Origin of the sequence: Vogesella sp. EB (assembly GCF_001037925.1) — a bacterium.
Classification (GTDB): Bacteria; Pseudomonadota; Gammaproteobacteria; order Burkholderiales; family Chromobacteriaceae; genus Vogesella; species Vogesella indigofera.
Genome location: NZ_LFDT01000004.1, coordinates 1 through 115,343 on the forward strand (window position 1 = coordinate 1; position 115,343 = coordinate 115,343).

100 protein-coding genes and 1 riboswitch are annotated in these 115,343 nt (G+C 64.3%); of the genes, 49 read left to right on the forward strand and 51 right to left on the reverse strand.

Features of this window, described 5'->3' with window-relative positions; all coding sequences use genetic code 11:
* From ACG97_RS03590 to ACG97_RS03655, 14 genes are all read right to left on the reverse strand, one after another.
* Positions 1-1,354, reverse strand: a 1,354-nt coding sequence (locus tag ACG97_RS03590) for a DEAD/DEAH box helicase (protein ID WP_047965970.1), incomplete at its 3' end; no start/stop codon positions are given.
* A 248-nt stretch (positions 1,355-1,602) separates the two neighbouring features.
* Positions 1,603-2,487 carry a 3-hydroxyisobutyrate dehydrogenase gene (gene mmsB, locus ACG97_RS03595; RefSeq protein ID WP_047965971.1) on the reverse strand — a complete coding sequence of 295 codons (885 nt, stop codon included), beginning with the start codon at positions 2,485-2,487 and terminating at the stop codon, positions 1,603-1,605.
* A gap of 22 nt (positions 2,488-2,509) precedes the next feature.
* Entirely contained in the window at positions 2,510-3,637 is a 1,128-nt protein-coding gene (locus ACG97_RS03600; RefSeq protein ID WP_047965972.1) for an enoyl-CoA hydratase/isomerase family protein, read from the reverse strand.
* A 112-nt stretch (positions 3,638-3,749) separates the two neighbouring features.
* A complete protein-coding gene (locus ACG97_RS03605) occupies positions 3,750-4,532 on the reverse strand; it encodes an enoyl-CoA hydratase (RefSeq protein WP_047965973.1) in 783 nt (260 codons plus the stop codon).
* A 103-nt stretch (positions 4,533-4,635) separates the two neighbouring features.
* Entirely contained in the window at positions 4,636-5,796 is a 1,161-nt protein-coding gene (locus tag ACG97_RS03610) for an acyl-CoA dehydrogenase family protein (RefSeq protein ID WP_047965974.1), read from the reverse strand.
* 112 nt (positions 5,797-5,908) lie between these two features.
* Positions 5,909-7,408: a CoA-acylating methylmalonate-semialdehyde dehydrogenase gene (locus ACG97_RS03615; RefSeq protein WP_047965975.1), complete on the reverse strand. Its 1,500-nt coding sequence runs from the start codon at positions 7,406-7,408 to the stop codon at positions 5,909-5,911.
* A gap of 259 nt (positions 7,409-7,667) precedes the next feature.
* Positions 7,668-8,954 carry a phenylacetate--CoA ligase family protein gene (locus ACG97_RS03620; protein ID WP_238377245.1) on the reverse strand — a complete coding sequence of 429 codons (1,287 nt, stop codon included), beginning with the start codon at positions 8,952-8,954 and terminating at the stop codon, positions 7,668-7,670.
* 171 nt (positions 8,955-9,125) lie between these two features.
* Positions 9,126-9,944, reverse strand: coding sequence for an ABC transporter ATP-binding protein (locus ACG97_RS03625; RefSeq protein ID WP_047965976.1), 819 nt, complete (start codon positions 9,942-9,944; stop codon positions 9,126-9,128).
* A gap of 103 nt (positions 9,945-10,047) precedes the next feature.
* The gene (locus ACG97_RS03630; protein WP_047965977.1) at positions 10,048-11,355 is read right to left on the reverse strand and encodes an ABC transporter substrate-binding protein; all 1,308 of its coding nucleotides are present in this window, start codon (positions 11,353-11,355) and stop codon (positions 10,048-10,050) included.
* Between the two features lie 98 nt (positions 11,356-11,453).
* On the reverse strand, positions 11,454-12,518 hold the full coding sequence (locus tag ACG97_RS03635) for a branched-chain amino acid ABC transporter permease (protein ID WP_047965978.1): 1,065 nt from the start codon (positions 12,516-12,518) through the stop codon (positions 11,454-11,456).
* A 3-nt stretch (positions 12,519-12,521) separates the two neighbouring features.
* The gene (locus tag ACG97_RS03640; protein ID WP_047965979.1) at positions 12,522-13,409 is read right to left on the reverse strand and encodes a branched-chain amino acid ABC transporter permease; all 888 of its coding nucleotides are present in this window, start codon (positions 13,407-13,409) and stop codon (positions 12,522-12,524) included.
* A 205-nt stretch (positions 13,410-13,614) separates the two neighbouring features.
* Positions 13,615-14,403 (reverse strand): ABC transporter ATP-binding protein, encoded by a 789-nt coding sequence (locus ACG97_RS03645; RefSeq protein WP_047965980.1) that lies wholly within the window; start codon positions 14,401-14,403, stop codon positions 13,615-13,617.
* Complete coding sequence (locus ACG97_RS03650; RefSeq protein ID WP_047965981.1) at positions 14,400-16,382, reverse strand: AMP-binding protein; 1,983 nt, start codon at positions 16,380-16,382, stop codon at positions 14,400-14,402. Before ACG97_RS03650 ends, ACG97_RS03645 begins: the two co-directional genes overlap by 4 nt.
* Positions 16,383-16,686: 304 nt before the next feature.
* Entirely contained in the window at positions 16,687-17,535 is an 849-nt protein-coding gene (locus ACG97_RS03655; protein ID WP_047965982.1) for a 3-hydroxybutyryl-CoA dehydrogenase, read from the reverse strand.
* A gap of 203 nt (positions 17,536-17,738) precedes the next feature.
* Between ACG97_RS03655 and ACG97_RS03660 the strand changes: the two genes are divergently transcribed.
* The 3 genes from ACG97_RS03660 to ACG97_RS03670 all read left to right on the forward strand — a co-directional run bounded on the left by ACG97_RS03660 (position 17,739) and on the right by ACG97_RS03670 (position 20,595).
* Positions 17,739-18,146 carry a MerR family DNA-binding transcriptional regulator gene (locus tag ACG97_RS03660; RefSeq protein WP_047965983.1) on the forward strand — a complete coding sequence of 136 codons (408 nt, stop codon included), beginning with the start codon at positions 17,739-17,741 and terminating at the stop codon, positions 18,144-18,146.
* A 112-nt stretch (positions 18,147-18,258) separates the two neighbouring features.
* Entirely contained in the window at positions 18,259-19,443 is a 1,185-nt protein-coding gene (locus ACG97_RS03665) for an acetyl-CoA C-acyltransferase (protein WP_047966088.1), read from the forward strand.
* A 9-nt stretch (positions 19,444-19,452) separates the two neighbouring features.
* The gene (locus ACG97_RS03670) at positions 19,453-20,595 is read left to right on the forward strand and encodes an acyl-CoA dehydrogenase family protein (protein ID WP_047965984.1); all 1,143 of its coding nucleotides are present in this window, start codon (positions 19,453-19,455) and stop codon (positions 20,593-20,595) included.
* Positions 20,596-20,693: 98 nt separating this feature from the next.
* Here the strand turns inward: ACG97_RS03670 and ACG97_RS03675 are convergent, their stop codons facing one another.
* Positions 20,694-21,170 carry a winged helix-turn-helix transcriptional regulator gene (locus tag ACG97_RS03675; protein ID WP_047966089.1) on the reverse strand — a complete coding sequence of 159 codons (477 nt, stop codon included), beginning with the start codon at positions 21,168-21,170 and terminating at the stop codon, positions 20,694-20,696.
* A 193-nt stretch (positions 21,171-21,363) separates the two neighbouring features.
* Here ACG97_RS03675 and ACG97_RS03680 point away from each other — a divergent pair, with 193 nt between their 5' ends.
* From ACG97_RS03680 to ACG97_RS03690, 3 genes are all read left to right on the forward strand, one after another.
* A complete protein-coding gene (locus tag ACG97_RS03680) occupies positions 21,364-22,671 on the forward strand; it encodes a D-amino acid dehydrogenase (protein WP_047965985.1) in 1,308 nt (435 codons plus the stop codon).
* A gap of 8 nt (positions 22,672-22,679) precedes the next feature.
* Complete coding sequence (gene alr / locus ACG97_RS03685) at positions 22,680-23,750, forward strand: alanine racemase (RefSeq protein ID WP_047965986.1); 1,071 nt, start codon at positions 22,680-22,682, stop codon at positions 23,748-23,750.
* Between the two features lie 178 nt (positions 23,751-23,928).
* The gene (locus tag ACG97_RS03690) at positions 23,929-25,116 is read left to right on the forward strand and encodes a diguanylate cyclase (protein ID WP_047965987.1); all 1,188 of its coding nucleotides are present in this window, start codon (positions 23,929-23,931) and stop codon (positions 25,114-25,116) included.
* Between the two features lie 60 nt (positions 25,117-25,176).
* On the opposite strand, the gene sbcB is transcribed toward ACG97_RS03690, so the two are convergent.
* Entirely contained in the window at positions 25,177-26,619 is a 1,443-nt protein-coding gene (gene sbcB / locus ACG97_RS03695) for an exodeoxyribonuclease I (protein ID WP_047965988.1), read from the reverse strand.
* Positions 26,620-26,790: 171 nt separating this feature from the next.
* Here sbcB and ACG97_RS16840 point away from each other — a divergent pair, with 171 nt between their 5' ends.
* Entirely contained in the window at positions 26,791-28,509 is a 1,719-nt protein-coding gene (locus ACG97_RS16840; protein WP_053068049.1) for a bifunctional diguanylate cyclase/phosphodiesterase, read from the forward strand.
* Positions 28,510-28,622: 113 nt separating this feature from the next.
* Here the strand turns inward: ACG97_RS16840 and ACG97_RS03705 are convergent, their stop codons facing one another.
* The 3 genes from ACG97_RS03705 to bfr (ACG97_RS03715) form a co-directional block, all read right to left on the reverse strand.
* Complete coding sequence (locus tag ACG97_RS03705) at positions 28,623-29,318, reverse strand: VC0807 family protein (RefSeq protein WP_047965989.1); 696 nt, start codon at positions 29,316-29,318, stop codon at positions 28,623-28,625.
* Positions 29,319-29,537: 219 nt separating this feature from the next.
* Complete coding sequence (bfr, locus tag ACG97_RS03710; protein WP_047965990.1) at positions 29,538-30,008, reverse strand: bacterioferritin; 471 nt, start codon at positions 30,006-30,008, stop codon at positions 29,538-29,540.
* Positions 30,009-30,019: 11 nt separating this feature from the next.
* The gene (gene bfr / locus ACG97_RS03715) at positions 30,020-30,490 is read right to left on the reverse strand and encodes a bacterioferritin (protein ID WP_047965991.1); all 471 of its coding nucleotides are present in this window, start codon (positions 30,488-30,490) and stop codon (positions 30,020-30,022) included.
* A gap of 354 nt (positions 30,491-30,844) precedes the next feature.
* Between bfr (ACG97_RS03715) and ACG97_RS03720 the strand changes: the two genes are divergently transcribed.
* Positions 30,845-31,390, forward strand: coding sequence for an NADPH-dependent FMN reductase (locus tag ACG97_RS03720; protein WP_047965992.1), 546 nt, complete (start codon positions 30,845-30,847; stop codon positions 31,388-31,390).
* 210 nt (positions 31,391-31,600) lie between these two features.
* Here ACG97_RS03720 and mnmA read toward each other — a convergent pair whose 3' ends face one another.
* Genes mnmA through ACG97_RS03735 form a run of 3 tightly spaced genes read right to left on the reverse strand, consistent with a single transcriptional unit; the run spans position 31,601 to position 33,691 of the window.
* Positions 31,601-32,647 (reverse strand): tRNA 2-thiouridine(34) synthase MnmA, encoded by a 1,047-nt coding sequence (gene mnmA / locus ACG97_RS03725; RefSeq protein WP_238377252.1) that lies wholly within the window; start codon positions 32,645-32,647, stop codon positions 31,601-31,603.
* A gap of 26 nt (positions 32,648-32,673) precedes the next feature.
* A complete protein-coding gene (locus ACG97_RS03730) occupies positions 32,674-33,225 on the reverse strand; it encodes a hypothetical protein (RefSeq protein ID WP_156167918.1) in 552 nt (183 codons plus the stop codon).
* Between the two features lie 4 nt (positions 33,226-33,229).
* Positions 33,230-33,691 (reverse strand): NUDIX hydrolase, encoded by a 462-nt coding sequence (locus ACG97_RS03735; RefSeq protein ID WP_047965995.1) that lies wholly within the window; start codon positions 33,689-33,691, stop codon positions 33,230-33,232.
* An 88-nt stretch (positions 33,692-33,779) separates the two neighbouring features.
* Between ACG97_RS03735 and ACG97_RS03740 the strand changes: the two genes are divergently transcribed.
* The 6 genes from ACG97_RS03740 (at position 33,780) to ACG97_RS03765 (ending at position 39,956) form a co-directional block, all read left to right on the forward strand.
* A complete protein-coding gene (locus tag ACG97_RS03740) occupies positions 33,780-33,974 on the forward strand; it encodes a (2Fe-2S)-binding protein (protein WP_047965996.1) in 195 nt (64 codons plus the stop codon).
* A 134-nt stretch (positions 33,975-34,108) separates the two neighbouring features.
* Positions 34,109-34,771: a YecA family protein gene (locus tag ACG97_RS03745; protein ID WP_047965997.1), complete on the forward strand. Its 663-nt coding sequence runs from the start codon at positions 34,109-34,111 to the stop codon at positions 34,769-34,771.
* Between the two features lie 126 nt (positions 34,772-34,897).
* A complete protein-coding gene (locus tag ACG97_RS03750) occupies positions 34,898-36,901 on the forward strand; it encodes a helicase-related protein (RefSeq protein ID WP_082133632.1) in 2,004 nt (667 codons plus the stop codon).
* A 394-nt stretch (positions 36,902-37,295) separates the two neighbouring features.
* The gene (locus ACG97_RS03755; protein ID WP_047965998.1) at positions 37,296-38,189 is read left to right on the forward strand and encodes an amino acid ABC transporter substrate-binding protein; all 894 of its coding nucleotides are present in this window, start codon (positions 37,296-37,298) and stop codon (positions 38,187-38,189) included.
* Positions 38,190-38,577: 388 nt separating this feature from the next.
* Entirely contained in the window at positions 38,578-38,973 is a 396-nt protein-coding gene (locus ACG97_RS03760) for a PA2779 family protein (RefSeq protein WP_047966092.1), read from the forward strand.
* Positions 38,974-38,984: 11 nt separating this feature from the next.
* A complete protein-coding gene (locus ACG97_RS03765; protein ID WP_047965999.1) occupies positions 38,985-39,956 on the forward strand; it encodes a PA2778 family cysteine peptidase in 972 nt (323 codons plus the stop codon).
* A gap of 120 nt (positions 39,957-40,076) precedes the next feature.
* Here the strand turns inward: ACG97_RS03765 and ACG97_RS03770 are convergent, their stop codons facing one another.
* On the reverse strand, positions 40,077-41,225 hold the full coding sequence (locus tag ACG97_RS03770) for a GNAT family N-acetyltransferase (protein WP_047966000.1): 1,149 nt from the start codon (positions 41,223-41,225) through the stop codon (positions 40,077-40,079).
* 8 nt (positions 41,226-41,233) lie between these two features.
* Complete coding sequence (locus tag ACG97_RS03775) at positions 41,234-41,845, reverse strand: bifunctional 2-polyprenyl-6-hydroxyphenol methylase/3-demethylubiquinol 3-O-methyltransferase UbiG (RefSeq protein ID WP_047966001.1); 612 nt, start codon at positions 41,843-41,845, stop codon at positions 41,234-41,236.
* A gap of 121 nt (positions 41,846-41,966) precedes the next feature.
* Between ACG97_RS03775 and pepP the strand changes: the two genes are divergently transcribed.
* The 10 genes from pepP to ACG97_RS03820 all read left to right on the forward strand — a co-directional run bounded on the left by pepP (position 41,967) and on the right by ACG97_RS03820 (position 50,040).
* A complete protein-coding gene (gene pepP, locus ACG97_RS03780) occupies positions 41,967-43,262 on the forward strand; it encodes a Xaa-Pro aminopeptidase (protein ID WP_047966002.1) in 1,296 nt (431 codons plus the stop codon).
* A 35-nt stretch (positions 43,263-43,297) separates the two neighbouring features.
* Positions 43,298-44,464: an FAD-dependent oxidoreductase gene (locus tag ACG97_RS03785; RefSeq protein WP_047966003.1), complete on the forward strand. Its 1,167-nt coding sequence runs from the start codon at positions 43,298-43,300 to the stop codon at positions 44,462-44,464.
* A gap of 54 nt (positions 44,465-44,518) precedes the next feature.
* Positions 44,519-45,673, forward strand: coding sequence for a UbiH/UbiF family hydroxylase (locus tag ACG97_RS03790; RefSeq protein WP_047966004.1), 1,155 nt, complete (start codon positions 44,519-44,521; stop codon positions 45,671-45,673).
* An 18-nt stretch (positions 45,674-45,691) separates the two neighbouring features.
* Positions 45,692-46,444: a DsbC family protein gene (locus ACG97_RS03795; RefSeq protein ID WP_047966005.1), complete on the forward strand. Its 753-nt coding sequence runs from the start codon at positions 45,692-45,694 to the stop codon at positions 46,442-46,444.
* 12 nt (positions 46,445-46,456) lie between these two features.
* Positions 46,457-46,681, forward strand: a complete 225-nt coding sequence (locus ACG97_RS17490; RefSeq protein WP_156167922.1) for a hypothetical protein — start codon at positions 46,457-46,459, stop codon at positions 46,679-46,681.
* Between the two features lie 287 nt (positions 46,682-46,968).
* On the forward strand, positions 46,969-47,367 hold the full coding sequence (locus tag ACG97_RS03800) for a type IV pilin protein (RefSeq protein WP_053068050.1): 399 nt from the start codon (positions 46,969-46,971) through the stop codon (positions 47,365-47,367).
* A 1-nt stretch (position 47,368) separates the two neighbouring features.
* A complete protein-coding gene (locus ACG97_RS03805) occupies positions 47,369-47,929 on the forward strand; it encodes a GspH/FimT family pseudopilin (protein ID WP_082133638.1) in 561 nt (186 codons plus the stop codon).
* On the forward strand, positions 47,923-48,513 hold the full coding sequence (locus ACG97_RS03810; protein WP_047966007.1) for a PilW family protein: 591 nt from the start codon (positions 47,923-47,925) through the stop codon (positions 48,511-48,513). The genes ACG97_RS03805 and ACG97_RS03810 overlap by 7 nt, the downstream gene beginning before the upstream one ends.
* A 10-nt stretch (positions 48,514-48,523) precedes the next feature.
* Entirely contained in the window at positions 48,524-49,624 is a 1,101-nt protein-coding gene (locus ACG97_RS03815; protein ID WP_156167925.1) for a hypothetical protein, read from the forward strand.
* Entirely contained in the window at positions 49,624-50,040 is a 417-nt protein-coding gene (locus tag ACG97_RS03820) for a prepilin-type N-terminal cleavage/methylation domain-containing protein (RefSeq protein WP_047966009.1), read from the forward strand. Before ACG97_RS03815 ends, ACG97_RS03820 begins: the two co-directional genes overlap by 1 nt.
* A 172-nt stretch (positions 50,041-50,212) precedes the next feature.
* Here the strand turns inward: ACG97_RS03820 and ACG97_RS03825 are convergent, their stop codons facing one another.
* Both ACG97_RS03825 and ACG97_RS03830 read right to left on the reverse strand, forming a co-directional pair.
* Positions 50,213-51,547 (reverse strand): nucleotide sugar dehydrogenase, encoded by a 1,335-nt coding sequence (locus ACG97_RS03825; protein ID WP_047966010.1) that lies wholly within the window; start codon positions 51,545-51,547, stop codon positions 50,213-50,215.
* A gap of 276 nt (positions 51,548-51,823) precedes the next feature.
* Positions 51,824-52,081 (reverse strand): acyl-CoA-binding protein, encoded by a 258-nt coding sequence (locus ACG97_RS03830; protein WP_047966011.1) that lies wholly within the window; start codon positions 52,079-52,081, stop codon positions 51,824-51,826.
* Positions 52,082-52,475: 394 nt separating this feature from the next.
* Between ACG97_RS03830 and ACG97_RS03835 the strand changes: the two genes are divergently transcribed.
* The gene (locus ACG97_RS03835) at positions 52,476-53,414 is read left to right on the forward strand and encodes a diguanylate cyclase domain-containing protein (protein WP_082133634.1); all 939 of its coding nucleotides are present in this window, start codon (positions 52,476-52,478) and stop codon (positions 53,412-53,414) included.
* Between the two features lie 122 nt (positions 53,415-53,536).
* Here the strand turns inward: ACG97_RS03835 and ACG97_RS03840 are convergent, their stop codons facing one another.
* The 12 genes from ACG97_RS03840 to ACG97_RS03895 form a co-directional block, all read right to left on the reverse strand.
* Positions 53,537-54,274: a peptidylprolyl isomerase gene (locus ACG97_RS03840; RefSeq protein WP_047966013.1), complete on the reverse strand. Its 738-nt coding sequence runs from the start codon at positions 54,272-54,274 to the stop codon at positions 53,537-53,539.
* 320 nt (positions 54,275-54,594) lie between these two features.
* Complete coding sequence (locus ACG97_RS03845) at positions 54,595-55,488, reverse strand: histone deacetylase (protein ID WP_047966014.1); 894 nt, start codon at positions 55,486-55,488, stop codon at positions 54,595-54,597.
* Entirely contained in the window at positions 55,488-55,709 is a 222-nt protein-coding gene (locus ACG97_RS03850; RefSeq protein ID WP_047966015.1) for a DUF1653 domain-containing protein, read from the reverse strand. Before ACG97_RS03850 ends, ACG97_RS03845 begins: the two co-directional genes overlap by 1 nt.
* A gap of 70 nt (positions 55,710-55,779) precedes the next feature.
* On the reverse strand, positions 55,780-56,100 hold the full coding sequence (locus tag ACG97_RS03855) for a hypothetical protein (protein ID WP_047966016.1): 321 nt from the start codon (positions 56,098-56,100) through the stop codon (positions 55,780-55,782).
* A 51-nt stretch (positions 56,101-56,151) separates the two neighbouring features.
* The gene (gene dnaE, locus ACG97_RS03860) at positions 56,152-59,601 is read right to left on the reverse strand and encodes a DNA polymerase III subunit alpha (protein ID WP_047966017.1); all 3,450 of its coding nucleotides are present in this window, start codon (positions 59,599-59,601) and stop codon (positions 56,152-56,154) included.
* Between the two features lie 98 nt (positions 59,602-59,699).
* Positions 59,700-59,990 (reverse strand): hypothetical protein, encoded by a 291-nt coding sequence (locus ACG97_RS03865; RefSeq protein WP_047966018.1) that lies wholly within the window; start codon positions 59,988-59,990, stop codon positions 59,700-59,702.
* A 101-nt stretch (positions 59,991-60,091) separates the two neighbouring features.
* Entirely contained in the window at positions 60,092-61,180 is a 1,089-nt protein-coding gene (locus ACG97_RS03870) for a TRAP transporter substrate-binding protein (protein ID WP_047966094.1), read from the reverse strand.
* A 130-nt stretch (positions 61,181-61,310) separates the two neighbouring features.
* The gene (locus tag ACG97_RS03875; protein WP_047966019.1) at positions 61,311-62,801 is read right to left on the reverse strand and encodes a TRAP transporter large permease subunit; all 1,491 of its coding nucleotides are present in this window, start codon (positions 62,799-62,801) and stop codon (positions 61,311-61,313) included.
* Positions 62,798-63,349, reverse strand: coding sequence for a TRAP transporter small permease subunit (locus ACG97_RS03880; RefSeq protein WP_047966020.1), 552 nt, complete (start codon positions 63,347-63,349; stop codon positions 62,798-62,800). Before ACG97_RS03880 ends, ACG97_RS03875 begins: the two co-directional genes overlap by 4 nt.
* A gap of 134 nt (positions 63,350-63,483) precedes the next feature.
* Positions 63,484-64,056 (reverse strand): hypothetical protein, encoded by a 573-nt coding sequence (locus ACG97_RS03885; protein WP_047966021.1) that lies wholly within the window; start codon positions 64,054-64,056, stop codon positions 63,484-63,486.
* Between the two features lie 5 nt (positions 64,057-64,061).
* On the reverse strand, positions 64,062-64,571 hold the full coding sequence (locus ACG97_RS03890) for a C40 family peptidase (protein ID WP_047966022.1): 510 nt from the start codon (positions 64,569-64,571) through the stop codon (positions 64,062-64,064).
* Positions 64,568-66,484, reverse strand: coding sequence for an ATP-binding cassette domain-containing protein (locus tag ACG97_RS03895; RefSeq protein ID WP_047966023.1), 1,917 nt, complete (start codon positions 66,482-66,484; stop codon positions 64,568-64,570). Before ACG97_RS03895 ends, ACG97_RS03890 begins: the two co-directional genes overlap by 4 nt.
* Before the next feature lie 144 nt (positions 66,485-66,628).
* Between ACG97_RS03895 and ACG97_RS03900 the strand changes: the two genes are divergently transcribed.
* From ACG97_RS03900 to ACG97_RS16845, 15 genes are all read left to right on the forward strand, one after another.
* Positions 66,629-66,991, forward strand: a complete 363-nt coding sequence (locus ACG97_RS03900; protein WP_047966024.1) for a hypothetical protein — start codon at positions 66,629-66,631, stop codon at positions 66,989-66,991.
* An 11-nt stretch (positions 66,992-67,002) separates the two neighbouring features.
* The gene (locus tag ACG97_RS03905; protein WP_047966025.1) at positions 67,003-67,452 is read left to right on the forward strand and encodes a protein YgfX; all 450 of its coding nucleotides are present in this window, start codon (positions 67,003-67,005) and stop codon (positions 67,450-67,452) included.
* 6 nt (positions 67,453-67,458) lie between these two features.
* A complete protein-coding gene (gene folC, locus ACG97_RS03910; protein ID WP_047966026.1) occupies positions 67,459-68,727 on the forward strand; it encodes a bifunctional tetrahydrofolate synthase/dihydrofolate synthase in 1,269 nt (422 codons plus the stop codon).
* 9 nt (positions 68,728-68,736) lie between these two features.
* Entirely contained in the window at positions 68,737-69,492 is a 756-nt protein-coding gene (locus ACG97_RS03915) for an SPOR domain-containing protein (protein ID WP_047966027.1), read from the forward strand.
* On the forward strand, positions 69,489-69,980 hold the full coding sequence (locus ACG97_RS03920) for a CvpA family protein (RefSeq protein ID WP_238377248.1): 492 nt from the start codon (positions 69,489-69,491) through the stop codon (positions 69,978-69,980). The genes ACG97_RS03915 and ACG97_RS03920 overlap by 4 nt, the downstream gene beginning before the upstream one ends.
* A gap of 72 nt (positions 69,981-70,052) precedes the next feature.
* A complete protein-coding gene (purF, locus tag ACG97_RS03925; protein WP_047966028.1) occupies positions 70,053-71,597 on the forward strand; it encodes an amidophosphoribosyltransferase in 1,545 nt (514 codons plus the stop codon).
* An 89-nt stretch (positions 71,598-71,686) separates the two neighbouring features.
* Positions 71,687-72,868: an O-succinylhomoserine sulfhydrylase gene (locus ACG97_RS03930; protein ID WP_047966029.1), complete on the forward strand. Its 1,182-nt coding sequence runs from the start codon at positions 71,687-71,689 to the stop codon at positions 72,866-72,868.
* Positions 72,869-73,060: 192 nt separating this feature from the next.
* Positions 73,061-73,696, forward strand: a complete 636-nt coding sequence (locus ACG97_RS03935; RefSeq protein WP_047966096.1) for a TetR/AcrR family transcriptional regulator — start codon at positions 73,061-73,063, stop codon at positions 73,694-73,696.
* Between the two features lie 34 nt (positions 73,697-73,730).
* On the forward strand, positions 73,731-76,184 hold the full coding sequence (locus tag ACG97_RS03940; protein WP_047966030.1) for an acyl-CoA dehydrogenase: 2,454 nt from the start codon (positions 73,731-73,733) through the stop codon (positions 76,182-76,184).
* Positions 76,185-76,268: 84 nt separating this feature from the next.
* A complete protein-coding gene (locus tag ACG97_RS03945) occupies positions 76,269-76,658 on the forward strand; it encodes an acyl-CoA thioesterase (RefSeq protein ID WP_047966031.1) in 390 nt (129 codons plus the stop codon).
* Positions 76,659-76,813: 155 nt separating this feature from the next.
* Positions 76,814-78,196: an OmpP1/FadL family transporter gene (locus ACG97_RS03950; protein WP_047966032.1), complete on the forward strand. Its 1,383-nt coding sequence runs from the start codon at positions 76,814-76,816 to the stop codon at positions 78,194-78,196.
* Between the two features lie 198 nt (positions 78,197-78,394).
* Positions 78,395-80,770 carry a 3-hydroxyacyl-CoA dehydrogenase/enoyl-CoA hydratase family protein gene (locus ACG97_RS03955; protein ID WP_047966033.1) on the forward strand — a complete coding sequence of 792 codons (2,376 nt, stop codon included), beginning with the start codon at positions 78,395-78,397 and terminating at the stop codon, positions 80,768-80,770.
* A gap of 67 nt (positions 80,771-80,837) precedes the next feature.
* Entirely contained in the window at positions 80,838-82,040 is a 1,203-nt protein-coding gene (locus ACG97_RS03960; RefSeq protein WP_047966034.1) for an acetyl-CoA C-acyltransferase, read from the forward strand.
* Positions 82,041-82,303: 263 nt separating this feature from the next.
* Entirely contained in the window at positions 82,304-85,126 is a 2,823-nt protein-coding gene (locus ACG97_RS03965) for a valine--tRNA ligase (protein ID WP_047966035.1), read from the forward strand.
* A gap of 139 nt (positions 85,127-85,265) precedes the next feature.
* Positions 85,266-85,889 (forward strand): outer membrane beta-barrel protein, encoded by a 624-nt coding sequence (locus ACG97_RS16845; protein ID WP_053068051.1) that lies wholly within the window; start codon positions 85,266-85,268, stop codon positions 85,887-85,889.
* Between the two features lie 1,098 nt (positions 85,890-86,987).
* Here ACG97_RS16845 and ACG97_RS03975 read toward each other — a convergent pair.
* Positions 86,988-87,215: a hypothetical protein gene (locus ACG97_RS03975; RefSeq protein ID WP_047966036.1), complete on the reverse strand. Its 228-nt coding sequence runs from the start codon at positions 87,213-87,215 to the stop codon at positions 86,988-86,990.
* Between the two features lie 194 nt (positions 87,216-87,409).
* On the opposite strand from ACG97_RS03975, the gene ACG97_RS03980 reads away from it, so the two are divergent.
* The gene (locus ACG97_RS03980; RefSeq protein ID WP_047966037.1) at positions 87,410-88,471 is read left to right on the forward strand and encodes a nuclease-related domain-containing protein; all 1,062 of its coding nucleotides are present in this window, start codon (positions 87,410-87,412) and stop codon (positions 88,469-88,471) included.
* Between the two features lie 152 nt (positions 88,472-88,623).
* Here ACG97_RS03980 and ACG97_RS03985 read toward each other — a convergent pair whose 3' ends face one another.
* The 4 genes from ACG97_RS03985 to ACG97_RS03995 all read right to left on the reverse strand — a co-directional run bounded on the left by ACG97_RS03985 (position 88,624) and on the right by ACG97_RS03995 (position 91,691).
* Positions 88,624-89,388 carry a slipin family protein gene (locus tag ACG97_RS03985; protein ID WP_082133635.1) on the reverse strand — a complete coding sequence of 255 codons (765 nt, stop codon included), beginning with the start codon at positions 89,386-89,388 and terminating at the stop codon, positions 88,624-88,626.
* Positions 89,385-90,743 (reverse strand): nodulation protein NfeD, encoded by a 1,359-nt coding sequence (locus ACG97_RS03990; RefSeq protein ID WP_047966039.1) that lies wholly within the window; start codon positions 90,741-90,743, stop codon positions 89,385-89,387. The genes ACG97_RS03985 and ACG97_RS03990 overlap by 4 nt, the downstream gene beginning before the upstream one ends.
* Before the next feature lie 318 nt (positions 90,744-91,061).
* A complete protein-coding gene (locus ACG97_RS18115; protein WP_255348020.1) occupies positions 91,062-91,190 on the reverse strand; it encodes a hypothetical protein in 129 nt (42 codons plus the stop codon).
* A gap of 291 nt (positions 91,191-91,481) precedes the next feature.
* Positions 91,482-91,691: a glycine zipper 2TM domain-containing protein gene (locus ACG97_RS03995; RefSeq protein WP_047966040.1), complete on the reverse strand. Its 210-nt coding sequence runs from the start codon at positions 91,689-91,691 to the stop codon at positions 91,482-91,484.
* A 224-nt stretch (positions 91,692-91,915) separates the two neighbouring features.
* Between ACG97_RS03995 and ACG97_RS04000 the strand changes: the two genes are divergently transcribed.
* Both ACG97_RS04000 and ACG97_RS04005 read left to right on the forward strand, forming a co-directional pair.
* Positions 91,916-92,944 carry an META domain-containing protein gene (locus ACG97_RS04000; RefSeq protein ID WP_156167928.1) on the forward strand — a complete coding sequence of 343 codons (1,029 nt, stop codon included), beginning with the start codon at positions 91,916-91,918 and terminating at the stop codon, positions 92,942-92,944.
* 113 nt (positions 92,945-93,057) lie between these two features.
* A complete protein-coding gene (locus ACG97_RS04005; RefSeq protein ID WP_047966042.1) occupies positions 93,058-93,552 on the forward strand; it encodes a hypothetical protein in 495 nt (164 codons plus the stop codon).
* A gap of 122 nt (positions 93,553-93,674) precedes the next feature.
* Here ACG97_RS04005 and ACG97_RS16850 read toward each other — a convergent pair whose 3' ends face one another.
* Entirely contained in the window at positions 93,675-94,094 is a 420-nt protein-coding gene (locus ACG97_RS16850) for a hypothetical protein (protein WP_053068053.1), read from the reverse strand.
* A gap of 136 nt (positions 94,095-94,230) precedes the next feature.
* A complete protein-coding gene (locus ACG97_RS04015) occupies positions 94,231-96,390 on the reverse strand; it encodes a malate synthase G (protein WP_047966043.1) in 2,160 nt (719 codons plus the stop codon).
* A gap of 285 nt (positions 96,391-96,675) precedes the next feature.
* Here ACG97_RS04015 and ACG97_RS04020 point away from each other — a divergent pair, with 285 nt between their 5' ends.
* Entirely contained in the window at positions 96,676-101,889 is a 5,214-nt protein-coding gene (locus ACG97_RS04020) for a RecQ family ATP-dependent DNA helicase (protein WP_156167931.1), read from the forward strand.
* Here the strand turns inward: ACG97_RS04020 and corA are convergent.
* A complete protein-coding gene (corA, locus tag ACG97_RS04025; RefSeq protein ID WP_047966044.1) occupies positions 101,821-102,792 on the reverse strand; it encodes a magnesium/cobalt transporter CorA in 972 nt (323 codons plus the stop codon). The two genes, ACG97_RS04020 and corA, sit on opposite strands and share 69 nt — an antisense overlap.
* A 135-nt stretch (positions 102,793-102,927) precedes the next feature.
* Here corA and ACG97_RS04030 point away from each other — a divergent pair, with 135 nt between their 5' ends.
* Entirely contained in the window at positions 102,928-104,682 is a 1,755-nt protein-coding gene (locus tag ACG97_RS04030) for an ABC transporter transmembrane domain-containing protein (protein WP_047966045.1), read from the forward strand.
* A 74-nt stretch (positions 104,683-104,756) separates the two neighbouring features.
* Positions 104,757-105,764 carry a nucleoid-associated protein gene (locus tag ACG97_RS04035; RefSeq protein WP_047966046.1) on the forward strand — a complete coding sequence of 336 codons (1,008 nt, stop codon included), beginning with the start codon at positions 104,757-104,759 and terminating at the stop codon, positions 105,762-105,764.
* Positions 105,765-105,841: 77 nt separating this feature from the next.
* Here the strand turns inward: ACG97_RS04035 and ACG97_RS04040 are convergent, their stop codons facing one another.
* Positions 105,842-106,474, reverse strand: coding sequence for a transcriptional regulator (locus tag ACG97_RS04040; protein ID WP_047966047.1), 633 nt, complete (start codon positions 106,472-106,474; stop codon positions 105,842-105,844).
* A 113-nt stretch (positions 106,475-106,587) separates the two neighbouring features.
* On the reverse strand, positions 106,588-107,556 hold the full coding sequence (locus ACG97_RS04045; protein WP_047966048.1) for an ornithine cyclodeaminase family protein: 969 nt from the start codon (positions 107,554-107,556) through the stop codon (positions 106,588-106,590).
* 427 nt (positions 107,557-107,983) lie between these two features.
* Between ACG97_RS04045 and ACG97_RS04050 the strand changes: the two genes are divergently transcribed.
* Positions 107,984-108,763, forward strand: coding sequence for an ABC transporter substrate-binding protein (locus tag ACG97_RS04050; RefSeq protein WP_047966049.1), 780 nt, complete (start codon positions 107,984-107,986; stop codon positions 108,761-108,763).
* A gap of 104 nt (positions 108,764-108,867) precedes the next feature.
* Entirely contained in the window at positions 108,868-110,109 is a 1,242-nt protein-coding gene (locus ACG97_RS04055; protein WP_047966050.1) for an FAD-binding oxidoreductase, read from the forward strand.
* 100 nt (positions 110,110-110,209) lie between these two features.
* Here ACG97_RS04055 and ACG97_RS04060 read toward each other — a convergent pair whose 3' ends face one another.
* The 3 genes from ACG97_RS04060 to ACG97_RS04070 form a co-directional block, all read right to left on the reverse strand.
* The gene (locus ACG97_RS04060; protein ID WP_047966051.1) at positions 110,210-111,610 is read right to left on the reverse strand and encodes an L-serine ammonia-lyase; all 1,401 of its coding nucleotides are present in this window, start codon (positions 111,608-111,610) and stop codon (positions 110,210-110,212) included.
* 229 nt (positions 111,611-111,839) lie between these two features.
* Complete coding sequence (gene glyA, locus ACG97_RS04065; RefSeq protein WP_047966052.1) at positions 111,840-113,093, reverse strand: serine hydroxymethyltransferase; 1,254 nt, start codon at positions 113,091-113,093, stop codon at positions 111,840-111,842.
* 249 nt (positions 113,094-113,342) lie between these two features.
* Positions 113,343-113,432: riboswitch (glycine riboswitch) on the reverse strand.
* A gap of 181 nt (positions 113,433-113,613) precedes the next feature.
* A complete protein-coding gene (locus tag ACG97_RS04070; RefSeq protein WP_047966053.1) occupies positions 113,614-114,258 on the reverse strand; it encodes an NAD(P)-dependent oxidoreductase in 645 nt (214 codons plus the stop codon).
* 115 nt (positions 114,259-114,373) lie between these two features.
* Between ACG97_RS04070 and ACG97_RS04075 the strand changes: the two genes are divergently transcribed.
* Positions 114,374-115,270, forward strand: a complete 897-nt coding sequence (locus ACG97_RS04075) for a LysR family transcriptional regulator (RefSeq protein WP_047966054.1) — start codon at positions 114,374-114,376, stop codon at positions 115,268-115,270.
* Positions 115,271-115,343: the final 73 nt, after the last annotated feature.

Consider the following 115,343-nt stretch of genomic DNA (forward strand, 5'->3'; position numbering starts at 1 on the left):
CCGGGCGGGCGGCGTCATCACGCGGCTCGTTGCGGCGGCCGTTGCTGTCGCCCTGGCGCGGTTTGGCTTGTGCCGCCGGCTGGCGGCGCTGGTTGCTGCCAGCACTGCCTTCGCGACGCTTGCTGCTGCCTTTCGGCGGCGTGGCGGTCGGCGTCAGCGCGCCGTGGATGTAGCGGCCAAGGCCGATCTCGATGGCCTGCGGCTCTTCGTTGGGGTTGGCCTCGAAGCCGGGCACGGTGAAGCGGTCCACGGTCTGCTTGGTCAGTTTTTCGATGTCACGCAGGAAGCCCAGCTCGTCCACGCAAACCAGCGAGATCGCCTCGCCGACGCAGCCGGCACGGCCGGTACGGCCGATGCGGTGCACGTAGTCTTCCGGTACGTTCGGCAGCTCGTAGTTGACCACGTGCGGCAGTTCTTCGATGTCCAGGCCGCGGGCGGCGATGTCGGTGGCAACCAGGACCGGCAGGCTGCCGTCCTTGAAGCCGGCTAGCGCCTTGGTGCGCGCGCCCTGGCTCTTGTTGCCGTGGATCGCCATCGAGGCGATGCCGGCTTTTTCCAGTTTTTCCGCCAGGCGGTTGGCGCCGTGCTTGGTGCGGGTGAACACCAGTACCTGGTGCCAGTCACCGCCCTTGATCATCTCGATCAGCAGCTCGGTCTTGCGGTCGCGGTCGACCAGATGCACTTTCTGGGTGATCTGGGCGTTGGTCTGGTTCGGACGTGCCACTTCCACCAGCTTCGGCTGGTTCAGCAGCTTGTCGGCCAGGGTCTTGATCTCGCTGGAGAAGGTGGCCGAGAACAGCAGCGTCTGGCGTTCCTTCGGCAGCATCGCCAGCACTTTCTTGATGTCGTGGATGAAGCCCATGTCCAGCATGCGGTCGGCTTCGTCCAGCACCAGGATTTCGACGCCGGACAGGTCGACGGTCTTCTGGCCAGCATGGTCCAGCAGGCGGCCCGGTGTCGCCACCAGGATGTCGACCGGCTTGCGCAGCTGGGCGATCTGCGGGTTGATGCCGACACCGCCGAACATCACCATCGATTTCAGCGGCAGGTATTTGCCGTACTCGCGCACGGATTCTTCTACCTGGGCGGCCAGTTCGCGGGTCGGGGTCAGCACCAGTGCGCGCGGACGGCCCTTCTGCTTGGACGGCTGGTCCATCAGGCGGTGCAGCAGCGGCAGGGTGAAACCGGCGGTTTTACCGGTACCGGTTTGCGCTGCGGCCAGCAGGTCGCCGCCTTGCAATACTTGAGGAATGGCCTGCGCCTGGATAGGGGTAGGCTGGGTGTAGCCGGTATCGGCTACGGCACGCAACAGTGGCTCGGCAAGGCCTAGTGCGGCAAAAGTCAGTTCGGACATTTATTGTGCAATCAGGATGTCTGCCCATTGCAAAGACAATACCAATCCGGGCGGACAAAAATAGTGTTTTCAATGGAGGACCCGGCGGGAGAGTGCGGGTCTGAAGAAAAGGTCGCGGTGATTGGTGGCACGCGATTCGCTAGTGTACTCCGATTGCCGGCGTTGTGCAGCGAATCATTGACAATAAATTGCCGGTATGCGGTTTGGGTGGCGCGGGGTGCTGCATTGCAACACCCCGTCCGGCGCTGTCAGTGGCGGAAGTGGTTCACGATGCTGGAGAAATCCAGCTTGCCGTTGCCGTCGGCGACGTGGCTTTCGTACAGGTTGCGCGCCAGCGCGCCCAGCGGGTTGGCGGCGTGGCTTTGCAGTGCGGTTTCCTCGGCGAGGCCGAGATCCTTCAGCATCAGCTCCGACATGAAGCCGCCGCTGTAGCCGCGGCTGGCCGGGCTGTTCTCCATCACGCCCGGCCACGGGTTGTACAGCTCCAGCGCCCAGTTGCGGCCGGAGCTTTTGCTCATGATCTCGGACAGCACCGCCGGATCGAGGCCGTTTTTCACCCCCAGTGCCAGCGCCTCGGCGGTGCCGGCCATCAGGATGCCGAGCAGCATGTTGTTGCACACCTTGGCCGTCTGGCCGGCGCCGATGTCGCCGGCATGGAAGATGTTCTTGCCCATCGCCGCCAGCAGCGGTCGCGCCGCCTCAACGTTGGCCGCATCGCCGCCGACCATGAAGGTCAGCGTGCCGGCGGCGGCCCCGGCGGTGCCGCCGGACACCGGCGCGTCGAGAAAGCGCAGGCCGGCGTCGCTGGCGACGCCGCCGACGCCGCGTGCGGTGTGCGCGGCGATGGTGCTGCAGTCGAGCACCAGCGTGCCGGCGGGCAGGCGCGCGATCAGGCCGTCGTCACCGAGGTACAGGCCCTCGACATGACGCCCGGTCGGCAGCATCGAGATCACCGCATCGGCGTTCTGGATCGCCTCGGCTACGCTGGCGGCTGCCTTGCCGCCGTTGTCGCTGAAGTGTTGCAGCGCCTCGGCGGAGAGGTCGACCCCGCTGACGCTGAAACCGGCGCGCACCAGATTGATGGCCATCGGGCCGCCCATATTCCCCAGGCCGATAAAGGCAATGTGTTGCATGCTTTGCTCCTCTTGCGTGTGTTTAGTGCAGCGTGGCCAGCGGGTGATCCTGCTCGCGCCACGGCGAGCGGAAGTGCTGCGCCACCCAGTGCTGGTCAACCGTCGCCAGGGTCGGGTGCGACCACTGCGGATTGCGGTCCTTGTCGACCAGTAGCGCGCGCACGCCTTCGCGGAAGTCCGGCGCGGCGCAGAAATTCAGCGACAGCACCAGCTCCATGCGCAGCACCTCGGCCAGTGACAGGTGTTTGGCGCGGAGGAAAATCTCCCAGGTGACGGCGGCGCTGCTCGGGCTACCGGCGGCGTAGCTTCTGGCGGCGGCGGCCAGCCAAGCGTCTTCGAAGGCGGTGTGACGCAGTGCCTGGTCCACCGCCGCCAGCGAGCCCTTGTTCATCAGCTGGTGGATCAGCGGCAGGCAGCGCAAGACATTGCTGTCGGCCAGCGCATCGCCGTTGCCGGCCTCCAGCTCGCCCAGCAGCGCGGTGAGCTGGCCGTGGTTGGCCGCACTGTCTGCGTGCCAGCCGCTGGCGGCCAGGGTGGCCAGCAGCTGCGGCCAGCCGTCCTGCGGCAGGATGTGGTCGGCAAGATTGCACAGCAGCGCGTCGCGCGCGTTCAGCGGCGCACCGGTGAGGCCGAGGAACAGGCCGGCCTTGGCCGGCATCCGTTGCAGGAACCAGCTGCCGGCGACGTCGGGATACAGGCCGATGCTGATTTCGGGCATCGCGATGCGGGTGCTGGCGGTGGCGACGCGGTGGCTGGCGCCGGCCATCAGGCCGAGGCCGCCGCCCATCACGATGCCGCTGCCCCACAGCAGGATAGGCTTGGAATAGGTGTGGATGCGGTAATCCAGCGTGTATTCGGCGGTGAAGAACGCCTCGGCCTGCGGGTTGGGCCACTGCTGCTCGGGGTCGCTCACCAGTGCGTCGCGCAGCGCGCGCACGTCGCCGCCGGCGCAGAACGCCTTGTCGCCGGCGCCGCGCAGCAGCACGGCAACGATGCCGTCATCCTGGTCCCAGATCGACAGCCGCGCGTCGAGCAGGCGGATCATGTCGCCGTTGAGTGCGTTGAGCGCCTTTTCCGCATTCAGTGTCGCCACGCCAATACGGTGACCGCTGGCGGTGGGGATTTCGTCAAACAGTACGACGTCGTTCATGGTTTTCCTTCTTTGTTGTCGCCGCGCAATCCACGGAAAAACACAGACCGGCTTGTCAAGAAAGCGTGCTGGTCCGGCTGGCTATCCGCTTTATTTCCGTGGCTAGCAGGGCTTAGCGGTTTTGCCACTGCGGCGTGCGCTTCTGCAGGAAGGCCTGCACTCCCTCGCGCTGGTCCTCGCTGTCGAACAGCTTGATGAACAGTTCGCGCTCGTGGATCAGGTTGGCCGCCGGCGGAGCGTGACGCGCGGCCTGTACCAGCGTCTTGCAGGCGGTGACCGCCACCGGGGACTGGCGGCCAACCTTTTCCGCCAGCGCCAGTGCGCTATCGCGCGCGCTGCCTTTGGCCACCACTTCTTCCACCAGCCCGATGCGTAGCGCGGTGGCGGCATCGACGCGTTCGCCGCACAGGATCATGCGCTTGGCCCAGCCTTCGCCGACCAGGTGCGGCAGGTTCTGCGTGCCGCCGGCGCAGGGCAGCAGGCCGACGGCGGCCTCCGGCAGCGCCATTACCACCTGTTCCTCGGCGATGCGGATGTCGCAGGCCAGCGCGCACTCCAGCCCGCCGCCCATCGCGTAGCCGTTGATGGCGGCGATGCTGACGCCGCGGAACGCCGACAGCGCCTCGAACGCCTCGCCGAACAGGATGGTCATGCTGGCGGCGACGCCCTTGTCGCCGTCGGCGAACAGCTTGAGGTCGGCGCCGGCGGAGAAGAATTTGTCGCCGTCGCCGGTGATCACCAGCGCGTAGATGTCGCGATCGGCGTTGAGATCGGCCACCAGCCGCTTCAGCGCCTGCAGGCTGTCGTAGGTCCAGGTGTTGGCCGGCGGGTTGGCGATGGTGATCAGGGCGGTGTGGCCGCGTTTTTCAACGATCAGGTTGGCGTAGTCTTGCATGTTCGGTTCCTGTGTTTGCCACCTCAGTCCAGGCGTGGCTGGCAACGGCGGCCTGGTGCGGAGGTGGCGGGTGGGGCGGGCAATGTCTCTATTTCAATTGTGGTCAGCGCAGGTTTTCCAGCGCGCCTTCCTGCAGCAGCTTGCGCGCGATGATCACGCGCATGATCTCGTTGGTGCCTTCCAGGATCTGGTGCACGCGGTTGTCGCGCACGTAGCGCTCCAGCGGGTATTCCTTGATATAACCGTAGCCGCCAAACAGCTGCAGCGCCTCGTTGGCGACCTTGAAGCCGACGTCGCTGGCGAAGCGTTTCGCCATCGCGCAGTAGGTGCTGGCATCGGCGCTGCCCTTGTCCAGCTGCCAGGCGGCGAGGCGCACCATCTGCCGTGCGGCGACCAACTCGGTGACCATGTCGGCGAGGCGGAACTGCACGCTCTGGAACTCGGCCAGCGGCTGGCCGAACTGCTGCCGTTCCTGCACGTAGCGGGTGGCGGCGTCCAGCGCCGCCTGCGCGGTGCCGACCGAGCAGCTGGCGATGTTGATGCGGCCGCCGTCCAGTCCCTTCATCGCGAAGCTGAAACCCTGGCCTTCCTCGCCCAGCAGGTTGGCCGCGGGCACCACCACGTTATCAAAGGTGATGGCGCGCGTGGGCTGGCTGTTCCAGCCCATCTTCTTTTCCTTCTTGCCGTAGACGATGCCGGGCAGGTCGGCCGGTACCAGCAGTGCGGAGATGCCGCGTGCGCCGGCGCCGCCGGTGCGCGCCATCACCACCAGCACGTCGCTGCTGCCGGCGCCGGAGATGAAGGCCTTGCTACCATTGAGGATGTAGTGCTCGCCGTCACGCTCGGCGCGGGTGCGCAGGTTGGCCGCATCGGAGCCGGCGCCCGGCTCGGTCAGGCAGTAGCTGCCGAGCAGCTCGCCGCTGGCCAGTTGCGGCACCCACTGCGCCGCCACCTCCGGGCGGGCAAAGCTGCCGATCATCCAGCTGACCATATTGTGGATGGTGAGGTAGGCGGTGGTGGAGGTGCAGCCGCCGGCCAGCGCCTCGAACACGATGGCGGCGTCCTGGCGCGTCAGGCCCAGCCCTCCGTACTGTTCCGGCGTGTACAGGCCGCAGAAGCCCATCTCGCCGGCGCGGCGGATCACGTCCACCGGGAAGATTTCCGCCTCATCCCAATGCGCGGCGTGCGGCGCCAGCTCGTTGTCGGCGAAGGCGCGCGCGCTGTCACGAAAGGCGACTTGTTCGTCGCTGAGTGCGAAGTCCATGCTTGATTCCTTTTCTGCTTCGCCGGCCGCTGCGCTTGTGGCGCGGGCTGGCGGGAACTGCCGCAGGTCATGCCGTGCTGCGGGCACGGCATGGTTGCGGCCAACCTTACGGTTACTTCAGTGCGATAGTGGTATGCACCTTGCCGCTGCTGGCGTCGTCGTCGAACCAGCGGCTGGTGACGGTCTTGGTCTGGGTATAGAACAGCACCACCTGCTTGCCGTAGGGGCCGAGGTCGCCGAGCTTGGACGCGCGCGAGCCGGTGAACGAGAACAGCGGCACCGGCACCGGGATCGGCACGTTGATGCCGACCTGGCCGACGTCGATCTCCTCCTGGAAGTGGCGCGCCGCGGCGCCGCTCTGGGTGAAGATGGCGGTGCCGTTACCGTTGGGGTTGGCGTTGATAATGGCTATGGCCTCGTCGAGGCTGTCGGCGGCCATCAGGCACAGCACCGGGCCGAAGATTTCCTGGTCGTAGATCGCCATCCCCGGCTTGACGCCGCTGAAGATGGTGGGGCCGACAAAGTTGCCGTGCTCGAAGCCGGCCACGCTGACACTGCGGCCGTCCAGCTCCAGCGTGGCGCCTTGCTCGACGCCCTTGGCGATCAGCGTGGCGACGCGGTCCTTGGCGGCGCAGGAAATCAGCGGGCCGATGTCGGGGTTGGTATTGCCGGGGCCGACCTGCAGCGTTTTGGCCTTGGCCACCAGATCGGGGATCCACTGTTGCGCGTCACCGACCAGTACCGCCACCGTCAGTGCCATGCAGCGCTGGCCGGCGGCACCGAAGGCGGCACCGGTGAGCTGGTTCAGCGCCTGTTCCTTGTTGGCGTCCGGCAGCACGATGGCGTGGTTCTTGGCGCCCATCATGCACTGCACGCGCTTGCCGTTCAGGCTGGCGCGGTTGTAGACGTGGGTGCCGACCTTGCTGGAGCCGACGAAGGAGATCGCCTTGATGTCGGGGTGGTCGCAGATGGCGTTCACCACTTCCGCGCCGCCGTGCACCACGTTGAGCACGCCCGGCGGTACGCCGGCTTCCAGTGCCAGCTCGACCAGGCGCATGGTCACCATTGGGTCCTGCTCCGACGGCTTCAGCACGAAGGTGTTGCCGGTGGCGATGGCCATCGGGAACATCCACAGCGGGATCATCGCCGGGAAATTGAACGGGGTGATGCCGGCGCAGACGCCCAGCGGCTGCATCACGCTGTAGGTATCGACGCCGCCGGCGACGTTCTCGGCGTAGTCGCCCAGCTGCAGGCTGCCGATGTTGGCCGCATGCTCGACCACTTCCAGGCCGCGGAACACGTCGCCTTCGGCGTCGGCCAGCGTCTTGCCCTGCTCGGCGGTGAGGATGGCGGCCAGCTCCTTCATGTGTTCGCGGATCAGCTGCTGCAGTTTGAGGAAGATGCGGGCACGGGTGCCGATCGGGGTTTTCTTCCAGCTCTTGAACGCGGCTTTGCCGGCAGCGACGGCGGCGGCCACCTCGGCGGCGGTGGCCATCGGCACGCGCGCCAGCACTTGCTGGGTGGCCGGGTTGATCACGTCACGCCATTCGCTGGTGGTCGACTCGACGAATTCGCCGTTGATCAGCAGCTTGACGGTGGGCAGGTGCGACATGGTGTTTCTCCTTTGCGGGCGGCGTGGCGCGTGCGGCTGGCGGCCGTGGTGTTAGATAATTAGTGCACGTTGACGTAAACGTCAATTTAATCTCAATTTAGAGCAAGCGCTTGGTTTTTTGAAGTGCACACTACAAGCAGCGCAAACCGTGCTGCCAGGCTGTTGCGTGGCGGGTACAGGCGGCGGTTGGTATTGCCTGTCGTCTGTCTCATAGACCGCTGCCGGCGGCGAAAGTGCGGCCGCCGGCCCGGTACGGCATTCAGGCCAGGCTGCGCTCGTCGGCGATGACCTTGCCGTCGGCGGGCAGGCTGCCGGGCGCACACAGCACCACCTCGCCGCGCAGCTTGCACACCTCGCGCAGGGTGGCGGCAAGGTTGGCCGCAAGGTCGCTGTCGTGCTGATTGCCGACTTCGGCGTGCAGCGTCATCACGTCGAGCTGCTCGTGCTGCGTGACCACCAGCCGTGCGCGCTGCACCGCCGGGTGTCGCTGCGTCACCGCATGCACCTGTTCCGGGTGCACGAACATGCCCTTGATCTTGGTGCTCTGGTCGGCGCGGCCGAGCCAGCCCCGGATGCGCTGGTTGCTGCGGCCGCACGGCGACGGGGTGTCGATCAGCGCCGACAGGTCGCCGGTGGCAAAGCGCAGCAGCGGGTAGTCGCGGTTGAAGCTGGTGACCACCACCTCGCCGATCTCGCCGGCCGGCAGCGGCTCGCCGCTGCCGGGGCGCACGATCTCCAGCAGTACGCCCTCGTCGATGACCATGCCCTGGTCCGGCGCGGTTTCGTAGGCGATCAGGCCGAGGTCGGCGGTGGCGTAGCACTGCAGCACGGCGATGCCGCGTGCGGCGAACCAGGCGCGCAGGCTGGCCGGCAGCGCCTCGCCGCTGACCAGCGCCTTGTTGAGATGCGGCAGTGCGACGCCGAGCTGGTCGGCCTTTTCCAGGATCAGCTTCAGGAACGATGGCGTGCCGGTGTAGGCGCTGGCGCCGAGGTCGCGCAGTGCCGCCACCTGCAGCTCGGTCTGGCCGGGGCCGGCGGGGAACACCGCGCAGCCGAGCGCGCGGGCGCCGGCATCGAGCATGAAGCCGCCGGGGGTGAAGTGGTAGGAAAAGGCGTTGTGCACCAAGTCGCCGGCGCGCACCCCGGCGGCGTACAGCGCGCGGCTGAGGCGCCAGAAGTCGTCGCCGTGGCCCTGTGGTTCGTAGATCGGGCCGGGCGAGGCGAACAGCCGTGCCGCCTGTCCCGGTGCCAGTGCGGCGAAGCCGCCGAACGGCGGCGCCGCCTGCTGCGCGGCGATCAGCGCCGACTTGCGTGTCAGCGGCAGGGCGGCCAGCGCGGCCAGGCTGGTGATGCCGGCCGGCTCGATGTCGGCGAGCAGCGCGGCGTAGGCGGCGCTGTGTGCCTTGGCGTGGGCGATCTGCGCCGGCAGCACGGCCAGCTGTGCGGCCAACCTTGCGGCAGGGGCGCGGGTTTCCAGTGTGTCGAGATAGGGCATGGTGGCGGTTTCCTTGTCGTTGTTGGCCGCGTAATTCTCTTTATTAGCCATGGAAGCACACGGAAAGATACGGACAAACACGAATTTCTAGCCACGAAGCCCACCACAGGACACGAAAAATCTAGCAGTACACTTGTTGTCGTGCGGGTGCCGGTTCGTGGTATTCGTGACAAATGGTTTGGTTCTTTCCGTGTTTCCCGTGTGCTTCCGTGGCCCAAGAAGTCACGCCAGCCAGCGTTTGCGGCGGCGGTAGTGTTTCACCTCGCGGAAGCTCTTGCGGCCTTCGCCGCCGAGGCCGAGGTAGAACTCCTTGACGTCCTCGTTGCTGCGCAGCTCATCGGCGCTGCCGTCCATCACCACGCGGCCGTTTTCCAGGATGTAGCCGTAGTGGGCGTAGCGCAGCGCGACGTTGGTGTTCTGTTCCGCCAGCAGGAAGCTGACGTTCTCCTGCTGGTTCAGTTCGCGCACGATCTCGAAGATCTCCTCGACGATCTGCGGTGCCAGCCCCATCGACGGCTCGTCGAGCAGGATCATCTTCGGGTCGGCCATCATCGCGCGGCCGATGGCCACCATCTGCTGCTCGCCGCCGCTGGTGTAGCCGGCTTGGCTCTGGCGGCGCGTCTTCAGCCGCGGGAAGTAGTGGTAGATGCGCTCCAGCGCCAGCTTGATCTCGCTGCGGCTGATGGCGCGGGTGTAGGCGCCGGTGAGCAGGTTTTCCTCGACGGTGAGGTGGCCGAAGCAGTGGCGGCCTTCCATCACCTGGATCACGCCCTGTTTCACCAGCTGGTCCGGCGTGCCGTGGTCGATGCGCTGGCCGCGGTATTCGATGGTGCCCTTGGTGATGTCGCCGCGTTCGGAGCGCAGCAGGCTGGAGATTGCCTTCAGCGTGGTGCTCTTGCCGGCGCCGTTGGCGCCGAGCAGGGCGACAATCTGGCCTTCCGGCACGTCCAGCGACACGCCCTTGAGCACCAGAATGACGTGGTTGTAGATCACTTCGATGTTGTTGACCGACAGCAGGTAAGGCGTTGCGGTGGCTTGCATGGGCGTAGGCTCCGTGAGGGCCGGGGCGGAACCCCGGCCGGGTCAGCAGTGAGGTCGGCAGGCGCCGGCGCGCGCCAGGGCGGCGCGGCCGGTGCCGGCTGCATTACTTCTCGGCGGCGCAGTCACGCAGCTTCATGCTCTTTTCCTGGCTGTACTTGTCGACCGAGGCCTTGATCAGCGGCAGGGTGACGCCGGTGTCGGCCTTGATCCAGCCGGAAACCGGCTTCCAGTCCTTGCCGTCCCACTGCATGAAGCGGGTGTAGCCGCTGCCTTCGTGGTTCTGGCAGCTGGTTTTCACCTGCGGGAACATGTCGGTCACGCCCAGTTCCTGCTGCCGCTTGGCGTCGATGTTGAGGTTTTCCATGCCCCAGCGGATCTGGTCGCCACCCAGCGTCTTGGCGCCGTATTTCTTCTGCGCGGCGCGGATCGCCTCCACCATCAGGATGCCGCTGACCACGCCGCGGTTGTAGTTGACGGTGCCGATGAAGCCCTTGTCGGAGAGATTGCCCTTGCCGGCGCCGTACACGGTCTTCTCGATGTTCTGGATCACCGGGAACTGCCTGCCGTCCAGCGCGAAGCTGCCGGCGATATAGCCCTTGGCGGCGTCGCCGGCGGCGATGGCGTCTTCTTCCGAGCCGCCCCACCAGTTGGCGACGATGTTCTCACGCGGGAAGCCGACCTTCTGCGCCGATTTCAGCGCCGCCGGTGTCATCACCCCCCAGCTGCGCAGCAGCACGAAGTCCGGGCGTGCGCGGCGGATTTCCAGCCACTGCGACTGCTGCTCGGTGCCCGGTGCCGGCACTTCCACGTGCTGCAGTTCGAAGCCGTACTTCTTCGCCATCGCGTCCAGCACCGGGATGGTTTCCTTGCCGTAGGCGGAGCCGTGGTACAGGTTGACGATCTTCTTGCCCTTCAGGTTCTGCATGCCGCCGACGCGCTGGCCGAGGAACTGAACCTTGGCGGTGGCCTGGCTCCAGTAGCTGGTGATCAGCGGGAACACGTACTTGAAGGCGCGGCCGTCCTGCGCATCGGCGCGGCCGAAGCCCATGGTCATCAGCGGAATTTTGTCCTTCTCGGCGCGGTCCATGGTGGCGTAGGTGATGCCGGTGGACATGAAGTTGAACGCCGAGGCGCCGCCGTTCTTCGCCTTCAGGCGTTCGTAGCACTCCACGCCGCGGTCGTTCTTGTACTCGGTCTCGCACTCCTCGTAGGTGAGCTTGACGCCGCCGACGCCGCCTTCCTTCATGTTGACGTAGTTGAGATAGTCGATCATGCCGCCGTAGAACTTGGCGCCGCCGGAGGCGTAGGCGCCGACACGGTAGCTGGGGATCGGGATGAACTGGTCGGCGGCCTGAGCCACACCGGCAACGGTCAACAGGGCGAGCGATACGGCAACAGCGGTTTTGTTCATGGTGATGTCTCCTGGTCTTTCTCTGTTGTGGTGCTGCTTGGGGTCATGCATCGGTTGGCCGCAACCTTGCGGCCAACCTTCAGGTCGTTGCAGGCGCGTCAGTGCGGGAACGGCCACACGCGCAGTTTTTCCTTGGCGATCTGCCACAGCCGGGCGAGGCCGTGCGGCTCGACGATCAGGAAGAAGATGATCAGGCCGCCGAACAGCATCATTTCCAGGTTGGCGAGGAACTGGGTGCTGATGGTGTCGTGGAAGGCCTGGCCCAGCAGGTTGAGGCAGATCGGCAGCAGCACGATGAAGGCGGCGCCGAGGAAGGAACCGAGGATGCTGCCGACGCCACCGACGATGATCATGAACAGCACCTGGAAGGAGCGGTGCAGGTCGAAGGCCTGCGCGTCGACCGTGCCCAGCAGCACGAAGGCGTACAGCGCGCCGGCCACGCCGCAGTAGAACGAGCTGATGGCAAAGGCGAGCAGCTTGGTGCGCAGCATCGGGATGCCGATCACCTCGGCGGCGACGTCCATGTCGCGGATCGCCATCCAGGCGCGGCCGATGCTGGCGCGGGCCATGTTCTTCGCCGCCAGCGCCATCAGCGCCACGATGGACAGCGTCAGCAGGTACTTGCTGGCCGGGGTGTCGATGGCGATGCCGAACACCTGCATCGGCGGTGCCGAGATCACGCCGGAACTGCTGTAGTTGGTGAACCAGCCGAACTTGGTGAACACCCACTCGATGAAGAACTGCGCCGCCAGCGTCGCCACCGCCAGGTAGAAGCCCTTGATGCGCAAGGACGGCAGGCCGAAGGCGACGCCGACCAGTGCCGCCATCAGGCCGCCGAGGAAGATGGCGAGCAGCAGCGGCATGCCCGGCATGCGCAGCATGAAGTTGTAGGTGGCAAACGCGCCCACCGCCATGAAGGCCGCCGAGCCCAGCGACAGCTGCCCGGCGTAGCCGGTGAGGATGTTCAGCCCCAGCGCCGCCAGCGACAGGATCAGGAACGGGATCAGGATGCCGGACAGCAGGTAGTCGCTGCCAAGGCCCGGCAGCACCACGAAGGCGAGCGCGAGCAGGGCGGCGATGAACAGCCGGTCCTGGGCGATGGTGAGGATGGCGGAATCCGCCGCGTAGGAACTCTTGAACTGACCCGATTCACGGTAGAACATGGTTTACACCCTCTCGATATGTTTTTCGCCGAACAGGCCTTCCGGACGCACCAGCAGGAACAGCAGTGCCAGCATGTAGGGGAACCAGTTCTCGATGCCGCCACCGACGAACGGCCCCAGGTACACCTCGGCCAGCTTCTCGCCGGCGCCGATGATCAGGCCGCCGATGATGGCACCCGGCACCGAGGTGAAGCCGCCGAGGATCAGCACCGGCAAGGCTTTCAGCACCACCAGCGTCAGCGCGAACTGCACGCCGAGACGCGAGCCCCACAGCAGGCCGGCGACCAGCGCCACGAAACCGGCGACGCCCCACACGATGGCCCAGATGTGCTTCAGCGGAATGCCGACCGACATCGCCGCCTGGTGGTCGTCGGCCACCGCGCGCAGTGCGCGCCCCAGCTTGGTCTTGCTGAAGAACAGCGCCAGCGCCGCCACCAGCGTGCCGCCGACCGCGGCGGCGAACAGGTCGAACTTGGAGATGAACACGCCGCCGACATCGAAGGGCTCGTCGGCGATGCCCAGCTCCAGGCCGTGCACGTCGGTGCCCCACACCATCTGCGCCAGCCCTTCGAGGAAGAAGGACAGGCCGATGGTGGCCATGAACAGCGTGATCGGCGGCTGGTTGACCAGCGGCCGCAGCACCACCCGCTCGATGCCGACGCCGAGCAGCACCATCAGTGCCAGCGTCAGCAGCAGCGCCAGCCAGAACGGCACACCCATCGCCTGGATCGAGACAAAGGACAGCGCGGCAAACAGCACCATCGCGCCCTGCGCAAAGTTGAACACGCCGGAGGCCTTGTAGATCAGCACGAAACCCAGCGCCACCAGCGAATACATCACGCCGGCGAGCAGGCCGCCCACCAGCACCTCAAGGAAAAACTGCCATTCCATGTCTTGCTCCTTGCCTGATATTGCGGCCAACGTTGGCCGCACGCGGCGTTAACGGGTACCTCGAAAAACCTGCTGCGCCAGCCGATTGCTGCGTTGCAGCGTCCTCGCTCCCTCGCTGTACGCCTTGTACTAACTCGGTCGCTGCGGGCGCTGCGCCTTGCGCTCGACTGACTCGCGACGGTTTTTCGAAGTGCCCTAACGGCGATTAGTGGGAGGTGCCGAGGTAGGCGGCGATCACGTCGGCATTGCCGCGGATCTCGTCCGGGGTGCCGTCGCCGATCTTCTTGCCGTAGTCGAGCACCACCACGCGGTCGGAGATGTCCATCACCACCCCCATGTCGTGCTCGATCAGCACGATGGTGGTGCCGAACTCGTCGTTGACGTCGAGGATGAAGCGGCACATGTCCTGCTTTTCCTCCACGTTCATGCCGGCCATCGGCTCGTCCAGCAGCAGCAGCGTCGGCTCGGCGGCCAGCGCCCGCGCCAGCTCGACGCGTTTTTGCAGACCGTAGGGCAGGCGTCCGACCGGGGTCTTGCGGATGTGCTGGATCTCGAGGAAGTCGATGATCTTTTCTACCTGCTCGCGGTTGGCGATTTCCTCGCGCTGGGTGCGGCCCCAGTACAGCGCCTGCTGGATGAAGTTGGAACGCATCTTCAGGTTGCGGCCGGTCATGATGTTGTCCAGCACGCTCATGCCCTTGAACAGCGCGATGTTCTGGAAGGTGCGCGCGATGCCCTGGCGTGCCGCCTCGTGCGGCCGCATCTTGCTGCGGGCCTCGCCGCGGTAGATCACGCGGCCCTGCTGCGGGTGGTAGACGCCGTTGATCACGTTCAGCATCGAGCTCTTGCCGGCGCCGTTGGGGCCGATGATGGACAGCACTTCGTGCTCGCGCACTTCCAGGCTGATATTGGTCAGCGCCTTGACGCCGCCGAAGGACAGCGAGATGGCTTCGGCTTGCAGGATGACGTCGCCGATTTTGCGGTGCGGGTTCATGCGGCCTCCTTGGCGGTGGCGGGGAAGGTCTTGGCGTCGCGGATTTTCACCGTGGCGCGGATGTTGCCGCTGCGGCCGTCCTCGAACTTCACCTGTGCGTCGATGGTGCAGTCGCGCGCGTCGCTGTTGAGGGCGGCGATCAGCGGCGCGTAGCGCTCGGCGATGAACTTGCGGCGTACCTTGCGGGTGCGGGTCAGCTCGCCGTCGTCGGCGTCCAGCTCCTTGTGCAGGATCAGGAAGCGCCTGATCTGGCTGCCGGCCAGCCGCGGGTCGGTGGCGAGGTCGGCGTTCATCTTCTCGATGCACTCGCGGATCAGCTCGTACACCGGCTCCTGGCCGGCGAGGTCGGTGTAGCCGGTGTAGGCGAGGCCGCGTTTTTCCGCCCAGTTGCCGACCGCGATCAGGTCGATGTTGATGAAGGCGGTGGCGTAGTCGCAGCCGTCGCCGAAGGCGACCACTTCCTTGATCTGCTGGAAGAATTTCAGCTTGTTTTCCAGGTATTTCGGCGCGAACAGGCTGCCGCAGTTCATGCGGCCAACGTCCTTGGCGCGGTCGATGATCTTGAGGTGGCCGTCTTCGTCAAAGAAGCCGGCGTCGCCGCTGTGCACCCAGCCTTCGCTGTTGCGCGTCTCGGCGGTGGCGTCGTCGCGCTTCCAGTAGCTGTGGAAGGTGCCGGGGCCGCGGAACAGCACCTCGCCGCTGTCGGCGATCTTGACTTCCACCCCTGGCACCGGCACGCCGACGGTGTCGGGCTTGACCTTGTCGTTGGGGTGCACGCATACCATCACGTAGGCTTCGGTCTGGCCGTACAGCTGCTTGATGTTGACGCCGAGGGCGCGGTAGAAGTCGAACAGCTCGGGGCCGATGGCCTCGCCGGCGGTGTAGGCGAGCTTGAGGCGGGTGAAGCCGAGCACGTTCTTCACCGGGCCGTAGACCAGCAGTTCGCCCAGCTTGTAGCCGACGCGGTCCCAGAAACCGACCGGTTTGCCTTCCAGGATGGCGGTGCCGACGCGGCGGGCGTGATCCATGAAGTAGTGGAACATCCGGTACTTGAGGCGGCCGGCGTCCTCCATGCGGATCATCACCTGGGTCAGCAGGTTCTCGTACACGCGTGGCGGGGCGAAGTAGTAGGTCGGCCCGATCTCGCGCATGTCGGTCATCACCGTGTCGCTGGACTCGGGGCAGGACACGCAGAAACCGGTGACCATCGATTGCGCGTAGGAGAACAGGTTGTCGCCCACCCACGCCATCGGCAGGTAGGCCAGCACTTCCTCGTGCTCGGTGAGGCCCTCAAGGTTGGCCGCATTGCGCGCGGTGATGATCATGCTGTCGTTGGTGTGCAGCACGCCCTTGGGGTGGCCGGTGGTGCCGGAGGTGTACAGCATGATGGCCGGATCGCTGCCGCGGCCGAGGTCAACCATGTTCTGGAACAGCTGCGGGTGCTCGTCGTGCTGCACGCGCCCGGCGCCGAGGATTTCGGCGATGTCGTAGAGGCCGCTGTGCTGGTAGTGGCGCAGGCCGCGCGCGTCGTCGTAGACGATGGCCTGCAGCGTCGGCAGGCGGTCGCGGATTTCCAGCAGCTTGTCCACCTGTTCCTGGTCTTCGACCACCGCCATCGCCACTTCGGCGTCGGACAGCACGAACACCATTTCTTCTGCCGCCGAATCCTGGTACAGCGGCACCGGTACGCCGCCCAGGCACTGCGCCGCCATGATCGCCATGTACAGGCGCGGGCGGTTGTCGCCGATCACGGCCAGACGGTCGCCGCGCTGGAAGCCCTTGCTGGCGAGGCCGAGGGCGAGGGCGCGCACTTCGGTCGCCACCTCCTGCCAGCTCCAGGTCTGCCAGATGCCGAGGTCTTTCTCACGCATCGCCGGGCGCGCGCCACGTTGCTGGGCGTGGGCCAGCAGCAGCTTGGGGAACGTGTCTGCCGGATAGCCATGCGCGATGGCGGGGCGGACAGTTTCAGGCTTGGCCATTCTCGTGTCTCCTCTTGTGTTTTTTTGGGCGGCAGCGGGCTGCCACGGGTGATGCGTGGCCCGGAAGCGGGCGGGGTGATACCGGGTAACAGCGGACAGGCTTGTGGCCTTGGGGGAACGGCAGAAGGCTTGTGACCTTTGCGTTGACGTAAACGTCAACTTGATGCGACTAAGCTAAAGCAAGCGCTCGGTTTTATGCAAAGGGTTTTTATGAAAGGCGGGTTTGCTGCGTGGCGTCATGTTGTGTTTCCGTCACCTCGGCGGGCGCCGCGTGACGGAAACTGATGATTTTTAAGGAGAAAAATCAGTATTCGTAGAAGCCCTTGCCGGATTTGCGGCCGAGGCGGCCGGCGGCAACCAGCTGTACCAGCAGCGGGCAGGCGCGGTATTTCGAATCGCGGAACTCGCGGTGCAGGATGTCCATGATGGACAGGCAGGTGTCCAGTCCGATCAGGTCGGCCAGCGCCAGCGGGCCGATCGGGTGGTTCATGCCCAGCTTCATCACAGTGTCGATGTCCTCGGCGGTGGCGAGGTTCTCGTACAGCACGAAGGCGGCCTCGTTGATCATCGGCATCAGCACGCGGTTGGACACGAAGCCGGGGCCGTCCTTCACCGTCACCGGCGTCTTGCCCAGCTGCAGGCTCAGCGCATGGATGGCGGCGTGGGTGGCGTCGTCGGTTTGTAGTGCGCGGATGATCTCCACCAGCTGCATCACCGGCACCGGGTTCATGAAGTGCATGCCGATCACCCGCTGCGGCTGCGGCACCCAGGCGGCGATGGTGGTCAGCGAGATCGACGAGGTGTTGCTGGCGAGGATGCAATCGGGGCCGACGATGCCCGCCAGTTCGCGGAAGATCTGCTCCTTGATGGCGGCGTTCTCGGTGGCGGCCTCGATCACCAGCTGGCAGTCGGCCAGTGCGGCCAGGCCGGTGCGGCCGTGGATGCGGGCCTGCACCTCGCCGGCGCCGGCTTCGGTCTGTACGCCTTTCTTCACCAGCCGCGCGAGGCTGCTGCCAATGCTGGCGAGGCCGCGTTCCACCGCGGCATCGCTGACGTCGGCCATCACCACGCTGAAACCGGCCTGGGCAAAGACCTGGGCGATGCCGTTGCCCATGGTGCCGGCGCCGATCACGCCAATCTGCTTGAATTCCATGCTGTTCTCCTGGTTGGGGTGCACTAAAATTATTTCCAGTTTACGTTAACGTCAACTAAAGTAAAGGTGTGAGGTGGTGGGTTGTGGTGCCCGCGTGGTGCCTTGTCGTCGCTGCCGGGCGTCGCCGGATGTCCGCCGGCCGTATTACAATGGCGGGTGGCCGACAAGAGCCGTTTATCTGGATAGTAAGCAAGGGGGTTGCCGTGGTTGTCACTGCTGATCGTACTTTCAGCATTTCCGAGTTGGCGCAGGAGTTCGACGTCACCACCCGGGCGATCCGGTTTTACGAGGCCGAGGGTCTGCTGACGCCGGAGCGCAAGGGGCAGCGCCGCATCTATTCGCGGCGCGACCGTGTGCGGCTGATGCTGACGCTGCGCGGCAAGCGCATCGGCCTGTCGCTGCAGGAGATCCGCGAGCTGTTCGAGCTGTACGACGCGGCCAATACCGACGAGCCGCAGCTGATGAAATTCGTCGACATCCTGTCGCGGCGCGAGCGGCAGCTGTTGCAGCAGCTGGACGATATCCAGCTGGTGCTGAAGGAAATCGGCCAGCTGCGCAGCCAGTGCGAGCAGTGGATGGAAAAGCGCACCGGCGGTCTGCCCGATCTGTAAGCCGGCGCGGGCCGGTTTTTGTGTTTGTGCCACAGCCGCTGCGATGCGGCTTGTTTTTTGTGGGTAGTTTACGTTAACGTAAACGTATATTTCACCGCAGAGGAACCGGATGATGCAGAACGATGCAATTGTGATTGTCGGAATGGCGCGTACCGCGATGGGCGGCTTCCAGGGCAGCCTGTCCGGCCAGAGCGCCAGCGAGCTGGGCGCGGTGGCGATCCGGGCCGCGGTGGAGCGTGCCGGTGTGGCACCGGACGCGGTGGAAGAGGTGATCATGGGCTGCGTGCTGCCGGCCGGCCAAGGCCAGGCACCGGCACGTCAGGCGGCGATCAAGGGAGGCTTGGCGCTGGCGGCGGGCGCCACCACCATCAACAAGATGTGCGGCTCTGGCATGAAGGCGCTGATGCTGGCGCACGACCTGCTCCGCGCGGGCAGCAACACGGTGATGGTGGCCGGCGGCATGGAAAGCATGAGCAACGCGCCGTACATCATCCCGAAAGCGCGCGGCGGCCTGCGTCTCGGCCACGGCGAGCTGAAGGACCACATGTTTCTCGACGGCCTGGAAGACGCCTACGACAAGGGCAAGCTGATGGGCGTATTCGCCGAGCTGTGCGCGGAAAAGTACGGCTTCAGCCGTGCGGCGCAAGACGAGTACGCGATCGCATCGCTGACCCGTGCCCAGGCAGCGATTACCAGCGGTGCGTTCAAGAGCGAGATCGCACCGGTGACCATCGTTGGCCGCAAAGGCGAGGAAGTGGTGGCCGAGGACGAGCAGCCGCTGAAAGCCAATCTGGACAAAATCCCGACGCTGAAGCCGGCGTTCAAGAAGGACGGCACCGTCACTCCGGCCAACGCCAGTTCCATTTCCGACGGCGCTGCCGCGCTGGTGCTAATGCGCGAGAGCGACGCCGCCGCCCGCGGGCTGACGCCGCTGGCACGCATCGTCGGCCACAGCACCCACGCCCACGAGCCGGCGTGGTTCTCCACCGCGCCGGTGGGCGCGATGCAGAAGCTGCTGGCCAAGACCGGCTGGACGGTGGACGACGTGGACCTGTTCGAGATTAACGAGGCCTTCGCGGTGGTGGCCATGGCGGCGATGCACGATCTGGGCCTGCCGCACGCCAAGGTCAACGTCAACGGTGGCGCCTGCGCGCTGGGGCACCCGATCGGCGCCAGCGGTGCGCGCATCGTGGTGACGCTGATCGCGGCGCTCAAGGCGCGCGGGCTGAAGCGCGGCGTCGCCAGCCTGTGCATCGGCGGCGGCGAAGCCACCGCGCTGGCGGTGGAACTGGTGTAAGGGGCGAGCATGCTGCTGACTACGGAACAGGAACAGGTTGTCGATGCGGTGCGCGACTTCGTACAGGGCGAAATAGCCCCGCACGCCGCCGAGTGGGACAAGATGCATGCCTTCCCGCACCAGGCGCTGCGGGGGCTGGGCGAGCTGGGCTGCTTCGGCCTGACGGTATCGCCGCAGTGGGACGGCGCCGGGCTGGACTACGTAACCCTGGCCGCGGTGATCGAGGAGATCGCCGCCGGTGACGGCGCGCTGTCCACCATCATCTCGGTGATCAACTCGGTGGGCTGCGGCCCGATCGAGCGCTTCGGCGACGACTGGCAGAAAGACACCTTCCTGCGTCCGATCGCGCGCGGCGAGTGGATCTCGGCCTTCTGCCTCACCGAGCCGGACGCCGGCTCCGATGCGGCCAACCTTAGGACCCGTGCGCTGCGCGACGGCGACGACTACGTGATCAGCGGCGTTAAGCAGTTCATCACCAACGGCAAGCACGCCGATGTCGCCATCGTGTTCGCGGTCACCGATCCGGCTGCCGGCAAGAAGGGCATCAGCGCCTTTCTGGTGCCGACTGCCACCGCCGGCTATAGCGTGGCCAAGGTGGAAGACAAGCTGGGGCAGCACGCGTCCGATACCTGCCAGGTGGTGTTCGACCAGGTGCGCGTGCCGGCCAGCCATCTGCTGGGCAAGGAAGGCGAGGGTTACCGCATCGCGCTGGCCAATCTGGAATCCGGCCGCATCGGCATCGCCGCGCAGTGCCTGGGCATGGCGCGTGCGGCGCTGGACTTTGCCACCCGCTACGCGACGGAGCGCGAGACCTTCGGCCAGGCCATCATCCGCCACCAGGCCGTCGGTTTTCGCCTGGCAGACGCGGCGGCGCGGCTGGAGGCGGCACGGCAGCTGGTGCGGCACGCGGCGGCGCTGAAAGACGCCGGCAAGCCGTGCCTGAAGGAATCGAGCATGGCCAAGCTGGTGGCGTCCGAAATGGCCGAGGCGGTGTGCTCGGCGTCGATCCAGACCCTGGGGGGGTATGGTTATCTGTCCGACTACCCGCTGGAGCGCATTTACCGCGACGTGCGCGTGGCGCAGATTTACGAAGGGACTTCCGATGTGCAGAAGCTGGTGATCGCGCGCGCGCTGGAAGACGAAGTACGCTGATTTTTTGAGTGGGTCGTTGTTAGGGTTGGCCGCAGCGCATGCTGCGGCCTTTTTTATGGCTCAGCCGCTTGTGGCCAACCTTGCGGCCGCCGCCGGGGCTAGGGCGTAATCGGCAGGATGCCGGTTTCCTTCACTTCTTCCATCACCACATAGCTGCGCGATTCGTTGGCCTGCGGCAGCTTCAGCAGGATGTCGCCGAGGATGTTGCGGTACATCGACATGTCCGGCAGGCGCACCTTCAGCAGGTAGTCGTATTCGCCGGATACCAGATGGCACTCCAGTACGTCCGGCAGCTTCTGCACCTCGCGGCGGAAGGCGTCGAAAATGTCGCCGGACTTGGCCGACAGCTTGATCTCGACAAATACCAGCAGGCTGGCGCCCAGTGCTTGCGGGTTCAGTTTCGCGTGATAGCCTTCAATGACCCCTTCGCGCTCCAGCCGGCGCACGCGCTCGGTGCAGGGGGTGGTGGAGAGGCCGACTTTTTCCGCCAGCTCGGTCATGGCGATGCGGCCGTTTTCCTGCAGGTGCAACAGGATCTTGCGGTCGATGCGGTCCAGCTGGCGGGACAGGTTCAAATTGCTGCGCTGCGTTTTCACTAAATAACCACCGATTAACAGGTAAGTTGACTGCCGTTTAGCTGTAACTAAGTTGAAAAAACTATCTTGCAATCAATATACTACGCAAATTCACTGAAAGTGCAAATGCGCTTTTGGATCCCGGAAAAACAGGCTCCGGCCTGATGAGACAGCATAACTGGCAGGAGAGATCATGAAAGTAATCGTGCTTGGCGGCGGCGTTATCGGTATTTCGACCGCATGGTATTTGGCAAAGGCAGGCGTGGAGGTGACCGTGATCGAGCGTCAGCCCGGCCCGGCGCTGGAAACCAGCTTCGCCAACGCCGGCCAGATCTCTCCGGGCTATGCCGCACCGTGGGCGGCGCCGGGCATCCCGCTGAAGGCGGCCAAATGGCTGTTCCAGAAACACGCGCCGCTGGCGATCCGCGTTGACGGCAGCACCTACCAGTGGGAGTGGATGGCGCGCATGTTCGCCAACTGCAACTACCAGGATTACAACATCAACAAGGGCCGCATGATGCGCCTGGCCGAGTACAGCCGCGACAAGATCCGCGAGCTTACGGCCGAGACCGGCCTTAACTTCGAAGGCCGCACCGGTGGCACGCTGCAGCTGTTCCGCAGCCAGCAGCAGGTGGACGCGATGGGCAAGGACATCGAGGTGCTGAAAGAGTGCGGCGTGGAGTACCAGGTGCTGGATGCCGACGGCTGTGCCCGTGTCGAGCCGGCGCTGAAAAAGACCAAGCACAAGCTGAAGGGCGGTCTGCGCCTGCCCAACGACGACACCGGCGACTGCCAGCTGTTCACCTCGCACCTGGCGGAGATGGCGGCGGCGATCGGCGTCAAGTTCCTGTGGGGCAAGAGCATCGAGGCCATCGAGCACTACGGTGACAAGGTCACCGCCGTGCGCGTCGACGGCGAGCGCCTGACCGCCGACCACTACGTGGTCGCCACCGGCAGTTACTCGCGCGAGATGGTGAAGGCACTGGGCATCGACATCCCGGTGTACCCGGTGAAGGGCTACTCGCTGACGGTGCCGATCACCAACGCCAAGGGCGCACCGGTGTCCACCGTGCTGGACGAGACCTACAAGATCGCCATCACCCGCTTTGACGACCGCATCCGCGTCGGCGGCATGGCCGAGCTGGCCGGCTTCGACCTGAGCCTGAACCCGAAACGCCGCGCCACGCTGGAAATGGTGGTCACCGACCTGTATCCGGACGGCGGCGACGTGTCGCGTGCCGAATTCTGGACCGGCCTGCGTCCGATGACGCCGGATGGCACGCCGATCATCGGCGGCACCCGCTTTGCCAACCTGTCGCTGAACACCGGCCACGGCACGCTGGGCTGGACCATGAGCGCCGGCTCCGGCAAGGTGCTGGCCGACCTGATCACCGGCACGCAGCCGGAAATCCTGATCGACGGCCTGTCGATGCAGCGTTACGCCAAGGGCGGCGAGACGCTGGTGGTGCCGATGTCGCGCCCGCTTGCGGCCAACGTGTAAGGAAGATCATGCGTCCGTTGATTGCAAGCATCCGTCTCGATCATTTTCGTCACAATTACCTGCTGGCGCGCCAGCAGCACGGCGGCCGCGCGCTGGCGGTGGTGAAGGCCAATGCCTACGGTCACGGCGCGGTGCGCTGTGCGCAGGCGGTGGCCGATGTCGCCGACGGCTTTGCCGTGGCCTGCCTGGAAGAGGCACTGCAGCTGCGTGCAGGCGGCATTAGCGGCCCGATCCTGCTGCTGGAAGGCGTGTTCGAAGCGGCCGAGCTGGCCGAGGTGCAGGCGCACGGGTTGTGGCTGGTGGTGCAGAACCGCGAGCAGCTGGACATGCTGCTGGCGACACCGGCAGACAAACCGTACCGCGTGTGGCTGAAGATGGACTCCGGCATGCACCGCGCCGGTTTCTTCCCCGCCGACTACGCCGCCGCCTATCAAAGGTTGGCCGCAAGCGGCAAGGTCGACGCCATCGTCAAGATGACGCATTTTGCCCGTGCCGACGAGCCGGGCTGCGACGCCACCGCGCTGCAGCTGGCGGCCTTCGATGCCGCAGTCGCTGGTCTGCCCGGCGACAGCAGTGTCGCCAACTCCGCCGGCATCATGATCCACCCGCACGCGCACCGCGACTGGGGCCGCCCCGGCATCATGCTGTACGGCTCGACGCCGCTGCCGGACGGCCATGCGGCCAACGTTGGCCTCAAGCCGGTAATGCGGCTCGCCAGCCGTGTGTTCGGCGTGCGCGAGCTGGCCGCCGGCGAGCCGGTCGGCTACGGCGCCAGTTTTGTCACCACGCGGCCGACCCGCGTCGGCCTGATCGCCGGCGGTTATGCCGACGGTTATCCGCGGCTGGCGTCCACCGGCAGCCCGGTGGCGGTCGATGGCCAGCACAGCCGCATCATCGGCCGTGTGTCGATGGACATGATCACCATCGATCTGACCGACCTGCCGCAGGCCGGCATCGGCAGCGAGGTGGAATTGTGGGGCGAGCAGATCAGCGTCAATGCCGTGGCCGCCCATGCCGGCACCATCAGCTACGAGCTGCTGTGCAACGTGAAGCGGGCACACTTGCAGTATCTGGACTGAGCGCGACCGACACGGTGCGTGCACTGAAAAATGCCCGGCTTCGTGCCGGGCATTTTTGCTGGCGACAATGTCGCGAAATGTAACGGAAATCTGGCGGCGGCTTGATATTTGGCAAACGAGTGCACCGCCTGTGTCATGATAATGGCTTCTCGACGTCTTCTGCCTGCTTGCGGAGCCCATGACCATTTTCCATTCCACGACCTGGGTCAAACTGCTGGGCTTGTTGCCCGGCGAGCTGAACCCGAACGAAGCCAGCTGGCTGGTGACGCCGCAGCATCACATGCCGCTGATGAGCAATCGTCGCGCGCAGATGATCCTGAACCGGGTGCGCCTGTTTGCCAGCCTGTTTGCGGTGCTGACCCCGCTGTGGATGTTCGTCGACCTGCTGGTGCTGCCCAATCCGCTGGCGTGGCAACTGGCGCTGCTGCGGCTGGGCGCCACCGGCTGTTTCGCCTTCATCGTCTACTGCTACCGGCCGGAGGTGACGCTGTTCAACGCCTGGCGCGGCATGGCGATGCTGTTTGCCATCCCCACGTTGTTCTACGTGGTGTCCTACGTGCTGCTGACGCACTACCAGCTCACCGGCGCCTCGGCCGCGGTCGGCACCGGCTACGCCTTCCTGCCGTTCATCCTGCTGGCCGGCTTCGCCATTTTCCCGCTGACGCTGCTGGAGAGCGTGATCTTTGCCGCGCCGATCCTGGTGGCGCACGTCACCGCCGGCTATTTCCAGTTCTCGGTGGTGGACTGGCCGTCGTTCTGGGGCGCGTTCTGGCTGCAGGGGCTGATCGCCGGCGTGGCGGCACTGGCCGGCGTCTGCCAGCTGGCGTTCATGATCGCGCTGGTGCAGCAGGCGGTGCGCGATCCGCTGACCGGTGCCTTTTCGCGCCGCAGCGGCGAGGAGGTGCTGGAATTGCAGTTCATCCTGGCCAGCCGCAGCGGCAGCCCGTTTTCGGTGGCCTTCATCGACATCGACCATTTCAAGGCGATCAACGACCAGTTCGGCCACCAGCAGGGCGATGTCATGCTGAAGCAGTTTGCGCAGACGCTGACCCAGGGCCTGCGCAAGGGCGACGTGCTGGTACGCTGGGGCGGCGAGGAATTCCTGCTGCTGCTGCCGAACATCGATTGCCGCCAGGCGATGCACGCCTTGCAGCGCCTGCGCCGCAACGGCTTCGGCCTGCGGCCGGACCAGACACCGCTGACCGCCAGCATCGGCGTTGCCGACATGCTGGAGGAGGGCTGCAACGACTGGCGCCAGCTGATCGAGATCGCTGACCAGCGCATGTACGCCGCCAAGCAGCAGGGCCGTAACCGCGTCATCGCCGGCAGCGAGCCGGTGGCTAGCCTGCAGCCGGCCTTGGCCTGAGTCGCCGGCTGTCACGACAACGCCCCCGCATGCGGGGGCGTTTGCTTTGGGGGCGCCGTATCAGGCCGGCGGCGGGAGCTGGGCGCCAAGCTGCTCGCCCCACTGCTGCAGTTGTTCCAGAATCAGCAACTGCTGCGCATCGGCGCCATCGCGCAGGGTGGCGATTTCCTGCTGGAAAGCGGCAAAGGTGCGCCCCGGCGGCATGCCCAGGTGCAGCTTGCGCGCGCACCACAGCTGCCAGTGCTGGCGCTCTTCCGCGCTGAGGCTGTCGGGGAAGTTGCGCGCTCGATAGCGGTACAGCAGGCGCTGCAGCTGCGGGTCGTCGAAGCTTTCGCGCACCGCGGCCAGCGCCGGTGCCGGCAGGCCGCGCAGGCGGTTGAGGGTGCGCCGGTCCTGGTTGGAGACAAAGCCGCCATACAGGTTTTCATCGACATCCGGTGTCTCGCCCGGCTCGCGGCGGAACACCTCGCGCCACAGCGCCGCGAGGTCGGGCAGTGCCTGCGCATGGGCGGCATGGCGCTGCACGCTGTCCATGTCGATGCCCAGCTGCTGCGCCCGTTCCGCGCGCAGCACGCGCAGGTCGCTGATCACGAACGGCGACTTGTTGATGTGGATGCTCTTGATCGGCAGCCGGCTTTCCCCCTCCGCCAGTTCGCTGCTCTTGGTGAACAGCCGGCGGCGAACGTTGGCCGCATCCAGTGCCAGCAGTTCGCGCGGATCGTGTGCCAGATCCCAGACCAGCACCTCGTTCTTGTTGCTCGGGTGTTCCGCCAGCGGCCACACCAGCGCCAGATTGCCGCGCTCGCCGCCGAACATGCCGGAGACGTGAATCAGCGGTACCGGCTGGTGCAACTGCAGCTGGTGGCGCACCGCATCCTTTTGCCGCAGGCTGAGGCAGAAGGCGAACAGCCGCGGCTGTTTGTCACGGATCAGCCGTGCCAGCGCGATGGTGGCGCGCACGTCGGACAGCGCATCGTGGGCGGCATCGTGAGTCAGGCCGTTGGCGGCGGTCAGGTGTTCCAGCTTGAAGCTGGGCAGGCCGGTGTCGTGGCGCGGCCAGTTGATGCCTTCCGGGCGCAGCGCGTAGGTGGCGCGCACCACGTCCAGCAGGTCCCAGCGGCCGCAGCGGTTTTGCCACTCGCGGGCGTAGGGGTCGATCAGGTTGCGCCAGAACAGGAAGCGGGTGACCTCGTCGTCGAAGCGGATCGAGTTGTAGCCGACGCCGATGGTGCCGGGCTCGGCCAGCTCGCGCTCGATGGCGGCGGCAAACTGTTGCTCCGGCACCCCGAGTTCGGCACAGCGCTGTGGCGTGATGCCGGTGAGCAGGCAGGCTTCCGGCGCCGGCAGGTAGTCGCGGGCCGGCTGGCAGTACAGCATCACCGGCTCGCCGATTTCGTTGAGCTCGGCATCGGTGCGGATGCCGGCAAACTGCGCCGGGCGGTCGCTGCGCGGCACCGCGCCGAAGGTTTCGTAGTCGTGCCAGAAGAAGGTCGGGGCTGACATGCTGGTTCCGCATCCACTAAAAGCGTGATTGTCGCACTGCGGCTGCTTGCGGCCAACCTTGCGCCGCTCGGGCGCATGGCACTATGACGATTTCCCTCCTATTCTGAATGGCGGCTCATGCTGCTGTGCAGTCATGGCCCGCGTCGATCAACCCCGCGCTGTCGGTGACCTATGACGCAGATACCGGACAAGTTGGCCACGGCGGACATCCAGTTGCTGTTGTCGCGGCAGCAGGGGCTGCTGTGGCTGGTGCAACAGCTGCCGGACATGGCCTGGCTGAAGGATGCCACCGGGCGTTACCTGGCCTGCAACCGCCGCTTCGAGGCCTTTGCCGGCGTCAGCCGCCAGGCCATCATCGGCCAGAGCGATACCATGGTGCTGGGGCCGCAACAGGCGGCGGCACTGAGCCAGGCCGACATCGCCGCGCTGGCGGCGGAAGAGCCGTTGTCCAGCCAGCAGTGGCTGGTGTCCGCGGAAGACGGACAGCGGATCCTGCTGGAGATCGTGACCACGCCGCTGCAGGCCGAGGACGGCGTGTTCGGCGTGCTCGGCACCGCGCGCGACATTACCCGCCAATACCTCAGCGATCTGGCCTTGCGCGCCAGCCAGGATCGTTTCCGCGCCATTTTCGAAAACACCGACGCGCTGGCGATCCAGGGCTACGCGCCGGATGGCACCGTGCTGTACTGGAACCACGCCTCAGAAGCGTTGTACGGCTATAGCGCCGCCGAGGCGCTGGGGCGCACCCTGTTCGAGCTGATCATCCCGCCGCCGGCCAGGACGCACGTCGAGGCCGAAGTGGCGTGGATGTTCCGCGAGCGGCGCGGCGTGCCTGCCGCCCGCCTCGGGCTGCAGCACAAGGATGGCCATATCGTGCAGGTCTATTCCAGCCACGCGATGGTGGAGTCGCCGCAGAGCGGGCTGACTCTGTTCTGCCTCGATATCGACCTGACCGCGCTGGTCCGCGCCGAGGCGGCGTGGCGCGACAGCGAACGGCGTTACCGTGTGCTGTTCGACGCGTCCGGCGACGGCATCTTCGTGCTGCACGGGCAGATCATCGTCGACTGCAACCAGGCGGCGGCGGAGATCTTTCACTGCGAGCAGGCCGACCTGACCGGGCTGTCGCTGGAGGCGCTGTCGCCGCTGCGGCAGGATGGCGGCGTGTCGTCGCGGCAATTGCTGGGCAGCTATCTGTATCCCGACAGCGATAGCCCGGCGCGCCGTTTCGAGTGGCGCCACCTGCGCCGCGATGGAAGCGAGTTCGATGCCGAGTGGATCGTGACGGCGGTGGAAATCGCCACGGTGCCGCATTGCCTGGTGTCGTTCCGCGATATCACCGAAAAGAAGAAGTCGGCGCAGCTGATCTGGGAGCAGGCCAACTTTGACTCGCTGACCGGCTTGCCCAACCGTCACCGCTTCCTCGACCGCTTCGCGCTGGAGTTGCGCAAGAGCGAGCGCAGCAACGGCCAGCTCGCCCTGCTGTTCATCGACCTGGACCACTTCAAGGAAGTCAACGATACCCTCGGCCATCGCGCCGGCGACCTGCTGCTGAAAGAGGCAGCACTGCGGCTGCTGGGCTGCCTGCGCGAGACCGACACCGTGGCTCGCCTCGGCGGCGACGAGTTCACCATCGTGATCAGCGACATGGACTCGGAGCAGTCGCTGGAGCGGGTGACGCAGCAGGTGCTGCAAAGGTTGGCCGCACCGTTTTGCCTTGGCGACGAGCAGGTGTACGTGTCGGCCAGCATCGGCATCACGCTGTTTCCGCAGGACGGCGACAATATCGACGTGTTGCAGCGCAATGCAGACCAGGCGATGTACGCGGCGAAGAAGGCGGGGCGCAACGGCTACTGCTATTACGCGGCGATGCCCAGGGCCTCGCTGGCCTGATTCAGCGTGTGCGTCTGGCCGCTGGGCCACTGCACCATGGCAAAACGCCCGTCACGGAGAGTGACGGGCGTTTTGTTGTCGGGTGCCGGCTGACGCTTCAGACCAAGCCAAGGTCAGGTCAAGTCCTGGCGCAGTGCCTCGGTAAAGCTGAGCCCGGCCAGCTCGCGCATGCCGCGCGAGATGTAGTACAGCACCGCCATCATCATCACCAGCGACGGGATGGCGATCATCGGGTAGCTCAGCAGTGTCATGCGACCCAGTTCTTCGTTGAAGGCTTCGGTGCCGGACGGACTGGTGACGATCCACTTGGCCAGCACGTAGTTCATCACCGAGGAAAAGAAGAAGGTGGCGCTGAGCAGGTAGGTCGCCTTCAGCAGGCGCGCCTCGAACTGGCGGGTGTTGCCGCGTTGCTCCAGGTGCTGCTGCACCTTGGCTACGTCGATCACCGCCGGGGTGTAGAGCACGGTCTTGATCAGCGGGTAGCGGGTGCGGGTCGAGGCTAGCACCGCGATGCCGATCAGGCCGGGAATGGCGGCTTCCTTCACCGCCAGCCACTGCGCATCCAGATGCAGCAGGCCGATGCCGCCGGTGAGCAGAATGCTGACCAGGCCGAGGATGGCAATGAAATTGGTCTTGCGGTTGCGCAGCAGGTCGTACAGCCCCCAGCCCAGCGGAAAGGCCAAGGCCAAGAGCAGCGCATTGGCGGTGCCAAGGTACTGTTCGGCGCTGAGCTTCATCAGGATCAGCGAGGGAATCACGATGTTGATGATCAGCTCGAGGAGCTGATTGTTTTTCTTTGCTACGGCCATGGTCGTCCTGTGGCAATGGGCAAGCCTGCGACCGTTATCTGGGCGCAGGGCTGGGTTTATTCGGCTACAAGGGGGTTAGAGCGCGCGCAGCGGCGATGGTTCGCGCGGCCGCCGGACACGGTAGCGACATTCTAGCGGTTGTTGATGGCGCGGGCCAAAAAAACAGGCCCTGCCCGCCACCGTTGTCGGTGGCGGGCAGGGCCGTGGCGCGTCGTGCGATCAGCTGGCTTGCGATTGCAGGTAGTTGTTGATGCCCATGGCCTTGATCAGGCCCAGCTGCTGCTCCAGCCAGTGGGCGTGGTCGACTTCGGTGTCATCCAGCAGCTTGGTCAGGATGCTGCGGGTGACGAAGTCGTGTTCCTTCTCGGCCAGCACGATGGCCTTTTTCAGGGCGGCGGCAACTTCGTATTCCGTTTCCAGATCGTTGGCCAGCATCGACGGTACGTCCTTGCCGATGCGCAGCTTGCCGCGCGGGGCGATGTCCGGCACGCCGTCGAGGAACAGGATGCGTTCGATCAGCATCTTGGCGTGGCTCATTTCCTCGTCGCGCTCGTGGTGCAGACGCTCGTACAGCTTGCTGTAGCCCCAGTTGCCGTACATTTCGCTGTGGATGAAGTACTGGTCAACCGAGGTCATTTCTGCGGTCAGCAGGGTGTTCAGGGCTTCGATGATTTTCTTGCTGCCTTGCATGGTGCCGCTCCTCAGTCTTCCATTTGCGATTGCAGGTAGTTGGCGAGGCCAACGTCCTTGATCAGGGTCTGCTGGGTTTCCAGCCAGTCCACGTATTCTTCTTCCGCTTCCAGCAGCTCGGTCAGCTCTTCGCGGGTAACGTAATCTTCCGCTTTTTCGCTGAGGGTGATGCTCTTGCGCAGGTCGCCGATATGGCCGCTGACCAGGGCGATGTCACAGGCCAGCATTTCCTCGACATTCTCGCCGATCATCAGCTTGCCCAGTTGCTGCAGGTTGGGCAGGCCTTCCAGGAACAGGATGCGTTCGATCAGCTCGTCGGCGCGTTTCATCGCCTTGATCGACTGCTGGTAGAAATGCTTGTTGAGGCCGTTTAGTCCCCAGTTCTTGCACATGCGGGCGTGCAGGAAGAACTGGTTGATGGCGGTCAGTTCGTTGCACAGCACGGTGTTGAGCGCCTTGATTACGGCTTTGTCGCCTTGCATGGGAGGGACTCCTTCATCATAAATCGTATTGATATATTTTAATTCAATATCTGATAAGGGCAAGGTATTAATCGTCTTTGAAAACGGCGGATTATTTTCTGACGGATATTTCTTTTAATAATCAAGCCTTGCCGTGGTTATTTATTTTCTGGGTTCAATTAACCATTTTACCGGTAGGTACAAATCAACTGAAAATCAGTTTTATTTGACTATCGTTAATGGCAAACGTTAACCCGTCAGGGGCGGCAGCAAGCGCCAGCATGGCAGCCGGTCATGACATGCAGAAGTCGCAATTTCATGGCGCGGCGCCTATACCGGTAAAACCATGTCCAATTCTTGCCGGGGAGTGACCAGATGAGTCTCAATGTGCTTGCCGTTTGCGGCAGTTTGCGCCAGAAATCCACCAACAAGGGCCTGATGCGTTATGCAGTGGCCAACGCACCGCAGGACATGCAGATCGTGGTCGCCGATCTGTCGGAGGTGCCGTTCTACAATGCCGACATCACGGTCAAGCCGGCGACGGTGGTGACGCTGTTGCAGCAGTTTGCCGCGGCCGATGCCTTGCTGCTGGTGTGCCCGGAGTACAACTACTCGATGGCGCCGGCGCTGAAAAACGCGCTGGACTGGGCGTCGCGCGAGCCGGACAACGCGCTGCTCAGCGGCAAGCCGGCGGCGATCATGGGCGCGGCCGGCGGCATGGGCAGTTCGCGCGCGCAGCACCACCTGCGCCAGAGCGCCGTGTTCCTCAATCTGCACATCCTGAACCAGCCGGAGGTGTTCGCCAACGCGTTCAGCGCCTCCTTCGACGGCGACGGCAATCTGGTGGACGCCGCGATCCAGGAGAAGATCCGCAAACAGCTGGCGGCCTTACAGGCCTGGCACCGGCAGCTGAAGGGCTGAACCGGGCGACGGCCATAAGAGCCGCTAACAAAACCTCGCAGCGCACCTGAGCCAAGGCGCGCCGACGCAGACAGTACAAGTCGTACGGCAAGGAGGCGCAACGCAGGATCAGGGGTTTTGTTAGCGGCTCTAAAAGCAAAACACCCCGCCGCGGCGGGGTGTTGGCGTTGCGGCCAACGTTGGCCGCAGGCACGGGGGGGTTAGTGGCGCTTACTGGATGATGCCGCCGCCGAGGCAGATATCGCCGTCGTACAGCACGGCGGACTGGCCGGGGGTGACCGCCCACTGCTTGTCGCGGAAGGTCAGCGTGGCACGGCCGTCGACGATAGGCGACAGGCTGCAGCCGGCGTCGGCCATGCGGTAGCGGTTCTTGGCGGCGTAGTCGCCGGCGGCGGGTGGCTGCGGCAGCGTCCACGACAGGTCATCCATCGCCAGCGTCGACTTCAGCAGCAGCGGGTGGTCATGCCCTTGCACCACTATCAGCTTGTTGCCGGGAATGTCCTTGCCGGCGACGAACCACGGCTCGCCGTTGCCATCCTTGTTGCCGCCAATATTGAGGCCCTTGCGCTGGCCGAGGGTGTAGAACATCAGCCCGACGTGTTCGCCGACGGTCTTGCCGTCCGGGGTGATCATCTCGCCCGGCTTGGTCGGCAGGTAGCGCTGCAGGAACTCGCGGAACGGGCGCTCGCCGATGAAGCAGATGCCGGTGGAGTCCTTCTTGGCGGCGGTCGGCAGCCCGGCTTCCTCGGCCAGGCGGCGCACCTCGGTCTTGCGGATGTCGCCAAGCGGAAACAGCGCCTTCGCCAGCTGGTGCTGCTGCAGGCGGTACAGGAAGTAGCTCTGGTCCTTGGTGTGGTCGACGCCCTTCATCAGGTAGTGCACGCCGTCCTGTTCCAGCTTGCGCGCGTAATGGCCGGTGGCGATGCAGTCGGCACCCAGCTCCAGCGCGTAATCGAGAAAGGCCTTGAACTTGATCTCGGCATTGCACAGCACGTCCGGATTGGGGGTGCGGCCGGCGGAGTACTCCTTCAGGAAGTAGGAGAACACGCGGTCCTTGTACTCCTTGGCGAAGTTGACGATCTCCATGTCGATGCCGACGATGTCGGCCACGCTCATCGCGTCCAGCGCGTCCTGCTTGATGGAGCAGTATTCGTCGTCGTTGTCGTCTTCCCAGTTCTGCATGAACACGCCGATCACTTCGTGGCCCTGCTGCTTCAGCAGCCAGGCGGTGACCGACGAATCCACGCCGCCGGACATGCCGACGACAATACGTTTTTTACCCGTCACGGAGAAAATCCTTCCTTCCAAATAGCAAGAGGCACCACCACCGGCGGTGCCCCGAAATCCCGGAACCAGCTGTCGATCACCCAATCCTGGCCTGATGTCACGTCGCGCACGGCCACCGCCGCGTGATGGTCGAACAACAGTGGCGCACGGTGCACCTGGCCCAGCAGCTGGTGGTGGCGCAGCCAGCCGTGGTTGGTCAGCAATTGCAACAGCACCAGCACATTATGGCTGTGATCGAGACAATCCATGCGGCCAACGTTGGCCGCATCCTCGTGATTGCCGCCGCGGTCGCTGGCAATCGGCGCCTCGCGCGCCGCGTGCTGGTAATAGGACAACACGATGTCCTGCAGTGCCGCGCGCTCGCCGGCGGCGTCGGCGGCGTCATCCAGCCGCTGTCTGAACCATATCTGGGCAGTGTCGTCCAGTTCAATGCGGCGGTTGCGATCGCAGCCGTAATGGTAACAGAGCGTCAGCACCTCCGCACCGGCGGCCACGGCCGGCAGCGCCGCGAGCAGCGCAATCGACAGCCAGCGCATGAGGGGTGGCATCGGCTCAGCCTGGCAAGTGGTGGTGGATCAGGTCGAGGCTGGCACGCTGGCCGGCAAGGTAGTCCTGCAGGCAGCGTCCCACCAGTGGGCTGCGCCACAGCGCCGCGCTGGCCATGATCTCGTCCGCACTCAGCCATTCGGCGGCGAGGATGCCGTCGTCCAGCCGCTGCGCCGGGTCGTGCGCGCCGGCGTCACCGCAGAAGGCGAAGCGCAGATAGGTGATGTCGCTGCCGGTCTTGTCCGCCAGATAGATGCCGACCAGTGCCCGCGGCGTGAAGGCGTGGGCGGTTTCCTCGCGCGCTTCGCGCACCACCGCCTGCAGCAGGGTTTCGCCGTATTCCAGATGGCCGGCCGGCTGGTTGAGGCGGATGCCGTCGTCGGTCTGTTCGCGCACCATCAGGAAGCGGCCGTCGCGCTCGATGATGGCGGCGACTGTGGTATTCGGTTTCCATTGCGTGCTGCTCATCGCGGATTTGCCTTCCTCTTAATTGACAATCGTTATCATTGTCTTCTAGTATGGATATCAAGATCAATTCTTATTCAGGATTCATGCCATGTACGTCTGCCTTTGCCACGGAGTAACCGATCGCGATATCCGCGCCGCCGTTTGCAATGGTGCCACGCGCATGAGCGATCTGGCGCGCGAACTGAAGGTCGCCACCGAGTGCGGCAGCTGTGCCTGCCAGGCCAACCAGATCCGCAAGCAGACGCTGCTGCAGATCAGCGAGCCGGAACTGGCCGCCGCCTGAGTCCGGCAATCTCCCGCAGTCGCCACAGCCCGTCAAGCACCTGACGGGCTTTTTGCTATCCTGAAAACAGCACGCCTGCTGCCAGTACCGGGGAACACGCGTACAATGCGCGCCAAACCTTACGGAGAACGAACATGACCGAATTCAACGAAGTAGATCTGGAGCGTCTGGAAACGCTGCTGACCCCGCTGTCGCAGGCCGGCACCACCATGCGCCCGGACGAAGTGCAGGGTTTCTTTTGCGCGCTGGCGTGCGGCCCGGACAAGCTCACCATCGACGACTGGCTGGAAGACGTGCTCGGCGATGCGCCGGCCTTTGAAAGCGCCGACAGCGAAGCCGAGATCAAGGCGCTGCTGCAGAAGTACTACGATGCTGCCGCCGAGGCGCTGGCCGACGGCGACCTGCCGGAACTGACGCTGTACAGCGAGGAAGAGGGCGAAGCGCCGGACTTCCGTCCGTGGTGCAATGCCTTCATGTACGCGCTGGACGTGGTGCCGACCGACTGGTTCGATGCCGCCGACGACGAAGGCTTCGAAGAGCTGCTGATGCCGGTGATGGCGCTGGGCGGCATGTTCGATGCCGACGGCGACGAGCCGGCGATGATGGAATTCACCGCCGCCGAGCTGGAAAGCTTCAAGAGCGAGCTGGACGAAGCGGTGCTGGCGGTCTACGGCTACTGGCGTGCCAAGGAGCAGGCACCGGTGACCATGCGTCGCGAAGGCGACAAGGTTGGCCGCAATGATCCGTGCCCATGCGGCAGCGGCAAGAAGTACAAGGCCTGCTGCGGCCAGAACTGATCGCGCCGGAACACGCCGCCTGACGGACTGCGCGCAGCCCGCAGGCGGTTTTTGTTTGCCGGCGGCGCCTCGTCCCGCCCATGCCATCTGGCGCCATCCCGCGCTGATTTTCCCTGACGGATACCCATGACCGAACCCACGATTGCCCCCGACACCGCGTCCGAAGACGCCATCGGCGCGCTGAACGCCTATCTGCAGCAATACCACGCCACGCTGGTGACCACCGAGGGCAGCTACGCCGTCTCGGTGCAGGGGCAGATCAAGGTCGGCAAGCGCACCGTGCCTTACCACCTGGTGCCGGACGCCGGCTTCCTCGGCAAAACCGGCAAGTGGCGCAAGCTCGACGCCGCCGAACGGCTGGCGCTGGTCCAGCTGCGCTGGAACGACGAGGCGCGTGAGCGCCTCGAGGCGCAGCTGCTGCGCTGCGCCGGCCAGGTGATGACACTGGCGAACGAGCACCGCGTCGATCCGCAAAGCGCGCTCAACGCGCTGCAGGCCAAGTACGAGCTGGCGCGCCTGCGCTGCGAGCTGGCACTGGACCGTATCGCGGCGCTGGTGGCGACACGTGCCGCCGCCAGCCAGGCGGAGAAGACCCGCAACGCCATCAACCTGTCGCTGTACCCGGAATCGTTCACCCTCGCCGCCGGCATGCAGCGCCACTTCATCGCGGTGCTGGGGCCGACCAACTCCGGCAAGACCCACGCCGCGATGGAACACCTGGCGCAGGCGAAGACCGGCGTCTACCTCGCGCCGCTGCGGCTGCTGGCGATGGAAAACTACCAGCGCCTGCTGAATGCCAACGTCGCGGTCAGCCTGATCACCGGCGAGCAGCGCAAGCTGCACCCGCACGCCAGCCACGTGGCCAGTACCGTGGAAATGCTCAACCCCAATCGCGCGGTGGACGTGGCGGTGATCGACGAAATCCAGCTGCTGGACGACCCGGATCGCGGCGCGGCGTGGACGGCGGCGGTGTGCGGCGTGCCGGCGCAGACGGTCTACCTGCTCGGCGCGCTGGAAGCCAAGGAGGCGATCCAGTCGCTGGTCAAGCGCGTCGGTGGCACGCTGGAAATCCGCGAACTGCAGCGCAAGTCGCCGCTGGAAATGGAGAAGGCACCGCTGGGCAGCCTGAAAAACCTGCGCGCCGGCGACGTGCTGATCGCGTTCTCGCGCCGCGAGGTGCTGAACTGGCGCGACCAGGCCATCGCGCAGGGCATGAGCGTGTCGGCGATCTACGGCAACCTGTCGCCGGAAGTGCGCCAGGCGCAGGCCGAGCGCTTCATCGACGGCGAGACGCAGGTGGTGGTCGGCACCGACGCCATCGGCATGGGGCTGAACACCCCGGCGCGGCGGGTGATCTTCACCACCTCCAGCAAGTGGGACGGCTACGCCGAAGGCACCATCGCCGCCGCACTGGCCAAGCAGATCGCCGGCCGCGCCGGCCGTTTCGGCCAGCACGAGACCGGCTATGTCGCCGGCTTCGACGGCAAGACGCACAAGGTGATCGCCGCCTTGCTGCAGCAAAAGCTGGAGCCGCTGCCGAGCACCGGTTTCTACGTGGCGCCCAACCTGTCCTACCTGCAGCAGATCGCCGAAGCCAGCGGCCAGGAGCGGCTGCAGGCACTGCTGGAGCTGTTCGCCAAGCACATCAACGTGCACGACGAATTCTTCCTGCCGGCCAACCTCAGCGACCAGATCGAGAAGGCGAAGTGGCTGGACACGCTGAAGCTGCCGCTGGAAGACCGCTTCCTGTTCAGCCTGTGCCCGGTGTCGACCAAGATCGCGATGCTGGAACAGGCGCTGCAGGACTGGGCCGAGTGCCGCGCCAAGGGCAAGCAGGCGTCGCTGCTGCGCATGGAAGGCCGTGGCGGCCGCAACGAGCTGCAGTTCCTCGAGGACACCTGCAAGCTGTACTCCGCCTACGCCTGGCTCAGCTACCGCATGCCGGAAACCTTCCCGCACGGCGAGCTGGCGCAAAGCCTGATGCAGTCGACGTCGGAGAAGATCGACGCGCTGCTGCAGGTGCAGAACACCCGCCACCGCCAGCAGCGCAAGCCGGCGCACAAGCCGACCCACATCACGCCGCCACAGCGCAGCGGCCAGCCCAAGGTCGGCCGCAAGCCGCGCACTTGATGGCTTCGCGCTGAAACGCCAAACGCCCGCCGGAGCAATCCGGCGGGCGTTTTGTCTTGTGGCGGGGCTTGCGGCCAACCTTGGCCGGCTGAGCCATGTCCGGCGCAAAGACACGAAGAGGGCGCTGGCGTTTGATGTACATCATTGCGCATTGCGGACGGGGATCTAGGTTTAAGGGATCACGGCGTATGGCCGGCTGCTATGGGTGGCGGGCGAGGTGCCGTGAGCGAGGGAAACCGGAGGACGCGTGTTGCATGCGGCTGTGTTCTGACGGTTTTCTGCCGCATTCATCGTTAATGATCTCGACGACACGGGTGTCAAACGCGCGGATTTGCTGTTGGCAGAGTCAGCGCTAATGGTGACGGGTCCGAGTTGCCTGCCTGAAGGAAATAACATGAAAACCATGAATCTGAAGCCTGCCACGCTGCTCATCGCCAGTCTGGTGGCCATGTCGTCCTTCGTCCAGGCGCAGACCCTGGACAAGATCCTTGAAACGAACAGGATCACCGTGTCCTACCGCGAAGCGGCCGTTCCATTCAGCTACCGGCCCGCCGAGCACAAGCCGATGGGGTTCGCGGTGGACCTGACCGAAGCCATTGTCGGCGACGTGCGAACAAGGCTGAACAAGCCGGGTCTCGTGGTGGCCTATATGCCGGTCAGCGCCCAGGATCGCATTCCCTTGCTGGTGAACGGCAGCTATGACCTGGAGTGCGGTTCCACCACTAATAATGCCGCGCGCGGCAAGGTCGTCGCGTTCGCGGTCAGCCATTTTTATGCCGGGACCCGCTTGCTGGTGAAAACGGGCAGCAAGGTCAAGAATTACGCCGACCTGGCCGGGCAAACGGTCGCCACCACCGCGGGCAGTACCAACGAGAAAGTCATGCGCAAGTACAGCGCCGACCACAATCTGGGCATGCAATTCGTGCTGGGCAAGGATTACGGCGAGTCGCTGGCCTTGCTGGAAAACAATAGCGCGGCCGCGCTGGCGCTCGACGATATCCTGCTGTTCGGCTTGCGCGCCAACGTCAAGGATCCGGCCGCGCTGAGCGTCGTCGGCGACACCTTGCAGGTCGAGCCCTACGGCTGCATGCTGCGCAAGGATGATCCCGAGTTCAAGAAACTGGTGGATGGCACCATCGCGCGACTGATGCAGTCCGGCGAGTTTGAGCGGCTGTACCAGAAGTGGTTCGAGTCGCCGATTCCGCCCAATGGTGTGATGCTGAACATGCCGATGAGTGATCGCCTCAGGGCCAATCTCAAGGCGCTCAGTGACCAGCCGGAGCAGTAAGGCGCGGCGGGATCTGGCCGCGGCAGTGCGCTGGCTGGCCATGCGGTGACCGGTGTTTTGCAGCCTGGCAACGCGGCCATGGTGTTGCCGCGGCACGGCGCGACGGTTCTCCCCGCTGATGGTTGGCCGCAAGCCACGCTGTTGATGCAGGTGCACTGAATGGCAGAACGCCCGCCGGAGCCATCCGGCGGGCGTTCTGTCTTGTGTGGTGGCTTGCGGCCAACCTTGTGGTTGCGCCGGTTCGTTTGCGCCAGCGTTTACATCCGGGCATGCAATAGGCCAAATCATGCAAATGCGCTGTCTATAATGGTTCAACGCTCGTCACCCTCTTCGTTACGGCATGCGACGCAGCGTCTTCTGCTTCTTAATCCTGCACGAGGAACACATCATGAAACGCTTTCAGCGCACGCTCGCTCTTGTTGTCTGTTGCTCCATGCTCAACGTCAGCCTGCTGCAATCCGCCCAGGCCGCCATGGTGAGCACCGAAGAAGTGGCCCGCCTGGCCGCGACCACTACCCCTGATTCCGGCCACGCCCGCCTGGCCGCGGTACTGGCCCGTGACAATGTGCGTGGCGAAATGGAACGTCTTGGCATCGACCCTGCCAGCGCCCAGGAACGCGTCGCCGCGCTGACCGACGAGGAAGCGGCCAACCTAGCCGACCAGATCGACAAGGCGCCTGCCGGCGGCATCATCGGGGCCATCCTGTTTGTGTTCTTCGTGCTGGTGGTCACCGATATCCTCGGCTTTACCAAGGTGTTCCCGTTCACCCGCTCCGTGCGCTGAGCGGCAAGCCGATGCTGACAACGCTGATCCGGCAGTTGGGGGCGCTGCGGCTGGCGCTCCCGGCTGCGCTGTGTGCTCTGCTGCTGGCCGCTTGCGCCAGCACGCCGCTGCAGCCGGTCGCGCTCGCGCCCGGTGAGCTGACCCGCGCCGAACTGGTCGATACCCCGTTCTTTCCCGACGACAGCCATTTTTGCGGCCCGGCGGCGCTGGCGACCAGCCTGTCCGCCGTCGGCCTGCCGACCACGCCGGCGCAGCTGGTGGGGCAGGTGTTCCTGCCGGGGCGGGAAGGCTCGCTGCAGATCGAGATGCTGAGCGGTGCGCGGCGACAGGGGGCGGTGGCGATGGTCATCCCCGGCACGCTGACGGCGCTGAAACAGGAAATCGATGCCGGCCATCCGGTGGTGGTGCTGCAGAACCTGGGCCTGTCGTGGGCGCCGTCCTGGCACTATGCGGTGGTGGTCGGCTACGACCTTGAGCGCGGCCAGCTGCTGCTGCGCTCGGGGCCGATGCGGCGGCAGGTGATGACGCTGCGCACCTTCGGCCATACCTGGCAGCGCAGCCAGTACTGGGCGTTCGTCGCGCTGCCACCGGGGCGTTTGCCGGCGAGTGTCACGGAACAGGACGCGACGCGGGCGCTGGTGGCCTTCGAGCGCAACGCCAAGCCGGCAGCAGCGGTCACCGCCTATCGCGCGGCGCGGCAACGTTGGCCGCATAACACCACGCTGGCGATGGGGCTGGGCAATGCGCTGTACGCCAGCGGGGATTTGCCGGCCGCGGCACAGGTGTTCCGCGACACCGCCGCAACGCACCAGCTGGCGGCTGCTTACAACAACCTGGCGCGCATCCTGCTGCAACAGGGCCATACCACCGAGGCCAGGCAGGCGGCGGAGGGCGGGCTGGCGCTGGCCGGCCCGCTGCGCGCGACGCTGCTGGACACGCTGCGCGACATCGAGCAGGCCGGCACGCCGCAGCCCGGCTCCTGACACGGTGCGGTTCCGCTTCAACCTCAGCACGGCAAGCTGAATCGCTGGCCTGCTCGCTACCAGAGGCCGCGGTGCGTGGCCGGATCACACTGCGGCCAACCTTGCCGTCACCGCTTGTGCTCAGCCCGGCTGCCGGAACGGCAGGTGCTCCGCCATCTCATCCTGATACTGCGCCACCGCCTGCTGTTCGCGCTGCAGAAAGTCCGCAATCATGCCGCGCAGGCGTGGGTCGGCGATGTGAAACGCCGACCACGTCGCCTGCGGCACAAAGCCGCGGCTGACCTTGTGTTCGCCCTGGGCGCCGGGTTCGAAGTGCTGCAGCCCTTCGCGGATACAGTAATCGATGCCTTCGTAGAAGCACAGTGCAAAGTGCAGGCTGTGGTAGTCCGCCGCCGCGCCCCAGTGGCGGCCGTACAGGGTGTCGTTGCTGCGGTAGCAGATGGCGGCGGCGACCACTGCATCACTGGCGTCGCGCGCCAGAAACACCACCAGCTGCCGCGCCAGCGTGCGGCCAACTTCGCGGAAAAAATCGAGGCTGAACGCCGGGTGATTGCCGAAGCGGCGGAAGGTCGACACGTAGTGCGGGTAAATCTGCTGCCACAGCGCGGCGTCGATGTCGTCGCCGTGGCGAATCTCGATGCACAGGCCGGCCTCGGCGACGCGGCGCCGTTCGCGTTTCACCTTCTTGCGCTTGTCGGCGGAGAAGGTAGCGAGGAAGTCGTCAAAGTCGCGGTAGCCGGCGTTGTGCCAGTGGAACTGGCAGCCGCGGCGCAGCAGGAAGCCCTGGCTCGCCAGCGCCGCGCGCAGCGCGGCATCGTCGTCCAGATACAGGTATTGCAGCGAGGACGCCTGTTCGCCGGCGGCCAGCTGCAGGCTGGCGTGCAGTAGCGCGCGGCTGACGCTGGCGCGGTCGGCATCGCGGTGGATCAGCTGTCGCGCGCCGCTGGCCGGGGTGTAGGGGATGCCGCACACCAGTTTCGGGTAGTAGCGCTGGCCGAGGCGCTGGTAGGCATCGGCCCACGCCCAGTCGTGCGAGAAATCGCCGAACGAGTGCGTGCGCAGGTACAGCGGCTGCGCGCCGAGCAGGCTGCCGTCGTCGGCGTGCAGCGTGACGTGCGCCGGCTGCCAGCCCAGTGCCGGCGCCACCGCGCCGTGGCGCTCCGCCGCCGCCAGGAAGGCGTGGCTGAGGAAGGGCGAGCCGGTGACGTTGAGTGCGTCCCAAAGGTTGGCCGCAATGTCGTCGATGGCGGTGTGGAAGCGGCAGTGCATCGCGGGCCTCAGGGGCGGCGCCACACGCTGGCCAGCCACGGTTGCTGCTCGCGTGGCAGGCCCGGCGGGCGGTAGTAGTGTTCCAGCTCGGCAAAGCCGGCCCCCTGCAGCAGCGCCTGCCATTGCGGCCAACTGTGCCAGCAGCCATAGCGCTCGCCCTGCCAGCCTTCCTCGCCGTTGCCACGCGGGTTGGAGCTGAACAGCACGCCGCCGGGCTTGAGGGTGGCGAACAGCTGCGCCAGTACCCGCGGCAGCTCGGCGCCGGGGATGTGGAACAGCGCAGCATTGGCGAACACGCCGTCGAAGTGCGCCGCCGGCAGTTGCAGCTGCAGGAAGTCCTGCTGCCACACCTCGCAGCCGCTGTACTCGCGCGCCATCGCGACAAAGCGCGCCGCGCCATCCAGCCCGATCGCCCGGTGGCCTAGCTCATGAAACGTCTTCAGGTCGCGGCCCGGGCCGCAGCCGAAGTCGAGGATGGTCTGCGCCGTGGCCGGCAGGTGGCGCAGCAGGCTGGCGATGTTCTGGCTGACGTCGTGGTCGCGGGTGCCTTGCCAGAACTCATCGGCGTTGCGCTGGTAGTGTTCCAGCGTGCGCTGGCTGATGCGCGGATCGGTTGCCATGGCGGACGGATGGGGGTGGTGGTGATGACCGATTGTAAGCGCTGTCGCCCGGCAGTGGGCAGGCGTGGCGCGCCTGTTCTGCTAAACTAGCGCGATTTCCACCTTGCCGGACGTAATCGTCATGCATGTCAGCTTTCAACACCGCCGCCAGCGCCTGCTGGCGCAACTGGGCGACGCCATCGCCATCCTGCCCACCGCGCCGGAAGTGATCCGCAACGCCGATGCCCACTATCCCTATCGTGGCGACAGCCATTTCCTGTACCTGACCGGCTTTAGCGAGCCGGAAGCGGTGCTGGTGCTGGATGGCAAGGCCGGCAAGGCGCTGCTGTTCTGTCGCGACAAGAATCCGGACAGCGAGATCTGGGACGGCTTCCGCTACGGCCCGGCCGCGGCGGCGGAAGCGTTCGGCTTTGACGAGGCCTACAGCATCAGCGAGCTGGATCAGCGCCTGCCGCCGCTGCTGGCCGAGCACGCGGCGCTGTACTGGGCGGTGGGGCGCGACAATGGCTGGGATGCGCGCATCGCCGGCTATCTGCAGCAGGCACGGCAGCAGGCGCGCGTTGGTAAGGACGCACCGCAGCAGTACGGTGACCTGCTGGCATTGATCGACGAGATGCGCCTGATCAAAGACGAGCGTGAAATCGCCGTGTTACAACAAGCCGGCCGCATTTCTGCCGAAGCGCATGTCCGCGCGATGCAGGCCTGCCGCCCCGGCATGATGGAATACCAGATCGAGGCCGAGCTGCTGCATCACTTCGTGCGCCACGGCGCGCGGCAGCCGGCGTACGAGAGCATCGTTGCCGGCGGTGCCAACGCCTGCACGCTGCACTATGCAGCCAACAATGCCCGCCTCAACGACGGCGATCTGCTATTGATCGATGCCGGCTGCGAGTTCAACGGCTACGCTGGAGACATCACCCGCACTTTCCCTGTCAATGGCCGCTTCAGTGGCGCGCAGCGCGACGTGTACGAGGTGGTGCTGGCGGCGCAGCTGGCGGCAATTGCCGCGGTGCAGCCCGGCGCGCGGCTGGATGCGCCGGCTGACGCCGCGCTGCAGGTGCTGGTGCAGGGCATGCTGGACCTGAAACTGCTGGCCGGCAGCGTGACCGGGGTGATCGAATCCGGCGACTACCGCCGCTTCTATATGCACGGCATCGGCCACTTCATCGGACTGGACGTGCACGATGTCGGCGCCCGCCGTCCGGGCGGGCAGTGGCGCAGCTTTCAGAGCGGCATGTGCACCACCATCGAGCCGGGGCTGTACATCCGCCCGGACGACCGCGTGCCGGTGGCGTTCCACAACATCGGCATCCGCATTGAAGACAACGTGCTGGTGACTGCTGACGGCCACCAGGTATACACCGACGACGTACCGAAGCGCATCGACGATATCGAAGCGCTGATGCAACCCCATTGACTCCGAACGAGGCCGCCGCGACAGGCGGAACGAGCATGCAAGGCGTACCCGAACATAGTGAGATTGTCATCGTTGGCGGCGGGCCGGTCGGCGCGCTGGCGGCATTGCGGCTGGCGCAGGCCGGCCGTGACGTGACGCTGATCGAGGCGCGGGCCAAGGATGCACCGCTGCGTGATGCGCGCGCGCTGGCGCTGTCGTGGTACAGCCGCCAGCAGCTGGCTGCCGCCGGCGCCTGGCCGGACGAACTGCCGGCGACGGTGATCGACAGCGTGCACGTGTCGCAGCAGGGCGGTTTCGGCCGCACCGTGCTGACGCAGCAGGATCTGGGTTTGCCGCATCTGGGCGCGGTGGTGGACTACCCGGCGCTGACCGCGGCGCTGGCGACGGCGCTGGAGCAGGCCGGTGTGCGTGTGCTGTGGCAGGCGCGGGTGAGCAAGGTCGCGTCGCTGGCGCGCTACGCCAGCGTGTCGCTGACCCTGCACGGGCAGCAGCACCTGCTGACCTGCCGGCTGCTGGTGCTGGCCGAGGGCGGCGCGCTGGCCGAATCGCTGCCCGGCATCCAGCGCCATGTGCACGACTATCAGCAAAGCGCGGTGCTGGCGATGGTCAATGCCAGCCAGCCGCACCGTAACATGGCCTACGAGCGTTTCTCGGCGCAGGGGCCGTTCGCGCTGCTGCCGCACGGCGAGCAGATGATGTTGGTGTGGACGCGCAGCCACGACGAGGCGGCACGACTGCACGCCGCCGACGGCAGCGTGCTGCTGGCCGAGCTGCAGCAGGCCTTCGGCGAGCGGCTGGGCAAGTTTGTCCGCGTCGGCGAGCGCGCGGTGTTCCCGCTGGCGCTGCGCCAGCTCAACAGCGTGTACAGCGGTCGTGTGGTGATGATCGGCAATGCGGCGCAGACCATGCATCCGGTGGCGGCGCAGGGTTTCAACCTCGGCCTGCGCGATGCGGTCGGGCTGGTGGCGGCGCTACAAGGCGCCGCCGATCCGGGCGATGCTGCTCTGCTGCGCCGCTACGGTGCCGCGCGCCGCGTCGACAGCCACGCGGTGGTCGGTTTCACCCACGGCCTGGTGCGGCTGTTTGACGGACAGGGCATCGCGGTGAAGGCGCTGCGCGGGCTGGGCATGAGCGCCATCGACGCGGTACCGCCGCTGCGCAAGGCGTTTGCCGGACATCTGGTATTCGGTGTCGGCGTCTGATGCGGCCAACGTTGGCCGCAGGCATCGGCAGCCGGACACAACTGAAAGAGAAACATGTCGGACAAGTTTGACGTAATCGTGGTCGGTGGCGGGCTGGTTGGCGCTGCGCTGGCGCTGGCGCTGGATAAGCAGGGCAAGCGGGTGGCGCTGGTCGAAGGCCAGGCCGAACGCTTTGACGCGCTGGAGGAGGGCTGGGACGCGCGCATCTACGCCGTCAGCCCTGCCAACCGCGCCTTCTTGCAGCAGCTGGGCGCGTGGCCGGATGCCTCGCGGCTGGGGGTGATCGGCAGCATGGATGTCCGGGGCGACCAGGGCGGCCAGATCGCCTTTTCCGCCGCCGATGCCGGCGCCGAGGCGCTGGCGTGGATCGCGGAAAACCGCTGGATGCTGGCCACGATCTGGCAGCGCTTGCAGCAGGCCAGCGGTGTGACGCTGCTGAGCGGGGTGCGGCCGCAGCAGCTGCGCCACAGCGCGCGTGAGGCGGCGATCATGCTCGACGACGGTCGCGAGCTGCAGGCGCAACTGATCGTCGGCGCCGACGGCGCCAACTCCTGGGTGCGGCAGCAGAGCGGTATCGCCGCCAGCATCAAGCCTTACGGCCACAGCGGGGTGGTGGCCAACTTTGCCTGCGAGCAGCCGCACGGCAATATCGCGCGGCAGTGGTTTCTCGGCGATGGCATCCTCGCCTGGTTGCCGATGCCGGGCAATCGTATCTCGATGGTGTGGTCGACCAGCCAGCCGGAGCCGCTGCTGGCGCTGGATGGTGCACGACTGGCGGCGGCGGTGGCCGCGGCCGGTGATCATGCACTGGGCGAACTGACGCTGCTGTCGCCGGCGGCGGCCTTTCCGCTGCGCCTGATCACGCCGGACAACGTGATCGCGGAGCGGGTGGCGCTGGTCGGCGATGCCGCCCACACCGTGCATCCGCTGGCCGGGCAGGGCGTCAACCTCGGCTTCCAGGATGCGGCAAGGTTGGCCGCCGTGCTGGCCGGCGCCCGCGATTGCGGCGAATGGCTGACGCTGCGCCGCTACGAACGAACGCGCAAGGAAGCGGTCAGAACCATGCAGCTGACCTGCGACGCGCTGTTCCAGCTGTTCCATGCCAAGCAGGCCCCGGGTCTTGCCTGGCTGCGCAACGCCGGCCTCAACCTGACCAATCGCCTGCCCCTGATCAAAAAACAACTGGCCCGCCACGCGGTGGGTTTTTAACCAGAAGAAAGCACAACCATGATTCTGCCTATGCGCCGTCTTGCCCTCGCCACCCTGATAATGCCCTTGCTGGCCTGCTCCGCCTCCGCCGAAACGCCGGACCAGGTGCGCGCCGCCTTCAAGAGCAAGTTCCCGCAGCACGAGGTCAGCAGCGTGCAGCCGGCGCCGGTGGCGGGGCTGTTCGAGGTGGTGGTGAAGATGAAACAGCAGGGGCGCGCGCAGTACAGTGTGGTGTATACCGACGCCAAGGTCGACCACCTGATCACCGGTGACCTGATCGATACCAAGACCCGTACCAGCGTCACCGAAGAGCGTCTGGCGGAGCTGAACAAGGTGACCGTGGAGTGGGCGAAGCTGCCGCTGGACAAGGCGATCAAGGAAGTGCGCGGCAAGGGCGAGCGCAAGCTGGTGGTGTTCTCCGATCCGGATTGCCCGTTCTGCAAGAAGCTGGAGCGCGAGTCGCTGAGCCAGCTGGACAACGTGACGGTGTATACCTTTCTCTACCCGCTGGCCCAGCTGCACCCGGATGCCCCGCGCAAATCGCGTCAGATCTGGTGCAGCAGTGATCGTGCCGCAAGCTGGCTGAGCTTCATGCGCCAGGGCAAGGCGCTGAGCGGCAGTGACAAGTGCGCGACGCCGCTGGCTGAAATCGCGGCGCTGGGCGAACGTCTCGGCATCAGCGGCACCCCGGCGCTGGTGTTCCCGAACGGCGAGCTGGTGGCCGGCGCCATTCCGCTGGCCGAGATTGAGCGTCATCTGGCGGCAAAATAAGGCACGCTAGCCGTGCGAGGACGGGAAAGTGTTGCCGGCATGGTGATAAATCGTGCGGCCAAGCTTTCCCGTTTTGCTTGGGTGCTCTTTATTTCAAATGCATGGATTGCTGAATCAGGAAATACCGCATTCCAATTTATGCATATTAATTATCCTGGATGGCTTGTTGCTATTTGTAGTACCAGCACGGGTGGTTTTAAATCACCGTTGACAATGATGGCGGGCAAACTAGGCTGAAAACAGCGGCGGCAAGAGGCGAGGACAGATTCTGGGTCGGCTGTTGCCGATAAACCCGCTGCGCGCTGTGGATGAAGCTACGCGCTGGTGGCTGGTTTTCGGCCATGGCCACGCATTTTTGCTGCTGTTTTACGCTCAAGCTGGCAAAATTCATTACACTGCTCAGTAAGCGCATTGTTTTTAAAGCTGTTTTATAGAAATTTCAATTGCCGCTATGGCTTCTTGCGGCGTGACGCTTCGCATTCAACCGGAATTGAACGCAATTTATGACGTTTATAAAAAAATCGATGACGACAAGCAAAGGTTTTACCCTGATTGAATTGATGCTGGTGGTGGCGGTTGTCGGCATCCTGGCGGCGATTGCCATGCCGGCTTATTCCGGGTACATCCAGAAAAGCCGGCGTACCGATGCGACGGTGGCGATTCGCGCGGTCCAGTTTGCGCAGGAAAAGTATCGCGGCAACAACACCAGCTACGGGTCGCTCACCGATATCGGTATGCCGTCGACGACCGAGAGCGGCTACTACACCATCGCCGTCAGCAGCGCCACCGCCACCGGCTATGTGGTGACGGCAACGGCGGTGTCCGGCAAATCGCAGGCCTCGGATTCCGACTGTACCGCGATCCAGCTGCAGCAAGCGGCAGGCAGCATCACCACCACGCCTAGCGCGTGCTGGAGCAAGTGACATGAAGCGCTCGGCTTGTACGGCAGCAGGTGTTGGCCGGGGCTTTACCCTGATTGAGCTTGTGGTGGTGCTGGCCATCACCGGCATCCTGATGGTGATGGCGGTGCCGGTGCTGAATGAGCAGATCGACAAGCGCCGGCTGATGGCGGTGGCTGATGCCATTTATGGCGACATGCAGTATGCGCGCTCGGAAGCCATCCGCAACAACCAGAATGTGCAGATCAGCTTCAGCAGTGGCGCCAGCTGGTGCTACGGCATGATTCTGGGGGCGACGGCTTGCGACTGTTCGGTGGTGGCCAGTTCCAGTACCGGTTATTGCGCGCTGAAACGGGTGGACTACCTGGACTTCCAGAAGGTGTCGATCCCGGCTTCGGCGGGGATCAGTTTCAGCGGCAACAAGACCGGATTCGACCCGGTGCGCGGCGTGGCACTGGGCACCGGTCACGTGATCATGGAGTCGGCACTGGGCAAGCAGGCACAGGTGAACCTGGCGCTGCTTGGCCGCATCAGTGTCTGCGCGCCGGCGGGCGTCGGGCTAACGGGGACTTATCCGGCATGTTGAAACCTACTCGGCAGCGCGGCTTCACCCTGATCGAGCTGATGGTGGCACTGGTCATTGGCCTGATACTGATGCTGGGGCTGACCACCTTCCTGATCAACAACATTCGCAGCAATAGCGACACGCTGAAGGCGATCCGCCTGAACCAGGAAATGCGCGCCACCATGATGCTGATGAGCCGCGAGCTGCGGCGTGCCGGGTACTGGGCTAGCACCGCGTCCGGCACCAACCCGTTCCAGACCATGACCACTTCGACCGCCGGCTGCGTGCTGTATAGCTATGACCGCAATGCCACGGCATCGGCCACAGTGCCCAGCGATGTGCAGTACGGCTTTTTGCGGGCGAGCGGCGCGGTGTACATGCGCAGCAGTGGCGCAAGCTACAACTGCACGCCGGGGGCAAATAACGTCTGGGAGGCTGTGACCGATGACAATGTCACCAATATCAGCGCCTTGAGCTTTGTGCCCAGCAGCGCCTCCGGCACCATCGCTATCACTCTGGTGGGCGAGCTGAAGAATGCCAGCGAGGTGAAGCAGACGCTGACGGAAACGGTCAAGCTGGAAAATGGCCCGCTTACCTTCAATTGAGGGCTGCAATATGCGTAACGTAATCATGATTGCTACATCAAGGCGGCAGCAAGGCATGGCCACGCTGACAATGTCGCTGGTGGTGCTGTTTCTTGCCAGCCTGATGGTGTTTTATACCAGCTCCGGCATGCTGTTCGAGATCAAGACCGGCAACAACCAGCTGTACCAGTCTAAGGCGATGGAAGCGGCCCGCGGTAGCGTGGAGCACTCGATGGCGTGGCTGGTCAACAGCAGCAATACCAGCAGTCTGGCGTGGACTGCGGATGCCACTGGTCCGGCCGGCACCAACCAGAAAGCGACGGCGGCATCGTTCCCGTCTTCGGTCAGCAGCCAGACTATCGGTGGTTATACGGTAGCGGTGTCGCTGTGGCGCAATTCTGCAACGCCGACGATTCTGGAGGTGAGTGCAGCCGCCAGCGGGGACGCCAATGCCACCATCCGCCAGCGCATCCGCCTTGGCACGACTACGGTGACAACGACTACACCGAATACGCTGAATATTGCCAGCATTGCTCCGATCGTGATCAATGGCGGGCTGAGTGGTGTAACTGGTACTCCGGATGTTTATCCTAGTACTACCGGCGGGGTTGCAATCGTCACTTCTTCATCTAATACCGCAGATATCAATATCGGTCATTTGGATTTGAATGGTGGCACCATCAGTTATGGTGCATTTACAGGGGATGCTTGGAGCTTTATTTTCCCGAATACCACCAAGGCAGAAATGAAAGCGGCGGCTGACTTCGAAAAAATATATTACTACGATGCCGCTTTGCAGCCCCCTAATCCCTGGCATGACAGCATAGGTACGGCAAGCGATCCGGTTATCCTGATTTTTGATGTTGGCGCGGGTTGCCCGAAAGTGAATGGCAGTGTCACGATTTATGGTTTGGTTTATTACGGCAACAGTTGTGCTGATAATGGCTGGGGCGGGGCAACTATATACGGCAGCATGGTTGCTGATATGTCGATTACCAAGCTCAATGCTAATGCCGAGTTTTCTGGTTGGTCGGTCAATAGTGGTTCTGGTGTAATTACCCTGCCGCCAACCACGACTACCAGTACTGCGCAAACCTTTGCCAAGTTGACCGCATCATGGAGAGACTTCTGATGACCCGTGCTGGTCACCAAACCGGCTTCAGCTTGCTGGAGATGCTGATCACCATCATCGTGCTGGCCAGTGGCCTGCTCGCCATCGGCAGCATGTATGGCGCGATACTGAACGCCAATACCCTGTCCAAGCAGCGCAGCGAGGCGGTGGTGCTGGCGGAGAAGAAGCTGGAAGAGTTAAGGGGGCAAAGTTACGCCACTCTGGTGTCGGCAACGGATACGGTTACTGCCGCCAGCTCCAGCGGCAGTAGCGCCAATTACCAGCGCAGCTGGTCGGTTGCTACCGCCAGTGGCGGTTTGGCTTACAAGGATGTCGGCGTGACGGTAACGTGGACGGACAATAAAAACCAGTCGCAGAATATCGTGCTGTCGACCCGCATCAGTAATGTCAGTGCCACGCCGGTGACGATTCCATAAACAGGCGGCTGCTTTATTCGTCTGCCAGTGCCGGCTATCGCAAAAAATTCGAGATATTGCCGATCATAAAAGCAGGGCGTAACGGTCAGTTACGCCCTGCTTTTATTTTGTTGCCTGCTTCTTGTGGCCGGAAGGCTGCAACAAGGAGCAAGCCGCGCTCCAATTTAGTGGCTTACGCCTTGACCACATTGGCAGCTGCCTGCAGGTACTTGCCACGGCTGTCGACGATCAGGTCGCCATGCTTGCTGATCAGCTCGTAGTCAAAGCGGTCGTGATCGGTGGCCAACAGGATGCAGTCGTATGCGGCCAACGTTTCGGCGCTCAGCGGTACGCTGGACAGCTCGAAGTGGTGCTCGCGCATCTTCGGGAACACCGGTACGTGCGGGTCGCTGTAGCTGATCTCGGCGCCCAGATCGCGCAGTTTTTCCATCAGGAACACCGATGGGCTTTCACGCATGTCGTCGACGTTCTTCTTGTAGGCGATACCCAGCACCAGGATCTTGCTGCCGTTGATCGCCTTCTTGCGCTGGTTCAGCGCCGCGGCGATCTTGCTGATCACGTAGTCCGGCATCGACGAATTCACTTCGCCGGCCAGCTCGATGAAGCGGGTGTGCACGCCGTATTCACGCGCTTTCCAGGTCAGGTAGAACGGGTCGATCGGGATGCAGTGGCCACCCAGGCCCGGGCCCGGGTAGTAGGGCACGAAGCCGAACGGCTTGGTGGCGGCGGCGCGGATCACTTCGTGGATGTCGATGCCCATCTTGTCGGCGACGATTTTCATCTCGTTGACCAGGCCGATGTTGACCGCGCGGTGGATGTTTTCCAGCAGCTTGGTCATCTCCGCGGCGCGGGTGGACGATACCGGCACCACCTTGTCGATCACCGCGCTGTACAGGGCAACACCGACTTCCTGACAGGCCTCGGTCACGCCGCCGCACACCTTGGGAATGGTGCGGGTGGTGAAGTCGGGATTGCCCGGATCTTCACGCTCCGGCGAGAACACCAGGAACGCATTCTCGCCAATCTTGAAACCGCGTGATTCGATGCGCGGCAGCAGCTCTTCGTCGGTGGTGCCGGGATAGGTGGTCGACTCCAGCGACACCAGGTGGCCTTCGCGCAGATAAGGCACCAGGCTGTCGATGGTGTTGAGGACGAAGGACAGGTCCGGCTCGCGGTACTTGTTCAGCGGCGTCGGCACGCACAGGATCAGCGCGTCAGCTTCCGGGGCGCGGCTGAAATCGGTGGTGGCTTCGAAACCGCGCTCGCGTGCCAGCTGGATGCTGTCGGCACTGATGTGCTCGATATAGCTTTTCCCTTGCTGCAGGCTGTCGACCTTGTTCTTGTCAATGTCAAAGCCGAGGACTTTGTAGCCGACTTCGGCAAAGCGCAGCATGAGCGGCAAGCCGACATAACCCAGTCCGACGATGCCGATCACGGCAGACTTGTCCTGAATGCGAGAGAGGAAGTTCTGTTTCACCAAGAGTCCAATACACAAAGCAGTGCCCATCACGGACACTGTCTAAAAGCGGAAAAAGTTAGTGCCGAATTGTGCTACCAGCCCCTGAAAAGAACAAGCTTGGCAACGCTTTCGCCGCGTATTTTCTGTGGCCGGGCATGGGGGGCGGGACGGGCTGTCCGTATTTGGCGGGCAAAACGGATCTGGGCGTTGGCGATATGCGGTAAAAGCGGACAAGGCCGGTCATGGTTCGCCCATGGCCGGCCTTGTTGGCTTTGTGCTGGCTGCGGCCGCAGTTTGTCGTGCGGCGCGAGAGCTGGCGGTGTATCAGGCCATCAGCGATTTAACGACATTGATGTAGTTCTGCATCGCTTCCTCGGCGCTTTGGCCCTTCAGCTTTTCCCACGAGTCGTACTTGGCACGGTTGATGAAATCCATCATGCCCGGACGTTCGCCGGTGACATCGCCGGCAGTGGCTTGCTTGAACAGGGAGTACAGCTGCAGCATGGTCTGGTTGTCCGGGCGTTCGGCCAGGGTGGTGACATCTTTCTGTGCTTGTTCAAACTGGGTTTTCAGATCGGACATGTGGACTCCTTGTGAAAGTGAGCGGCACTCTATGGTGGCCGGCTAGTTGGTGTGTTGTTTGCCCTGCGCGGCAGCGACGCTGGGCTGCCAGGCTGCTCATAATTTACCATGAAACGATCGTTTTAAAATGGCCTGGTTGCTTGTGCTGGTCTTGTTTTTGTTGTCGCCAAGCAGAGTGCTAAGCAGTTTCATTCTTGTTGAGTGGTAAGGGCGTCTTTTTTTGTCGAATCTTTCAATTCATATGTAATTTTTTGTTTCAAAGTATGGAATTTGTGCTGCTTGCCGGCTCGATCTCGGTTTACTGTAAGTAAATGGCTGTATCGTAGCGTGGCATGATCGTTGCTCGTTACTGCGGCTATCAGGCAATCGTACTGTTTCTGCTAAGGGAAGATGAATGACGGATGGCTCAACGCCCCCCGCCGACCAGATGCAGCAGCTGCAAGCGCAGCTGGCTGCGGCACTGGCTGAAGTTGCCCACCTCAAGGAAAAGCTGGATGCGGCGCTGGATGGCACCGGCATCTGTATCTGGCAGGGGCGTCCGCAAAGCGGCGATTTGACCGTATTCAACTACCAGAATTTCGAGATCGGCGACATGGCGCCGCACTTCGGCCTCTGGCTGGCCAAACTGCATCCGCACGACAAGCAGGCGGTGCTGGATAACTACTACGCACACCTTGCCGGCAAGACCCCCTGCTACGAGGCGGTGTACCGCACGTTGACCCCGGATGGGAGCGTGTGCTGGCTGTGGGATCGCGGCCGGGTGGTGGAACGGGATGACGCCGGCCAGCCGCTGCGCATTCTGGGCGCCCACCGCGACATTACCCTGGAGAAAGAGCACGAAGCGCAGCTGGCGATGCAGGCGCGGCTGGACCCACTGACCGGGCTGGCGAACCGTCGCGGGCTGCTCGATTTCCTGAAGAGTATCGATCGTCGCGGCGGCAGTTACGCGCTGGCGATGGTGGATGTCGATCACTTCAAGCAGTTCAACGATCTGCACGGTCACGATATCGGTGACCGGGTGCTGATCGCCATTGCGCGCAGCCTGTCGGCGCCGTTATCCGATTACGACCTGTGCGGGCGATGGGGCGGGGAGGAGTTCCTGCTGGTGCTCGGCAATGCCGACATGGCCGCCGCCAACGATGTCATCGTGCAGTTGCACCAGGCGGTGCAACGCTTGACGGTCAGTTCCGGCAAGCAGGACTTGTCGACCACGGTTAGTATCGGCCTGACCGTGCACCAGCCTGGTGAAAACTTCGATGAGGTGCTATTGCGTGCCGACCGGGCGTTGCTGAGCGCCAAGCGCAAGGGGCGCAACATGGTCTGCCGCCGTTAGCGGCGCTGACCGGGTGCGGCAAGGGGTTTGGGAAACGTGCCGAGCTTGCCGCGATGACACAAAAAAATGCCCCCGTTACGGCAAGCGCCGTAACGGGGGCATTCACGTTTGGATGACGCTGCTTAGTTCAGGCCTGGCATGGTGTAGCCTTCGATCTTGGCGGCGCTGACCAGCTTGGTCAGGTAGTCGTGCATCGCCTGACGGCCAGCCATTTCGTTCAGGTATTGCCCCAGGCGATCCTTGATGTCTTCAAAGGCGATCTGGCCACCTTCGCTGCGCTGGTTGACCTGGATGATGTGGTAGCCGAACTGGGTTTCCACCAGGTTCGGGGTGATCTGGCCGGCGTCGGTGCCGAATACCGCCTGTTCGAATTCCGGCACCATCTGGCCGCGGCCGAACTGGCCGAGATCGCCGCCCTGCTTGCCGGACGGGCAGGTGGAGTGCTCGCGTGCCAGATCGGCAAAGCGCGACGGGTTGGCCTGTACTTCAGCCAGCACGCCTTCCGCCTTGGCGCGTGCCAGGGTGGCGGACAGCTCGTCGCCGCTACCCAGCGGGAACAGGATGTGGCTGGCCTTGGCGCTGTCGCCTTGCTTGAATTGCTGCTGGTTGGCTTCGTAGTAGGCGATGCAGGCGGCTTCGTCGGCCGGAACGAATTGCAGTTCCTTGTCGAGCAGGGCGCCGATGGCCTGACCTTCGTTGGCGGTATCAAAGCCGCTTTCCTGTGCCTTTTGCAGCAGCAGCTGGTGCAATACCAGTTGCTGGATCGCGGCGTCGCGCGGGCTAGGCGTATCGGCGTGGTTTTCCAGCTCGGCTTGTACCATTGCGTCGGTAATTTCAACGCCGTTAACGATGATGGCCATGAGGTGTCCTGTCTGATGGTGGCACCGTGGTGCCGGTTTTGAAATAAGTGCAATGCAGGTGGGGCTGACGGCAGGAATCTCAATCCCGCGCCGCCGATTTCTCTGCCACCGCTTGCGGCCAACCTTGTGCCGAGTGTACGCGGCAAGACCGAGCGCGGTGTTTGGTCGTCGCCAGACGGCGGCCCCGTAAAACTGCGCGCTATCTTAGCACGCTCGGCTCGCCTTTCCTTGTTGCGTGCCACGCGGCAACGGCAGCAGCGGGGAGGGGCTTGCCAGAACCGTTCGCCGCGTTGGCGGTGGGCCTGGTTTGGCGCCGGCCGCTACTGTTGCTGGCAGGCCAGTACCGCGCGCACGGTATTGAGGTGGATGGCGACGGTGTCGCTGATCGGTTCCGCATAGCCACCCGCCATCACCACCGCCAGCGGCCACTGTCGTGCCTCGCACAGCGCCAGTACCTGCGCATCGCGCGCCTGCAGTCCGGCCATGCTCAGCTGCAGTCGTCCGAGGCGGTCGCCCTGGTACGGATCGGCGCCGGCAAGGAAGAACACGATGTCCGGCACAAAGTTGGCCGCAAGCTGTGCCAGCGCCGGCGTCAGTGCCGCGAGGTAGGCCGCGTCGCCGCAGTCGTCGGCAAGGTCAATATCCAGCGTCGACGGGCTGCGGCGGAACGGAAAGTTTTTGGCACCGTGCAGCGACAGCGTGTACACCGAGGCGTCGCCGGCGAAGATGGCGGCGGTGCCGTTGCCCTGGTGCACGTCCAGATCGATCACCGCTGCGCGGCGGATGCGGCCTTCCTGTTGCAGCACGCGGATGGCGACGGCGACATCGTTGAACACGCAGAAGCCGCTGCCCTGCTGGCGGTTGGCGTGATGGGTGCCGCCGGCCAGATTGATGCCGTGGCCGTGCAGCAGCGCCGAACGCGCCGCGGCCAGGGTGGCGCCGGTGGAGCGGGCGCTGCGTTCGACCAGCGCCGCGCTCCACGGCAGCCCGATCTCGCGCATGATCGCCGGGGCGACGCTGCCGTCGAACATGGCCTGGATGTAGTCGGCGTCGTGGGCCAGTGCCAGCTCCGCCGGCGTCGCCGCCGGTGCGGTCGCCATCTGTGCCGCCGCGATGGCCTCGACCGCGCTGGCCAGCAGCGCGTACTTCTGCGCCGGGAAACGGTGACCGGCGGGGAGCGGCAGCGGGAACTGGTCGGTGCGGTAGATCTGCATCAGTCGGCCTTGAGCAGGGCGAAGCGCGGCACGCTGTGGCCGTCGATGGTGACCGTTTCACAGAACATCGCCAGTGGCCGCACCCACAGCTTGCCTTCGCCGTACAGCGGGCGGTACACCACCAGCGGCTCGCCGCTTTCGGAGTGGGTGGCGACATCGATGACCTGGTACAGCTGGTTCTTGTAGTGGCGGTAGGTGCCGGGTACGACGGTGGTGGGCATGGCGGCTCCGGTGACAGGCGAATGAGATGAGGGGGCAAGGTTGGCCGCAATGGCAGCCGTCGCCGGTGGCTCAGTCCGGCAGGTGGCAGCTGCGCCCCTGCTCCAGGTGTTTGACCGCGCTGACGATCAGGTAGTCCCGGCCGTGGCGCGCATCGTACTTGGCAAACAACGCGAGATAGGTCGGCCGCTGCGGATCGAGGCCGGCATTGAGCAGGCTCGGCAGCACCGGCTGGCGGCTGCCCTCGGCATCGACCAGCAGGTAGCGGTTTTTGGCTGCATCGCAGCGGGTGAGCACCAGCTGTGTGCCGTGGCGGCTGACGGTGCCGATGAACAGCTCGTTGCCCAGCGCCGGCAGGCTGCACAGCAGCAACAGGGTGGCAATACGCAGCATGGCATGCTCCTTGGTGACGGCGTGCGGCCAACGTTGGCCGCACGCGCCAGATTACCAGAGGACCTTGACGGTCTGTTCACCCAGCCAGTCCTGCAGCGTCAGCAGCAGGCCGTCGTCGAGGCGCACGCCCCATTCCGGCGGCAGCATCAGGTCGCCGCGCGCCTGGCCGTTGTTGTAGCTGATGCGTACCGGGCAGCCGGCGTCCTCGCTGCGGTACGGGGTCAGGATGTTGCGCAGGGTGGTGACGTCGTGGCGCTTGTCCATCTGCACCGCCAGGCTGCGCGCATAGCGGCTGCGCGCCTCGCCCAGCTCGTACACGTTGTCGGCGATGATGCGCAGGCCGCCGGAAAACTTGTCCTCGCTGACCTTGCCTTCCACCACCAGCACCACGTCGTCCTTCAGCCGGGTGCGGTTGGCGTCCACCGCCTCGGCAAACAGGCTGACCTCGATCTTGGCGGTGCCGTCGTCCAGTTGCACGAAGGCCATCTTGCCGCGGTTGCCGACCTTGGTGCGGATGCCGGTGACGAAGCCGGCCAAGAGCTGCGGTTCGCGCTTGGGGCTGAGGCGGTTCAGCGGCGTCTTGATGAAGCCGCGGACCTCTTTTTCGTAGGCGGTGAACGGATGGCCGGACAGGTAGTAGCCGATGGCGATTTTTTCTTCCGACAGTTGTACCGCCGGCGTCCACGGCTTGCAGTCCACCATTTCCACGCCGGGGGCGATGTCGTCGTCGAACATGTCGAACAGGCCGCCCTGGTTGGCGTTGGCCGCTTCCTGGTCGGCGGCGGTCATCGCCAGGCCGACGTTGGCGAACAGCTTGGCGCGGTTGGGGTCGATGCTGTCGAAGGCGCCGGCACGGATCAGCGATTCGATCACCCGCTTGTTGACCAGCTTCTTGTCGGTGCGCTGGCAGAAGTCGAACAGGCTGGTAAACGGCCCGCTGGCGTTGCGCACCGCGACGATGTGGTCGACCGCCGATTCACCGGTGCCCTTGACCGCGCCCAGCGCGTAGCGGATGTGCTTGCGATCGACCGGCACGAAGCGGTAGAAGCTGTGGTTGACGTCGGGCGGCAGGAATTTGAGGCCGTTCTTGCCGTCGATACTGTCGTCGTAAAAAATCTTCAGCTGGTCGGTGTTGTCCAGTTCCGACGACATGGTGGCGGCCATGAAGGCGGCGGTATGGTGCGCCTTCAGCCAGGCGGTCTGGTAGGACACCACCGCGTAGGCGGCGGTGTGCGACTTGTTGAAGCCGTACTCGGCAAACTTGGCCATCAGGTCGAACAGCATTTCCGCGAGCTTGGGGTCGTATCCCTTGATCTTGGCACCCTCGGCGATCTTGCCGCGGTGTTCGGCCATCTCTTCCGGCTTTTTCTTGCCCATCGCGCGGCGCAGCATGTCGGCGCCGCCCAGGGTGTAGCCGCCGATGATCTGCGAGATCTGCATCACCTGTTCCTGGTAAACGATCACGCCATAGGTCGGATCGAGGCAGGCCTGCAGGTCGGGGTGGTAGTAGTCGACTTCCTGTTTGCCGGCCTTGCGCAGGATGAAGTCGTCCACCATGCCGGAGCCGAGCGGGCCCGGGCGGTACAGCGCCAGCACCGCGATGATGTCTTCGAAACGGTCAGGCTTCAGCTTTTCCAGCAGCCGCTTCATGCCGTCCGATTCAAGCTGGAACACGCCGGTGGTGTTGGCTTGCTGCAGCACCTTGTAGGCGGCCGGATCGGTGAACTCCAGCAGGTTGATGTCGGTGGTGAAGCTCGGGTCCAGCGCCTTGATGTAGCGCACCGCCAGGTCGATGATGGTCAGGTTGCGCAGGCCGAGGAAGTCGAACTTCACCAGCCCGATCTGCTCCACATCGTCCTTGTCGTACATCGATACCGGCACGGTGTCGTCGCCGGCCGCCTGGTATAGCGGGCAGAAGTCGGTCAGCTTGCCCGGCGCGATCAGCACGCCACCGGCGTGCATGCCGATGTTGCGGGTCATGCCTTCCAGTTTCTTCGCCAGCTCCCACAACTCGCGAAGTTCTTCCTCGTTCTCCAGGCGCTGTTTCAGCACCGGCTCCATTTCCACCGCGTCGTCCAGCGAGTACTGCTTGCCCGGCGCGGCCGGGATCAGCTTGGACACGCCGTCGCAGAACATGTAGGGCAGGTCCAGTACGCGGCCAACGTCGCGCACCACCGCCTTGGCGGCCATGGTGCCGAAGGTGGCGATCTGCGACACGGCCTCGGCGCCGTAGCGCTGGCGCACGTACTCGATCACGCGGTAGCGGTTGTCCTGGCAGAAGTCGATATCGAAGTCGGGCATCGATACCCGTTCCGGGTTCAGGAAACGTTCGAACAGCAGCGCGTAGGCCAGCGGGTCGATGTCGGTGATGCCGAGGCTGTAGGCGACCAGCGAACCGGCACCGGAGCCGCGGCCCGGCCCCACCGGACAGCCGTTGTTCTTGGCCCAGATGATGAAGTCGGCCACGATCAGGAAGTAGCCGGGGAAGCCCATGTCGATGATGGTCTTGCACTCGATTTCCAGGCGGGCGTCGTACTCCGGGCGCCGGGCGGCGCGGACTTCAGGATCGGGGAACAGTTTTTCCAGCCGCGTTTCCAGCCCTTCGCGCGACAGGTGTACCAGGTAGTCGTCCAGCGTCATGCCGTCCGGCGTCGGGAAGTCCGGCAGGTAGTTCTTGCCCAGCTGCACGCTGATGTTGCAGCGGCGGGCGATCTCGACGCTGTTCGCCAGCGCCTCCGGGATGTCGGCAAAACGCGCCAGCATCTCGTCGGTGGACAGGAAGTACTGGCACTCGGCAAAGCTCTTCGGCCGCCGCTTGTCGGACAAGGTGTAGCCCTCGGCGATGCACACCCGCGCCTCGTGTGCCTTGAAGTCGTCCGGGTCCATGAACTGGATCGGATGGGTGGCGACGACCGGCAGACCGGTTTCGCCGGCCAGCCACAGCGTGGACTGCACGATGTTCTCGACCTGCTGGTTGTCCAGACGCTGCAATTCGAGATAAAAACCGCCGGGGAACAGGCGCGCCCAGTATTCGGCACGGGCGCGGGCTTCGTCGGGGTTACCGTTGCTGAACGACACGCCGATATCGCCCAGATGGGCGCCGGACAGGCACAGCAGGTTGCTGTTGTCGCCGTTCTCCAGCCATTCGCGCTTGATCTCGGCGCGGCCGCGGTACTGGTTGCCGGTATAGGCGGCGGCCAGTAGCTCGGACAGGCGGCCGTAGCCGGCGCGGTTTTTCACCATCAGCAGCAGGCGGAACGGCTTGTCGCGATCGTCCTCGTTTTCCAGCCAGATGTCGCAGGACACGATGGGCTTGATGCCCTTGTTGCGGCAGGACTTGTAAAACTTGACCATGCCGAAGAGGTTCATCAGGTCCGACATGCCCAGCGCCGGCATGCCGTCCTTGACGGCGCGTTTGACCGCGTCATCAAGGCGCACGATGCCGTCGCTGATGGAGAATTCGGAATGGAGGCGGAGGTGGACGAAGCGCGGTGAGTTCATCGCGCCATTGTAGCGGGGCAGGGCACGGGCGTCATGCCCTGTTGCCGCTGCGTGGCGCGCCGTACTGCGTCATCCGGCGCGGTACGGCGAGCGGCGACTCATGGCCGCAGCTGCGGTGGATCTTCGGGGTAGGCGTCGGGGTCCACCCGCGGTGGCTGGAAGCCGTTGATCTGGCGGGCGGATTTTTCCAGCAGCAGCACGATGCTGGTGTTGAGCGCGCCAAAGCCCCAGGCGATCAGGAAAAACACCGAGTAGGCGGACAGCTTGTCGGCAAACAGCTGCGCACCGTGCAGGGTCAGCTCCTGCGGGTCGAAGATCGAGAAGAACAGACCGGTGGCGAGCGCGGCAATGATGAAGGACGGCCAGAACAGCAGGATGGCTTGGCGCATGATGGTGGTACCCCGGTGGTTGCCTCATTTCAGCCTAGCGGCCACCACCGCAAAAAGCAAAAACCGCGCATGACGCGCGGTTTTTGCGGCAGCTGGCAGCCTTATTTGACGCGGTTGGCGTACATGAAGTTTTCCATCTTGCTTTCGGCAAGGTTGGACCAGCCGTGCTGCAGGGTGCGGAATTTCTTCCACTCGGTATAGATCTTCCGGAAGTCCGGATTCTTGGCGGCCTCCTGCTCGTACAGTTCGAAGGCGGCCTTTTGTGCTGCCTTCATCACGTCGGCCGGGTACTGGTGCAGCTTGGTGCCTTTTTGCAGCAGGCTGACCAGGGCCACCGGGTTCTTGGCGTCGTACTCGGCCTGCATGCTGAGGTTGGCCTCGGCCGCGGCGGCTTCGAAGGCGGCCTTGTACTCGGCCGGCAGCTTGTCCCATTCTTTCTTGGAGACGTAGAAAGAGATGTTGGGACCCGGCTCCCAGAAGCCCGGGTAGTAGTAGTGCTGGGCCACCTTGTAGAAGCCGAGCTTCTCGTCGTCGTAGGGGCCGACCCATTCGGTAGCGTCGATGGTACCTTTTTCCAGCGCCGGGTAGATGTCGCCACCGGCCAGGGTCTGCGGTACCGCGCCCAGCTTGGCCATGATTTCGCCGCCGAAGCCCGGAATGCGCATCTTCAGGCCCTTGAGGTCGGCCAGCGACTTCACTTCCTTGCGGAACCAGCCACCCATCTGGGTGCCGGTGTTGCCGCCCGGGAAGTTGACGATGTTGTACTTGGCGTAGAATTCGCGCAGCAACTTCATGCCGCCGCCGTAGTACAGCCAGGCGTTCTGCTGGCGCGAGGTCAGGCCGAACGGCATGGTGGTGTCGAAGGCGAAGGTCTTGTTCTTGCCGACATAGTAGTAGCCGCAAGTGTGGCCGCACTCGACGGTACCGTTCTGTACCGCATCCAGCACCTGGGTGCCAGGCACGATCTCGCCGCCAGGGAAGCTGCGGATCTGGAACTTGCCGCCGGTCAGCTCGGCCACGCGCTTGGACAGCTGCTCGGCGCCGCCGTAGATGGTATCCAGGCTTTTCGGGAAGCTGGACGCGAGGCGCCAGCGGATGGTCGGGCTTTCGGCAGCCAGTACCGGTGCCGATACCCCGGCGCCTACCAGGCCGGCCGCGCCGGCTTTTTTCAGAAACGAACGTCTTTCCACCGTGATCTCCTTTGTGTTGTGCTTGCTGTGTGTCCCGGGCGATACGTGCCGCCAGAGGATGTTGTTGGTAATGCGCTTACGCTTTGGTGAGCGAGGCATGTTGCCATTGGCATCATGCCTCGCTTGCCGCTTATTGGCCAGTCAGTTCCTTGAGCAGCGCGTCCGACTGCTGGCTGTCGCTCTCGGCGGCGGAGGTCTCGCTGGCCGGGATTTCGATACCCTGCGGCAGGTCGCTGCTTGGTGCCGTCTCCATCTGTTGCATGATCGACGCCGCATCGTCGGCGTTGGTCTTCACCTCGGCGTGCAGCGAGCCGGTAACCAACCCCGGGAAGGCGATCAGGGCGCCGACCATGATCAGCTGCATCACCACGTAAGGCACCGCGCCCCAGTAGATCTGCGTGCTGCGCACTTCCTTCGGTGCCACGCTGCGCAGGTAGAACAGCGCGAAGCCGAACGGCGGGTGCATGAAGGAGGTCTGCATGTTCACCGCCAGGATGACGCCGAACCACACCAGGTTGATGTCCAGGCTCTGTGCCACCGGCGCCAGCAACGGCACCAGGATGAAGGCGATCTCGAAGAAGTCGAGGAAGAAGGCGAGGAAGAACACCATGATGTTGACGGTGATCAGGAAGCCGGTAGCACCGCCGGGCAGGCTGGTGAGCAGGTGCTCGACCCATTTGTCGCCGTCAACGCCGAGGAAGGCGATGCGGAACACACGGGCGCCGATCAGGATGAACACCACGAAGGTGGACAACTTGACGGTGGAATCCATCGCCTGCTTCAGCAGCGACATGTCCAGACGGCGGTTCATCATCGCCAGGATGATGGCGCCAACCGCGCCCATGGCGCCGCCCTCGGTCGGGGTGGCAATACCGAGGAAGATGGTGCCCAGTACCAGGAAGATCAGCAGCAGCGGCGGGATCATCACCAGCACCACACGCTTGCCCAGTGCCGCGCCGCGCAGGGTGCGGGCTTCCGGTGGCAGCGCCGGTACCCACTGCGGTTTCACCATTGACACCATGAAGATGAATACGGCGTAGAACACGCACAGCAACAGGCCGGGCAGCATGGCGCCGGTGTACATGTCACCGACCGAGGTGCCCAGCTGGTCCGCCAGCACGATCAGCACCAGCGACGGCGGGATGATCTGTGCCAGCGTGCCGGAGGCGGCAATCACGCCGGTGGCGATGCGGGTGTCGTAGCCGTAGCGCAGCATGATCGGCAGCGAGATCAGTCCCATCGAGATCACCGAGGCGGCCACCACGCCGGTGGTGGCGGCCAGCAGCGCGCCGACGAAGATCACCGCGTAGGCGATGCCGCCGCGCATGGTGCCGAACAGCTGGCCGATGGTGTCCAGCATGTCTTCCGCCAGCCCGGAGCGTTCCAGAATCAGCCCCATGAAGGTGAAGAACGGAATCGCCAGCAGCGTGTCGTTGCGCATGATGTCGTAGACCTGATTGGGCAGGGCCTGCAACAGCTCGGGGCGCAACAGATCGAAGTGAATGCCGATCCAGCTGAACAGCAGACCGACAGCGGACAGGGCAAAGGCAACCGGGTAGCCGATCAGCAGGAAGAAGATCAGCGATACGAACATGATCGGGGCCATCAGATCGAGACTCATACCGGCTCCTTGTGCGGATCGTTGGACTTGATGGCCGGATTGGGAATCAGGCCCTGCAGGAAGGCAACGCGCTTGATCAGCTCGGACAGGCCTTGCGCCATCAGCAGCGCAAAACCGACCGGGATCAGCAGGAACACCGGCCAGCGCACCAGGCCGCCGGCGTCGGACGACATCTCGCCGCTGTTCCAGGCGTCGATGAACATCGGCCAGCCGAAGCTGATCAGCAAGTAGCAGACCGGCATCAGGAACAGCAGGGTGCCGACAATGTCGACCACGGCCTGACCTCGCTCGGATAGCTTGCCGACCAGCAGGTCGATGCGGATGTGTTCGTTCTTTTGCAGGGTGTAGGCGGCTGCCAGCAGGAAGATGGCAGAAAACAGGTACCACTGGATTTCCAGCAAGCCGTTCGAACTGATGTTGAACAGTTTGCGCACCACAGCGTTACCCGCGCTGATAAGCACGACCACCAGGACAAGCCAAGACGCAGCCTGACCGATGCGTGCGTTGATCGCGTCGATAAGACGCGACAAGGCAAGCAGCAATTGCACTGTTTTCTCCTAATGTGTTGTGAGGCTCTGTGGCCTTGTTCTTTTGCGGCGCTCTCCAACGCCGCCACCGTCTAGCGGTGTGTGCCTATAAGAGCATAGTCATTTGCCCTTGCAAAGCGGCATGACATAGGGGATTACCCTTGCTTGTGCCAGCCTAGGGTCAGGCGCAGGTGGTCAGGCGGGGTGGTGATGGACTTCAGTTGCAGGTGGCGGGCGAGGGATTGGCCGGGGAAAGACTGTTCCTGCCAGCGGGCAAACGGTGGCAGTTGGTCGAGATGGACGACGATGTGTTGCGGCTGAATGTCGAGGAAAGCCAGCTCTGCGGCCAACCTTTGCAGCAGGTGGCTGCCGAGGCCGGCATCCAGCGCTGTCAGCAGCAAGGTGCCGAGCGCGCGCCGGATCAGGCCGCTGTCGTGCGGCGTGCCCTGCAGGCGGTAGTGGATCAGCAGGGTACGCCTGGGCCAGTCGAGCTCGCCGAAGTGGAAGAATAATTGCAGGCGTGCGCGCAGCGGCTGTTGTATGTCCAGCTCCAGTACGCTTTCCTTCGGCTGCAACTGCAGGGCGACGACCCGCAGTTGCTCGCTGTCGAGCTGCTGTTGCAGGCCAGTCAGCAGCAGCGCCGCCGGCAGCGAGGCGCCGTCGCGGTGCAGTTTTGGCCGCAGCGACTGCCACTGTCGCCAGCGCTGCCGCCATGGCGCGGTGCTCATGGTGCTTAGCCGAACAGGGTGCGCGCACCCTCGAAGCGGCTGGCAAAGTAGCGGTTGTCCAGCCGGTCGACGCGGATCACGCTGTTGCTGCGCGGCGCGTGCACGAACTTGCCGTCGCCGATATAAAGTCCCATGTGCGAGAACGGCCGGTTCATGGTGTTGAAGAACACCAGATCGCCGACCTGCAGCTGGTGGTTGCCGATCGGCCGCGCCAGCGCCGCGATTTGCGCCGCATTGTGCGGCAGCCTGATGCCGGCGGCGTGCTGGTAGATGTAGGCCACCATGCCGCTGCAGTCGAGGCCGGCCTCCGGGTTGCTGCCGCCGAACTGGTAGTCGATGTCGAGCAGGCTCAGGGTGTAGAGCAGGATTTCGCGGCTGACGCCGTCGGCCTTGAGCGCGGACAGGTTGCTGGCCGCCGGCGGGCGCGGCTTGGGCTTGAGCGCGGTTTTCGGGGGAATGCTGGCGCAGCCCGCCAGCAGGACGAGTAGCAAGAGGGTGGGCCAGCGGCGGGTCATGACTGTTTGCTCTCCAGGATTTCCCAGCGTTCGAGTTTTTCCAGCAGCAGCAGTTCGATCTCCTCGATGCGCGCCTGCCACTGGCGCGCGTCCTGCGGCGCGTCGCGGTACACGTTCGGGTCCAGCAGTTTCTGGTTCAGCTCGGCCTGCTCGCCTTCCAGCGCCGCGATTTCCGCCGGCAACCGTTCCAGTTCGCGCTTTTCATTAAAGCTCAGTTTTTGCGTGCGGTTGCTGCGGTCGCGCTCGGCCTTGGCGGCCTCGACGTTGGCCGCAGCCTCCTTGCGCAGCGCCTCCGGCTTCAGCGCCGCCATGCGCGCCTTGGTGTCGAGCCAGTCCTGATAGCCGCCCGGATACTCTTCCAGCTTGCCGTTACCCTCGAAGGCGATCACCTGCGTCACCACGTTGTCGAGGAAGGCACGGTCGTGGCTGACCAGGAATACGGTGCCGTTGTACTGCTCGATCAGTTCTTCCAGCAGCTCCAGGGTGTCGATGTCGAGGTCGTTGGTCGGTTCGTCCAGCACCAGCACGTTGGCCGGGCGGGTGAACAGGCGCGCCAGCAGCAGGCGGTTGCGTTCGCCGCCGGACAGCGATTTCACCGGGCTGCGCGCGCGCTGCGGCGAGAACAGGAAGTCTTCCAGATAGCTCATCACGTGTTTGCGCTGACCGCCGATTTCGACGAAGTCGTTGCCCTGGCTGATGATGTCGGCGACGCTGGTCTCTTCGTCCAGCTGGGTGCGGAACTGGTCGAAGTAGGCGACCTCCAGCTTGGTGCCACGCTTGATGCTGCCGCTGTCGGCTTCCAGTTCGCCCAGGATCAGCTTCAGCAGCGTGGTCTTGCCGGCGCCATTGGGGCCGATCAGGCCGATCTTGTCGCCGCGCAGGATGCGGGTGGTGAAATCCTTGATCAGTTGCTTGCCGTCAAAACCCTTGCTGACGTGTTCCAGCTCGGCCACCAGTTTGCCGGAGCGTTCGCCGGCGTCGAGCTGGAAGTTGACCTGGCCGACACGCTCGCGGCGCGAGGCGCGTTCGCGGCGGATCTGTTCCAGACGGCGCACGCGGCCCTCGTTGCGGGTGCGACGCGCCTCGATGCCCTTGCGGATCCACACCTCTTCCTGCGCGTGGAACTTGTCGAACAGGCGATTCTGTTCTTCCTCGATCGCCAGCTCCTCCGCCTTGCGCACCTGGTAGGCGCTGAAGCTGCCGGGGTAGCTGCGCAGGATGCCGCGATCCAGTTCGATGATGCGGGTGGCGACGTTGTCGAGGAAGCGACGGTCGTGGGTGATCAGCAGCACGCTGCCGCTGAAGTTCTTCATCAGCCCTTCCAGCCACTCGATGGCGCTCATGTCCAGGTGGTTGGTCGGTTCGTCCAGCAGCAGCACGTCCGGGCGCGAGGCCAGTGCGCGCGCCAGCGCCACGCGTTTTTTCCAGCCGCCGGACAGGTCGCTGACCAGCGTGTCCGGGTTGAGGTCGAGGTGCGACAGCGTGGTGCTGATCAGTGCGTCGAACTGCCAGCCGTCCCGTGCTTCCAGCTCCTGCTGGATGTGGGTCATGCGCGCCATCACCTGCTCATGGTTGGCCGCAGGGTCGGACAGCTGCTGGGTGATGTGGTGGTAGTCGGTGAGCAGCTGCTGCAGCTCGCCCAGCCCCTCGGCCACCGCCTCGAACACGGTGTGGCCCTCGCTGAACAGCGGCTCCTGCGGCACGTTGGCGACCTTGAGGTCACCCTGCTGGTTGATGCGGCCGTCGTCGAGCTTGATGCTGCCGGCAATCGCCTTCAGCAGCGACGACTTGCCGGCGCCGTTGCGGCCGATCAGGCCGACGACTTCGCCGGGCTCCAGCGAGAAATCCACTTTGTCGAGCAGGGCGTGGTGACCAAAGGCGAGGCAGGCTTTTTCTACGGTAATCAGGGCCATGATGGTATGCGGGAGGCTGTCTTCTTATTGCAATGGAGCGGATTGTAGCATGTGGCTGCATCGCCCTTCGCCTCAGGGGCGGTCGCTGTTACAATGCGCGCCAACCGAAGACCTGCGCTGCAGGTCAATGCGAAAGGATTTGCCATGTACTTTGTTGATCGCTCCGTTGCCGTTATCAAGCCCAAGGCCCCGTTTCTGGCGTGGCTGAATGCCGTACCGGACAACGACATGATCGAATTGTCGCTGGACGCGCTGCGTGCCGACTGCACGGTGATCCTTTTGCCCGAATTCGACGAGCCGGAAGAGGCGATCAGCCACATCGACGAAATGTACGACAAGCTGTTCCGCATTGAGCTGTCGTCGTGGTACGAGGACGAGGCGCTGTGGCCGCAGGACCGCTCGCTGAAAGCCTTCTGGGAGTGGTTCGATGTCGAGGTGCACTCCACGCTGCTGGACACCGTCGACGCCGACATCATGAATTCCCCGGTCGACGTTGACGAAGACTGACCGTCGCCGCGATGCACGCTAGCCGGGTCAGCCCCATTGCCGCCACGCTGGCGCCGTCACGCATTGCCGTCGCACTGGTGAGCGTGGCGCTGCTGATGCTGCTGGCGGCACTGTCCTTTCTGGAACGCGACCTCGCGCTGCTGGTGTTGCTGGCGGCCGCGGGCTGTGGCTGGCAGGTGCTGCGCCAGAGCGGCATGTTGCGGCCAACCTTTGACGGCTTTGCCGTCGACATGCGCGGCGTGCTGCAGCTGCAGCAGGGCGGCCGGGCCTGTCGTGTCAGCCTGCTGCCGGCCAGTATCGCGTTGCCGCTGCTGGTGGTGCTGAGCGTGAGCGACGACAACGGCCGCCGCTACAAACTGCTGGTATGGCCGGACGCGGTGCCGACCGACACCCACCGCGCGTTGCGCGTCTATGTGCGCTGGTGCCGCGCCGCCGCCAACCCTGAAACTGAACGGATGTAATCAAGCATGGCAAGTTTTGACACCCTGAACGACTGGCTCTCCCATCTGGAATCGATCCACCCCGCCGCCATCGACATGGGCCTGGCGCGGGTCAGCGCGGTGCGCGATGCGATGGGCTTGCGGCCAACGTTCCCGGTGGTGCTGGTTGGCGGCACCAACGGCAAGGGCTCGGTCTGCGCCATGCTGTCCACCATACTGGAGCGCGCCGGCTTCAAGGTCGGCACCTACTCCTCGCCGCACATCCTGCGCTACAACGAGCGCGTCGCCATCAACATGCAGCCGGTCAGCGACGAGCGCATCGTGCAGAGCTTTGCCGCGATCGAGGCGGCACGGGGCGACACCACGCTGACCTATTTCGAGTTCGGCACCCTGGCGGCGATGCACACCTTCATCGACGAACAGGTCGATGTCGCGGTGCTGGAAGTCGGCCTCGGCGGCCGTCTCGACGCGGTCAACATCTTCGAGCCGGAAGTGTCGGTGGTGGTCAGCGTCGATCTCGATCACCAGGGCTATCTTGGCGACACCCGCGAGAAGGTCGGCTTCGAGAAGGCCGGCATCTTCCGCGCCGGCAAGCTGGCGATCTGTGCCGACCCCAATCCGCCGCAAAGCCTGCTGCAGCATGCAGCCAAGCTTGGCGCCGACCTCAGGCTGGTGGGCAAGGATTTCGGCATCACCCGCCTCGATCACCAGTGGTCGTTCCACATGGGCGAGGTGCACCGCCACGCCCTGCCGGTGCCGGCGCTGCGCGGCGAGTACCAGATGATCAACGCCGCGGCGGCACTGGCGGCGCTGGAAGGGCTGCGGCCGCTGCTGCCGGTCGGCATCGGCGCCATCAAGCGTGGCCTGCTGGAAGTCGACTGGCCGGGCCGCTTCCAGGTGCTGCCGGGGCGGCCGCTGACCATACTCGACGTTGGTCACAATCCGCACGCCGCGCGCGCACTGGCCGACAGCCTGAAACGCATGGCCTACGCGCAGAACCGCTTTGCGGTGTTCTCGATGCTGTCGGACAAGGATCTGCCGGCGGTGGTGGCGGCATTGAAGGACGAGTTCGACGAGTGGTTCGTCGGTGGTCTGGATATGCCGCGTGGCCAAACTGCCGCGGCATTGACAAGCCAGCTGCATGCACAGGGCGTGGCCAAGGTGAAACCGTTTGCCAGCGTCGCCGATGCGTGGCACGCGGCTTTATCGGCGGCAGGGGAGAATGATAGAATCGTGGTCTTTGGATCATTCCATACCGTCGCCGAAGTGATGGCCGCGAAATCCACTCACGCCTGAGGACGCCAGATGTCTCTTTCCGCACACGATGAACTGCTGATGCTGCGCAAACGGGCGCGTCGTCGCCTGGTCGGCGCCATCGTGCTGGTGCTGGTGGCCACCACCGTGTTGTGGAATGTGCTGGACGCGCTGCCGGAGCAGGAAATGAAGCCGGAACAGGTCGAGATCTCCGGCCTGCCGGCCTCGGCGCCGACGCCGGCCCCTGTTGCACTGCCGCCCGTGGTGGCCTCGGCGCCGCAGGAAACCGACATCCTCGCCACGCTGCCGCCGGAAGACAGCGTGCTGGCACCGCCGCCCGCCGCCGAGGCCAGCCGTCCGCCGGCTGTCGCACCGGTTACCCCGGCTGTCGCTCCGGTCGCGGTGGTGACACCGCCTCCGGCACCGAAGCCGGCCGAGCCGAAACCGGTGACGCCGAAAGTGGCCGACAAGAAAGCCGAGCCGGTAGTCGCGGAGAAAAAGGCGGCGCCGGATCCGGCGGCGATTCTGGAAGGACGCGAGGCGGAAGCGCCGCGCGCGGCCACTACCGCGCAGACTGCCGAAAAATACCAGGTGCAGCTGGCTGCGCTGTCCGATGCGGACAAGATCAGCGCGCTGAAGCAGCGCCTGTCCGCCGTCGGCGTTGCCGCCCGATTCAGCAAGGTGCAGACCAGCAAGGGCGAGGTGACACGGGTGCGTGTCGGCCCGTTCGGCAGCCGTGCCGAAGCCGATGCCGCGTTGCGTAAACTGGAACGGGCCGGCGTGTCGGGCATTATCGTCACCAAATGATGCTGACGGCTCTTGACTGGCTGATTCTTGCCATCATCTTAGGTTCCATGGCCGTGGCGCTGTTCCGCGGGCTGGCCGCCGAGCTGCTGTCGCTGTGTTCGTGGCTGCTGGCATTCTGGGTGGCGCGCAGTTTCGCCCCGGATCTGGCCGGTTTCATGCCCTTGGGTGGTCAGGGTATACAGCTGATTGCCGCCTTCATCGTGCTGTTGCTGCTGACGTGGCTGGCAACGGCGCTGTTTCGCGTGACCCTGACCGCACTGATCGATGCGGTCGGTCTGGGTGGCGTCAACCGTTTTCTTGGCGTCGTGTTCGGCCTGGCCCGTGGCCTGCTGCTGGTCACGGTGCTGGTGATGCTGGGTGGGATGAGTACTATGCCGCAACAGAGTTTTTGGCACGACGCCTTGCTGGTGCAGCCTTTCGAGACGGTGGCGATGGCTGCCCGACCGTGGCTGCCGGATACGCTGGCGCAAGCGGTGCACTTTTTTTAGCAGTACCAAGAGGGGTGATGGCGCGATCCGCTGTCACCCCTTGTTTTTACTCGTGTAGTCTGGGGATGAGCTATGTGTGGAATTTTGGGGGTGGTGGGTCAGTCACCCGTAAACCAGCTGTTGTATGACGGTTTGCAATTGTTGCAGCACCGTGGTCAGGACGCAGCCGGGATTGTTACGGCCAATGGCAAGACCTTTCACATGCACAAGGGCAGCGGCTTGGTGCGGGACGTGTTCCGCACCCGCAACATGCGGTCGCTGTTCGGTAATGCAGGCATTGGTCATGTGCGCTACCCCACAGCCGGCTCGGCATCCAGCCTGGCCGAGGCGCAGCCGTTCTATGTCAACTCGCCGTTCGGTATCGTGCTGGCGCACAACGGCAACCTGACCAATACCGACGAACTGAAGCAGGACATGTACCGTAATGACCTGCGCCATATCAACACCAACTCCGACTCGGAAGTGCTGCTCAACGTGTTCGCGCACGAGATCGCCGCCCGTGTCGAGAACGCGACGCTGACTGCGGATGCGGTATTCGGCGCGGTGGAGGCGGTGCATCGCCGCGTCAAGGGTGCTTACGCCGTGGTGGCGATGATCGCCGGTTACGGTCTGGTGGCGTTCCGCGATCCGCACGGCATCCGCCCGATGGTGATGGGTGCCACCGAGGTCGACGGCAAGGCCGAGTACATGTTCGCCTCCGAATCGGTGGCGCTGGACTGCTCCGGCTTCAAGGTGCTGCGCGACGTGCTGCCGGGCGAGTGCGTGTATGTCACCTTTGACGGCGACATGCAGGCGCGCATCTGCGCCGAAAACACCCAGCTGGCACCGTGCCTGTTCGAGTACGTGTACTTTGCACGTCCGGATTCGGTGATCGACGGCGTGTCGGTTTACCAGTCGCGTCTGGTGATGGGCGAGATGCTGGCCGAGAAGATCCGCCGCCAGTACGCGGACATCGACATCGACGTGGTGATCCCGATTCCGGATTCCAGCCGCCAGAGCGCGATGCAGCTGGCCAATGCACTGGGTCTGCCGTACCGGGAAGGCTTCATCAAGAACCGCTACATCGGCCGCACCTTCATCATGCCGGGGCAGGCGGTACGCAAGAAGTCGGTACGCCAGAAGCTGAACCCGGTGCCGCTGGAATTCGCCGGTCGCAACGTGCTGCTGGTGGACGATTCCATCGTGCGCGGCACCACCTCCAAGGAAATCGTGCAGATGGCACGCGATTCCGGCGCCAAGAAGGTGTACTTCGCCTCGGCCGCGCCGGCGGTACGCTTCCCCAACGTGTACGGCATCGACATGCCGACCCGTGCCGAGCTGCTGGCCACCGGGCGCAACGACGCGCAGATCGCCGCCGAAATCGGCGCCGATGCGGTGATCTACCAGGAGCTGGAAGCGCTGGAGCAGGCGGTGCAGAGCCTGAACGGCGAACTGAACGTGTTCGAGGCTTCCTGCTTCAGCGGTTGTTACATCACTGGTGACATCAACGAAGCCTATCTCGATGCCATCGAGGCGGCACGCAAGAAGGGCAAGGCGGCCAGCGAGCAGAAAGAGGAAGACAGCAGCAACCAGATGGTCGATCTCAACCTGAATGTTGCCGAACAAAACCTGATCTGAATTTCTATATAACGACAAGGGTTGGCTGTTGCGGCCAACCCTTGTTATTGTTGAAAGTCTTTCAGCCATAAGCCGTACGAGAGCCCACCATGTCGCGCGAAGACACCTGTCCCCCCTTGCATCCCGAGACGCTGGCCATCCGCGCCGGCCGCGAAACCAGCGAATACCGCGAACACAGCCAGAGTCTGCACCTGACCTCCAGCTTTACCTTTGATACGGCCGCACAAGCCGCCGCCATGTTCATGGGCGAGATTGAAGGCTACACCTATTCCCGTTTTACCAATCCGACCGTCAGCGCCTTCCAGCAAAGGTTGGCCGCAATGGAAGGCGGCGAGCGCGCGATTGCCACCGCCAGCGGCATGGCCGCGATCCAGGCCACCATGCTGACCCTGCTCAAGGCCGGCGATCACGTGGTGTCGTCGCAGAGCCTGTTCGGCTCCACCATCAACCTGTTCAACGGCATTCTCGGCAAGTTCAATATCGAGACCACTTATGTCGACGCCTCCGATCCGGCGGCGTGGCGGGCGGCGGTGAAGCCCAATACCAAGCTGTTCTTCCTGGAAACGCCGTCCAACCCGCTCACCGAGCTGGCCGACATCGCCGCCGTCGCCGATATCGCGCATGAAGCCGGTGCCTTGCTGGTGGTCGACAACTGTTTCTGTTCGCCGGCACTGCAGCAGCCGCTGCAACTGGGTGCCGATCTGGTGGTGCACTCCGCCACCAAGTACCTCGATGGTCATGGTCGGGTGCTGGGCGGGGCGGTGGTCGGTAACGACAAGCTGATCGAGCAGATCTACCTGCACGTGCGTACCGCCGGCCCGACCCTGGCCGCATTCAATGCCTGGGTGCTGCTGTCCGGTCTGGAAACGCTGCACCTGCGCATGGAAAAACACTCCGCCAATGCGCTGCAGCTGGCACGCTGGCTGGAACAGCAGCCGTCGGTGGCGCGCGTGTTCTACCCGGGGCTGGAAAGCCATCCGCAATTCGCGCTGGCGCAAAAGCAGCAGCGCAGCGGCGGGGCGGTGGTGTCGTTCGAGGTCAAGGGCGGGCGCGAGGCGGCCTGGCGAGTGGTGGACGCGGTGCAGGTCATTTCGCGCACCGCCAACCTCGGCGACGTCAAGACCACGCTGACCCATCCGGCATCGACCACGCACGCGCGCATCACGCCGGAGGCGCGCGCGCGCGCCGGCATCAGCGAGGGGCTGTTGCGGGTTGCCGTCGGTCTGGAACATGTCGACGACCTGCAGGCGGATCTCGCTAGAGGCTTGTAATAAAAAACGTTTGTTTCAATCGAACGGCAGTCTAGACTAAAGGCTGCCGTTTTACTTGTGATTACCGCGGGAGGCTTCAGGAATGCATTTCTTGACAGGCATCAAATTAAAACGTAAGTTTCAAACGCTTGTTCTAAAATCATGATGGACAAGGCGACGCAATTACTCAATCCGATGAAAGTGCAAGACGACATGGAAGTGAACAAACCCGATACCGCAACTCGGATTCTCGATGTTGCCGAGCGGCTGTTTGTCGAACATGGCTTCGAGGCCACCTCACTTCGCATGATCACACAGCAGGCTGAAGTCAACCTGGCCGCTGTGAACTACCACTTCGGTTCAAAGGATGCGCTGTTCGAATCGGTATTCATGCGCAGGATCGGCCCGTTTGTGGCTGCCTGTCTGGCCGAACTCGACGCGCTGGAACAATCCGGACAAGCCCTGACCGCCGAGGCGCTGGTACTGACCTTCATCAAGCCCTGCCTGATGTTGTCAAAAGACCCGACCAAGGGCGGGGCGCTGTTTGTCCGCTTGATGTCGCGCACGCTGGTGGAAAACCACCGCCTGCTGCGCGAGGCACTGAACCAGCAGTACAGCGTGTTTGTACAGCGCTATACCAGTGCCTTCCAGGCAGCTTTGCCGCAGTTTGAAACCGAAGACATTGCCTGGCGCATGCATTTTGCCTTTGGCGTGATGTTCAATGCCTTCGCCGGTAATGATGTGCTGAAGATCTTTGTCCGCAGTCAGGTGGTTTCCGCCCGTGATCCGGACATGGTGGTCAAGCACCTGGTGCCTTTCGTCGTAGCGGGGTTGACGGCGCCCGTCTGATTGACTCCACGAGGTCAACACGAGGGTAACCATAATGACATCTGCTATTGTTCTGATCCTGCTGCTCGGGGCGCTCGCGTATTTCCGCGCTCCCGTGCTGGCGTGGACTGTCGTGATCGCAGGCTGGCTTGCCAGCCTGCAGCCAGTCTGGGGCTGCCAGGTCCCGCTTGCGGTGTGGGCGCTGTTTGCCGTCATCGCGCTGGTGCTGAATCTGGTGCCGCTGCGCCGCGCCGTGTTCACTGGCCCGGTGTTCTCCGTCTTCAAGAAAATCACCCCTGCCATGTCGCAAACCGAGCAGGAAGCGATCAACGCCGGTACCGTGTGGTGGGATCGCGACCTGTTCTCCGGCAAGCCGGACTGGAACCGTCTGCTGTCCTTCCCGGACCCGAAACTGACTGCCGAAGAGCAGGCGTTTCTGGATGGCCCGACCGAGCAGCTGTGCAAGATGGTCGACGACTGGAAGATCACCCACGAGCTGAAGGACCTGCCTGAGGACGTGTGGCAGTTCATCAAGGACAACGGCTTCCTGGGCATGATCGTCAAGAAGAAGTACGGCGGTCTGGAATTCTCCAATTACGCGCACGCCAAGGTGGTGACCAAGATCGCCACCCGCGGCGGCACCGCGGCGGTGTCGGTGATGGTGCCGAACTCGCTCGGCCCCGGCGAACTGCTGCAGCACTACGGTACCGAAGCACAGAAAGACTACTATCTGCCGCGTCTGGCCAAGGGCGTGGAAGTGCCGTGCTTCGCGCTGACCAGCCCCTACGCCGGCTCCGATGCTGGCGCCATTCCCGACTACGGCATCGTCTGCCGCGGCAGCTACACCGATCCGCGCAGCGGCCAACGTTTTGACGACGTGCTTGGCCTACGCGTGAGCTGGGAGAAGCGCTGGATCACGCTGGCGCCGGTGGCCACCATTCTCGGCCTCGCGTTCAAGATGTACGACCCGGATCATCTGCTGGGCGACAAGGAAGAACTGGGCATCACCTGCGCGCTGGTGCCGACCGAGCACGAGGGCGTGTGCATCGGCCGCCGCCACTTTCCTGGCGGTGCCGCGTTCATGAACGGCCCGACCTGGGGCAAGGACGTGTTCATTCCGCTGGAGTGGATCATCGGCGGTCGCGATTACGCCGGCCAGGGCTGGCGCATGCTGGTGGAGTGCCTGTCGGTAGGTCGCTGCATTTCGCTGCCGGCGATGTCGGTTGCCTCCGGCAAGGTGGCGTCCTACACCACCGGCGCCTACGCCCGTATCCGTGACCAGTTTGGCCTGTCGATCGGCAAGTTCGAAGGTGTGGACGAGGCAATGGCACGTATCGGTGGCTTTACCTACCAGATGGAAGCGTCGCAGGATCTGGCACTGACCGGTCTCGATATCGGCGAAAAACCGTCGGTGCTGTCCGCAGTGCTGAAGTATCACAACACCGAGCGCATGCGCAAAACGCTGAACGACGCGATGGATATCCATGGCGGCAAAGCGGTGGTGCTGGGGCCGCGCAACTATCTGGCGCGGGCCTACCAGGCGATCCCGATTGCAATCACGGTGGAGGGGGCCAACATCCTGACCCGTTCGATGATCATCTACGGTCAGGGCGCCATCCGCTGTCATCCCTTCGTGCTGCGCGAGATGAAGGCGGCGATGAGCAATGACGCTGCCGAGTTCGACAAGGCCATTACCGGTCACATCAACTTCGTGATCAGCAACGTGTTCCGTTCGCTGTGGATGGGCCTGACCGGTGCCAAGCTGGTCGGCAGCCCGAAAGGTGGTGAAGTGGCCGCCTACTACAAGCAGCTGACGCGTTTCTCCAGTGCCTTTGCGCTGCTGTCCGACATGGCGATGTTCAGCCTCGGCGGTTCGCTGAAATTCCGCGAAAAACTGTCGGCGCGGCTGGGTGACATGCTGTCCAATCTGTACATCGCCTCTGCCTGCCTGAAGCGTTTCGAGCGTGATGGCGCGCCGAAAGAAGACCTGCCGGTGCTGCAGTGGGCTGTGGAGAATGCGCTGTACGACCTGCAGCAGGCGATGGATGGCTTCCTCGTCAACCTGCCAAGCCGTACGTTGGCCGCAATCCTGCGCAAGGTGATCTTCCCGTGGGGGCTGACCATGAAGCCGGCCAGCGACCACACCGGCACCAAGGTCGCGCGATTGCTGATGGAGCTGGGCCCGACACGCGAGCGCCTGACCCGCGGCATCTTCGCGCCGAGCGACGAATCGGATCCGGTCGGCGTGCTGGAGCCGGCGTTGAAGGCGATGCTGGAAACCGAACCGCTGGAACAGAAGTTGCGCAAACTGGGGCGTGATGGCAAGTTCAAGGCTGTCACCGCGCGTGAGCGGCTGGCGGAAGCGTTGCAGTCCGGCCAGATTACGCAGCAGGAGTTTGACGCCGTGACGCGCGCGCGCAAACTGAAGCGCGACGTGATCATGGTCGATGATTTCGACATGAAACTGGAGCAGCACGATGACAAAATGCTGCAGCGGCTGATCTTCTGATCGGCTAAACAATAAGGAGTCGGGCGGCAACGCCCGTCTCTGTCGATGGCACTCTGTCGACAGAGCGCCATCGAGAGAGACAACATGACCCCATCCCCACAGCAACAACCCGAAGTCGTCCGCGTGCCGGTGCTGCGCCTGCGTGCCGAGCCGCGCAGCACCAATGCCCACGGCCGTGTCCACGCCGGCTGGCTGATGTTCCAGATCGATACCGCTGGCGCCATCTGCGCCGAAAGGCTGGCCAAGGGGCCGGTGACGACGGTCGCGGTCAATGCCTTTCAGCTGACCAGTCCCATCCATGTCGGTGACGTGGTGTCACTGTATGCCGAGTGTTTCCGTCTCGGACAGAAGTCGGTCACGCTGAAGGTGACGGTGGAGGCGGAGCGCCTTGGTGGCGAAGTGGTGCCGATTACCGAGGTGATTGCCACCTACGTCGCCATCGATGCCGATGGCAAATCCAGAATCATTTCCTGAGTGCATTTGATGTGTTGTTTCATTGAAACGAATGTTTGGAACGAATGCTCGAAAAAGCTGGATAACAGCTTCGTCTCTAGGTAGTATCGGGCCAGATCGTCAATCAAACAGGCGTTCGGAACAGCATGAATAACAATGCACAGAGGGAATAACACATGAAACTGAAACACGTCAGCTTGTCCGTCATGATGATGGGTGCAACCACTGTTGCAATGGCTTCCGGCTACCACTTCGGTACCCAGTCGGTCAGCGCCCAATCCACCGCCAATGCCAGTGCCGCCGAAGCGGCCAATGCATCCACGATCTTCTACAACGCGGCGGGCATGACCAAGCTGGAGGGGACCAACTTTTCCGGTGCCTTGAACCTGGTTGCGCCGAATGCCAGATATAGCGACGCCAGTGCTACCTATCCGACACTGGCTGTAACACCAACGAATTCAACGGTCAAAGGTTCGACCAGTGGCAAGATCACTGAAGATTTGGTGGTGGTGCCTCAGCTGTATATGACACACCAACTGAGCGACAAAGTGACGGTTGGCTTGGGTATTTATGTGCCATTCGCTTCTTCCACCGAATATCAGCGTGATTCGGTGTTGCGTTACAACCTGAACTCTACCGAACTGACCACCATTGATGTCAACCCTACCGTGGCCTTCAAGCTCAATGACCAACATTCGGTCGCGGTCGGTGTCCTTGCCCAGCACGCCGAGGCAACCCTGCGCCAATACGCCAACTTCGGCTATGCGCTGGCTGGTGGCAACCTGGCGCTGCCGGGTTCGGTGGCCGGTAACGGTGCAGCCGACGGCTATGCCGATGTCGAGGGTGATGACTGGGGCTTCGGTTACAACCTGGCCTGGATGTGGGACATCAATGACAACACCCGCGTCGGTGTGAATTACCGCTCGGAAATCGAGCACACGCTGGAAGGTTCGGCCAAATGGACCAAACCGGCCGCTGGCTATGCTGCCTTGAATGCCGCCGGTTTTAAAGATTCGGAAGGTGCCAAGGTTGACATCACCACTCCCGAAGCCTTGTCCGTGCACGGTATGCACAAGCTGAACAGCAAAACCAATCTGTTCGCCGACGTAACCTGGACCAAGCACTCCCGCTTTGATAAAGCGTTGCTGGTTTATGAAAATGCAAAAACCGGGCAGGGCAACACGACTTACCTGACCCCGGCCTGGAAAGACACCTACAAGCTCTCGCTGGGTGGTTCCTATCAGTACACCGAGCCGCTACAGCTGCGCGCCGGTATCGCCTACGACAAGTCGCCGGTGCCGAATGATGACCGTCGTCTGGCGACCCTGCCGGACAACGACCGTATCTGGCTGTCCTTCGGTGGCAAGTACGACCTGAACAAGCAGTCCTCGATCGATTTTGCTTACAGCTACATCAAGATCAAGGATGCCAAGGCCAATGTGAACGGTACCTGCGTGGCTCAGGGGCAAACGACCTGCGTTTCCAGTCAGACCAAGGGCACCGTCAACTACAAGTCCAGCGCCCAGATCCTGGGGGTGCAGTACAACCACCGTTTCTAAGCCGCGAGGCTTTGCGGCCAACGTTTGACGTTGGCCGCAACAGGCACGGCGACCCAGTTGCCGTGTTTTTTTCGGGAAGTGCTGAACCATTATTCAGATACTGTGATTCAGCCGATCTTTCCCGTTGGATGGCTTACCCGGAATCTATAATCCGTGAAGCCGCAACCATGTTTGTTCGTTAAGACAACCGAGGAAACCATGTCTCAGACCAAGTTTATCGTACGCAAGGTCGCCGTTCTCGGCGCCGGCGTGATGGGGGCGCAGATCGCCGCCCATCTGGTTAATGCCAAGGTGCCGACCGTGCTGTTCGACCTGCCGGCAAAAGACGGCAACAAGAACGGGATCGCACTGAAAGCCATCGACGGCCTGAAAAAGCTCAAGCCGGCGCCACTGTCCAACAAGGATGCGGTCAACTACATCCAGCCGGCCAATTACGAAGACCATCTGCACCTGCTGAAAGAGTGCGACCTGGTGATCGAGGCCATCGCCGAGCGCATGGACTGGAAAACCGACCTCTACGCCAAGGTGGCGCCGCATCTGGGCGAGCACACCATCTTCGCGACCAATACCTCCGGGTTGTCGATCAACCAGCTGGCCGCCGGCGTGCCGGCCGAACTGGCGCCACGCTTCTGCGGCGTGCACTTCTTCAACCCGCCGCGCTACATGCACCTGGTCGAGATCATCCCGTGCACCGGCTCCGACGCCGCCATGCTGGACAACCTGGAGCGCTTCCTGGTGACCACGCTGGGCAAGGGCGTGATCCGTGCCAAGGACACCCCGAACTTCGTCGCCAACCGCATCGGCGTGTTCTCGATGCTGGCCACCATCGCCAACGCCGAAAAATTTGGCATCCGCTTTGACGTGGTCGATGACCTGACCGGCCCGCGCCTCGGTCGTCCGAAGTCCGCCACCTTCCGCACCGCCGACGTGGTCGGGCTGGACACCTTCGCCCACGTGGTGAAAACCATGGACGACACGCTGCCGAACGACCCGTGGCACGCCTACTTCAAGTCGCCGCAGTGGCTGCAGCAACTGATCACCGACGGTAGCCTGGGTGCCAAGACCAAGCGCGGCATCTACAAGAAGGAAGGCAAGCAGATGTTTGTCTTCGACGCTGCCAAGGGCGAGTACGTGGGCGCCGGCGAGAAGGGCGACGAAGCGGTCAAGGCCATCCTCAAGATCGAGAACCCGGCCGAGAAGTTCAAGCAGCTGCGCGCCAGCAGCCATCCGCAGGCGCAGTTCCTGTGGGCCTGCTTCCGTGACGTGTTCCACTACATTTCCTACCACCTCGGCGATATCGCCAACTGCGCGCGCGACGTCGACTTCGCCATCCGCTGGGGCTTCGGCTGGTCGGTCGGCCCGTTCGAGACCTGGCAGGCGGCCGGCTGGCAGCAAGTCGCCGGCTGGATCGATGAAGACATCAAGGCCGGCAAAACGTTGGCCGCAGCCGCGCTGCCGGCCTGGGCGCTGGAAGCCGACCGTGCCGGCGTGCACTTTGCCGATGGTTCCTTCGATGCCACCGCCGGCAAACTGGTCGGCCGCTCCACGCTGGACGTGTACCAGCGCCAGCTGGCCCCGGCCAAGGTGCTGGGCGAAACCGCCGGCCTGCTGGGCGAGACCGTGTTCGAGAACGAGGGCGTGCGCGCCTTCACCACCGGTGACGACGTGCTGGTGGTGTCGTTCAAGTCCAAGGCCCACGCCATCGGGCCGGACGTGATCGACGGCGTCAACACCGCCATCGACATCGCCGAAGCCCGCTTCAAGGGGCTGGTGATCTGGCAGACCGAAGAGCCGTTCTCGGTCGGTGCCGACCTGCAGTCGATGCTGCCGGCGTTCATGATGGGCGACTGGGATGCGATCGACACCATGGTGCGCCGCTTCCAGACCACCTCGATGCGCTTGCGCTACAGCCACATCCCGACCGTCGCCGCGACGCAGGGCTATGTGTTCGGCGGTGGCTGCGAATTCGCGATGCACTGCGACAAGGTCGTGGCCGCGCTGGAATCCTACGTCGGTCTGGTCGAGGTCGGTGTCGGCCTGCTGCCGGGCGGTGGCGGTTGCAAGGAGTTCGCGCTGCGTGCGGCGCAGAACGCCCAGGGCGACGTGCTGGCGGCACTGAAGGACTACTTCATGGCCATCGCCACCGCCAAGGTCGCCACCAGCGGCCACGAGGCGCAGGAAATCGGCTTCTTCCGCAACAGCGACAGCGTGGTGTTCAACGCCTACGAGCTGCTGTACGTCGCCAAGCAGCAAGCGCTGGCGCTGTATGAAACCGGCTACCGTCCGCCGCTCAAGGTTGTCGGCTTCCCGGTGGCCGGTCGCGCCGGTGCCGCCTCGATCAAGGGCCAGCTGGTGAACATGCTGGAAGGCCACTTCATCAGCCAGCACGACTTCACCATCGCCGCGCTGATCGCAGACGTGATGACCGGTGGCGACGTGGAGCAGGGCACGCTGGTCAACGAGCAGTGGATTCTGGATCTGGAACGCAAGGCGTTCATGACCCTGCTCAAGTCCAGCAAGACCCAGGACCGTATCGCCAACATGCTCACTACCGGCAAGCCGCTGCGTAACTGATACCGCCGAACAGCGGCCGGAGGGTAGCGTGCGCGCTGCCACTCCGGCCTGAAGGAGATTGCAAAAAATGGTTAAACAAGTACAGGAAGCTTACATCGTTGCCGTGACCCGCACGCCGGTGGGCAAGGCGCCGCGCGGCATGATGCGCAACGTGCGTCCGGACGACATGCTGGCGCACGTGATCAGCGGCGCGCTGGCACAGGTGCCGACGCTGGACCCGAAACTGATTTCCGACTGCGTGGTCGGCTGCGCCTTCCCCGAGGCGGAACAGGGCCTGAACATGGCGCGTATCGGCGTGCTGCTGGCCGGGCTGCCGAACACCGTCAGCGGCATCACCATCAACCGCTACTGCTCCTCCGGCATCAACGCGGTGCAGATGGCCGCCGACCGCATCCGTCTGGGTGAGGCCGACGTGGTGATCGCCGCCGGTTCCGAATCGATGTCCATGGTGCCGATGATGGGCAACAAGGTGTCGCTGAACCCGGCGATCTTCGCCAAGGACGAGAACTACGCCATTGCCTACGGCATGGGCCTGACCGCAGAGAAGGTCGCGCAGCAGTGGGGCGTGTCGCGTGAAGACCAGGATGCGTTCGCGGTCGAGTCGCACCGTCGCGCCATCGCTGCCATCGACGGCGGCAAGTTCAAGAGCGAGATCACGCCGCTGGAAGTGACCTACCGCACGCCGAACCTGGAAACAGGCGAAGTGATCAGCACCACCCGCGTGCTGGACACCGACGAAGGCCCGCGCCGCGAGACCACGCTGGAAGGCCTGGCCAAGCTGAAGACGGTGTTCGATGCCAAGGGCAGCGTCACCGCCGGCAACTCGTCGCAGATGTCCGACGGCGCCGGTGCCGTGATCCTGGTGTCTGAGAAGATCCTGAAGCAGTTCAACCTGACGCCGCTGGCGCGCTACGTGACCTTCGCGGTGAAGGGTGTGCCGCCGGAAATCATGGGTATCGGCCCGAAGGAAGCGATTCCGGAAGCCTGCCGCAACGCCGGCATCACCCAGGATCAGCTGAAGTGGATCGAGCTGAACGAAGCCTTCGCCGCGCAGGGTCTGGCGGTGGCGCGTGACCTGGAGCTGGACATGGGCCTGGTCAACCCGCACGGCGGCGCCATCGCGCTGGGTCACCCGCTGGGTGCCACCGGTGCCATCCGTACCGCCACGCTGGTGCACGGCATGCGCAATGCCGGCATGCAGGGCTACGGCATGGTGACGATGTGCATCGGTACCGGCATGGGTGCCGCCGGCATCATCGAAGTGCTGTAAGCGTAGCGTTGCGGCCAACGTTGGCCGCAGAGCGCCGCGAATGCCCCGCCCCTGGCGGGGCATTTTTCATGGCTGCGCGGGTGACGGCGGTTGCCTGCGCCTTGTCGCACCCATATGTCCGACGCGCTGCGTGGCCGGCTGGCGCCAGTCGTTGGCTCTGCCGCTTGCCGCCCGGCCGGCATAACGGATGCTGACGACGCTGTAGCCGATTCGGTTTATAATCGACGACATTTTTCTGCATCGATAAAGACCGAATTCACACCATGACCACTGAACTTGCCAAAAGCTACGAGCCGGGCGACATCGAACGTCGCTGGTACGATCAATGGGAACAGTCCGGCTACTTCAAGCCGCACATGGACACCAGCAAACCCGCCTTCTGCATCCAGCTGCCGCCGCCCAACGTGACCGGCACCCTGCACATGGGCCACGCCTTCAACCAGACCATCATGGATGGCCTGACCCGCTACTACCGCATGAAGGGCGACAACACGGTGTGGATTCCGGGCACCGACCACGCCGGTATCGCCACCCAGATCGTGGTCGAGCGCCAGCTGGCCGAGCAGGGCATCAACCGCCACGACCTCGGCCGCGACGCGTTCACCAGCAAGGTGTGGGAGTGGAAAGAACAGTCCGGCGGCACCATCACCAGCCAGATGCGCCGCGTCGGCTGCTCGGTGGACTGGGACCGTGAATACTTCACCATGGACGACGTGCGCGCCGATACCGTCACAGAAGTATTCGTGCGCCTGTTCGAACAGGGCCTGATCTACCGCGGCAAGCGCCTGTCCAACTGGGACCCGAAACTGGGTACCGCCATCTCCGACCTCGAAGTGGTCTCCGAGGAAGAAGACGGCTTCATGTGGCACATCAAGTACCCGGTAGTCGGTAGCGATGAGTTCGTGACCGTCGCCACCACCCGTCCGGAAACCCTGCTCGGCGACGTGGCGGTGGCCATCAACCCGACGGACGAGCGCTACCAGCACCTGCTGGGCAAGATGCTGGCGCTGCCGCTGACCGGCCGCCAGATCCCGGTGATTGCCGACGACTACGTGGATGCCGCCTTCGGCACCGGCTTCGTCAAGATCACCCCGGCGCACGATTTCAACGACTATCAGGTCGGCAAGCGCCACGACACTCAGCTGATCAACGTGATGAGCCTGCAGGCGACCATCCTCGCCAAGGCGCAGCTGTTCGGCTTCGACGGCACCGCGCAGGGCACCATCGACCTGCCGGCCGCCTACGCCGGCCTGTCCACCGCCGACGCCCGCAAGGCGATGCTGGCCGACCTCACCGCGCAGGGCCTGCTGCTGGAAGCCAAGCCGCACAAGCTGATGGTGCCGCGCGGCGACCGTACCGGCTCGGTGATCGAGCCACTGCTAACCGACCAGTGGTTTGTGGCGATGAGCAAGGTTGGCGACGACGACGCCACCGGCAAATCCATCGCCCAGAAAGCCATCGACGCCGTCGAATCCGGCGAAGTGCGCTTCATCCCGGAAAACTGGGTCAACACCTACAACCAGTGGATGAACAACATCCAGGACTGGTGCATCAGCCGCCAGCTGTGGTGGGGCCACCAGATCCCGGCCTGGTACGACGAAGACGGCAACATCTACGTTGGCCGCAACGAAGCCGAGGCGCAAGCCAAGGCACCGGGCAAGACCCTGCGCCGCGAACAGGACGTGCTCGACACCTGGTTCAGCTCCGCACTCGTGCCGTTCTCCACCATGGGCTGGCCGGAAGACACCCCGGAACTGCGTGCCTTCGTACCGTCGCAGGTACTGGTCACCGGTTACGAGATCATCTTCTTCTGGGTTGCCCGGATGATCATGATGACCACCCACTTCACCGGCAAGGTGCCGTTCAAGGACGTGTACATCCACGGCATGGTGCGCGACCACGAAGGCAAGAAGATGTCGAAGTCGGAAGGCAACGTCATCGACCCGGTGGACCTGATCGACGGCATCGCGCTGGCGCCGCTGGTCGACAAGCGCACCACCGGCCTGCGCCGCCCGGAAAAGGCACCGCAGATCGCCAAGGCCACCGAAAAGCTGTTCCCGGACGGCATCCCGGCCTACGGTACTGATGCACTGCGCTTCACCATGGCCAGCTACGCGACGCTGGGCCGCTCGGTCAACTTCGACTTCAAGCGCGCCGAAGGCTACCGCAACTTCTGCAACAAGCTGTGGAACGCCACCCGCTTCGTGATGATGAACGTGGAAGGCAAGGACTGCGGCCAGGACGAGAGCCTGCCGCTGGAATTCTCTTTCGTCGACAAGTGGATCATCGGCCGCCTGCAACAGGCCGAGCTGGACGTGACCGAAGCGCTGGAAACCTACCGTTTCGACCTCGCCGCGCAGACCGTGTACGAGTTCATCTGGAACGAGTACTGCGACTGGTACGTCGAGCTGGCCAAGGTACAGCTGCAGACCGGCAACGAGGCGCAGCAACGTGCCACCCGCCGCACCATCGTGCGCGTGCTGGAAGTGGCGCTGCGCCTGACCCACCCGCTGATGCCGTTCATCACCGAAGAGTTGTGGCAGACCGTGGCCCCGCTGGCCAACGCCAAGAAGACAGATTCCATCATGGTCGCCGCCTGGCCGGTTGCCGTGCCTGAGAAGATCGACGCCGCCGCCAACGCGCGCATGGACGCGTTCAAGGACCTGGTCAACGCGGTGCGCAACCTGCGCGGTGAAATGGGCATCGGCCCGGCCGTGAAGGCGCCGCTGTTCATCGAAACGGCCGACGCTTCCATCGCCGAGTTCATCCCGTACCTGAAGCTGCTGGCCCGCCTGACCGAAGGCAGCATCGTTACCAAGCTGCCGGAAGACGATTCCCCGGTCGCCATCAGCGGCGATGCCCGCCTGATGCTGAAGGTGGAAGTGGACAAGGCCGCCGAAACCGCGCGCCTGACCAAGGAAATCGGCAAGGTGAGTGCCGAGCTGGAGAAGCTGACGGCAAAGCTGGAAAAACCGGGCTACGTCGACAAGGCGCCGGCGCATCTGGTGGAGCGCGACAAGGCGCAGCTGGCTGAGCTGAATGACAAGCTGGAGAAGGTGAAGGGGCAGCTGGCGAAGCTGGCCTGATCACGGTCCACCATAAGACTGCCAGCGATGGCAGTCTTATTTTTTATGTGTTGCGTGGTTGCGCCGACCAGACCCGGCTTGCCCGTTAGTGGGCAACCGGCACGGCGTAAATGTGCACAACACAAAAGTGAGACGAGCGATGAATTACAAGAAAATGGCGGCAGTACTCTGCTGTGTGGCCGGTCCGGTGATGGCTGCCGAGCCGGGCTGGTATGTCGGTATCGCCGCCGGACAGGCGGAATCGCAGTTTGGCGCGCAGGACAAAGCCACGCTGAGCTACCAGCCGGACGCGCGGATCGATAACACCGATACCGCGGGCAAGCTGTTTGCCGGCTATGTGCTGGCGCCGAACCTTGCTGTCGAGGCCGCCTATGTGAACCTCGGCAAAACCACGTTCTCCGGCCCGGCCGCTGGCGGAGTGGCACGCGACAAGTTTGCCGCCGAGGGCATTGCGCTGTCGCTGCTGAGCAAGGCGCCACTGAATAGCCAGCTGGCCGTCTTTGGCAAGTTGGGGGTGCTGGCGGCGAGAACCCGTTACACCTGTATCGAGAACTGTGCCAGCCTGCTGGATACCGATCGGGACGAGCTGTATGCGACTTACGGCGTCGGCGTGGAATATGCGCTGAGCAAGAACCTGACGCTGCGTACCGAGTACGAGTGGTTCGATGGACTGAAATACGATGTGCGTTATACGGGTGGTGGTGGCCAGCAATTCGAGTCGGATACTGGTCTGTTCTCGCTGGGGATGCAGTACCAGTTCTGATTGCTCCGCCAGGTGTTGTCGGGTGGAGTTACAAGCTGCAATTTTCCCGGCGTATGAACTGGATGTTTGAAAGGTTGGCCGCAAGCCGTTATGGCTTGCGGCCAACTTTGTTTTGGGTCAGGGGCTGTATCCGCTGCGCGGATGTTTTTTATTTGCCGCTTTCCGCGCGGCGGCGGCTTACTTTCTTTTGTTTCGCCAAAAATAAAGTAAGCAAAGAAAAGGCGATCCGAAGGTGCAAGAATTCCCGTGCAAACTGCCGCCGGTCCGGAAACAAGCCACCCTCTTTTGAGCGCAGCGTATGGGCGGCGCCGGGATGGCGGCAGTTTGCACGGCTTGTCCCAACGGGATGGGCGCGGCGGTTCGGTTTTGGTTGCTGTTTGCTGGTGCTCGGTGTTAACGCGGCAAGTGGATGATGTAGGTTGGTGCTGAGCTTGCGAAGCCCAACGGTTACCGCGCACCTCAACGTTGGCTGTGTGCCGTGCTTAATGATAGCAGGCAGCTATTTCATTTTTTCCAAAATAGATTGGGTTTTTTAGCTTTACCTTAACGCTATCTTGTGTCTTTTTGTCTAGCATATTCATGGCTCGTTTGAGACAAACAGGTTTCTTTATGCATAAGGTTTCGATGCTTTCAGATATATATTCTTCCAGATCTGCGCCCACGCCATGTAGTTTTGTAATATGTAAAAAATCTGCCGTCGCTTTGACTGATTTGCAGCTGTATGCAGTATATTGTGCATGATTTATAACCTTCCAAAAATAAATAGGATCTTTATGGTATATATCTGAGTGATATCTGAAAATGCATTGCAATTCAGATAAATTCGAACACTCATATTCATATGATCCTACATTTGTCGGAAAGCCATAAACGAGAAATATAAATATTAACCGTGGTAGCGTCACTTAATTCTCCTCCACGATTGGTTGTAATGCGGCCTGTATTATCGGGTTGCAAAATATGCCGTCACGTATCTCAGATAAGCCGCAGGCAAATCCGGGGTTGAAACGTGTCTGATCAAGGTTTTCAACGTTGGCCGCAAACCATCACCGGTTTGCGGCCAACGTTGTTTTGCGCTTGGTTACGCCGCAGCAATGGTCAGGCCAGTAGGCGGCAATGCCATTGCTTCAGATCGGCGGGGATGCCGAGGTCGCGCGGGTTGCCGAAGGGTGGCCACGGGCTGTGGCCTTCGGCCAGCGCCTTGGCGGCTTCTTCCGGGGTCGGGTAGGCGGCCAGTGCCTCGCCCTCGTGCATGATGTGGTAGCTGCCATCGAGCGGCACGATCTCGAAGGGGCCGTAGCGGGTGTCGTAGGTCCAGCATTTCATGATGATGCCTCCTTACTTTTAATGGTAGTCGACATGGCGCGACGCGGCAGATTGAGCTGCATAAAATGCGGTTCGATACTTATTGGCCCCGAAGGTTGGCCGCAAGATGGCTTGTGGTGCTTGCCGACACGGCAACGATGACTGCATGACGAGGTTATAATGCGACTTCCTGTCCAAAAAACTGCACCTCATCCATGATCCTGAAAGAAAAGACTTTTACCGAAGCCCGCGACTGGAAGCAGGCGGCGGGTGATGCGGCTGAAAAAGAGATGGCGTTTTATCTGCGCCGCTATTTCGGTGACGACAGCGAGGTGTATGTGCTGAACGATATCCGGCTGGAGATGGATGGCGATGCAGCGCAGATGGACCATGTGCTGATTCATCCCGCCGGGTTGACCATCATCGAGAGCAAGAGCGTGGCCGGCAAGCTGCAGATGAAGGCCGATGGCGAGTGGCTGCGCTGGTATGACGACCGCTCGTCCGGCATGGCGTCGCCGATTGTGCAGGCCAAGCTGCAGGCGGAGTTCTTGCGCAAGTTTTTGCGCCGCATGGCCAAGCAGCCGCAGGTCATTGATGCGCTGGCTATCGACTTCATGATCGCCATTTCCAGCAAGGGTCAGTTCATCGCCCCCAAGGGCGAGACGGTGGCCGAGGTATGCAAGGCCGACTTGGTGGGGGAGCGTATTCGCGCCAAGGTGGCCGGGCCGGTGGCGTTTCCGGCGCCGTACCGCAAGATTCTGGGCGAGTACATGAGCCGGATGCATACGCCTAGGGCACAGCCGGCGCCAGTTGCGCCAGCACCGGTAGCGGAAGCACCCGTGGCGCGGGAACCGGCTCGCGAGTACGCGGCGACGCTGGTCGAGGTGGTGATGGCCGCGCCGGCCAGTCCGCTAAAGCCGACCGCAACGCCGCCGGTCGCGGCGCCGGTGTATCGTCATCTGGATTACATTGGCGACAAACTGCGCCAGGCCGGCTTCTGGGAACGGCTGCTGCGTGACGAGGGGCCGCAGAAGGAATATGTGACGTATTGCAAGGCGTGTGCCTCGCAGCAGCTGGAATTCCGCTATGGCAAATATGGCTACTACCTGAAGTGCCTGGCGTGTGGCGAGAATACCGGCATCAAACCGGACTGCCGGCTGTGCGGTCGTCAGGCCCGGCTGCGCAAGGAGAGCGAGTTGCTGTATGTCGAGTGCGAGGCCTGCAAGCTGAGCGAGGTGCTGCACCGCAATGATCGGCCGCTGCCGAATCTGCCCTGAAGTAGCCCGTGTGCCGCCAGTCGCGGCAATGGTCTGTACCTGAAGGTTGGCCGCAAGCGAAAAACGCTTGCGGCCAACCTTTTTGCGTCTGGGCGGTCGTTGCGCGCTGTCGCGGCGTGATGGGGCCGCGCTTGCAGCCGCCGCGCCTCACCTCACTCCGGCGGTGTCTTGCCGCGCAGCGCCTGCAGGATGTCCATCGGGAACACGATGGTGGAGCTCTTGTCGCCGGCGATCTGCGTCAGCGTCTGCATGTAGCGCAGCTGCATCGCTTCCGGTTGCTGCGCCAGCATGCGCGCCGCGCCCAGTAGCTTTTCCGATGCCTGCAGCTCGCCCTCGGCGTGGATGATCTTGGCGCGCCGTTCGCGTTCGGCCTCAGCCTGGCGGGCGATGGCGCGGATCATCGATTCGTTGAGGTCGACGTGCTTGATCTCGACATTGGACACCTTGATGCCCCAGCCGTCGGTCTGCACGTCGAGCGCCTTCTGGATGTCCAGATTCAGCCGTTCGCGCTCGGCCAGCATCTCGTCCAGTTCGTGCTTGCCCAGCACCGAGCGCAGCGTGGTCTGCGCCAGCTGGCTGGTGGCTTCGAGGAAGTTGGCGACCTGGATGATGGCGCGTTCCGGATCGACCACGCGGAAGTAGAGCACGGCGTTGACCTTCACCGACACGTTGTCGTGCGAGATCACGTCCTGCGACGGCACGTCCATCACCACCGTGCGCAGGTCGACGCGCACCATCTGCTGCACGCCGGGGATCAGCAGGACCAGCCCCGGCCCCTTCACCCGCCAGAAGCGACCGAGCATGAACACCACGCCGCGCTGGTATTCGCGCAGGATGCGGAACGACGACGCGATCAGCAGCAGTACCAGCAGCGCCAGGATCAGCATTAACAAGCCACCGCCCATTTCGTAACTCATGGTGATTCTCCTTTGTCGGTGTCGCTGCTTGGCGTCACCTCCAGCAGCAGCCCTTGCCGTGCGGTCACCCGCACCGGCTGACCGCGTTTCAGTGGCGTCGCGCTGTGCACGCGCCAGCATTCGCCGCGGATGCTGGCCCAGCCTTCGCCGTCCAGATCGTCGAGCATTTCGCCGTGGCTGCCTATCAGTGCCACTTCACCGCCGACCTGTGGCTGGCGGCGGGCCTTGAGCGCCATGCCGCTGACCAGAAACACGAACAGGCCGGAGATGGCCGCCAGCGCCACGATCAGCCCCAGTGGCACGCCGAGGCCGGGCTGTTCGGTATCGACCAGCATCACCCCGCCGATGACGAAGGCGACGATGCCGCCCAGCCCCAGCGTGCCGAAGCTTGGCAGGAAGGCCTCGGCGATCATGCAGCCCAGCCCCAGCAGCACCAGCGCCAGCCCGGCGTAGTTGACCGGCAGCATTTGCAGCGCGTACAGCCCCAGCAGCAGGCAGGTGGCACCGACCACGCCGGGCAGCACGAAGCCGGGATTGGAAAATTCGAACAGCAGGCCGTAGATGCCCAGCAGCATCAGGATCATCGCCACGCTGGGGTCGGTGACCACGCCCAGGAAGCGGCTGCGCCAGTCCGGCGGCAGGGTGATGACCGCGGCACCGGCGGTGTGCAGCACTCGTGTGCCGCTGGCCATCGGCACGCTGCGGCCGTCCAGCCGCTGCAGCAGGTCGGGGATGTCGCGCGCGGTGAGATCCACCACCCGCAGCGCCAGTGCGTCGCCGGCCGACAGGCTGACGGCCTCGCGCACCGCGCGCTCGCCCCATTCCACGTTGCGGCCGCGCAGTTGCGCCAGGCCGCGGATGTAGGCGGCGGCGTCGTTCACCTGTTTGCGGCTCAGCGCATCCTGGTTGCTGCTGGCCGGGGCGCTGCTGTCGGGCTTGCCGGCCTTGTCCGGCGGGCCGGTCATGCCGATCTGCACCGGGGTGGCGGCGCCGAGGTTGGTGCCGGGTGCCATCGCGGCGATGTGGCTGGCGTACAGGATGTAGGTGCCGGCGCTGGCGGCGCGGGCGCCGCTGGGGGCGACGAAGCTGGCCACCGGCACCGGCGAGGCGAGGATGGCCTTGATGATCTGTCGCATCGAGGTGTCCAGCCCGCCGGGGGTGTCCATCTGCAGCACCGCCAACTGCGCGCCTTCGCGCTGCGCACGCGCCAGGCTGCGGCCAACGTGGTCGGCGCTGGCCGGGCCGATGGCACCGCTGAGCGGGATGACGACGACCGGTGCCGGCGTGGCCGCCGCCGTCAGGCCAGGCAGCAGGGCCAGCCAGACCACGGCGATGAACTGCCACAGCTTGCTCATTGCAGGACTCCGCGCCATGGGGCGCTGCTTTCAGTCTAGACCATGGCGCCGCTCGCCATGCGCGGGCGCGCGCGGTCTGCCGTGTGGCCCTGCGGCCGGGGCAGTGTCAGTTTGCGAGGCTGGATTGCGGTTTGCGCGATGCGTTCGCGCTTGCAGGCTGGCGTGCAGGTGTTCAGCGCCCGTTCGCTGTTGGCGTCGGGGTGATCTTCATGACGTGGTGAGGGGCGAGTGGCTCGCCTGTTGCTGCCTGGCGCGGGAGTCGTGACCAGGCAGCGTAAGGGGCTCGTTACTGGTGGACGGGGTAAAAGCGGGCGGGGTTCAGTGCGGGGGTAGCAGAGGAGGGGTGTCGCCAGCGTGTTTCTTCAGCTGTTTGGCGGCGCGTTTCTCCTTCGGCGTGTGCTGTGCCTGCTTTTTCGCTTCCTTGGTACTGTGTCGGATTTTGCCCATGATGCTGCTCCTTGGCGAAGTCGCGGCGGGAGGTCGCGGCTCATACCGCAGTATAGCCGCTGATCGCCGGCTGACCATGTGCCGATGCGGCGGTCTGGCGTGCCGGTGCTGTCGTTAATGGTCTGTTCTGTAACGGTTTTCCGGTGTGGTGCCTGTGTGCTGCTTGTTGCTTGCCGCGCCGTCTGCGGCCAACGTTGGCCGCCACAAACAAAACCGCCGTCACGGCAGCGTGACGGCGGTGGTGTGGCTGGGCACGCAGTGCGCGCCCGGTGCTTGTAACGGCGTGGCGGCTTACTTGATGCCACCGTTGCCGATGACGCCGCCGACGGCCGCGCCACCAAGGGTGCCGAGGGTGTCGCCACCGGTCAGGACCGAGCCGGCCACGCCGCCGATGGCAGCGCCGATGGCGGCGTTACGCTGGTTCTGGGTCATGCCGGCGCAGCCGGTCAGTGCCGCGATGGCGGCCAGCAGGATCAGCGAACGGGTCAGGGTTTGTTGCATGGTGTACTCCTTGGATGGGGCTGGTGGGGAATGGGCCAGCTGATGCTGTTCACCGCACTTAGAAGGCATACTGGTGGCCAAGTTCCGTACCGCTGGCGAATAGCGGCGCATTTCGCCGCTACCAGCCGCCGCCGGCCGTTTGCGCGTGGCCGGCCAGCGCTGCGGAACGCTCCGGCACCGGGCCGGTCCCAGCCTGTCCCTTACTGTCCACCAAGGAGTCTGCGTTGCTGAAATCCTCACTCATGCGCGGCCTGCTGCTGTTGCTACCGCTCACGCCGCTGCCGGCGCCTGCGCAGTCGCTGCCCGACTATCCGGCCACCTATCGCGGCGAGCTGCCGTGTGCCGATTGCGCCGGCGTCAGCTGGCAGCTGGATCTGTGGGACGAGCGCTACTACACCCTGCGCCAGGTTTATCGCGGCAAGCCGCAGCCGCTGCAGCACGACCAGATGGGCGTCTGGCGCATGGAGGATGGCCGGCTGCATCTCAGCGCTGCCAACGAGGCGCCGCTGCTGTTTGCGGTGCGCAACAAGCGGCTGACCAAGCTCGACAGCGACGGCCGCCTGATCGTGTCGCGCCTCAACTATTCGCTGCGCCGCGCGCGCCAGTTTGCGCCGATCGAACCGCGGTTGCAGCTGAGCGGCCTGTACCAGTACATGGCCGATGCCGGCACCATCGAGCTGTGCGAGCTGGGCATGCGCCTGCCGGTGGTGGCGGAGGGCGACAACGTCGCGCTGGAGCGTGCCTATCTGGCCACGCGGCAGCGGCCGGGCGAACGCTTGCTGGTGCGGATGGAGGCGACACTGGCGCCACGCCACGACGAGGCCGGCTACCGGCTGAGCGTGATTCCGCAGCGTTTTGGCAGCATCAGCCAGCGCCAGCGCTGCGATGGCGCCGTGCCGGACACCACCCTGCAACGGCTGCAGCAGGAGCGCTGGCACTTGCGCACGCTGGCGGGCAAGCCGATCGCCGCCAATGTGGCACGGCCGTATTTCGAGCTGGATGCCGCCACGCAGCGGGTGAGCGGCGTGGCCGGTTGCAACCGCTTCGGCGGCAGCTACCGTCTGTCGCCGGCCAAGCTGCGCTTCCGCCAGCTGGCTAGCACGCGGCAGGCCTGCCCGCAGCCGCAGGAGATCGAGCCGGCCTTCCTTGCCGCACTGAAATCGGTACGGCGCTGGCAATGGCAGGGCGGCGACTTGCTGTTGCTGGACGAGCACGGCCAGCAGCTGGCGAGCCTGATGCCGCTGCTGCGCTAGGGTCGGCTGCGGCGGCTGACGCAGGTCATTTCAGCGGCATGGCGCTGATGGTATGTTGAGTGGCCACGCGCTGCGACCGAGCGGCGCGTGTTTTGCACAAGGGGAGAGAAAAGATGAGATACCGCTCAACGTTGCTGCTGGCCTTGCTGGCGCCGCTACTGGCACAGGCCGGCGAGCCCAGCCCGGTGGAGAATGCCGTAGATGCCAAGATCAAGACCTGCATGGCACCGCTGAAGAAGGTGGCCAGTTTTATCGTCAAGGACAGCGGCCATGCCTCGCACGATATCTGGAATGACAAAGACGCTGACCGCCGGCCGTTTTCCAGCCTGATCGCAAAGAAATATTCGGATGGCGACAGCCACGTGTCGATGAGCGTCGGCCCGGACAAGTCGGGCCGGTGTTCGGCGGAATACAACGAAACGGCGTACTGGCCGAAGGCCTGCACCGTGCTGCGCGAGGAAATCTACGGCGAGTTCAAGTATCACGCGTCGCTGAACGAGAGCACCACCATCCTGCGCAACGACGACAAGTCAGTGTACGTGTACCTGACGCCGCAGATGCAGGGCAACGGTTGCCTCAGCACCCGCCGCGAGGTGATTTACTACTGAGCGGCCGTTGCCAGGGTTGGCCGCAGCGTTGCGGCCAACCTTGGGCACGCTACGAAAAAACGCGCCATCCGTGGATGGCGCGTTGTCGTTGGCGGAGGCTGTATCGCAGGTGACCGGCCGGCTCAGTTGCCCTTGCCCTTGCCGCCACCGTTACCGCCACCACCGCCGTTGCCGCCGCGCTGGCTGCCACCACTCTTGCCCTTGCTGCCCGGGCTGTCCAGGTCAACGGTGCTGCTCTTGCTGGCCGGAATGGCGGCCCGCACGCCGGGGATGGCCGGCGCGGTGCCGGAACGGGTGGTGACCGGCTCGCCGTTGATGGTCAGTGACGCGCGCACGCGGTTGAGATCGCCCTGGGTGATGCCCTTGATCGCCAGCAGGTCACGGCTGCTGCTAAAGGTGGTGCTCAGCTGCGCGTCGACGATGCGCTGCGCATCGGCGGTGCTGAAACCGGCGGCTACCAGTTCGTCGTAGCTGGCGTCGTTGATGTCCAGCGCCATGACCGGCGCCGCCAGCAGGCTGAGCAGGATGATCAGTTGCTTCATGGTGTCCTCCCGGATAAGCGACAGTGCAGTATAGTTCGCGCCGCCGCGAGCGCCGGCCTTGTTGCGTCGGCGTGTCCGGCATGAAAAAACGCGCCATCGGCGATGGCGCGTTTGCGGGGCGATGGGGCGGCGGCGCTTACTGCGCCTTGGCCACGAGACGCCAGGCGTGCAGCAGCGGCTCGGTGTAGCCGGATGGCTGCGTGCAGCCCTTGAACACCAGATCGCAGGCAGCCTTGAAGGCAACGGACGTCTCGAAATTGCCGGCCATGTTCTGGTACAGCGGGTCGCCGGCGTTCTGGGCGTCGACCACCGCCGCCATGCGCTTGAGCGTTTCCATCACCTGCGCCTCGTTGGTGATGCCGTGGCGCAGCCAGTTGGCGATGTGCTGGCTGGAGATGCGCAGCGTGGCACGGTCTTCCATCAGGCCGACGTTGTGGATGTCCGGCACTTTGGAGCAACCCACGCCCTGGTCGATCCAGCGCACCACGTAGCCGAGGATGCCCTGCGCGTTGTTGTCCAGCTCCTGCTGGATTTCGGCGGCGCTCCACTGAGGGTTGGCCGCAACCGGAATGGTCAGCAGCTCGTCCAGCACGTCGATGGCCTGGCCTTCCAGCCCTTGTTGAACCTGTTGCACGTTGACCTGGTGGTAGTGCAGCGCGTGCAGCACGGCGGCGGTCGGCGACGGCACCCAGGCGGTGTTGGCGCCGGCTTTTGGGTGGCCGATCTTCTGCTTCAGCATCTCCGCCATCAGGTCCGGCATCGCCCACATGCCCTTGCCGATCTGGGCGTGGCCGCGCAGGCCGCAATCGAGGCCGACCTGCACATTGCTGCGCTCGTAGGCGGTGATCCACTTGCTGGTCTTCATGTCGCCCTTGCGGATCATCGGGCCGGCTTCCATCGCGGTGTGCATCTCGTCACCGGTGCGGTCGAGGAAGCCGGTGTTGATGAAGGCGACGCGGTGGCGGGCGGCGGCGATGCAGGCCTTGAGGTTGACGCTTGTGCGGCGCTCCTCGTCCATGATGCCCAGCTTCACGGTGTATTGCGGCAGGCCGAGCAGGCTTTCCACCGCGCCGAACAGCTCGTTGGCGAATGCCACTTCGTCCGGGCCGTGCATCTTCGGCTTCACGATGTAGATGGAGCCGGCGCGCGAGTTGCCGCGGCGCTGCTGGTCGTGCAGCGCGATCAGGGTGGTGACCACCGCGTCCATGATGCCTTCCGGAATCTCGCGGCCGTCGCCGTCGAGGATGGCCGGGTTGCTCATCAGGTGGCCGACGTTGCGGATGAACATCAGGCTGCGACCGTGCAGGCTCAGCGTGTCGCCAGCCGGCGTCTGGTACTGGCGGTCGGCGTTCAGGCGGCGGGTGATGGTTTTATCGCCCTTGCTGACTTCTTCGGTCAGCGTGCCTTGCATCAGCCCCAGCCAGTTGCGATAAACGATCACCTTGTCGTCGGCATCGACGGCGGCGACGGAATCCTCGCAGTCCATGATGGTGCTGATCGCGGCCTCCATCACGATGTCCTTGACCCCGGCACCGTCCTGCGCGCCGATGGCGCTGGCCTTGTCGATCTGGATCTCGAAGTGCAGGCCGTTCTGTTTCAGCAGGATGGCGCTTGGCGCGCTGGCGTCGCCGTTGAAGCCAATGAACTGGCCGGGCTGCTTCAGGCCGCTGTGGCTGCCGTTGTTCAGTTGTACCTGCAGCTGGCCGGCGACCACGCTATAGGCGGTGGCGTCAAAGTGCGAGCCGTTCTCCAGCGTTGCCGCCTGGTCGAGGAAGTCGCGACCGAAGGCGATCACCTTGCCACCGCGTACCGCGTTGTAGCCGCCGGCACGGCTGGCGCCGCCGTCTTCGCTGATGGCGTCGGTGCCGTACAGCGCGTCGTACAGGCTGCCCCAGCGCGCGTTGGCCGCGTTCAGCGCGTAGCGGGCGTTCATCACCGGTACCACCAGCTGCGGGCCGGCCTGTTCCGCGATTTCGCTGTCGATGTTGCTGGTGCTGATCTGCGCGTCGGCCGGTACCGGTTTCAGGTAGCCGATGCCGGCGAGAAAGGCCTTGTAGGCGGCCATGTCGGCGATCGGGCCGGGGTGGGCGCGGTGCCAGGCGTCGATCTCGCTCTGCAGACGGTCACGCTCGGCCAGCAGCGCGCGGTTCTTCGGCGCCAGCGTGTGCACCAGCGCATCAAAACCCTGCCAGAAGGCGGCGGCATCGACGCCGGTGCCGGGCAGCGCTTCCTGTTCGATGAAGTGGTAAAGGTTGGCCGCAACTTGCAGGCGGTGGCTCTGGATGCGCGTAGTCATGGTTTGCTCTCGGTGTCGGATGATTTGTAATGGATTTTGCCACGATAAGCGGCGATGGCTGACAAGCAGTGTAGCGAGGTCACCTGAGGCGGCAAAGCGCAAAACGGCGATAACATATTTTACTTTTTGTTGCGTAATTTCGATGGCTGTCCTGCTTTTTAGCGCGTGCAAGGTGCGGAATGCGGCCGGCCACGCAGCGGCACCACCAGTAATTTGTCATTTTTCGATGGGGGATTACGTTATGATTTTGTCTTTGAATATATCGTCGCAGAAGTGCCGATCGCCATGCCTTCATCCGCCCCCGAACCGTTTCGCCCCAAAGCCCTGTGTATTGATCTGGAAACCGGCAAGCACGACGCCCTGAAGCTATACCAGCTAGCGGCGTGGCGGGCGGACCGTGGCGAACAGGTCTGCGCCGACAAGCCCATCGACTTTGCCGTGCTGCGCGAGCCGCTGGACCGGCTGGCGGAAGGCGCCGCCTTTCTGCTCGGACACAATGTGCGTCGCCATGACCTGCCGGTGCTGAAAGCATTGTGTCCGCAGTTGAAACTGCACGATTTGCGCCTGGTCGACACCCTGGAACTCTCGCCGATCGCCTTTCCAGCCAATCCCTACCATCGGCTGGTGAAGGATTACAAGCTGCTGCGCGACAGTCGGAATGACCCGCTGAAAGACGCTAGGCTGGCGCTGTCGCTATGGGGAGACCAGCACCAGGCGATGCAGCTGCAGCAGCAATCCGATCCGCAGCGGGTGCTGGTCTACCATGGCCTGTTGGCGGGCGAGCCCGGGCTGGATGCCTTCTTTGCCTCGATCCGGGGGGCATTTGCGCCGTCCCCCAAAAGGTTGGCCGCAAGCCTGCCCGCGCAGCTTGTCGGCAAGGTCTGTCCACGGCAGCTGGCACAGTTGCTGCCGCAGTTGCAGGCCGATGCGACGGCGCGGGTGGCGTTTGCCTATACCTTTGCCTGGCTGGGCGTTTGTAGCGGCAATTCGGTCTTGCCGCCGTGGGTGCGCCTGACCTATCCGCAGGTCACGCAGCAAATCCGGCATCTGCGGGAAACGCGCTGCGGCGACGATGATTGCCCGTATTGCCGCGAACATCTGGATATCCGCCAGGAACTGAAGCGCTATTTCGGTTTTGACGATTTTCGCGCGCAGCCCGCCACGGCCGATGGCCGCTCGCTGCAGGAGGCGATTGTCCGCGCCGGTTATGATGGTCGGCCCTTGCTGGCCATCCTGCCGACAGGGGGTGGCAAGTCGATGTGCTACCAGCTGCCGGCACTGTCGCGCTACTGGCGCAACGGCAGCCTGACCATCGTCATCTCACCCTTGCAGTCGCTGATGAAGGATCAGGTGGACAATCTGGTCAAGATCGGGGTGCTCACGGCGGCGATGCTCAACGGCATGCTGTCCATGCCCGAGCGGCGCGACGTGCTGGACAAGGTCCGTCTGGGCGATATCAGCATCCTGCTGGTGTCGCCGGAGCAGTTTCGCAGCAAGGCGTTTGCCGATGCCATCCGCCATCGCGAAATCGGCGGCTGGGTGTTCGACGAGGCGCACTGCCTGTCGCGCTGGGGACATGATTTCCGGACCGACTATCTCTACGTAACCCGCTTTATCCGCGAGCAGCATGCCCGGACACTGGCGCCGGTGTTCGCGTTTACCGCCACCGCCAAGCAGGACGTAATTGCCGATCTGCAAGCCCATTTTCGCGACCTGCTCGGTATCGAATTGCAGCTGCTTAACGGCGGGGTTAGCCGCAACAATCTGCAATACGAGGTGATCAATGCCGAAGCCTCGGGCAAGCGGCAGGAAATCCACAGTCTGCTGCGTCACGATCTGGCCGATGGTGGCGCCGCGGTGGTGTTTGTCTCGCGCCGCAAGGCCACGGCCGAGTATGCCGAATTCCTGGAGCAGCAAGGTTGGCGTTGCGCCGCCTTTCATGCCGGTCTGGACCCGGCAGACAAAAAGTCGCTGCAACAGCGCTTCATGAGCGGCGAGTTGCAGGTCATCGTGGCCACCAATGCTTTCGGTATGGGCGTGGATAAGCCCGACATCCGCATCGTCATCCATGCCGATATCCCCGGCTCGCTGGAAAACTATTTGCAGGAGGCCGGTCGCGCGGGGCGGGATCAGTCGGCGGCGCGCTGTGTGCTGCTGTTTTGTACCAACGACGTGGAGACCCAGTTTGGCCTGGCGACGCGATCACGGCTGAGCCGGCAGGACATCGCCGCGATCTTGCGCATGCTCAAGCGGCAGTCGGCCAAGAGCGGCAGCGAGGAACTGGTCCTGACCAGCAGAGAAATCCTGCGGCTGGATCCGGAGGTGAACACCGGGATCGACGACGATGCTCCCGATGCCGACACCAAGGTGCGGACGGCTCTGCACTGGCTGGAGCAGGCACAGTTGCTGGAGCGCAATGAAAACCGGACCCAGGTCTTTCCTGGTAGCCTGAAAATTGGCTCGCTGGACGAGGCCACAGCCGCCTTGCTGCGGGCCGATTTGCCGGCGGACAGGTGTGCGCGTTACGAGCAACTGATTGCCTACCTGATCAACCTGGACGACGAGGCGATCAGCACCGATGACCTGACGCTGCATCTGGGCATTCCGGTCGAGGAGTGCATCCAGCTGCTGCGCGGGCTGGAGAAGCTGGATCTGCTCAACAGCGACATGAAGATACTGTGCCTGTTGCGGCGTGGCGTGGCCGACACCTCGGCCGAGCGCCTGCAGCGGCTGGCGCAGTTGGAGCGTGCGCTGCTGGGCCTGATGCGCGAGCAGGCTCCGGATGCGAGTGCCGACGAGTGGCAGGAGCTGGGGCTTCGCCATGTTTGCCAGCGACTGCGCGACGAGTGCGGTTTCGAGGTGCTGGGAGAAACCCTGCTGACCTTGTTGCGCTCCCTGGCCCGCCCGCTGCCCGGCCATGACGGCAGCAACCGGCACGAATACCTGCAGCTACGGGTCGTCCGGCGCGAAGTCTTGCGCATCCGCGTCCTCAAGCCTTGGTCCAGTCTGGAGAAGCTGGTCGAAAGGCGGCAGCAGGTGGCCGGCTTGCTGCTGGACTATCTGCTCGGACAGCTGCCGGAGGGCGCGCGCGGGGCGGCACTGGCCGTGTCGGCGGGCATGGGGCAGCTGGGCGATGCGCTATCCGGTGATATGGTGCTGGTCGCAGAGTGGCGGGGCGATGTCGAGCGCGAGCTGGCTGCCGTCAATGCCGGGCTGATGTTCATGCACGATAACGGTGTTCTGATACTGGACAAGGGCAAGGCCATCTTCCGCGCCGCCATGACCGTCCGTTTGCAGCCGGAGAGCAAGGGACGGGGCTTTCGCGACAGTGATTTCTCGCCATTGCGCGCCCACTACCAGGACCGGACTTTGCAAATCCACGTCATGCACGAGTATGCGCGGTTGGGCCTGGCCAAGATGGCCGATGCCATGGCCTTCGTGCTGGCGTATTTCAGTCTGCCGCGGCTGGCATTCATTCGTCGCTATTTTGCCCACCGTGCCGAGGAACTGGAGCGGGCGGCAACGGAAGAGGCGTACAAGGCCATTGTCTCGGACCTGGGCAATCCGGAGCAGGCCAGGCTGGTGTGCGCGCCGGAGCAGGGCAATACCTTGGTGCTGGCCGGGCCAGGCTCGGGCAAGACGCGGATGATCGTGCACCGTGTCGCCTATCTGATGCGGATCAAGGGCGAGCCGGCGGAGCGCATTCTGGTACTGACCTACAACCGCGCGGCCGCAGCGGAGATCCGTCGGCGCCTGTACACCCTGCTGGGGGTGGCCGCCTACGGTGTCACAGTACTGACCTACCACGCGCTGGCCTTGCGCCTGACTGGGCGCTCGCTGGCGGGTGCGGCCGAAAGCGGTGGCGAGGTGGTGTTCCAAGACTTGCTGGCAGAGGCGATTGCCTTGCTTGGCGGCCAGCATCACCCCCTGGGCAGCGATGATGGTGACGAATTGCGCGAACGCCTGCTCGCCGGCTATCGCTATATTCTGGTGGACGAATACCAGGATATCGACCAGCTGCAATACGAGCTGATCAGCGCGCTGGCAGGGCGTACCCGCGAGCAGGATGCACAGCTGACGCTGCTGGCGGTGGGTGATGACGATCAGAACATCTATGCCTTCCGCGACACCGATAACCGCTTTATCCAGCAGTTTCAGCAGGACTATCAGGCCGACACCGCTTATCTGTTGCACAACTACCGTTCCAGCTCGCACATCATCGACAGCGGCAATGCCTTGATTGCGGCCAACAGCGGGCGGATGAAAGACGGGCACCCGGTGTGTATTGATCATGCCCGCAGCAAGCAGCCGCCGGGCGGGCGCTGGGCGGCATTGGATGCGGTGGTTGGCGGGCGGGTGCTGGTACTCGACGTTGCTGCGGACGTCATGGCGCAACTGCAGGCGGCCGTTGCCGAGATACAGCGGCGCCGGGCGCTGGACCCGCAGCTGGGGTGGCAGGATATCGCCATTTTGGCGCGTAACAACCAGTCGCTGACGGTATGGGTGGCCTGGTGTGAAAGCGAGAGCATCCCTTATCAGCGGCGCGGCGACGCGGATAAGGCGCAGCCGTCCTTGCATCAGGTACGCGAAGGCCGCGAGCTGGTGCTGGCGCTGCAGCAGGCAAAACAGCCGTTAAGGTTGGCCGCAGCGTGGGCGCAGGCGCGAGGGCAAAGCGAGGCGGCGCCGGATAATGACTGGCTGGCGCTATGCGCGCAGTTCTGGCAGGAGCAATGCGGGCAGTGGGGCGAGGAGGAGCAGCTGCCGCCGGCGACACTGCTGGATGCGTTCTACGAATTCAGCCGCGATGCCCGGCGCGACAAGGCCGCAGCCCTGACCCTGTCGACCGTGCACCAGGCCAAGGGCGGGCAGTGGCCGCTGGTACTGGTGCTGGATGGCGGCGACTGGTTCCGGCAAGATCCGGCCGAGCGCCGCCTGTTCTATGTGGCGATGACTCGTGCGGCAGAAGGGCTGGTGTTGTGCCGCAGCCAGGGTGGACGCCATGCCTTCCTGCCTGCTCTGGCCGCGCGAGAGGCGGTGTTGGCCATGCCTGCGGGCAGCGAGCCACCGGCTCCGGTGGCATGGCACTGGCAGTATGTGCAGATTGGGCTGGATGCCGTGTTCCTGTCTTACGCCGCGCGCCGGCCGCCCGACCATCCGTTGCATGCGGCGCTGTCGCGCTTGCGGCATGGCGAATCCTTGCAACTGCGCGAGCAGGACGGTCGCCGGCATATCGTCGACTCGCAGGGCATGACGCTGATCACCCTGTCCCGGCAGTGTCGGCTGCCGGCTGGCGAGTGCCTGGACGTACGGCTGGAAAGCCTGGTGTGGCGCACGGCGGAACAGAGTGATCCGCGCTATCCGGTCGCCAGCGGCCTGAACGGGTGGTGGGTGCCGCTGGTACGGCTGATCATCCGGCCGGCGGGGCGGCCGTTACAGCCAGCCGGCGCGGCGGAAGCGGCGCCACAGCAGCACATCCAGCACCACCATGCTCAGCAGTGACAGCGGGTAGCCCAGCGGCGTGCGCAGCTCCGGCATGTAGTCGAAGTTCATGCCGTAGATGCCGGCGATCATAGTCGGCACCGCGAACAGCGCGGCGTAGGCGGCCAGCTTCTTGCTGATGCTGCTTTCGTCCAGCGAGATCATCGCGATATTGACCTGGATGGCGGTGGCCAGCAGGTCGCGCTGCGATTCCACGGTGTGCAGGATGCGCGACAAGTGATCGTCCACGTCACGGAAATATTCCGGCAGCTCGTGGCACGGTGGCGGCACGCGGCCGCCGTACAGCCGCGCGGTGGCCTCGTGCAGCGGCGCGGCGGCGTGGTGGACGGTGATCAGCTTGCGCTTGAGCGCATACAGTGCCGCGATATTGCGCCGCGCCGAGCTACCCTTGAGAAACAGCCGGCCTTCGATGCTGTCCAGCTCGTCTTCCAGCTGGTGGATCACGGCCAGGTAGCGGTCGACCACCGCATCCATCAGCGCGTACAGCACGAAGCCGCTGCCGTGCGCCAGCAGGTGCGGCTCGCGCTCGCAGCGTGTGCGCACGTCCTGGAAGCCCTTGCGTGTCTGGTTGCGGATCGACAGCAGGAAGTTGCGGCCAACGAACAGGTCGACCTCGCCGACGTGGATGCCGTTCTCGCGGTCCGGCTCCAGCGTCTTCATCACCAGAAACAGGGTGTCGCCGTATTCGTCCAGCTTCGGGCGCTGGTGGCCGTGCAGTGCGTCCTCCACCGCCAGCGGGTGCAGCGCGAACTGGTGGCCGAAGTGGGTGATTTCGTCCGGGGTCGGGTCCTGCAACGCGACCCACACCAGGCAGTCCGGCTGGGCCAGGTGTTCGGGAATGGCGCTTACCGTGATGTCGCCGAGTTTCTGGCCGTGGCGGTAGGCAACACAGTTGATCAGCATGAGGGGCCTTGTGGTGACCGGCGCCGGCCGGGGCGGGCGGCGCCGGATGGGAATGGCAATTGCGGTGCGGCTCTTGAAAAAAGCGTACCGTTGCGGCACTTGTTACGCATCGTATGCTAATTGTGGAGTGCTGCCGTGGCTAGCCCGGGTTTATTGCAACGTCTTACCCCGCTGTCCGGCCTGTGGCCGTTCCTGCGGCCTTATCGCGGTCGTGCCGTACTGGCCGGGCTGGCGCTGCTGGTGGCCGCCGCGGCCACGCTGCTGCTGCCGGTGGCGTTCCGCTACCTGATCGACCACGTCTTCGTGCAGCGCGAGGCGATCGACGGCTACTTTCTGGCGCTGTTGGCGCTGGCGCTGGTACTGGCGCTGTTCACCGCGCTGCGTTTTTACCTCGTGTCGTGGCTGGGCGAGCGCGTCACCGCCGATGTGCGCAGCGCGGTGTACCGCCATGTGATCCGCATGAGCCCGGAATACTTCGAGACGCTGCAGACTGGCGAGGTGCTGTCGCGGCTGACCACCGACACCACGCTGGTGCAGACCGTGATCGGCACCAGCCTGTCGATGGGGCTGCGCAACATCCTGCTGATGCTGGGCGGGCTGGTGATGCTGGCGGTGACCAGTCCCAGCCTGACCGGCTACATCCTGGTCACGCTGCTGCTGGTGATCCTGCCCATCCTGGTCTTCGGCCGCCGCGTGCGTACGCTGTCGCGCGCCAGCCAGGACCGCATCGCCGATTCCAGCGCCATGGCCGGCGAGACGCTGAACGCGGTACAGACGGTGCAGGCCTTCGCGCAGGAGGCCCGCGAAACCGTGCGCTTCGACGGCTCGGTGGCGCTCGGCTTCGACACCGCGCTGGCGCGCATCCGCGCCCGTTCGCAGCTGACGGCGGTGGTGATCATGCTGGTGTTCGGCGCGGTGGTGTTCGTGCTGTGGCTGGGCGCGCGCGCGGTGCTGGCCGGCGAGATGTCCAGCGGCTTGTTGGCGCAGTTCATCCTCTACGCGGTGGTGACCGCCGGCGCCATCGGCGCGGTGGCCGAGGTGTGGGGCGACCTGCAGCGCGCCGCCGGCGCGACCGAACGCCTGATGGCACTGCTGGCACTGCGCTCGCCGGTGCAGCCGCCGGTGCAGCCGCTGCCCTTGCCGGCAACGGGCGACGGGCTGCAACTGCAAGACGTCGGCTTCGCCTATCCGTCGCGCCCCGGACAGCCGTCGCTGTCCGGCATCAGCCTGGCGATCCACCCCGGCGAGCAGCTGGCGCTGGTCGGGCCGTCCGGCGCCGGAAAGACCACGCTGTTCCAGCTGCTGCTGCGCTTTTACGATCCGCAAGTTGGCCGTATCGCGCTCAACGGCACCGATATCGCGCAACTGGACCCGCAGGCGCTGCGCCGCCACATCGGCATCGTGCTGCAGGATACGGTGATTTTCGGCGCCAGCGCGCTGGAGAACATCCGCTACGGCCGGCCGGAGGCGACGGACGAGGAGGTGTTCGCCGCCGCCCGCGCCGCCGCCGCGCACGAATTCATCGAGCGCCTGCCGGAGGGCTATCACAGCTATCTGGGCGAGCGCGGCGTGCGCCTGTCCGGCGGCCAGCGCCAGCGCATCGCCATCGCGCGCGCCATCCTGAAAAACCCGCCCATCTTGTTGCTGGACGAGGCCACCAGTGCGCTGGATGCCGAATCGGAACAGCTGGTGCAGCAGGCGCTGGAGCGCGCCGCCGCCGGGCGTACCACCATTGTGATCGCGCACCGGCTGGCGACGGTGAAGCAGGCCGATCGCATCGTGGTGCTGGAGCAGGGCCGCATCGTGGCGGAGGGCACCCACGCCGAGCTGCTGCAGCGCTCGCTGCTGTACGCGAGGTTGGCCGCATTGCAGTTCGGGCTGGATGGCTGAACTGCGGCCAACCTTGTTGCGCGGGGCAAGGGCGGCGATAATCGCGCCTTGATTGAATGAGGACAGATCCGAGCATGCTGATTAGCGAATCCAGGGTAGAGCGTTTGGTGGTACACCGTGTCGGCAATCCGGCGCGTGGCGAGCCGTTGCAGCTGTCGCACAAGGCCATCGGCGTGGACGAGGCGGTGTCGGCGCTGATTCTGGACGGCTACCTGAAGGGCATCGTCTCCGACAAGAAGAAGTACCAGTTCTTCCACGAGACCGATCTCAACCTCAACGAGCTGTACCACTACACGCGGCAGTTTTTCCGCGGCGACGTCGATCTGCTGGAGGTGTCGCAGCGCATCGCCAAGCACCTGTTCGCACGCTCGCAGCACCCGAACATCGCCGCCGGCGACCTGTTGGTGATCCTGTTCTCTGGTCTTGGCGAAGCGGACAGCCCGCAGCGCGCGCTAGGCGTGTTCAAGGCGGAGATCCAGGAGGACTTCCTCACCATCGTCGAAAGCGGCGAGGTGTTCGACATCAGCCACGCCAGCGGCATCAACCCGCGCCTGATCGACAAGGGTGCGCTGATCCTGGAAAACGGCCCGTTGCTGTACGCGGTCGACCGCCAGGGCCACGAGGCCAAGTTCTGGCTCGACGACTTCCTGCAGGCGATGCGGGTGCCGGATACCAGCAGCAGCAGCAAGCTGGTGGCCGAGGTGATGGAGCAGATCTCGGAGGAGATCGAAGACCCGCTGGCGCAGGTACGCTTCAAGGACGAGGTGATGACGCTGTGCAAGACGGTGCCGGAAGTGTCGCCGCGGCAGATGGGCAGCATGGCGGAGCGCTACGTCGAGCCGGAGCAGGTCGGGCGCCTGTTCGATAGCGCCGCCGAGAACTACGGCTTTGCGCTGGAGAGCGACGTGCGGCTGCCGGCACAAGGCATGGCGCGGCGGCTGGAAAAGAGCTGGAGCAAGGTTGGCGTCGGTAACGGCATCAGCCTGCTGCTGCCGTCGGACCTGAGCCTGCAGAACGTGCAGACGGTGAAGGGTGACAACGGCGAGCTGCAGATCACGCTGCGCCTGCTGCAAAAACAGTAAGTCGCCGGCCCGCACGGGCCGCAGACAAGAAAAGGTTGGCCGCATCGCTGCGGCCAACCTTTTTCATTCGCGGGCGCCTATTTCAGCGTCTGCAGGTATTTGTACACCGTGGCGCGGCCGAGGCCGAGTACGTTGGCGATGTAGTGGGTGGCGCTCTTGCCGTTGAAGGCGCCCTCGGCGTACAGCGCCTCGACCAGCGCCTTGCGGTGCTGGCGCGACAGGGTGTTGAGCGCCAGTTGCCGCTCCTGCAGCCAGCGGTGCATGAAGGTGTTGATGCGCTCCTGCCAGTCGTCGCGGAACAGCTCCGCCGGCTGTTCCACCAGCCCGGCGCCCTTCAGCAGCATGCCCAGCATGCCGTGCATGTCCTCGAACACCGCGATGTTGAAGTTGATGCACATCACCCCCAGCGCGGCGCCGGCGTCGTCAAACAGCACCGAGCTGACGCAGCGCATCTTGCGGCCGTCCCAGTTCACCTTTTCATACGGTCCGACGTAGCGTTCGGCGATGGTGCGCTCGATTTCTTCCAGCGCCGATTCGTCGCCGATTTCGCGCCGCGACAGGTTGTTGGCGAGGTAGAGCACGCGCTGGCTGTCCAGGTCGTGGATCACCACTTCGGCGTAGGGAAAGAACAGCTTGGCGATGCTGTCGGCGAGGTGGCTGTAGCGCGACAGCAGCAATTGCTGCGGCGTGGGGCTGGGCGTGGGCGTCATGGTCGGTTCGGGCGCAACGGCAGGGACAGCGATAGTGCCTGATGCGGCGGGCAGGGCACAAGCCTCGCGCCCGCCGGCCGCTATCAGACAGTCCGCGGTGTGCCGCTGCGGACTCATTGCGCGGCCTGGGCCTGTTGCAGCAGCGCGCAGGCGATGGCGATGTCCTGCAGCCCCATGCCGATGGAGCGGAAGAACACCGGGCGCTGGTAGTCCGGCAGTGCGCAGCGCTGGCTGACCAGGTCGGCCAGATCACCGACGATGCGCTCGCGCTGCCAGCTGCCCTGCTGGCTGGCGAGCACCATCTCGCCGGCGCTGTCCGGCGTGCTGTGCTTGTGGTCGCAGTACACGTCCATCGCGGCGAGGCTGGCCGGTGCCACCTCGTGCGCGTTGACGGCATTGGTGCTGATCGAGGTGATCAGCGCCGCTTTGTTCAGTGTTGCCGGGTCCAGCACCGCCGCGGCGGAGGAGGTGCACAGCATGATCACGTCACTGTTGTCACAGGCGGCATCCACGCTGCTGCTGATTTTGATGCGCGCATCCAGCGCCTGCAGTTGCTGCTGCAGTTCCGGCTTGGCGGCGAGATCCGGCGCGTACACGCAGATGCGCTGCCAGTCGCGCAGCGGCAGCACGTGGCGCAGGTGCGCCTGGCCGAGCGCGCCGCAGCCGATCAGCGTCAGCTGGCGGCTGTCCTGCCGCGCCAGCAGGTCGATGGCCAGCGCGCTGGTGCCGGCGGTGCGCTCCACCGTCAGCAGGCCGGAATCGCAGAACAGCAGCGGCTGGCCGGTTTGCATCGACATCAGGCTGGTCCAGGCGCTGATCACCGGGCGGCCGTCGGTGACGATGTAGGGCGACAGCTTGGCGCCGAACACGCCGGCATCGGCCAGCACGCCCTGATAGGTGATGACATCGCCGGCGCCTTGCGGGAACAGGGTCAGCGTCTGCGCCGGCTGCACCGCGCGTTCGTTCGCCAGTGCCTGGAACAGCGCGCTCAGCGCGGCGCGCACCGGCAGCGCCGACAGGTAGTCGCGTACCTGTTGCTGGTTGAGGAGCAGGGGGGCGGCGTGGTGGTCGATGTGGTTCATGCTGGACTCTCGTATTGGTGTGGTCGGGCGCTGCCGGGCGGTAGGCCGTGGCGGGCAGGCTTGTTTGTTGTATTAAATTCCATTGTGGAAAAAAAGTCTACAAATTGTGCGATTACCAATTCCACAGAGTTCTGCGTACGTTTTTTGATGTTGATTTGACGGCAAGTTATTGTTATTTAAGTGATAAGTTGCAATTTGCGACATGGCTTTGTCATGAATAGATCGGCTTTGATTGCCGTGTCTGGCGGGTGGCGCCCAGATTTTTTATAAATTAATTGTCCAAAGTGGAAAAAATGTCTATCTTGTGGCCGAGCCAAAGCAAGACGTGAACGCAGCCCCGCCGGCTGCCAAACCACGCAGGCGCCATGGCCTGGCCAGGCGCAACGGGACGGGACGTTACCCGCTACAGGAACAAAGGAGACATTTCATGATCAGCAAACGCGTTCGCAATGCCGTTTTCCCCCTGCTGGCCTGCCTCGCCGGTACCGCCATGGCGCAGGGTGCGCCGCTGCGCATGGGGCTGGAGCCGTTCTACCCGCCGTTCGAGAGCAAGCAGGCCGACGGCCAGCTGGTCGGCTTCGATATCGATGTCGGCAAGGCGATCTGCGAGCGCATGGCCGCCAAGTGCAGCTGGGTGGAAACCTCGTTCGAGGGCCTGATCCCCGGCCTGAAGGCGAAGAAATTCGACGCCATCAACTCGGCGATGAACATCACCGCCAAGCGCCGCGAGTCGATCGACTTCACCGCCCCGATCTACATCGTGCCGATCCAGATGGTGGCGCGTCGCGACAGCAAGCTGACGCCGACCGTGGCTAGCCTGAAAGGCAAGACCGTCGGCGTGCTGCAGGGCGCCACCCAGGAAGACTTCGTGCGCAAGCATTGGGAGAAACACGGTGTGAAGGTGGTGGCCTACCGCGACCAGGCGCAGATTTTCCTTGATCTGGCCGCCGGTCGTCTGGATGCCGGGGTGCAGGAAGCGCAGACTGCGATGGAAGGCTTCCTCAGCAAGCCGCAGGGCAAGGACTTTGACTTTGCCGGCGGCGTGCTCAGCGATTTCGCCACCCTCGGCGAGGGCACCGGCATGGGCGTGCGCAAGGGCGACCCGCGCAAGGCCGAGCTGGACAAGGCGATTGCCAGCCTGAAGCAGGACGGCACCCTCAGCAAGCTGTCGCACAAGTACTTCCACCGCGACATCATCGCCAAGTAAGCGGCGTGCAAGGTTGGCCGCAGGCTGCGGCCAACCTTGCAGATCCCGTTGCCATGGCCGCTGGCCGCAGCGCCCATGGCAACTGCATCTGAAAGAAGCAAAACATGGATTTCGACATCATTGTCCTCGGCGCCGGCATGATCGGCGTCTCCAGCGCCATCGCCCTGCAACAACGCGGCCTGCGCGTGGCGCTGCTGGACCGCCGCGCCCCCGGCGAGGAAACCAGCCACGGCAACGCCGGCTTGCTGGAACGCGCCGCCGTGGTGCCGTATGGCTTCCCGCGTGACCTGGCCAGCGTGCTGCGCATCGGCCGCAACCGCTCCACCGACGTGCGCTACCAGCCGTCCAGCCTGCTGCAGAGCACGCCGTGGCTGTGGCGCTACTTCCGTGCCTCCGCGCCGCATCGCCTCGCCGCCGCCGCGCGCGATATGCTGCCGCTGATCAGCCGCAGCCTGGACGAACACGCCACGCTGATCGCCGCGGCCAATATGCGGGAGTTGTGCAGCGACGATGGCCTGTACGAGGCCTACCGCAGCGAGGCCGGCTTTGCCGCCGAGGCCGCCAACGCGCGCCGCATCGCCGCCGAACACGGCCTGCAACTGCAGATACTGGACGCGGCGCAGCTGCGCGCCGCCGAGCCGGGGTTGGGCGAAGGCTTTGCCGGCGCGGTGCACTGGCGCGACCCGCAGCGTATCAGCGATCCGGGTGCGCTGACCCGCGGCTATGCCGCCTATTTCGAAAGCCTGGGCGGCACCGTGCTGCAACAGGCCGCCACGTCGCTGACGCCGGACGGCAGCGGCTGGCAGGTGGCCACCAGTGGCGGCACGCTGCGCGCGGCGCAGGTCGTCGTCGCCATGGGGCCGTGGTCCGATGACATTTTCCAGCCGCTGGGCTACCGCATTCCGCTGCAGACCAAGCGCGGCTACCACATGCACTACCAGCCGCTGGGGCCGGGGCTGAGCTACACCGTGGCCGACGTGGAAGGCGGCTTCGTGGTGTCGCCGATGCAGCGCGGCCTGCGCATCGCCACCGGCGTGGAGCTGGCGCGCCGCGACGCCGCGCCCAACTACGCGCAGCTGGAGCAGGCCGAGGCGCTGGCGCGCGGGCTGTTCCCGCTCGGTGAGCGGCTGGATGCCACGCCGTGGCTGGGCAGCCGGCCGTGCCTGCCGGACATGCGCCCGGCGCTGGGCGCCGCGCCGCGCCACAAGGGCTTGTGGTTCAACTTCGGCCACGCCCACCACGGCCTGACGCTGGGGCCGGTATGCGGCCAACTGCTGGCGCAGGTGATCTGCGGCGAAGCGCCGTTCACCGACCCGGCGCCGTACGCGCCGGCGCGCTTCCTGTAACGCCGGACGTTGACGATGCAAAAAGCCCGCCGTCAAGGCGGGCTTTGTCGTTGCGGCCAACCTTGCACAAGGTTGGCCGCAGATTTTTTGACAGGCGGGCTCAGCACTCGACGATGTTGACCGGCACCTCGATCACGTTGATCGCCAGCCCGCCGCGAGCGGTTTCCTTGTACTTGGTGCTCATGTCGCGGCCGGTGTCGCGCATGGTCTTGATCACGCGGTCCAGCGACACGAAGTGCTGGCCGTCGCCGCGCAGCGACATCCGCGCCGCGTTGATGGCCTTGATCGACGCCATCGCGTTGCGCTCGATGCACGGCACCTGTACCAGGCCGCCGACCGGGTCGCAGGTCAGGCCCAGATTGTGTTCCATGCCGATCTCGGCGGCGTTTTCCACCTGCTCCGGCGTGCCGCCCAGCACTTCGGCCAGGCCGCCGGCCGCCATCGAACAGGCGGAGCCGACTTCGCCCTGGCAGCCGACTTCGGCACCGGAAATGGAGGCGTTGAGCTTGAACAGGATGCCGATGGCGCCAGCAGTCAGCAAAAAGCGCACGATGCCGTCGTCGCTGGCGCCGGGGATGAAGCGCGCGTAGTAGTGCAGTACCGCCGGGATGATGCCGGCGGCACCGTTGGTCGGCGCGGTCACCACGCGGCCACCGGCGGCGTTTTCCTCGTTCACCGCCAGCGCGTACAGGTTGACCCAGTCCAGCACCGTCAGCGGGTCGCGCAGCGCCGCTTCCGGCGACGACAGCAGCTTGCGGTGCATGTCGGCGGCGCGACGCTTGACCTTCATGCCGCCTGGCAGGATGCCTTCGCGCTCGCAGCCGCGCTTCACGCAGGCCTGCATCACGTGCCAGATGTTGAGCAGGCCGGCGCGCACTTCTTCCTCGCTGCGCCACGCCAGCTCGTTCTCCAGCATGATCTGGCTGATGCTCTTGCCGTGGCGCTGGCACAGCGCCAGCAGCTCGGCGCCGCTCTTGAACGGGTGCTTCAGCTCGGTGACGCCCGGTGGTACGAAGCCGGCGTCGATCGCCGCCTCGTCGACCACGAAGCCGCCGCCGACCGAGTAGTAGGCGCGCTTGGACAGGCTGCTGCCGTCGGCGGCAAACGCCTCGAAGATCATGCCGTTAGGGTGATAGGGCAGCGCCTTGCGCTTGTGCAGGATCAGGTGTTCGGACTCGATGAAGTCGATCTCGTGCGTGCCCAGCAGCGCGATGCGCTTGTTGTTGCGGATGGCGGCCAGCATGCCGTCCACGGCATCGGTATCGACCAGGTCCGGGTATTCGCCCTGCAGCCCGAGCAGCACCGCCACATCGCTGCCGTGGCCTTTGCCGGTGGCACCGAGAGAACCGAACATTTCGGACTTGACCGCGGCGGTCTGTGTCAGCAGGCCGTCCTTTTCCAGCCGGGCGACGAATTGCCGCGCCGCGCGCATCGGGCCGACGGTGTGGGAGCTGGACGGGCCGATGCCGATCTTGAACAAATCAAAAACACTGATTGCCATGTTGCTTCTCTTGAGGTGGTGCCTGCGGCGCAGGGCTAGTTTTCATTATAGTCGGGCGCCATCCGCTGGACGGCGCCCGCTGCTGCTTGAACCTGTGCACGATCTGCTGCGCTTCGGCGATACCGCGTTGAAAACGGCTTCGGAATGCTCATTGACCCGATGTCAACTCCGCTTCCTCAGTCGTTTTCGCCTTGTCTCGCTCTAGCTCGCGAGATCGTGCACCACGTTCTTAGCGATAAACCGGGAAGGCGGCGCACAGCTCCGCCACCTGGCGTTTCACGCGGGCGGCGACATCGGCGTTGTCGATGTCGTCGAGGATGTCACACACCCAGTGCGCCACCTGGCCGGCTTCCGCTTCCTTGAAGCCGCGGCTGGTGATGGCCGGGCTGCCGATGCGGATGCCGCTGGTGACGAACGGGCTTTGCGGGTCGTTCGGTACCGCGTTCTTGTTGACGGTGATGCAGGCGGCACCCAGCGCGGCGTCGGCGGCCTTGCCGGTGAGGCCCTTGTCGATCAGGCTCAGCAGGAACAGGTGGTCATCGGTCTTGCCGGATACCACCGTGTAGCCGCGCTGCTGGAACACCGCCACCATGGCGCGGGCGTTGGCCAGTACCTGTTTCTGGTAGTCGACGAATTCCGGCTGCAACGCCTCGAGGAAGGCTACCGCCTTGGCGGCGATCACGTGCATCAGCGGGCCGCCCTGGATGCCGGGGAACACCAGCGACTGCAGTTTCTTTTCCAGCTCCGGATTGGCTTGTGCCAGGATCAGGCCGCCGCGCGGGCCGCGCAGTGTCTTGTGGGTGGTGGTGGTCACCACGTGTGCGTACGGAATCGGGTTCGGGTACAGGCCGGCGGCCACCAGGCCGGCGACGTGCGCCATGTCGACAAAGAAATACGCGCCGACGCTGTCGGCGATCTCGCGCATGCGCGCCCAGTCCACCACCAGCGAGTAGGCGGAGAAGCCGGCGACCAGCATCTTCGGCTTATGTTCGCTGGCCAGACGCTGCACTTCGTCGTAGTCGATCTCGCCGGTGTCCACGTTGATGCCGTACTGCACCGCGTTGTAGATCTTGCCGGAGAAGTTGACCTTGGCACCGTGGGTGAGGTGGCCGCCGTGCGCCAGACTCATGCCCAGCACGGTGTCGCCCGGCTGCAGCAGCGCCATGTACACCGCGGCGTTGGCCTGGCTGCCGGAGTGCGGCTGCACGTTGGCGTAGTCGGCGCCGAACAGTTGCTTGGCGCGGTCGATGGCCAGCTGCTCGGCGACATCGACGTGCTCGCAGCCGCCGTAGTAGCGCTTGCCGGGATAGCCCTCGGCGTATTTGTTGGTCAGTTGGCTGCCTTGCGCCTGCATCACGCGCGGACTGGTGTAGTTCTCGGAGGCGATCAGCTCGATGTGGTCTTCCTGGCGTTGTGCCTCGGCCTGCATCGCGGCCCACAGTGCGTCGTCGAAACCGGCAATCTCCATCTCTTTGGTAAACATCGTGCATTCCTTTTTCTTGGCGCGAACGGCAAAGGTTGGCCGCAACCGCGCTGGTAGTGGCGGCAGGGTCGGGCAGGGCGTTGACGCATGGATGTGCGGCGTAAAGGACAATGGCGCCCGCCCGGCGTCTGCCGGACGATGCCCCCTCTGTCCCTTTGCCTGAGAGATTGCGGCGCACGGTGTACTCACCGGGCCATGCTTCCTTCGGCGAGATCCGGCCTTGCGGCTGATCTACTCTCCAGAGTGCCAGACGTCGCTGCAGTTCTTTTGCCTGAGAGTTTCCGGGGCGATTCCCCTTCGGCGCTGTCAGCGAATGACAGTCTCTCCTGCAGCGGCTTGATTGGCTGGTCGCAATCTAGTGAAGCGGCGCGCGGCTGTCAACGCATCGACGACAGTATTCAATGTGCTGTTGCAACAAAAAACCCCGCCGCAAACGCGCCGATCCAGTCGGATCGGGCGTTCGGCAGGGTTTGCACTGCAAAACCGTATGCTTATATAAGGTGCGCTATCGCGGCGTGAATCAGACGCTGGCGACGGTAAAGCGCTGACGGTGGTGTTGCGGCTGCAGCGCTTCGTCCACCACCGCCACGGCGAGGTCGGCGTCGCTGATGCCGGCCGGTGCTTCGCCGGCCATCAGCAGCTCGTTACCGCCGAGACGGTACTGGCCGCTGCGCACGCCCGGCGACAGCAGCGCCGGTGGCGACACGAACACCCAGTCCAGCTGCGTTTCCTGTTGCAGCAGGTTCAGCGCCTGGCGCGCGCCCTCGGCACCTTCCTTGTACTCCGCCGGGAAGTGCGGGGTGTCGATCAGCTGCACGCCGGGGGCGACGAACAGGCTGCCGGCACCGCCGATCTCGATGAAGCGCGGTACACCGGCGGTCTTGACCCCGGCGACGATAGCCTGGTGGCCGGCGAGGAACAGCGCGCGGATGTCGGCCTTGTCCCAGCCGGGGTTGAAGGCGCTGATCACCACGTCGTGGCCGGCCACGGCACGGGCCACCGCGTCGGCGTCATAGGCATCGGCGGCCACCACCTCAAGGTTGGCCGCAGCGCCGATGCGCTCGGGACGGCTGGCGATGGCGGTAACCGCGACATTGCGCGACAGCAGTTCTTTCAGGATGGCCGAGCCGACAAAGCCGCTGGCGCCGATCAGTGCGATTTTCATGAGTGCTCCTAGCTGCCCGCTGACGGGCGGTGATTGATGAGGGCAGTGTAATTGCCGATTCACACTCCGATAATCCGTCGTAAAATTGATTAATTGTTAATTTGAAATAATGAATATGGACGAATTGCGCAGCATGGCGGTGTTTGCCCGGGTGATCGAGAAAGGCTCGATGAACGCGGCAGCGCAGAGCCTTGGCATCACGCCGTCGGCGGTCAGTCAGCATTTACGGCGGCTGGAGCAACGCCATGGCGTCACCTTGCTACAGCGCACCACGCGCAAGCTGACGCTGACCGAGGCCGGGCAGCTGTTCTACCAGGGCTGCGCCGCGATGCTGGCGGCGGCGCGGCAGGCGGAGCAGCAGCTGTCGGCGCTGCGCGACGCGCCGGTGGGCGAGCTGCGCATCTCCGCGCCCAGCGGCTTCGCCGGCGGCGTGCTCAGCAGCGCGCTGGCGCCCTTGCTTGAGGCCAACCCCGGCCTCAGCCTGCGGCTGTTCTTTCACGACGAGATGGTGGACCTGCTGGAGTTGCAGATTGATCTCGCGATCCGGGCCGGCAAGCTGAAGGATTCGTCGCTGGTGGCGCGCCATCTGGCCGACTGGCACTTTGTCATTTGTGCGTCGCCGGTCTATGTTGCAAAGCATGGCCTGCCGCAAACACCGGCCGAGCTGTTGCAGCACGACTGGGTCGGGGTGGCCGCGCACGAAGGCCTGAGCCGCTTGCAGTTGACGCGCGGGGCAGAAACGGTGACTTTATCGATGCCGCCCCGTATCAGCAGCAACAATATCCTGTCGGCACGGGCCTTCGTGCTGGAAGGCCTGGGTCTGTCCTTGCAACCGGAGCCGGAAGTACGCAAGGAACTGGCCGCCGGTCTGCTGCAGCCGGTGCTGAGCGAGTGGAGCCTGCCGGAATTGCCGTTGTGGATGGTGACACCGCGGCGCGAGGGGCAACCTGCAAAAGTGCGACATGCGATGTTGGTATTGCAGGCAGCCTTGGGTGGCGAACGCCATCTTTGACATTGGCAAGGGCGGTTTGTTGCCAGATTGTTTCGATATTGTTATATAAAAATGCCAGATAATGAGGATTGTG

Coding starts and splice junctions, on each gene's coding strand:
- mmsB (WP_047965971.1), bottom strand. CDS start 2,487: ATGCAACACATTGCCTTTATCGGCCTGGGGAATATGGGCGGCCCGATG.
- ACG97_RS03600 (WP_047965972.1), bottom strand. CDS start 3,637: ATGAACGACGTCGTACTGTTTGACGAAATCCCCACCGCCAGCGGTCAC.
- ACG97_RS03605 (WP_047965973.1), bottom strand. CDS start 4,532: ATGCAAGACTACGCCAACCTGATCGTTGAAAAACGCGGCCACACCGCC.
- ACG97_RS03610 (WP_047965974.1), bottom strand. CDS start 5,796: ATGGACTTCGCACTCAGCGACGAACAAGTCGCCTTTCGTGACAGCGCG.
- ACG97_RS03615 (WP_047965975.1), bottom strand. CDS start 7,408: ATGTCGCACCTGCCCACCGTCAAGCTGCTGATCAACGGCGAATTCGTC.
- ACG97_RS03620 (WP_238377245.1), bottom strand. CDS start 8,954: ATGGCTAATAAAGAGAATTACGCGGCCAACAACGACAAGGAAACCGCC.
- ACG97_RS03625 (WP_047965976.1), bottom strand. CDS start 9,944: ATGCAAGCCACCGCAACGCCTTACCTGCTGTCGGTCAACAACATCGAA.
- ACG97_RS03630 (WP_047965977.1), bottom strand. CDS start 11,355: ATGAACAAAACCGCTGTTGCCGTATCGCTCGCCCTGTTGACCGTTGCC.
- ACG97_RS03635 (WP_047965978.1), bottom strand. CDS start 12,518: ATGTTCTACCGTGAATCGGGTCAGTTCAAGAGTTCCTACGCGGCGGAT.
- ACG97_RS03640 (WP_047965979.1), bottom strand. CDS start 13,409: ATGGAATGGCAGTTTTTCCTTGAGGTGCTGGTGGGCGGCCTGCTCGCC.
- ACG97_RS03645 (WP_047965980.1), bottom strand. CDS start 14,403: ATGAACCCGCACCGCAAAATCGGCGACGTCATCCTGCAAGCCGAAGCC.
- ACG97_RS03650 (WP_047965981.1), bottom strand. CDS start 16,382: ATGGCCAAGCCTGAAACTGTCCGCCCCGCCATCGCGCATGGCTATCCG.
- ACG97_RS03655 (WP_047965982.1), bottom strand. CDS start 17,535: ATGGAATTCAAGCAGATTGGCGTGATCGGCGCCGGCACCATGGGCAAC.
- ACG97_RS03665 (WP_047966088.1), top strand. CDS start 18,259: ATGCAGAACGATGCAATTGTGATTGTCGGAATGGCGCGTACCGCGATG.
- ACG97_RS03670 (WP_047965984.1), top strand. CDS start 19,453: ATGCTGCTGACTACGGAACAGGAACAGGTTGTCGATGCGGTGCGCGAC.
- ACG97_RS03680 (WP_047965985.1), top strand. CDS start 21,364: ATGAAAGTAATCGTGCTTGGCGGCGGCGTTATCGGTATTTCGACCGCA.
- alr (WP_047965986.1), top strand. CDS start 22,680: ATGCGTCCGTTGATTGCAAGCATCCGTCTCGATCATTTTCGTCACAAT.
- ACG97_RS03690 (WP_047965987.1), top strand. CDS start 23,929: ATGACCATTTTCCATTCCACGACCTGGGTCAAACTGCTGGGCTTGTTG.
- sbcB (WP_047965988.1), bottom strand. CDS start 26,619: ATGTCAGCCCCGACCTTCTTCTGGCACGACTACGAAACCTTCGGCGCG.
- ACG97_RS16840 (WP_053068049.1), top strand. CDS start 26,791: ATGACGCAGATACCGGACAAGTTGGCCACGGCGGACATCCAGTTGCTG.
- ACG97_RS03705 (WP_047965989.1), bottom strand. CDS start 29,318: ATGGCCGTAGCAAAGAAAAACAATCAGCTCCTCGAGCTGATCATCAAC.
- bfr (WP_047965990.1), bottom strand. CDS start 30,008: ATGCAAGGCAGCAAGAAAATCATCGAAGCCCTGAACACCCTGCTGACC.
- bfr (WP_047965991.1), bottom strand. CDS start 30,490: ATGCAAGGCGACAAAGCCGTAATCAAGGCGCTCAACACCGTGCTGTGC.
- ACG97_RS03720 (WP_047965992.1), top strand. CDS start 30,845: ATGAGTCTCAATGTGCTTGCCGTTTGCGGCAGTTTGCGCCAGAAATCC.
- mnmA (WP_238377252.1), bottom strand. CDS start 32,647: ATGTCCGGCGGCGTGGATTCGTCGGTCACCGCCTGGCTGCTGAAGCAG.
- ACG97_RS03730 (WP_156167918.1), bottom strand. CDS start 33,225: ATGCCACCCCTCATGCGCTGGCTGTCGATTGCGCTGCTCGCGGCGCTG.
- ACG97_RS03735 (WP_047965995.1), bottom strand. CDS start 33,691: ATGAGCAGCACGCAATGGAAACCGAATACCACAGTCGCCGCCATCATC.
- ACG97_RS03740 (WP_047965996.1), top strand. CDS start 33,780: ATGTACGTCTGCCTTTGCCACGGAGTAACCGATCGCGATATCCGCGCC.
- ACG97_RS03745 (WP_047965997.1), top strand. CDS start 34,109: ATGACCGAATTCAACGAAGTAGATCTGGAGCGTCTGGAAACGCTGCTG.
- ACG97_RS03750 (WP_082133632.1), top strand. CDS start 34,898: ATGACCGAACCCACGATTGCCCCCGACACCGCGTCCGAAGACGCCATC.
- ACG97_RS03755 (WP_047965998.1), top strand. CDS start 37,296: ATGAAAACCATGAATCTGAAGCCTGCCACGCTGCTCATCGCCAGTCTG.
- ACG97_RS03760 (WP_047966092.1), top strand. CDS start 38,578: ATGAAACGCTTTCAGCGCACGCTCGCTCTTGTTGTCTGTTGCTCCATG.
- ACG97_RS03765 (WP_047965999.1), top strand. CDS start 38,985: ATGCTGACAACGCTGATCCGGCAGTTGGGGGCGCTGCGGCTGGCGCTC.
- ACG97_RS03770 (WP_047966000.1), bottom strand. CDS start 41,225: ATGCACTGCCGCTTCCACACCGCCATCGACGACATTGCGGCCAACCTT.
- ACG97_RS03775 (WP_047966001.1), bottom strand. CDS start 41,845: ATGGCAACCGATCCGCGCATCAGCCAGCGCACGCTGGAACACTACCAG.
- pepP (WP_047966002.1), top strand. CDS start 41,967: ATGCATGTCAGCTTTCAACACCGCCGCCAGCGCCTGCTGGCGCAACTG.
- ACG97_RS03785 (WP_047966003.1), top strand. CDS start 43,298: ATGCAAGGCGTACCCGAACATAGTGAGATTGTCATCGTTGGCGGCGGG.
- ACG97_RS03790 (WP_047966004.1), top strand. CDS start 44,519: ATGTCGGACAAGTTTGACGTAATCGTGGTCGGTGGCGGGCTGGTTGGC.
- ACG97_RS03795 (WP_047966005.1), top strand. CDS start 45,692: ATGATTCTGCCTATGCGCCGTCTTGCCCTCGCCACCCTGATAATGCCC.
- ACG97_RS03800 (WP_053068050.1), top strand. CDS start 46,969: ATGACGACAAGCAAAGGTTTTACCCTGATTGAATTGATGCTGGTGGTG.
- ACG97_RS03805 (WP_082133638.1), top strand. CDS start 47,369: ATGAAGCGCTCGGCTTGTACGGCAGCAGGTGTTGGCCGGGGCTTTACC.
- ACG97_RS03810 (WP_047966007.1), top strand. CDS start 47,923: ATGTTGAAACCTACTCGGCAGCGCGGCTTCACCCTGATCGAGCTGATG.
- ACG97_RS03815 (WP_156167925.1), top strand. CDS start 48,524: ATGCGTAACGTAATCATGATTGCTACATCAAGGCGGCAGCAAGGCATG.
- ACG97_RS03820 (WP_047966009.1), top strand. CDS start 49,624: ATGACCCGTGCTGGTCACCAAACCGGCTTCAGCTTGCTGGAGATGCTG.
- ACG97_RS03825 (WP_047966010.1), bottom strand. CDS start 51,547: ATGGGCACTGCTTTGTGTATTGGACTCTTGGTGAAACAGAACTTCCTC.
- ACG97_RS03830 (WP_047966011.1), bottom strand. CDS start 52,081: ATGTCCGATCTGAAAACCCAGTTTGAACAAGCACAGAAAGATGTCACC.
- ACG97_RS03835 (WP_082133634.1), top strand. CDS start 52,476: ATGACGGATGGCTCAACGCCCCCCGCCGACCAGATGCAGCAGCTGCAA.
- ACG97_RS03840 (WP_047966013.1), bottom strand. CDS start 54,274: ATGGCCATCATCGTTAACGGCGTTGAAATTACCGACGCAATGGTACAA.
- ACG97_RS03845 (WP_047966014.1), bottom strand. CDS start 55,488: ATGCAGATCTACCGCACCGACCAGTTCCCGCTGCCGCTCCCCGCCGGT.
- ACG97_RS03850 (WP_047966015.1), bottom strand. CDS start 55,709: ATGCCCACCACCGTCGTACCCGGCACCTACCGCCACTACAAGAACCAG.
- ACG97_RS03855 (WP_047966016.1), bottom strand. CDS start 56,100: ATGCTGCGTATTGCCACCCTGTTGCTGCTGTGCAGCCTGCCGGCGCTG.
- dnaE (WP_047966017.1), bottom strand. CDS start 59,601: ATGAACTCACCGCGCTTCGTCCACCTCCGCCTCCATTCCGAATTCTCC.
- ACG97_RS03865 (WP_047966018.1), bottom strand. CDS start 59,990: ATGCGCCAAGCCATCCTGCTGTTCTGGCCGTCCTTCATCATTGCCGCG.
- ACG97_RS03875 (WP_047966019.1), bottom strand. CDS start 62,801: ATGAGTCTCGATCTGATGGCCCCGATCATGTTCGTATCGCTGATCTTC.
- ACG97_RS03885 (WP_047966021.1), bottom strand. CDS start 64,056: ATGAGCACCGCGCCATGGCGGCAGCGCTGGCGACAGTGGCAGTCGCTG.
- ACG97_RS03890 (WP_047966022.1), bottom strand. CDS start 64,571: ATGACCCGCCGCTGGCCCACCCTCTTGCTACTCGTCCTGCTGGCGGGC.
- ACG97_RS03895 (WP_047966023.1), bottom strand. CDS start 66,484: ATGGCCCTGATTACCGTAGAAAAAGCCTGCCTCGCCTTTGGTCACCAC.
- ACG97_RS03900 (WP_047966024.1), top strand. CDS start 66,629: ATGTACTTTGTTGATCGCTCCGTTGCCGTTATCAAGCCCAAGGCCCCG.
- ACG97_RS03905 (WP_047966025.1), top strand. CDS start 67,003: ATGCACGCTAGCCGGGTCAGCCCCATTGCCGCCACGCTGGCGCCGTCA.
- folC (WP_047966026.1), top strand. CDS start 67,459: ATGGCAAGTTTTGACACCCTGAACGACTGGCTCTCCCATCTGGAATCG.
- ACG97_RS03915 (WP_047966027.1), top strand. CDS start 68,737: ATGTCTCTTTCCGCACACGATGAACTGCTGATGCTGCGCAAACGGGCG.
- ACG97_RS03920 (WP_238377248.1), top strand. CDS start 69,489: ATGATGCTGACGGCTCTTGACTGGCTGATTCTTGCCATCATCTTAGGT.
- purF (WP_047966028.1), top strand. CDS start 70,053: ATGTGTGGAATTTTGGGGGTGGTGGGTCAGTCACCCGTAAACCAGCTG.
- ACG97_RS03930 (WP_047966029.1), top strand. CDS start 71,687: ATGTCGCGCGAAGACACCTGTCCCCCCTTGCATCCCGAGACGCTGGCC.
- ACG97_RS03935 (WP_047966096.1), top strand. CDS start 73,061: ATGGAAGTGAACAAACCCGATACCGCAACTCGGATTCTCGATGTTGCC.
- ACG97_RS03940 (WP_047966030.1), top strand. CDS start 73,731: ATGACATCTGCTATTGTTCTGATCCTGCTGCTCGGGGCGCTCGCGTAT.
- ACG97_RS03945 (WP_047966031.1), top strand. CDS start 76,269: ATGACCCCATCCCCACAGCAACAACCCGAAGTCGTCCGCGTGCCGGTG.
- ACG97_RS03950 (WP_047966032.1), top strand. CDS start 76,814: ATGAAACTGAAACACGTCAGCTTGTCCGTCATGATGATGGGTGCAACC.
- ACG97_RS03955 (WP_047966033.1), top strand. CDS start 78,395: ATGTCTCAGACCAAGTTTATCGTACGCAAGGTCGCCGTTCTCGGCGCC.
- ACG97_RS03960 (WP_047966034.1), top strand. CDS start 80,838: ATGGTTAAACAAGTACAGGAAGCTTACATCGTTGCCGTGACCCGCACG.
- ACG97_RS03965 (WP_047966035.1), top strand. CDS start 82,304: ATGACCACTGAACTTGCCAAAAGCTACGAGCCGGGCGACATCGAACGT.
- ACG97_RS16845 (WP_053068051.1), top strand. CDS start 85,266: ATGAATTACAAGAAAATGGCGGCAGTACTCTGCTGTGTGGCCGGTCCG.
- ACG97_RS03975 (WP_047966036.1), bottom strand. CDS start 87,215: ATGAAATGCTGGACCTACGACACCCGCTACGGCCCCTTCGAGATCGTG.
- ACG97_RS03980 (WP_047966037.1), top strand. CDS start 87,410: ATGATCCTGAAAGAAAAGACTTTTACCGAAGCCCGCGACTGGAAGCAG.
- ACG97_RS03985 (WP_082133635.1), bottom strand. CDS start 89,388: ATGAGTTACGAAATGGGCGGTGGCTTGTTAATGCTGATCCTGGCGCTG.
- ACG97_RS03990 (WP_047966039.1), bottom strand. CDS start 90,743: ATGAGCAAGCTGTGGCAGTTCATCGCCGTGGTCTGGCTGGCCCTGCTG.
- ACG97_RS18115 (WP_255348020.1), bottom strand. CDS start 91,190: ATGGGCAAAATCCGACACAGTACCAAGGAAGCGAAAAAGCAGGCACAG.
- ACG97_RS03995 (WP_047966040.1), bottom strand. CDS start 91,691: ATGCAACAAACCCTGACCCGTTCGCTGATCCTGCTGGCCGCCATCGCG.
- ACG97_RS04005 (WP_047966042.1), top strand. CDS start 93,058: ATGAGATACCGCTCAACGTTGCTGCTGGCCTTGCTGGCGCCGCTACTG.
- ACG97_RS16850 (WP_053068053.1), bottom strand. CDS start 94,094: ATGAAGCAACTGATCATCCTGCTCAGCCTGCTGGCGGCGCCGGTCATG.
- ACG97_RS04015 (WP_047966043.1), bottom strand. CDS start 96,390: ATGACTACGCGCATCCAGAGCCACCGCCTGCAAGTTGCGGCCAACCTT.
- ACG97_RS04020 (WP_156167931.1), top strand. CDS start 96,676: ATGCCTTCATCCGCCCCCGAACCGTTTCGCCCCAAAGCCCTGTGTATT.
- corA (WP_047966044.1), bottom strand. CDS start 102,792: ATGCTGATCAACTGTGTTGCCTACCGCCACGGCCAGAAACTCGGCGAC.
- ACG97_RS04035 (WP_047966046.1), top strand. CDS start 104,757: ATGCTGATTAGCGAATCCAGGGTAGAGCGTTTGGTGGTACACCGTGTC.
- ACG97_RS04040 (WP_047966047.1), bottom strand. CDS start 106,474: ATGACGCCCACGCCCAGCCCCACGCCGCAGCAATTGCTGCTGTCGCGC.
- ACG97_RS04045 (WP_047966048.1), bottom strand. CDS start 107,556: ATGAACCACATCGACCACCACGCCGCCCCCCTGCTCCTCAACCAGCAA.
- ACG97_RS04050 (WP_047966049.1), top strand. CDS start 107,984: ATGATCAGCAAACGCGTTCGCAATGCCGTTTTCCCCCTGCTGGCCTGC.
- ACG97_RS04055 (WP_047966050.1), top strand. CDS start 108,868: ATGGATTTCGACATCATTGTCCTCGGCGCCGGCATGATCGGCGTCTCC.
- ACG97_RS04060 (WP_047966051.1), bottom strand. CDS start 111,610: ATGGCAATCAGTGTTTTTGATTTGTTCAAGATCGGCATCGGCCCGTCC.
- glyA (WP_047966052.1), bottom strand. CDS start 113,093: ATGTTTACCAAAGAGATGGAGATTGCCGGTTTCGACGACGCACTGTGG.
- ACG97_RS04070 (WP_047966053.1), bottom strand. CDS start 114,258: ATGAAAATCGCACTGATCGGCGCCAGCGGCTTTGTCGGCTCGGCCATC.
- ACG97_RS04075 (WP_047966054.1), top strand. CDS start 114,374: ATGGACGAATTGCGCAGCATGGCGGTGTTTGCCCGGGTGATCGAGAAA.